109 protein-coding genes, 4 pseudogenes and 1 riboswitch (2 of these 114 only partly in view) are annotated in these 113,477 nt (G+C 70.1%); of the genes and pseudogenes, 55 read left to right on the forward strand and 58 right to left on the reverse strand.

What is annotated here, in order from left to right:
* Together BM362_RS39365 and BM362_RS39370 are read right to left on the reverse strand one after the other, a co-directional pair.
* Window positions 1-49, reverse strand: the start of a protein-coding gene (locus BM362_RS39365) for a class I SAM-dependent DNA methyltransferase (protein ID WP_093576601.1). It extends 584 nt beyond the left edge of the window; 49 of the gene's 633 nt are visible here — the first part of the coding sequence; the start codon lies at window positions 47-49; the stop codon falls past the left edge of the window.
* 59 nt (window positions 50-108) lie between these two features.
* Window positions 109-993, reverse strand: a complete 885-nt coding sequence (locus tag BM362_RS39370) for an ornithine cyclodeaminase family protein (protein WP_244287428.1) — start codon at window positions 991-993, stop codon at window positions 109-111.
* A 93-nt stretch (window positions 994-1,086) separates the two neighbouring features.
* Here BM362_RS39370 and BM362_RS39375 point away from each other — a divergent pair, with 93 nt between their 5' ends.
* From BM362_RS39375 to BM362_RS39385, 3 genes are all read left to right on the forward strand, one after another.
* A complete protein-coding gene (locus BM362_RS39375) occupies window positions 1,087-1,725 on the forward strand; it encodes a GntR family transcriptional regulator (protein WP_093576603.1) in 639 nt (212 codons plus the stop codon).
* Entirely contained in the window at window positions 1,722-2,945 is a 1,224-nt protein-coding gene (locus BM362_RS39380; RefSeq protein ID WP_093576604.1) for an MFS transporter, read from the forward strand. The genes BM362_RS39375 and BM362_RS39380 overlap by 4 nt, the downstream gene beginning before the upstream one ends.
* 243 nt (window positions 2,946-3,188) lie before the next feature.
* On the forward strand, window positions 3,189-6,560 hold the full coding sequence (locus tag BM362_RS39385; protein WP_244287429.1) for a S8 family serine peptidase: 3,372 nt from the start codon (window positions 3,189-3,191) through the stop codon (window positions 6,558-6,560).
* Window positions 6,561-6,631: 71 nt separating this feature from the next.
* On the opposite strand, the gene BM362_RS39390 is transcribed toward BM362_RS39385, so the two are convergent.
* On the reverse strand, window positions 6,632-7,576 hold the full coding sequence (locus BM362_RS39390) for a LysR substrate-binding domain-containing protein (protein ID WP_093576606.1): 945 nt from the start codon (window positions 7,574-7,576) through the stop codon (window positions 6,632-6,634).
* Complete coding sequence (locus BM362_RS39395) at window positions 7,552-8,505, reverse strand: LysR family transcriptional regulator (protein WP_067586852.1); 954 nt, start codon at window positions 8,503-8,505, stop codon at window positions 7,552-7,554. Before BM362_RS39395 ends, BM362_RS39390 begins: the two co-directional genes overlap by 25 nt.
* A 287-nt stretch (window positions 8,506-8,792) precedes the next feature.
* Here BM362_RS39395 and BM362_RS39400 point away from each other — a divergent pair, with 287 nt between their 5' ends.
* From BM362_RS39400 to BM362_RS39425, 7 genes and pseudogenes are all read left to right on the forward strand, one after another.
* Window positions 8,793-9,476 carry a tRNA-dependent cyclodipeptide synthase gene (locus BM362_RS39400; RefSeq protein WP_067586850.1) on the forward strand — a complete coding sequence of 228 codons (684 nt, stop codon included), beginning with the start codon at window positions 8,793-8,795 and terminating at the stop codon, window positions 9,474-9,476.
* A 137-nt stretch (window positions 9,477-9,613) separates the two neighbouring features.
* Window positions 9,614-10,606: pseudogene (locus BM362_RS49630) on the forward strand (purine-cytosine permease family protein); the annotation flags it as partial.
* A gap of 147 nt (window positions 10,607-10,753) precedes the next feature.
* Window positions 10,754-11,155, forward strand: coding sequence for a rhodanese-like domain-containing protein (locus BM362_RS49635; protein ID WP_232791810.1), 402 nt, complete (start codon window positions 10,754-10,756; stop codon window positions 11,153-11,155).
* A 10-nt stretch (window positions 11,156-11,165) separates the two neighbouring features.
* Entirely contained in the window at window positions 11,166-11,642 is a 477-nt protein-coding gene (locus tag BM362_RS39410) for a thioredoxin family protein (protein ID WP_093576607.1), read from the forward strand.
* A gap of 61 nt (window positions 11,643-11,703) precedes the next feature.
* Complete coding sequence (locus BM362_RS39415) at window positions 11,704-12,873, forward strand: S8 family peptidase (RefSeq protein ID WP_093576608.1); 1,170 nt, start codon at window positions 11,704-11,706, stop codon at window positions 12,871-12,873.
* A 326-nt stretch (window positions 12,874-13,199) separates the two neighbouring features.
* Entirely contained in the window at window positions 13,200-14,360 is a 1,161-nt protein-coding gene (locus BM362_RS39420) for an MFS transporter (protein WP_093576609.1), read from the forward strand.
* 174 nt (window positions 14,361-14,534) lie between these two features.
* Window positions 14,535-17,834: a protease pro-enzyme activation domain-containing protein gene (locus BM362_RS39425; RefSeq protein WP_093576610.1), complete on the forward strand. Its 3,300-nt coding sequence runs from the start codon at window positions 14,535-14,537 to the stop codon at window positions 17,832-17,834.
* Between the two features lie 214 nt (window positions 17,835-18,048).
* Here BM362_RS39425 and BM362_RS39430 read toward each other — a convergent pair whose 3' ends face one another.
* On the reverse strand, window positions 18,049-18,966 hold the full coding sequence (locus BM362_RS39430; RefSeq protein WP_067586833.1) for a transcriptional regulator: 918 nt from the start codon (window positions 18,964-18,966) through the stop codon (window positions 18,049-18,051).
* Window positions 18,967-19,072: 106 nt separating this feature from the next.
* A complete protein-coding gene (locus BM362_RS39435; protein ID WP_093576611.1) occupies window positions 19,073-20,128 on the reverse strand; it encodes a TetR/AcrR family transcriptional regulator in 1,056 nt (351 codons plus the stop codon).
* 52 nt (window positions 20,129-20,180) lie between these two features.
* On the opposite strand from BM362_RS39435, the gene BM362_RS39440 reads away from it, so the two are divergent.
* From BM362_RS39440 to BM362_RS39455, 4 genes are all read left to right on the forward strand, one after another.
* On the forward strand, window positions 20,181-21,353 hold the full coding sequence (locus tag BM362_RS39440) for a cytochrome P450 family protein (protein ID WP_167545605.1): 1,173 nt from the start codon (window positions 20,181-20,183) through the stop codon (window positions 21,351-21,353).
* A gap of 88 nt (window positions 21,354-21,441) precedes the next feature.
* Window positions 21,442-22,035, forward strand: coding sequence for an HdeD family acid-resistance protein (locus tag BM362_RS39445; protein ID WP_067586827.1), 594 nt, complete (start codon window positions 21,442-21,444; stop codon window positions 22,033-22,035).
* A 44-nt stretch (window positions 22,036-22,079) separates the two neighbouring features.
* Entirely contained in the window at window positions 22,080-22,634 is a 555-nt protein-coding gene (locus tag BM362_RS39450) for a DUF6069 family protein (protein ID WP_067586824.1), read from the forward strand.
* A 94-nt stretch (window positions 22,635-22,728) separates the two neighbouring features.
* Window positions 22,729-23,970: a pentapeptide repeat-containing protein gene (locus BM362_RS39455; protein ID WP_093576613.1), complete on the forward strand. Its 1,242-nt coding sequence runs from the start codon at window positions 22,729-22,731 to the stop codon at window positions 23,968-23,970.
* Here BM362_RS39455 and BM362_RS39460 read toward each other — a convergent pair.
* The 10 genes from BM362_RS39460 to BM362_RS39505 all read right to left on the reverse strand — a co-directional run bounded on the left by BM362_RS39460 (window position 23,967) and on the right by BM362_RS39505 (window position 33,331).
* The gene (locus BM362_RS39460; RefSeq protein ID WP_093576614.1) at window positions 23,967-24,758 is read right to left on the reverse strand and encodes a hypothetical protein; all 792 of its coding nucleotides are present in this window, start codon (window positions 24,756-24,758) and stop codon (window positions 23,967-23,969) included. The genes BM362_RS39455 and BM362_RS39460 overlap by 4 nt on opposite strands.
* Window positions 24,755-24,934, reverse strand: coding sequence for a hypothetical protein (locus BM362_RS39465; protein WP_067586818.1), 180 nt, complete (start codon window positions 24,932-24,934; stop codon window positions 24,755-24,757). Before BM362_RS39465 ends, BM362_RS39460 begins: the two co-directional genes overlap by 4 nt.
* 20 nt (window positions 24,935-24,954) lie before the next feature.
* A complete protein-coding gene (locus BM362_RS39470; protein ID WP_093576615.1) occupies window positions 24,955-26,409 on the reverse strand; it encodes a hydrogenase large subunit in 1,455 nt (484 codons plus the stop codon).
* Window positions 26,406-27,881 carry a proton-conducting transporter transmembrane domain-containing protein gene (locus BM362_RS39475; protein ID WP_093576616.1) on the reverse strand — a complete coding sequence of 492 codons (1,476 nt, stop codon included), beginning with the start codon at window positions 27,879-27,881 and terminating at the stop codon, window positions 26,406-26,408. Before BM362_RS39475 ends, BM362_RS39470 begins: the two co-directional genes overlap by 4 nt.
* On the reverse strand, window positions 27,881-28,519 hold the full coding sequence (locus tag BM362_RS39480) for a hypothetical protein (RefSeq protein WP_067586812.1): 639 nt from the start codon (window positions 28,517-28,519) through the stop codon (window positions 27,881-27,883). The genes BM362_RS39475 and BM362_RS39480 overlap by 1 nt, the downstream gene beginning before the upstream one ends.
* Complete coding sequence (locus BM362_RS39485) at window positions 28,516-29,478, reverse strand: respiratory chain complex I subunit 1 family protein (RefSeq protein ID WP_093576617.1); 963 nt, start codon at window positions 29,476-29,478, stop codon at window positions 28,516-28,518. Before BM362_RS39485 ends, BM362_RS39480 begins: the two co-directional genes overlap by 4 nt.
* Window positions 29,475-31,475 (reverse strand): proton-conducting transporter transmembrane domain-containing protein, encoded by a 2,001-nt coding sequence (locus tag BM362_RS39490; protein WP_208865469.1) that lies wholly within the window; start codon window positions 31,473-31,475, stop codon window positions 29,475-29,477. The genes BM362_RS39485 and BM362_RS39490 overlap by 4 nt, the downstream gene beginning before the upstream one ends.
* On the reverse strand, window positions 31,472-31,951 hold the full coding sequence (locus BM362_RS39495) for an NADH-quinone oxidoreductase subunit B family protein (protein ID WP_198545458.1): 480 nt from the start codon (window positions 31,949-31,951) through the stop codon (window positions 31,472-31,474). The genes BM362_RS39490 and BM362_RS39495 overlap by 4 nt, the downstream gene beginning before the upstream one ends.
* Before the next feature lie 33 nt (window positions 31,952-31,984).
* Window positions 31,985-32,341, reverse strand: a complete 357-nt coding sequence (locus BM362_RS39500) for an ArsR/SmtB family transcription factor (protein WP_067586807.1) — start codon at window positions 32,339-32,341, stop codon at window positions 31,985-31,987.
* 144 nt (window positions 32,342-32,485) lie between these two features.
* The gene (locus BM362_RS39505; protein WP_093576618.1) at window positions 32,486-33,331 is read right to left on the reverse strand and encodes an NAD(P)H-binding protein; all 846 of its coding nucleotides are present in this window, start codon (window positions 33,329-33,331) and stop codon (window positions 32,486-32,488) included.
* An 87-nt stretch (window positions 33,332-33,418) separates the two neighbouring features.
* Between BM362_RS39505 and BM362_RS39510 the strand changes: the two genes are divergently transcribed.
* Window positions 33,419-33,826, forward strand: a complete 408-nt coding sequence (locus BM362_RS39510) for a winged helix-turn-helix transcriptional regulator (protein ID WP_093576619.1) — start codon at window positions 33,419-33,421, stop codon at window positions 33,824-33,826.
* A 192-nt stretch (window positions 33,827-34,018) separates the two neighbouring features.
* Here the strand turns inward: BM362_RS39510 and BM362_RS47920 are convergent, their stop codons facing one another.
* Window positions 34,019-34,186, reverse strand: coding sequence for a hypothetical protein (locus tag BM362_RS47920; protein WP_167545606.1), 168 nt, complete (start codon window positions 34,184-34,186; stop codon window positions 34,019-34,021).
* 339 nt (window positions 34,187-34,525) lie between these two features.
* Window positions 34,526-34,672, reverse strand: a complete 147-nt coding sequence (locus BM362_RS50135; protein ID WP_280142771.1) for an acyl-CoA dehydrogenase family protein — start codon at window positions 34,670-34,672, stop codon at window positions 34,526-34,528.
* Between the two features lie 609 nt (window positions 34,673-35,281).
* Here BM362_RS50135 and BM362_RS39515 point away from each other — a divergent pair.
* The gene (locus BM362_RS39515) at window positions 35,282-35,839 is read left to right on the forward strand and encodes an HD domain-containing protein (protein WP_093576620.1); all 558 of its coding nucleotides are present in this window, start codon (window positions 35,282-35,284) and stop codon (window positions 35,837-35,839) included.
* Here BM362_RS39515 and BM362_RS39520 read toward each other — a convergent pair.
* Together BM362_RS39520 and BM362_RS39525 are read right to left on the reverse strand one after the other, a co-directional pair.
* Window positions 35,823-36,302 (reverse strand): NUDIX hydrolase, encoded by a 480-nt coding sequence (locus tag BM362_RS39520; protein WP_093576621.1) that lies wholly within the window; start codon window positions 36,300-36,302, stop codon window positions 35,823-35,825. The genes BM362_RS39515 and BM362_RS39520 overlap by 17 nt on opposite strands.
* Window positions 36,303-36,309: 7 nt before the next feature.
* The gene (locus BM362_RS39525) at window positions 36,310-37,053 is read right to left on the reverse strand and encodes a DUF5919 domain-containing protein (RefSeq protein WP_093576622.1); all 744 of its coding nucleotides are present in this window, start codon (window positions 37,051-37,053) and stop codon (window positions 36,310-36,312) included.
* Window positions 37,054-37,501: 448 nt separating this feature from the next.
* Here BM362_RS39525 and BM362_RS39530 point away from each other — a divergent pair, with 448 nt between their 5' ends.
* The 11 genes from BM362_RS39530 (at window position 37,502) to BM362_RS39580 (ending at window position 45,703) form a co-directional block, all read left to right on the forward strand.
* The gene (locus BM362_RS39530) at window positions 37,502-37,990 is read left to right on the forward strand and encodes a hypothetical protein (RefSeq protein WP_093576623.1); all 489 of its coding nucleotides are present in this window, start codon (window positions 37,502-37,504) and stop codon (window positions 37,988-37,990) included.
* A 2-nt stretch (window positions 37,991-37,992) separates the two neighbouring features.
* Window positions 37,993-38,376 carry a hypothetical protein gene (locus tag BM362_RS39535; protein ID WP_143132612.1) on the forward strand — a complete coding sequence of 128 codons (384 nt, stop codon included), beginning with the start codon at window positions 37,993-37,995 and terminating at the stop codon, window positions 38,374-38,376.
* Complete coding sequence (locus tag BM362_RS50845) at window positions 38,376-38,615, forward strand: AMED_5909 family protein (protein ID WP_093576625.1); 240 nt, start codon at window positions 38,376-38,378, stop codon at window positions 38,613-38,615. The genes BM362_RS39535 and BM362_RS50845 overlap by 1 nt, the downstream gene beginning before the upstream one ends.
* Window positions 38,612-39,232 carry a helix-turn-helix domain-containing protein gene (locus tag BM362_RS39545; protein ID WP_093576626.1) on the forward strand — a complete coding sequence of 207 codons (621 nt, stop codon included), beginning with the start codon at window positions 38,612-38,614 and terminating at the stop codon, window positions 39,230-39,232. The genes BM362_RS50845 and BM362_RS39545 overlap by 4 nt, the downstream gene beginning before the upstream one ends.
* Window positions 39,181-39,927 carry a helix-turn-helix domain-containing protein gene (locus tag BM362_RS39550; RefSeq protein ID WP_093576627.1) on the forward strand — a complete coding sequence of 249 codons (747 nt, stop codon included), beginning with the start codon at window positions 39,181-39,183 and terminating at the stop codon, window positions 39,925-39,927. Before BM362_RS39545 ends, BM362_RS39550 begins: the two co-directional genes overlap by 52 nt.
* Entirely contained in the window at window positions 39,924-40,169 is a 246-nt protein-coding gene (locus BM362_RS39555) for an AMED_5909 family protein (protein ID WP_093576628.1), read from the forward strand. Before BM362_RS39550 ends, BM362_RS39555 begins: the two co-directional genes overlap by 4 nt.
* A gap of 378 nt (window positions 40,170-40,547) precedes the next feature.
* Window positions 40,548-42,125 carry an FtsK/SpoIIIE domain-containing protein gene (locus BM362_RS39560; RefSeq protein ID WP_093576629.1) on the forward strand — a complete coding sequence of 526 codons (1,578 nt, stop codon included), beginning with the start codon at window positions 40,548-40,550 and terminating at the stop codon, window positions 42,123-42,125.
* Entirely contained in the window at window positions 42,122-42,508 is a 387-nt protein-coding gene (locus tag BM362_RS39565; RefSeq protein WP_093576630.1) for a hypothetical protein, read from the forward strand. The genes BM362_RS39560 and BM362_RS39565 overlap by 4 nt, the downstream gene beginning before the upstream one ends.
* A 104-nt stretch (window positions 42,509-42,612) precedes the next feature.
* The gene (locus tag BM362_RS39570; RefSeq protein WP_093576631.1) at window positions 42,613-44,232 is read left to right on the forward strand and encodes a replication initiator; all 1,620 of its coding nucleotides are present in this window, start codon (window positions 42,613-42,615) and stop codon (window positions 44,230-44,232) included.
* Between the two features lie 17 nt (window positions 44,233-44,249).
* A complete protein-coding gene (locus tag BM362_RS39575) occupies window positions 44,250-44,453 on the forward strand; it encodes a helix-turn-helix domain-containing protein (protein WP_093576632.1) in 204 nt (67 codons plus the stop codon).
* Window positions 44,453-45,703: a site-specific integrase gene (locus BM362_RS39580; protein ID WP_093576633.1), complete on the forward strand. Its 1,251-nt coding sequence runs from the start codon at window positions 44,453-44,455 to the stop codon at window positions 45,701-45,703. The genes BM362_RS39575 and BM362_RS39580 overlap by 1 nt, the downstream gene beginning before the upstream one ends.
* A 44-nt stretch (window positions 45,704-45,747) precedes the next feature.
* Here the strand turns inward: BM362_RS39580 and BM362_RS39585 are convergent, their stop codons facing one another.
* Window positions 45,748-46,902, reverse strand: a complete 1,155-nt coding sequence (locus BM362_RS39585) for an acyl-CoA dehydrogenase family protein (RefSeq protein ID WP_093576634.1) — start codon at window positions 46,900-46,902, stop codon at window positions 45,748-45,750.
* Between the two features lie 20 nt (window positions 46,903-46,922).
* Window positions 46,923-47,774, reverse strand: a complete 852-nt coding sequence (locus tag BM362_RS39590; protein WP_198545457.1) for a 3-hydroxybutyryl-CoA dehydrogenase — start codon at window positions 47,772-47,774, stop codon at window positions 46,923-46,925.
* A gap of 140 nt (window positions 47,775-47,914) precedes the next feature.
* Between BM362_RS39590 and BM362_RS39595 the strand changes: the two genes are divergently transcribed.
* Window positions 47,915-48,583: a TetR/AcrR family transcriptional regulator gene (locus BM362_RS39595; protein WP_093576636.1), complete on the forward strand. Its 669-nt coding sequence runs from the start codon at window positions 47,915-47,917 to the stop codon at window positions 48,581-48,583.
* Between the two features lie 4 nt (window positions 48,584-48,587).
* Here BM362_RS39595 and BM362_RS39600 read toward each other — a convergent pair whose 3' ends face one another.
* The 4 genes from BM362_RS39600 to BM362_RS39615 form a co-directional block, all read right to left on the reverse strand.
* The gene (locus tag BM362_RS39600) at window positions 48,588-49,142 is read right to left on the reverse strand and encodes a YbaB/EbfC family nucleoid-associated protein (protein WP_067586783.1); all 555 of its coding nucleotides are present in this window, start codon (window positions 49,140-49,142) and stop codon (window positions 48,588-48,590) included.
* A gap of 1 nt (window position 49,143) precedes the next feature.
* On the reverse strand, window positions 49,144-50,190 hold the full coding sequence (locus tag BM362_RS39605) for a hypothetical protein (RefSeq protein WP_067586780.1): 1,047 nt from the start codon (window positions 50,188-50,190) through the stop codon (window positions 49,144-49,146).
* Between the two features lies 1 nt (window position 50,191).
* Window positions 50,192-50,569, reverse strand: a complete 378-nt coding sequence (locus BM362_RS39610) for a hypothetical protein (protein WP_208865470.1) — start codon at window positions 50,567-50,569, stop codon at window positions 50,192-50,194.
* A gap of 119 nt (window positions 50,570-50,688) precedes the next feature.
* The gene (locus tag BM362_RS39615) at window positions 50,689-51,525 is read right to left on the reverse strand and encodes a DUF1295 domain-containing protein (RefSeq protein WP_093576638.1); all 837 of its coding nucleotides are present in this window, start codon (window positions 51,523-51,525) and stop codon (window positions 50,689-50,691) included.
* 52 nt (window positions 51,526-51,577) lie between these two features.
* On the opposite strand from BM362_RS39615, the gene BM362_RS39620 reads away from it, so the two are divergent.
* Window positions 51,578-52,084 carry an EXPERA domain-containing protein gene (locus BM362_RS39620; RefSeq protein ID WP_093576639.1) on the forward strand — a complete coding sequence of 169 codons (507 nt, stop codon included), beginning with the start codon at window positions 51,578-51,580 and terminating at the stop codon, window positions 52,082-52,084.
* A 446-nt stretch (window positions 52,085-52,530) separates the two neighbouring features.
* Complete coding sequence (locus BM362_RS47925) at window positions 52,531-52,680, forward strand: hypothetical protein (protein ID WP_167545608.1); 150 nt, start codon at window positions 52,531-52,533, stop codon at window positions 52,678-52,680.
* 284 nt (window positions 52,681-52,964) lie between these two features.
* Here the strand turns inward: BM362_RS47925 and BM362_RS39625 are convergent, their stop codons facing one another.
* On the reverse strand, window positions 52,965-53,333 hold the full coding sequence (locus tag BM362_RS39625) for a VOC family protein (protein ID WP_093576640.1): 369 nt from the start codon (window positions 53,331-53,333) through the stop codon (window positions 52,965-52,967).
* A gap of 18 nt (window positions 53,334-53,351) precedes the next feature.
* Window positions 53,352-53,891 carry a dihydrofolate reductase family protein gene (locus tag BM362_RS39630; RefSeq protein ID WP_093576641.1) on the reverse strand — a complete coding sequence of 180 codons (540 nt, stop codon included), beginning with the start codon at window positions 53,889-53,891 and terminating at the stop codon, window positions 53,352-53,354.
* Between the two features lie 99 nt (window positions 53,892-53,990).
* Between BM362_RS39630 and BM362_RS39635 the strand changes: the two genes are divergently transcribed.
* Together BM362_RS39635 and BM362_RS39640 are read left to right on the forward strand one after the other, a co-directional pair.
* Window positions 53,991-54,362 (forward strand): YciI family protein, encoded by a 372-nt coding sequence (locus BM362_RS39635; protein WP_067587057.1) that lies wholly within the window; start codon window positions 53,991-53,993, stop codon window positions 54,360-54,362.
* Window positions 54,359-55,567, forward strand: a complete 1,209-nt coding sequence (locus tag BM362_RS39640) for an RNA polymerase sigma factor (protein ID WP_093576673.1) — start codon at window positions 54,359-54,361, stop codon at window positions 55,565-55,567. The genes BM362_RS39635 and BM362_RS39640 overlap by 4 nt, the downstream gene beginning before the upstream one ends.
* Here BM362_RS39640 and BM362_RS39645 read toward each other — a convergent pair.
* A complete protein-coding gene (locus BM362_RS39645; RefSeq protein ID WP_093576643.1) occupies window positions 55,564-56,115 on the reverse strand; it encodes a M15 family metallopeptidase domain-containing protein in 552 nt (183 codons plus the stop codon). The two genes, BM362_RS39640 and BM362_RS39645, sit on opposite strands and share 4 nt — an antisense overlap.
* 200 nt (window positions 56,116-56,315) lie before the next feature.
* Between BM362_RS39645 and BM362_RS39650 the strand changes: the two genes are divergently transcribed.
* Genes BM362_RS39650 through BM362_RS39660 form a run of 3 tightly spaced genes read left to right on the forward strand, consistent with a single transcriptional unit; the run spans window position 56,316 to window position 58,866 of the window.
* Window positions 56,316-57,008, forward strand: coding sequence for a response regulator transcription factor (locus BM362_RS39650; protein WP_067586759.1), 693 nt, complete (start codon window positions 56,316-56,318; stop codon window positions 57,006-57,008).
* The gene (locus tag BM362_RS39655) at window positions 57,005-58,414 is read left to right on the forward strand and encodes a sensor histidine kinase (protein WP_067586756.1); all 1,410 of its coding nucleotides are present in this window, start codon (window positions 57,005-57,007) and stop codon (window positions 58,412-58,414) included. The genes BM362_RS39650 and BM362_RS39655 overlap by 4 nt, the downstream gene beginning before the upstream one ends.
* The gene (locus BM362_RS39660) at window positions 58,411-58,866 is read left to right on the forward strand and encodes a hypothetical protein (RefSeq protein WP_208865472.1); all 456 of its coding nucleotides are present in this window, start codon (window positions 58,411-58,413) and stop codon (window positions 58,864-58,866) included. Before BM362_RS39655 ends, BM362_RS39660 begins: the two co-directional genes overlap by 4 nt.
* 1 nt (window position 58,867) lies before the next feature.
* Here BM362_RS39660 and BM362_RS39665 read toward each other — a convergent pair whose 3' ends face one another.
* Complete coding sequence (locus BM362_RS39665; protein WP_093576645.1) at window positions 58,868-60,037, reverse strand: MFS transporter; 1,170 nt, start codon at window positions 60,035-60,037, stop codon at window positions 58,868-58,870.
* Between the two features lie 101 nt (window positions 60,038-60,138).
* On the opposite strand from BM362_RS39665, the gene BM362_RS39670 reads away from it, so the two are divergent.
* Window positions 60,139-60,735, forward strand: a complete 597-nt coding sequence (locus tag BM362_RS39670; RefSeq protein ID WP_093576646.1) for a TetR/AcrR family transcriptional regulator — start codon at window positions 60,139-60,141, stop codon at window positions 60,733-60,735.
* A gap of 368 nt (window positions 60,736-61,103) precedes the next feature.
* Here BM362_RS39670 and BM362_RS50140 read toward each other — a convergent pair whose 3' ends face one another.
* The 4 genes from BM362_RS50140 to BM362_RS39690 form a co-directional block, all read right to left on the reverse strand.
* Window positions 61,104-62,192, reverse strand: a complete 1,089-nt coding sequence (locus tag BM362_RS50140; RefSeq protein ID WP_067586747.1) for a Gfo/Idh/MocA family protein — start codon at window positions 62,190-62,192, stop codon at window positions 61,104-61,106.
* Complete coding sequence (locus BM362_RS39680; RefSeq protein ID WP_093576647.1) at window positions 62,189-62,920, reverse strand: sugar phosphate isomerase/epimerase family protein; 732 nt, start codon at window positions 62,918-62,920, stop codon at window positions 62,189-62,191. Before BM362_RS39680 ends, BM362_RS50140 begins: the two co-directional genes overlap by 4 nt.
* Window positions 62,921-63,012: 92 nt before the next feature.
* Window positions 63,013-63,552 (reverse strand): GNAT family N-acetyltransferase, encoded by a 540-nt coding sequence (locus BM362_RS39685; RefSeq protein WP_093576648.1) that lies wholly within the window; start codon window positions 63,550-63,552, stop codon window positions 63,013-63,015.
* Between the two features lie 19 nt (window positions 63,553-63,571).
* The gene (locus BM362_RS39690; protein ID WP_067586739.1) at window positions 63,572-64,303 is read right to left on the reverse strand and encodes a FadR/GntR family transcriptional regulator; all 732 of its coding nucleotides are present in this window, start codon (window positions 64,301-64,303) and stop codon (window positions 63,572-63,574) included.
* A gap of 214 nt (window positions 64,304-64,517) precedes the next feature.
* Between BM362_RS39690 and BM362_RS39695 the strand changes: the two genes are divergently transcribed.
* The 7 genes from BM362_RS39695 (at window position 64,518) to BM362_RS39725 (ending at window position 74,862) form a co-directional block, all read left to right on the forward strand.
* Window positions 64,518-66,125, forward strand: coding sequence for an ABC transporter substrate-binding protein (locus tag BM362_RS39695; RefSeq protein WP_093576649.1), 1,608 nt, complete (start codon window positions 64,518-64,520; stop codon window positions 66,123-66,125).
* Window positions 66,126-66,141: 16 nt separating this feature from the next.
* Window positions 66,142-67,101 (forward strand): ABC transporter permease, encoded by a 960-nt coding sequence (locus tag BM362_RS39700; protein ID WP_093576650.1) that lies wholly within the window; start codon window positions 66,142-66,144, stop codon window positions 67,099-67,101.
* Window positions 67,101-69,062 (forward strand): dipeptide/oligopeptide/nickel ABC transporter permease/ATP-binding protein, encoded by a 1,962-nt coding sequence (locus tag BM362_RS39705; RefSeq protein WP_093576651.1) that lies wholly within the window; start codon window positions 67,101-67,103, stop codon window positions 69,060-69,062. Before BM362_RS39700 ends, BM362_RS39705 begins: the two co-directional genes overlap by 1 nt.
* A gap of 82 nt (window positions 69,063-69,144) precedes the next feature.
* On the forward strand, window positions 69,145-70,104 hold the full coding sequence (locus tag BM362_RS39710; RefSeq protein ID WP_093576652.1) for an oligopeptide/dipeptide ABC transporter ATP-binding protein: 960 nt from the start codon (window positions 69,145-69,147) through the stop codon (window positions 70,102-70,104).
* Entirely contained in the window at window positions 70,101-71,030 is a 930-nt protein-coding gene (locus BM362_RS39715) for a dihydrodipicolinate synthase family protein (RefSeq protein WP_067586724.1), read from the forward strand. The genes BM362_RS39710 and BM362_RS39715 overlap by 4 nt, the downstream gene beginning before the upstream one ends.
* Window positions 71,030-73,036: a beta-galactosidase gene (locus BM362_RS39720; protein WP_093576653.1), complete on the forward strand. Its 2,007-nt coding sequence runs from the start codon at window positions 71,030-71,032 to the stop codon at window positions 73,034-73,036. The genes BM362_RS39715 and BM362_RS39720 overlap by 1 nt, the downstream gene beginning before the upstream one ends.
* Window positions 73,033-74,862, forward strand: a complete 1,830-nt coding sequence (locus BM362_RS39725; RefSeq protein ID WP_093576654.1) for a sialidase family protein — start codon at window positions 73,033-73,035, stop codon at window positions 74,860-74,862. Before BM362_RS39720 ends, BM362_RS39725 begins: the two co-directional genes overlap by 4 nt.
* Before the next feature lie 35 nt (window positions 74,863-74,897).
* Here the strand turns inward: BM362_RS39725 and BM362_RS39730 are convergent, their stop codons facing one another.
* The 3 genes from BM362_RS39730 to BM362_RS39740 form a co-directional block, all read right to left on the reverse strand.
* Window positions 74,898-75,623, reverse strand: a complete 726-nt coding sequence (locus tag BM362_RS39730) for a sulfite exporter TauE/SafE family protein (RefSeq protein WP_232791797.1) — start codon at window positions 75,621-75,623, stop codon at window positions 74,898-74,900.
* Window positions 75,624-75,726: 103 nt separating this feature from the next.
* Entirely contained in the window at window positions 75,727-76,452 is a 726-nt protein-coding gene (locus tag BM362_RS39735) for a GntR family transcriptional regulator (RefSeq protein WP_067586712.1), read from the reverse strand.
* 171 nt (window positions 76,453-76,623) lie between these two features.
* A complete protein-coding gene (locus BM362_RS39740) occupies window positions 76,624-77,322 on the reverse strand; it encodes an SGNH/GDSL hydrolase family protein (RefSeq protein ID WP_208865473.1) in 699 nt (232 codons plus the stop codon).
* Window positions 77,323-77,473: 151 nt separating this feature from the next.
* Here BM362_RS39740 and BM362_RS39745 point away from each other — a divergent pair, with 151 nt between their 5' ends.
* Together BM362_RS39745 and BM362_RS49650 are read left to right on the forward strand one after the other, a co-directional pair.
* Complete coding sequence (locus tag BM362_RS39745; protein WP_244287431.1) at window positions 77,474-78,295, forward strand: glycosyltransferase family protein; 822 nt, start codon at window positions 77,474-77,476, stop codon at window positions 78,293-78,295.
* 1 nt (window position 78,296) lies between these two features.
* Window positions 78,297-78,674, forward strand: coding sequence for a glycosyltransferase (locus tag BM362_RS49650; protein ID WP_244287432.1), 378 nt, complete (start codon window positions 78,297-78,299; stop codon window positions 78,672-78,674).
* Between the two features lie 82 nt (window positions 78,675-78,756).
* Here the strand turns inward: BM362_RS49650 and glgC are convergent, their stop codons facing one another.
* The 4 genes from glgC to BM362_RS39765 all read right to left on the reverse strand — a co-directional run bounded on the left by glgC (window position 78,757) and on the right by BM362_RS39765 (window position 82,563).
* Window positions 78,757-79,974 carry a glucose-1-phosphate adenylyltransferase gene (glgC, locus tag BM362_RS39750; RefSeq protein WP_167545609.1) on the reverse strand — a complete coding sequence of 406 codons (1,218 nt, stop codon included), beginning with the start codon at window positions 79,972-79,974 and terminating at the stop codon, window positions 78,757-78,759.
* Window positions 79,971-81,128, reverse strand: a complete 1,158-nt coding sequence (gene glgA / locus BM362_RS39755; RefSeq protein ID WP_067586703.1) for a glycogen synthase — start codon at window positions 81,126-81,128, stop codon at window positions 79,971-79,973. Before glgA ends, glgC begins: the two co-directional genes overlap by 4 nt.
* Before the next feature lie 66 nt (window positions 81,129-81,194).
* Window positions 81,195-81,983 (reverse strand): putative protein N(5)-glutamine methyltransferase, encoded by a 789-nt coding sequence (locus BM362_RS39760; protein WP_067586700.1) that lies wholly within the window; start codon window positions 81,981-81,983, stop codon window positions 81,195-81,197.
* A gap of 94 nt (window positions 81,984-82,077) precedes the next feature.
* Window positions 82,078-82,563, reverse strand: a complete 486-nt coding sequence (locus BM362_RS39765) for a universal stress protein (RefSeq protein WP_198545454.1) — start codon at window positions 82,561-82,563, stop codon at window positions 82,078-82,080.
* Window positions 82,564-82,771: 208 nt separating this feature from the next.
* Here BM362_RS39765 and BM362_RS39770 point away from each other — a divergent pair, with 208 nt between their 5' ends.
* Window positions 82,772-84,844 (forward strand): AMP-binding protein, encoded by a 2,073-nt coding sequence (locus BM362_RS39770; RefSeq protein ID WP_093576655.1) that lies wholly within the window; start codon window positions 82,772-82,774, stop codon window positions 84,842-84,844.
* 22 nt (window positions 84,845-84,866) lie between these two features.
* On the opposite strand, the pseudogene BM362_RS39775 reads toward BM362_RS39770, so the two are convergent.
* A pseudogene (locus BM362_RS39775) lies at window positions 84,867-85,741 on the reverse strand (LysR family transcriptional regulator ArgP).
* 37 nt (window positions 85,742-85,778) lie between these two features.
* On the opposite strand from BM362_RS39775, the pseudogene BM362_RS39780 reads away from it, so the two are divergent.
* The 6 genes and pseudogenes from BM362_RS39780 to BM362_RS39805 all read left to right on the forward strand — a co-directional run bounded on the left by BM362_RS39780 (window position 85,779) and on the right by BM362_RS39805 (window position 92,786).
* A pseudogene (locus tag BM362_RS39780) lies at window positions 85,779-86,389 on the forward strand (LysE/ArgO family amino acid transporter).
* Window positions 86,390-86,543: 154 nt separating this feature from the next.
* Complete coding sequence (locus BM362_RS39785; protein ID WP_067586683.1) at window positions 86,544-86,999, forward strand: MarR family winged helix-turn-helix transcriptional regulator; 456 nt, start codon at window positions 86,544-86,546, stop codon at window positions 86,997-86,999.
* Between the two features lie 79 nt (window positions 87,000-87,078).
* Complete coding sequence (locus tag BM362_RS39790; protein ID WP_093576656.1) at window positions 87,079-87,876, forward strand: ABC transporter ATP-binding protein; 798 nt, start codon at window positions 87,079-87,081, stop codon at window positions 87,874-87,876.
* Window positions 87,836-88,657: an ABC transporter permease gene (locus BM362_RS39795; protein ID WP_093576657.1), complete on the forward strand. Its 822-nt coding sequence runs from the start codon at window positions 87,836-87,838 to the stop codon at window positions 88,655-88,657. Before BM362_RS39790 ends, BM362_RS39795 begins: the two co-directional genes overlap by 41 nt.
* A 45-nt stretch (window positions 88,658-88,702) precedes the next feature.
* Window positions 88,703-90,832, forward strand: a complete 2,130-nt coding sequence (locus tag BM362_RS39800) for a transglycosylase domain-containing protein (RefSeq protein WP_198545452.1) — start codon at window positions 88,703-88,705, stop codon at window positions 90,830-90,832.
* Window positions 90,833-91,172: 340 nt separating this feature from the next.
* A complete protein-coding gene (locus BM362_RS39805) occupies window positions 91,173-92,786 on the forward strand; it encodes an AMP-binding protein (RefSeq protein WP_067587050.1) in 1,614 nt (537 codons plus the stop codon).
* 212 nt (window positions 92,787-92,998) lie between these two features.
* Here BM362_RS39805 and BM362_RS39810 read toward each other — a convergent pair whose 3' ends face one another.
* From BM362_RS39810 to BM362_RS39825, 4 genes are all read right to left on the reverse strand, one after another.
* On the reverse strand, window positions 92,999-93,406 hold the full coding sequence (locus BM362_RS39810) for an ATP-binding protein (RefSeq protein ID WP_093576658.1): 408 nt from the start codon (window positions 93,404-93,406) through the stop codon (window positions 92,999-93,001).
* Between the two features lie 2 nt (window positions 93,407-93,408).
* Entirely contained in the window at window positions 93,409-93,783 is a 375-nt protein-coding gene (locus BM362_RS39815; RefSeq protein ID WP_067587041.1) for an STAS domain-containing protein, read from the reverse strand.
* A 378-nt stretch (window positions 93,784-94,161) separates the two neighbouring features.
* On the reverse strand, window positions 94,162-95,754 hold the full coding sequence (locus BM362_RS39820) for an FMN-binding glutamate synthase family protein (protein WP_067586673.1): 1,593 nt from the start codon (window positions 95,752-95,754) through the stop codon (window positions 94,162-94,164).
* Window positions 95,755-95,795: 41 nt separating this feature from the next.
* On the reverse strand, window positions 95,796-96,317 hold the full coding sequence (locus BM362_RS39825) for a DUF6790 family protein (RefSeq protein ID WP_093576659.1): 522 nt from the start codon (window positions 96,315-96,317) through the stop codon (window positions 95,796-95,798).
* A 59-nt stretch (window positions 96,318-96,376) separates the two neighbouring features.
* Here BM362_RS39825 and BM362_RS39830 point away from each other — a divergent pair, with 59 nt between their 5' ends.
* Window positions 96,377-96,790 (forward strand): MarR family winged helix-turn-helix transcriptional regulator, encoded by a 414-nt coding sequence (locus BM362_RS39830; protein ID WP_093576660.1) that lies wholly within the window; start codon window positions 96,377-96,379, stop codon window positions 96,788-96,790.
* A 99-nt stretch (window positions 96,791-96,889) separates the two neighbouring features.
* On the opposite strand, the gene metH is transcribed toward BM362_RS39830, so the two are convergent.
* The 9 genes and pseudogenes from metH to BM362_RS39875 form a co-directional block, all read right to left on the reverse strand.
* The gene (gene metH / locus BM362_RS39835) at window positions 96,890-100,495 is read right to left on the reverse strand and encodes a methionine synthase (protein WP_067586666.1); all 3,606 of its coding nucleotides are present in this window, start codon (window positions 100,493-100,495) and stop codon (window positions 96,890-96,892) included.
* Window positions 100,496-100,512: 17 nt separating this feature from the next.
* Window positions 100,513-100,589: riboswitch (S-adenosyl-L-homocysteine riboswitch) on the reverse strand.
* Window positions 100,590-100,633: 44 nt separating this feature from the next.
* The gene (locus BM362_RS39840) at window positions 100,634-101,236 is read right to left on the reverse strand and encodes a maleylpyruvate isomerase N-terminal domain-containing protein (RefSeq protein WP_067586664.1); all 603 of its coding nucleotides are present in this window, start codon (window positions 101,234-101,236) and stop codon (window positions 100,634-100,636) included.
* A gap of 4 nt (window positions 101,237-101,240) precedes the next feature.
* Entirely contained in the window at window positions 101,241-102,611 is a 1,371-nt protein-coding gene (locus BM362_RS39845) for a carboxylesterase/lipase family protein (protein WP_232791795.1), read from the reverse strand.
* Between the two features lie 203 nt (window positions 102,612-102,814).
* Window positions 102,815-103,624 (reverse strand): annotated as a pseudogene (locus BM362_RS39850) (lysylphosphatidylglycerol synthase transmembrane domain-containing protein); the annotation flags it as partial.
* On the reverse strand, window positions 103,624-104,631 hold the full coding sequence (locus BM362_RS39855) for a glycosyltransferase family 4 protein (protein ID WP_093576661.1): 1,008 nt from the start codon (window positions 104,629-104,631) through the stop codon (window positions 103,624-103,626). The gene BM362_RS39855 and the pseudogene BM362_RS39850, both read right to left, overlap by 1 nt.
* Before the next feature lie 47 nt (window positions 104,632-104,678).
* Window positions 104,679-105,518 carry an aldo/keto reductase gene (locus tag BM362_RS39860; protein ID WP_067586657.1) on the reverse strand — a complete coding sequence of 280 codons (840 nt, stop codon included), beginning with the start codon at window positions 105,516-105,518 and terminating at the stop codon, window positions 104,679-104,681.
* Window positions 105,519-105,561: 43 nt separating this feature from the next.
* Window positions 105,562-105,897 (reverse strand): STAS domain-containing protein, encoded by a 336-nt coding sequence (locus BM362_RS39865; protein ID WP_093576662.1) that lies wholly within the window; start codon window positions 105,895-105,897, stop codon window positions 105,562-105,564.
* A gap of 370 nt (window positions 105,898-106,267) precedes the next feature.
* Window positions 106,268-106,681 (reverse strand): SsgA family sporulation/cell division regulator, encoded by a 414-nt coding sequence (locus tag BM362_RS39870; RefSeq protein ID WP_067586651.1) that lies wholly within the window; start codon window positions 106,679-106,681, stop codon window positions 106,268-106,270.
* A gap of 804 nt (window positions 106,682-107,485) precedes the next feature.
* On the reverse strand, window positions 107,486-108,442 hold the full coding sequence (locus BM362_RS39875; protein ID WP_067586648.1) for a LysR family transcriptional regulator: 957 nt from the start codon (window positions 108,440-108,442) through the stop codon (window positions 107,486-107,488).
* A gap of 118 nt (window positions 108,443-108,560) precedes the next feature.
* Here BM362_RS39875 and BM362_RS39880 point away from each other — a divergent pair, with 118 nt between their 5' ends.
* Together BM362_RS39880 and BM362_RS39885 are read left to right on the forward strand one after the other, a co-directional pair.
* Window positions 108,561-109,430 (forward strand): alpha/beta fold hydrolase, encoded by an 870-nt coding sequence (locus tag BM362_RS39880; protein WP_093576663.1) that lies wholly within the window; start codon window positions 108,561-108,563, stop codon window positions 109,428-109,430.
* On the forward strand, window positions 109,427-110,815 hold the full coding sequence (locus tag BM362_RS39885) for an MFS transporter (RefSeq protein ID WP_244287433.1): 1,389 nt from the start codon (window positions 109,427-109,429) through the stop codon (window positions 110,813-110,815). Before BM362_RS39880 ends, BM362_RS39885 begins: the two co-directional genes overlap by 4 nt.
* A gap of 90 nt (window positions 110,816-110,905) precedes the next feature.
* Here BM362_RS39885 and BM362_RS39890 read toward each other — a convergent pair whose 3' ends face one another.
* The 3 genes in view from BM362_RS39890 to BM362_RS39900 are tightly spaced (at most 22 nt apart) and all read right to left on the reverse strand, a layout consistent with a single transcriptional unit that may run on beyond the window.
* Window positions 110,906-112,309 (reverse strand): L-fucose/L-arabinose isomerase family protein, encoded by a 1,404-nt coding sequence (locus BM362_RS39890; RefSeq protein ID WP_093576664.1) that lies wholly within the window; start codon window positions 112,307-112,309, stop codon window positions 110,906-110,908.
* Window positions 112,310-112,312: 3 nt separating this feature from the next.
* Window positions 112,313-113,314 (reverse strand): substrate-binding domain-containing protein, encoded by a 1,002-nt coding sequence (locus tag BM362_RS39895; protein ID WP_093576665.1) that lies wholly within the window; start codon window positions 113,312-113,314, stop codon window positions 112,313-112,315.
* A 22-nt stretch (window positions 113,315-113,336) separates the two neighbouring features.
* Window positions 113,337-113,477, reverse strand: the 3' end of a protein-coding gene (locus BM362_RS39900; protein WP_093576666.1) for an ABC transporter permease. The gene runs 849 nt beyond the window's last position; only the last 141 of its 990 coding nucleotides appear in the window; its start codon lies off the right edge, out of view — the gene reads right to left on this strand; it ends in the stop codon at window positions 113,337-113,339.

Raw genomic sequence — 113,477 nt, forward strand, 5'->3', positions numbered from 1 at the left:
CGCCGATCGCGTCGAACAGTTCCGCCGCGGTGGTCAGCTCCTCGGACATCCCGGTCTCCCCTCGCCGTCGAAGGGCCCCAGGCTATCCGCACCTGCCGACAATTTCGGTCACTCGGCAGCTTCGTAGGCGGTCGCGGCGACCACCAGGTCCTCCCAGGCCATCCCGACGCTCTTGAACAGCCGAGGTCCCGGCGACACCGCGAAGCCCCGAGCCAGTGCCGCGAGCGAGACAAGATCATCCGCCGCGAGCACCCCGGATTTTATTGCCAGCACGACATCTCCAGCCTCGCGAGTAGCCGCGCCGATCCCTTCGACGACCACTGTGGACCGTCCGATAAGGACATCGTCGACTTCCCGCGCCTCCGGTTCGTGCGAGCCGACGGCGACCACGGTGGCGTGCTCGGGGACTTTCGCGCCGTCGAACACGGGGACGCGCGACGAGGTGCAGCAGGCGACCAGATCAGCTGCGGAAACGTCGTCCGGAGTGCCGGCCCGGGCGAAGGGGTACTGCGCGGCGAGAGCTTGCGTACGCTCCGGGTTGCGGCCGACGACCACCACGTCCCGCACCGGCCGCACGGCACGGAGGGCTTCGATGTGGCTCTGCGCCTGCGGACCCGTCCCGAACACCACCAGCCGTTCCGCATCCGGCACGGCGAGCAGGTCCGCTGCCACCGCGGAGACGGCCGCCGTGCGCACCGAGGTGAGCGCGACGCCGTCCAGGAGCGCCATGGGCGTGAGCGTCGGGCCGTCCATCAGCAGGTAGTGGCCTTGGATCCGCGGCAGGCCCCGGGCCGGGTTGCCCGGCGCGACGGACGCGACCTTGACCCCGGCGTAACGGTCCCAGAACGCGGGCATGAGCAGGAACTGCCCGGTGGGCACGGGCACGACGGACCGGGGCGGGTCCTGGTCAGGGTCGAGGCCGCCGGCCAGCGCGGCGCGGACGGCATCGACGGCTTGCTGGACAGTCGGGCGGGCATCAAGGAGCAATCGCACTTCCGCAGCATGGCACAGCGCACCGACAGACCTGCTGAGCCGCAGGTCACAACGGCTTAGATACAAGATGGGATGCATGCTAGCGTCTCAGTCGTGAAAGCGTTGAAACCCGCCGCCGACCGCGCGTACGAGCTCACCAAGGAACTCGTGCTCACCGGCGAACTGCCCGGCGGGCACCTGTTCAGCGAGGGCGAGATCGCCGAGCGGCTCGGAGTGAGCCGGACGCCGGTGCGCGAGGCGTTCCTGCGGCTGCAGGTCGAGGGGCTGCTCAACCTGATCCCGAAGCGCGGCGCGATCGTCGTGCCGATCACCCCGGGCGAGGCCGAGGACGTGCTCGAAGCCCGCGAGGCCGTCGAAAGCGCGGCGGTACAACGGCTCGGCCGTCGCCCGGAATTGATCCCGGCGGCGCTCGATCGGCTGCGTGCGGTGCTGGCCGCCCAACGGCAGCACGCGGAGGCGGGCGACGTGCCTGCGTTCGCGGAAGCCGACGCGCTGTTTCACCGCATGATCGTCGAGGCGGGCGGCAATACGCTGCTGCTCGGCTTTTACACGACGCTCGCCGACCGGCAGCGCCGGATGAACGTCCACGCGCTCGCGCCGATCCCGGCCCGCCTGCCGCAGGTCGTCGACGAGCACGAAGAGCTCCTGAACATCATCGCGGAGGCCGAGACGAAGGCCGCTGCCTTCGCCCCGGCCCTGCGAGCACACCTGGATTCGGTGCACCGTCGATGACCACTGCAGCTGACCGCGCCCACCTGCCTGAAACACCCGGAACGACCGCCCGCCCGGCCTGGTTCCCGGCCGCCGCCGCGGTGTTCGCGGCCGGATGGGGCGGCAACCAGTTCACCCCGCTGCTCGTGATGTACCACGCCGCGGGCTACTCCGCGTTCACCGTCGACGCCCTGCTCGGCGCCTACGTCGTCGGCCTCGTGCCGGGGCTGCTGCTGTCCGGCGGACTGTCCAATCGGTACGGTCGCCGTCCGGTGATGTTCGCCGGCGCCGTGTTGTCGTTGCTGGCGAGCGTGCTGCTGGCGCTCGGTCCGGCCGGCGCCGGGTGGATCGCCGCAGGCCGGTTCCTCTCCGGGATCGCGGTCGCGGTCGCGATGGCCGTGGGCTCCACCTGGATCAAGGAACTCGCCGACGCCGACCCGCACAGTGCGGCCGACACCGGGACCCGCCGCGCGGCACTGTGCCTGACCCTCGGGCTCGGCATCGGCCCGGGCGTCGCCGGAGTGCTCGCGCAGTGGGGGCCGTGGCCGATGGTCCTCCCCTACCTGGTCCACATCGGACTCGCGCTGGTCTCGCTCGCCGCGGTCACGCGCAGTCCGGAAACGCTCGCTGCCCGGACCGATTCGGTCCGCGCCGCGGTGCCCCCCACCACGCGGCATCCGCGGTTCCGCCGGGTGATCCTGCCTGCCGCGCCGTGGATCTTCGGTTCGTGCGGCGTGGCGTACGCGATCCTGCCGCAGCTCGTCGAGCACCGGACCGGGTCGTGGGCGCTGGCCTACTCCACCTTGCTCACTGTCTGCGCGATCGGCGCGGGCGTGGGGATTCAGCCGATCGCCAAGCGGGTCGACCGCGCCACCAGCGCCCGGGCCGTGCTCACCGGGATGGCGGTGCTCTGCGCCGGGCTCGTCTTGAGCGTCTTCGCCGCGGCGCGGGAATCGCCCTGGATCGCCCTCGGCGCGGCGATTGTGCTGGGCGCCGCTTACGGCATCGTCGTGGTGTCCGGGCTGCTGGAATTGCAACGCCTCGCCCGGCCGGACGAAATCGCGGAACTCACCGGCGTGTACTACGCGCTGGCGTACATCGGATTCCTCCTGCCGTCAATTTTAGCCGCCCTGAACGGAGTAGCGGGCTACCCGGTGCTGCTCGGCTGCGTCGCCGTGGTCGCGATCGCGGGAACCCTTGTGGTGACCCGGCACTCGCGCCGGCACCTGCCTCAGGACTGACCCCGATTCCGGCAAACGGGACCGAATGCGCGACCGCGCGGAAATTCGGTCCCGTTTGCCGGATTTGTTTCCCACTATTGTCGCTTGTGGATCGTGCGGGAGTCGGAAAGAGTTCTGCTGCCGGGAAATCGAGCGCGGCACGAGTGCGCCCGATTTCGTCGGGGCCGGTAACTCACGAACCCTTCTAGCAGGAAGTGGGAACCGCACATGGGGCGTTCCTCGCGATCCGTTCGCGCCCTGGTCATGGCTGCGACCGGCAGTCTGGTGCTGGCCGGGGCCACCCAGCCGGCGCAGGCTGCCGCGCCGGCCGCCGCGGCGGACACCGCGCCGCAATCGGTGATCGTCGTCCTCGCGGACCAATTGCCCAGCGCGCCGCCCACCAAGGCGGCCTCGGACACTCGCCGCGCCAAAGCCACCCAAGAACAGGACTCGGTGCTCGCCAAGCTCTCCGGCGCGGCACCGGCCAAGGTCAAGCACTTCGCACTGGGCAACGCGTTTTCCGCCACCGTCACGCTCGCGCAGGCCGCACAGCTCGCGCACGACCCGGCGGTCGCGCAGGTGCTGCCGGACAGCAAGGTGACGCTGCCGGACGCCAAACCGGGCGCACCGGCCGCCGCGCCGAAGGCAGGCGGACCAGCCGCGCGGGCCACGCCGAACGCGACCTGCCCGGCCGACCCGGCGAAACCGTTGCTGGAGCCCGAAGCGCTGACGTCGATCCGCGCGTACAGCACCAGCGGCGGCAAGAGCGCGTCCGATCTGGCCAACGGATCCGGCGTGAAGGTCGCCTTCCTCGCCGACAACATGGACCCGAACTACGCGGACTTCATCCGTCCCGACGGCAGCCACGTGTTCTCGGACTACCAGGACTTCTCCGGCGACGGTCCGAACACGACCGACGCCGGGGCCGAGGCCTTCGGCGACGCTTCGTCGATCGCCGCGCAGGGCGTCGTGGTGCACGACCTGTCGAAGTTCGTCAACGAGAAGCACCCGCTCCCCGCAGGCTGCAACATCGTCGTCAAGGGCGTCGCGCCGGGCGCGAGCCTGGTCGGGCTGAACGTCTTCGGCAAGACCGCCACGAACTCCGCGGTGCTGCAGGCGATCGACTACGCGGTGACCGTCGACCACGTCGACGTGCTCAACGAGTCGCTCGGCCTCAACCAGTACCCGGATTCCAGCTCCCGCAACCTGTTCCAGGTCTTCAACGACCAGGCCGTGGCCGCGGGCGTCACGGTGACCGCCTCCAGCGGCGACGCGGGCACCACGTCCACGATCGGCAGCCCGGCCACCGACCCGCTGGTGATCTCCGCCGGCGCGACGACCGACAACCGGCTGTACGCGCAGACCGGCTACGCGGCTTTCCCGTTCTCCAACGGGAAATGGGTGAGCGACAACATCTCCGCGCTGTCCTCGTCCGGCATCACGCAGAACGGCCGCACGATCGACCTCGTCGCACCCGGCGAGGGCAACTGGGCCGACTGCGCTCCGGCGTACGCGGAATGCCGCGACTTCAAGACCGTGCCGCAGGGAACGGACCTGGAATCCTTCGGCGGGACCAGTGAGGCCGCCCCGCTGACCGCGGGTGTCGCCGCGCTGGTGATCCAGAGTTACCGCAATTCGCACCACGGCACCTCTCCGTCCCCCGCACAGGTGAAGCAGATCATCACCAGCACCACGCGCGACCTCAACCTCCCGGCCGACGAGCAGGGCGCAGGCCTTCTCGACGCCCGCGCGGCGGTCGAAGCGGCGCTCACCGCTCCGGGCTCGACCGGGGCGCCGGCGGGCGTCTCGTCGAACATCACGCTGTCGGCCGACCAGCTGACGCTGGAAGGCGCGCCGGGCAGCACGCAGCACGCGTCGGTGAACGTCACCAACTCGGGCGCCAAGCCGCTGACAGTCAGCACCGGCACGCGGACGTTCGCCCCGATGGGCACGCAGACGCAGACCACCTCGTTCGACTCGGCGAAGCTGCCGACGTTCCCGTACTTCAACGGCACGGACTGGGCCTACCAGAAGGTCACGTTCTCCGTGCCGAACGGCGCGCAGCGGCTGCTGGCGCGGATGGCGTGGCAGGGCAGCCCGAAGACGGTCAACGGCCAGTCCGTCACCCCGGTGGTGCGGCTGACGCTGCTCGCGCCGGACGGCACTTTCGTCGCCAACAGCCGTCCGCAGGGCGGGGCCGCGACGGCGAACTACGCCAACGTGGACGTCACGCGCCCGGCCGCGGGCACGTGGACCGCGGTGCTCTACTCGGCGGCAGGCAAGACTGGTTACAGCGGGGACATCCAGCTGGCGACCACCGCGCAGCGGGCCGTCCCCTACGGCCAGGTGTCGCCGCAGATCCTGCAGCTCAACCCCGGTCAGACGAAGCCGGTGCACGTCGCGCTGCAGACCCCGGCCAGCGGCGGCGACGCGGACTACTCGATCACCTTCGGCAGCTCCGACGGACACCAGAGCACAGTGTCGGCCGTGCTGCGCGCGCTGATCCCGACGAAGAACGGCCCTGGCACGTTCAGCGGCACGATCACCGGCGGCAACGCCCGCGCGGTGTCGCCCGCGCAGACCTTCTCCTACGAATTCGACGTGCCGCGCGGCAAGCGGGACCTCGACGTCGCGGTGAAGCTGCAGGATCCGGGCACGCTGCTCGACGGCGTCCTGGTCGACCCGAACGGCGAGCTCGCCGACGTGAACAGCAACGCCTTCCTCGCCTCGGCCACGACACTGGGCCAGGGCACCGGGTTGCAGCTCGTCGACGCGAACCCGCTGCCGGGCCGCTGGCACCTGGTGCTCGTCGTGCAGAACCCGGTGACGGGCAAGCAGATCGACCAGCCGTTCACCGGAACCGTCGGCTTCGACCAGGTCTCGGCAGGCGCACCCGCGCTGCCGCAGTCCGCGTCGCTCGCGGCGGGCAAGGCGGTGACCGTGCCGGTGACGGTGCGCAACACCGGCATCGAGCCGATCGCGATCGGCGTCGACGCGCGCACGAACGCCCGGCAAACGCTGCAGCCGCAGCCGATCCAGGGTTCGACCGAGGTCGACCTGCCGGAGCTGAACGCGAACGCGCCGGTGTACTCGATTCCGCCGGAGACGAGCAAGTTCACCGTCGCGACGTCCTCGACCGTGCCCGCGCAGGCGGAAATCCAGGGCTCGGCGGCGGGCATCGACGTGCTCGGCGACCTGAAGTCCGCGCAGAACGGCAGCACGGTGTCGGTGGCGACGATCGGCGAGAAGACCGGGTACGTCACCAAGGGCGTCTGGTTCGCCGACGTGCAGGAGATCGGCCCGTTCGGTCCGGACGGCGCGCCTGCCGGGCATTCCAGCTACACGGCGTCGATCCAGACGGCGGGCTTCGACGGTTCGGTGACGTCGTCGACCGGCGACCCCTACGGCCAGTCGGTAGACCCGAACGGCACCGGCGGCACGCCGAAGCTGGTGAAGCCGGGCGAGACCGCGACGATCCTGGTGACGATCACGCCCTCGGGCAACCGCGGGCAGAAGGTGGCCGGGCACTTGAACATCGTGACCGTGCCGTCGCTGCCGACCGGCGTGACCGGCCTGCCGCAGGTCGGAACCGGTGAGGTGCTGGCGACTCTGCCCTACAGCTACCGCATCGGCTGACGGGCAGGCACCCGTACCCGTGAGGTCGGTGAAGGACTCCTTGAGGGAATCTGATTCCCTCAAGGAGTCCTTCACCGACGGTACTGGACCAGTGCGCGAAGGTGTTCGGCATGCGCGCGCGTCATCGCCGCACGGACGCGGGGGACGCAGCCGGCGAGCGGCCCGTCGTCCGCCCAGGCGAGCACGAGAGTCGAATTCGTGGCCGCGCAATGCAGCGGCCGGTACGCGGTGTCCGGCATCGGTCTGGTCGGCGGGGCCGTCACGGTCAGGATTCCGGCCCCGTGACCGAGGCACAGCACCGCCCATTCGCTGTCGGCGTAGCAAAGCCGCGGATCAGCACCAGCGTCGGCGAAGGCCGCGAGCAATGCACGCGTCCGGGGCTGCACGGTCTGGTCGAGCAGAACGCAGCGCCGGCCGGACAGCGCGGCCGGGGTGAGCGAGTCCGGAACGCCGAGCGGATGCCCGGGCGGAATGCCGACCACCAGCGGTTCCGTGGCTACCGAGACCCATTCGAGAGGGCGTTCCCGCACGGCGTCCTGACGCAGCAGGCCGAGGTCCAGCTCCTCGCGAAGCAGCGCTTCGGCCAGCTCCGCGGCCGATTCGCCGGTCCGGATCGCCAGCCCGGCGTCCGGATTGCGCAGCCCCACCTCGCGGATCAGCCGCGGCAGCACGGGCGTCGGCACCGAGCCGATCCGGATCTGCGCGGCGGGGCGCTCCAGTCCGGCGCGCGCGGCGGTCAGCATCCGGTCGAACTGCGGCACCACCGCCGAGGCGTGTTCGAGCAGGAGTTCGCCGGTTTCGGTGAACAGCTTCCCGGCCGGTTCCGCCGCCAGCAGCGCGGCGCCGACCATCCGTTCCAGCCGTCGGATCCGCAGCGCGAGCTTGGCCGGAGTCGTTCCCAGCGCGGCCGCGGCGGCGCCGACGCCGCCCGCCTCGGCGACCGCGACCAGCAGCTTCAGCTGCCGCAGTTCGAGGTCGGCCCCGGTGTGGATCAGCTGGTCCGGGCGGTCAGCCACGGCAGTTCCCCCGGAATCGCGCGCGGGCCGTCGAAACCGCCCTTTTCGTCGTGATAGGCGTCGAGGATCAACCCGGCCAGCAGGCCGGCCCGCGCGGCGACCGGACTGTCCTCCCGGTACAGCAGGAAATGGCTGGTCCGCTCCCGCAGACCGGGGACCGGCCGGTGCACCACCCCCGGGGCGAGCGGGCGGGAGGCCTGCACGAGCGTCACGTCGCCCTGGTAACGGACGATCTCGTCGCGCGGGCCGGAGACCGGCACGTAGTGGGCGATCACCGGGGCGAAGCCGTACGGGCCGCACACCCGGGCGAGGAACTCGCGGCAGCGGTCCGGCCCGGTCGAGGAGATCCACCGCTCGTGTTCCAGCTCGGCCAGGTCCACCTCGTGCCGGGCGGCGAGCGGATGCCAGTCCGGCAGCATCATCAGCAGCGGATCCTCGGCGAGGTCGATCCGGCCGGTGTTCGCCGGGAGCGGCACCTCGCACTGTTCGGACAGGACGGCGAGGTCGAGTTCGCCGCGGCCGAACCACCCGAGCATCTCCGCGGTCGACTCGGCGGTCCGGATCTCCGCCCGGTCGCCGAGCCCGGTCGTCTCCAGCGCGCGGAGCAACGGACCGGACAGGACGGTTTCCGACCAGCCGACCCGCAGCGCGCTGTCGCGCTGGGCGCGGTGCTGTGCGAGGGCCGGTCCGATCCGGGCGGTGCGCGCGAGGATCCCGTCCGCGTAGTCGAGGATCAGCTGCCCGAACGGCGTGGGCCGCACCCCGGCGCGGGCGCGTTCGAACAGCGCCCGGCCGAGCAGTTCCTCGATCCTGCGCAGTTCGCGGCTGAGGGCGGGCTGCGGCAGCACCAGTTCGGTGGCCGCGCGGTTGAGGCTGCCCGCATTGGCGATCGCTCGGAGGTGGCGCAAATGCTTGAGTTCCAACTCCACGAAAGTTCACGATATGAGGCCCGCCGGGGCGAGTGCACCGGCGAAAGTGTGGCAATCGCCCGACCAAAGTAGGAAATCCTCTTTCCGAACGGGGACATGGCTTCACTCCCGCGGAAGTCCGTGAGGGGAACCGCACGGACCTCCGCATCGCACGGCGCGGCGCGGTCCGCGACGGCATAACCGGCAGGCATTACCCGCGCCGCCCGGATCCCGGCACAGTGAGCCGCACCAGTCCCGCCCCGCCGGGAGAAACGCGGAATCGAGACGAGAAAAGGTGGAGGATTTCCATGTTCGACGCGACTCCGCTGTCTTCCGGCTGCGCCCGCCTGTATCCGGACGTCCGGCACGCCTGTGTCGGAGTGAGCCCGTTCAACGGCTATTTCACCGCGGAACGGCTGATCCGGCTCGCCGCGTGGACCGCGGAGCACTTCGCCGAGTTCTGCTTCTTCGTCCCGGACGAGGTCACCGCCTACACGCTCGAAGCGCTCGGATACCCGCCGGCCAGGGCGAAACAGAAGGCGCACCGGCAGTCCTGCCACGTGCACAACAAGATCGCCGCCGCGCTGCGCGCGCTGGACGTGCCCGACCCGGAGAGCCGGATCCTCGGCATGGCCCGGCTGCGCGAGCTGCCGTCCTACCGGCGATTGCTGGCCGAAGCGGAAAACCGCTTCGAAACCGACAGCGCATTCCGCTCCGCCTGCTACGGCGCTTCCACCTGGGTGCTGCAGGGCCGGACCGGAAACGTGCCGGACGAGCGGGCGCTGCGGCTCGCCGTGCGCTACTTCCTCGCCGAACTCCCGTTGTTCGCCGGTTCCGGGCTGATCACCGGAAATCCGCGGTCGATGTTCGTCTACCACCAGCGGGTGCCGTTTCTCGAGAAGTTCTTCGACCGGGAATTCGCGTTCCGGCCCGAGCCGGGCCAGGGTTTCCTGGTCGTCGCCGAAGCCGCGCTGGAAGCGACCGGGCGATGAGCGAGCGCCACGACGACTATTCGCTGACCCGCGTCCCGGACGCCGCCCGCCGGTCCTGGCCCTCGGTCGCGGTGCAGCGGTTCGGGCAGGTGTCCTCGTTCCAGCAGTTCATCGTCGGCGCGCTGCTGGGCTACGGCATGACGTTCTGGAACGCGGTGCTGGCCATCACGATCGGCTCGGTGCTGCTGGAGGTCATCACCGTGCTGCTCGGCATCGCCGGGGTGCGCGAAGGACTGTCCACCTCGGTGCTGGCCCGCTGGGCCGGATTCGGCCGGAAGGGTTCGGCGCTGGTCGGCCTGCTGGTGGCGATCAGCCTCGCGGGCTGGTTCGGCGTGCAGAACGGGGTGTTCGCGCACGGGATGCACGCCCTCGGCGGCGCGGTGCCGGAATGGGGCTGGGCGCTGGTCGGCGGGCTGGCGATCACCGTGATCACCGTCTACGGCTTCCGCCTGATGGCCTGGACCGCGTACCTGACGGTGCCCGCTTTCCTGGTGCTGGCCGGGTATTCGGTGCTCGACGCGCTGCACACGCACTCGCTGGCGGCGTTGATTTCCGCTCCCCCGCCGGGACCGCCGCTGTCGCTCGGCGCGGCGACCACGCTGGTGTCCGGGGCCTTCATCCTCGGCGCGCTGATGACCCCGGACATGACACGGTTCAACCGCACCCGCGGCGACGTCGTCAAGCAGACCGTGCTCAGCGTGACGCTCGGCGAGTACCTGATCGGGCTGATCGGCGTGCTGCTCGCGCACGCCGCCGCGACCTCGGACGTCGTCGGCATCGTCACCTCCTCCTCGGGGCTGCTCGGCACCCTGGTGCTGGCCACCGCGATCCTCAAGATCAACGACTGGAACCTGTACTCCTCCTCGCTCGGCCTGGTCAACGTCGTGGACGTGCTGTTCGACCGGAAGGTCAGCCGGGTGCGCGTGGTACTGGTGCTCGGGGTGATCGGCACGGCGGCCTCCGCGCTCGGGATCGCCGACGACTTCGCCGGATTCCTGACCGCGGTCGGCGTGCTCGCCCCGCCGGTCGCCGGGGTGCTCATCGCGGAGTACTTCGTGCTCCGCCGGTGCCGTCCCGTTCTCGACGCCGTGCGCCGCGGGCAGGCGGTCGCCGGCCGCGACTGGGAGCAGGCCGCGCTGGTCAGCTGGGCGCTCGGGACGGCTTTCGCGGTCGTCTTCGACTTCGGGATTCCCACGATCAACTCGGTGGTCGTGGCGTTCGTCAGTCACCTCGCGGCGGGCCTGCTGGCCCGCCGCCGGAACCCGGGAGGAACCGGCATGCTGCCGCTGATCGGCCGCGAAGAGCTGAAAACCGCGATGGACGAGGGCACGGTGATCGTCGTCGACACCATGCCGGTCGACTACTACGCCCGCGAACACCTTCCCGGCGCCCGCAACATCCCGGGCTTCCCCTACGAGCAGGCCGCGCGGTTCACCGACGAGCACGCCCCTCGGGTGGTCCCGGACAAAACCGCGGCGATCGTCGTCTACTGCGCCAACACCCCTTGCCGCAACAGCGAATTCGTCGGCGCCCGGCTGCTCGAACTCGGCTACGCCGACGTCCGCAAGTACCGCGAAGGAATCGAAGACTGGGTCGAGGCAGGCCATCCCACCGAAACCGGCCCCGCCCCCGAAGCCCCGGCGCGTCCGGCGCCGGTGCCGGTCAACCACCCCGAATAGAGGAGAGAACATGGGAACGAGAATCCGGATGTTCGCGGCCGTCGCGGCGATGACCGCGGGCGTGCTCGGCGGAGCGGCGGCCACGCCGGCGATCGCCGCGCAGGCCCCCGCCCCGGCGGCCTCCGCCTCGGTGGCCCCGCAGGACGAGACCGTCATCGACGTGACCTCGGCCAACTACGACCAGGTGATGGAGATGTCCAAGACCAAGCCGGTCGTGCTGGACTTCTACGCCAGCTGGTGCGGCCCCTGTCAGAAGATGGCCCCCTACCTGGAGAAGTACCACGCCGCCGACAACGGCAAGTGGATCTGGGCGAAGGTGGACCTGAGCGAGCAGGGCCAGAACAAGGAGATCGCCGACAAGTACGGCATCGAGTACATCCCGACGCTGATCGACGTCTCCAGCGGCCAGGAGAAGGGCAGCCGGGTGGTCGGGTTCGACGAGGGCAGCGGCCCGAACGACCTGCGCACCTGGCTGAACAACCTCTGACCGCTCCCGCCTCCGCCGGGATTCCCCGGGATCCCGGCGGAGGCTCCCCGAAGGGACCACCATGAAACGCACCCCGAAAGCCGTCGTGCTGGCGGCGCTGCTCACCGCCGCCGCCAGCGTGCTGCCGGTGGCGGCCTCCGCTTCGCCGGCCGACACCGCGGTGTACATCGTGCGGCTCAAGCCGATGGACCAGGACAAGGACAAGGTCACCGCCGCCGCGAACGCGCTGATCGCCAAGTACGGCGGCACGCTGCGCCGGGTCTACTACTCGGTCTCGCAGGCGTTTTCCCTTTCGCTGACCCGGGAACAGCACGACAAGTACCTGACCGACCCCTCGGTCACCACGATCGGGGACAACCAGGTCTACACCGCGGCCGGAACCCAGGAGAACCCGCCTTCGTGGGGACAGGACCGGATCGACCAGGCGGACCTCCCGCTCGACGGCAGCTACACCTACCCCAACACCGCGGCCAATGTGCACGTGTACGTGCTCGACACCGGGGTGCGCACCAGCCACCACGACTTCGGCGGACGCGCACACGCCGCGTACGACGCGGTCGATCCCGGCCAGGACCAGAGCGGAACGGACTGCAACGGCCACGGCACCCAGGTCGCGGCCGCCATCGCGGGCCGCCACTACGGCGTCGCGAAAGAGGCTTCGGTCGAGTCCGTGCGCACCCTCGGCTGCGACGGCAAGGGCACGTCCGAGGAGATTCTGTCCGCTTTGGACTGGGTGAACCTCAACGCGCAGCGCCCCGCCCTGCTGAACCTCAGCTTCGCCGGTCCCAGCGGCACGGTCCTCGACATCCAGCTCTACAAGATGACCCAGAACGGTCTCTCCTACACCACAGCCGCGGGCAACGGCTCCGGCGGCGCCGGTGTGAACGCCTGCGACATCACGCCCGCCCGGCAGACCACCGGGATCACCGTGGGCGCCACCGACCAGGCCGACCACCGGGTGCCGTCGTCGAACTTCGGCAGCTGCGTGGACCTTTACGCGCCAGGCAAGGACATTCCGACGGCGGGCAACACCGGCGACTGCGCGTCCAGCGTGGTGTCCGGGACGTCGATCGCTTCCGCGGAAGCGGCCGGGGTGGCCGCGATGTTCCTGTCCGCGCATCCGGACGCCACGCCGGACCAGGTGCTCAAGGGCATGACCGACGCGGCCACGAAGGACAAGGTCGTCGATCCTGGCGAGGGATCGCACAACCTGCTGCTGCACACGACGTAACCGCGCGCGGCCGGGTGCCACTGCCCCAGCACCCGGCCGCGCCCCCGCCCACAGCGCACAGCCGGCGCGGCCGGGCACCACCGCCCCAGCACCCGACTGCGCCCCACAACACCGCGCTCACGGCCCACAGCCCGCACGGCCGCCAAACCCTCCCGGCCCCAGCTCCCCACACCGCACAACCCACGCGGCCGACCGCCACCGCCCAGCACCCGACCGCACCCCCGGAACACCGCGCCCACAGCGAACAGCCCGCACAGCCGCCAAAACCCCGGCCCCAACTCCCCACAACCCACGCGGCCGACCGCCACGCCCCCAAGGACCCCGCCATGGACGTCACCGCGCCGCCCGGCCGCACTGCTCTCCCCCTGCCCGCCCTGCTGGCTCTGGCCGCCTCGGTGTTCCTCGGCTGCCTGACCGAGATCGTCCCGGCCGGGATCCTGCTCCCGGCCGCGGCCGACCTCGGGGTGTCCCCGGCCGCCGCGGGGCAGCTGGTGACGGTGTACGCGATCACCACCGCCCTCACCGCGCTTCCGCTGACCGCGGCGTCGGCCCGGATGCCCCGCCGGAAACTCCTGCTCCTGCTGGTCGCCGGGTTCGTGGCGACCAACCTGGCGATCGCGCTGTCGCCATGGTTCGCGCTGGTGCTCGCGGCGCGAGTGGCTTCGGGAGCGCTCACCGGGATTCTGTGGTCCCTCGTGGCGAACTACGCCATGCGGCTCGTGCCCGCGGAACGGTCCGGCCGCGCGCTCGCCGTCGCGATGGCGGGCACCCCGATCGGGTTCGCGCTCGGCGTTCCGGCCGGCGCCGCCCTCGGCGAGCTCGTCGGCTGGCGCTGGGTGTTCGCCGGGATGGCCCTCGTCGCGGTGCCGCTGCTGTGGTGGATCGTGGCGGTGGTTCCGCCGCTGCCCGGCGAGGAACCGGGCACCCGGTCGAGCCTCCGCGCCGTGGTGCGCACGCCGGGGCTCCGCCCGTTGTTCCTGCTGGTGATCGCGTTTTCCTTGGCGCACAACATGTTCTACACCTATCTCGGGCCGTTCTACGCTGGTCGCGGGCATCTCGCGCTGTTGAGCGCCGGGCTGTTGCTCTTCGGCACCGCGACGGTGGCCGGGTTGTGGCTGGTCGGGCTCGCCCTCGACCGGCATCCCCGCGTCGTGCTCACGTGCTGCGCCGCGGTCACCGCCGCCTGTTTCGGGATACTGGTCTTCGGCGGCCGCGAACCGGTGCTGCTGCTCGCCGCGTGTGCGTTGTGGGGCTTGGCTTTCGGCGGCGCGCCGACGTCGTTCCAAGCGGTCACCGCGGTCCTGGCCGGACGCCGTGCCGACATCGCGCAGTCGCTGACCATCGCCAGCTGGAACGGCGCCGTGGCCGGGGGCGCGCTGATCGGCGGCGTCCTGCTCGGCACGGCGCCCGGCGCACTGCCCTGGACAGCCATCGCGCTGATGGTCGTGCCGGTTCTCCTTTCCCGCTTCGTTCTCCCGGCGCGGTGAACAGCCCGCCATTCTGTGGAAAACTGTTTCAAGCCACCACCGCTGAACAGCGAAAACGTCCTCGTTCAGAATTACGGTCGAACGTCGTCGAACGTTCAGCGAGCACGATTCGGAGACCGCCGCCGCGGCTAGCCTTGGCCGGCTGTTTCTTCTCCGCTTCGCTTTGGAGGAATCGTGCTCCCTCGTTCCCTGTGGGCGAGACCGGCTGCCGCGGCAGCCGGTCTCGTCCTGACCGCCGCCCTGGCGATACCGGGCTCGGCTGCCGCCCAAGAGCCGCGGACGCCGCTGGCGCCCACCGGCTCCGCCCCGGCCGGCGCGCAGCGGCTCGGCGCCACCGACCCCGGCCGGGAGATCCCGATCGCGCTGTCGCTGCGGCCGCACGACGAAACCGGGCTCGCCCAGTTCGTCGCCTCGGTCAGCGATCCGCGTTCGCCGGACTACCGGCATTTCCTGTCCAGCGCGGACTACGCGGCCCGCTACGCACCACGAGAGTCCGATGTGGATGCCGCGAAGGCGTACCTGGAGAAGCAGGGCCTGCGGGTCGCCGACGTCTCGGCCAACCGCCAGGTGGTCGACGCGGTCGGCACCGTCGGGCAGGTCGAGGCGGCGTTCGGCACCCGGCTCGGCGACTACGCAGACTCGGCCGGAACGCATTTCTACGCCAGGGAATCCGCGCCGAGCGTGCCGTCCTCGGTCGCGAAGATCGTGCGCACGGTGACCGGACTGACGAACCGGCCGATCGCGCACCGCGCCTCCTCCCCGGCGGGCCCCGGCGGCCCGGGCGGCGGCTACACCCCCGCCCAGTTCCGCACCGCCTACAGCATGAAGCAGCTTTCCGGTTCCTACGACGGATCCGGGCAGACGGTCGGTTTGATCGAGTTCGACTCGTTCAAGCAGTCCGACATCGACGCCTGGACGAACTACTTCAAACAGCCCTCGGTCAAGCCCCGGGTGGTGCCGGTGGACGGCGGGGTTTCCCAGCCGGGCAGCGGGCAGCTCGAAGTGACGCTGGACATCCAGGCGGTCGCGGCCACCGCGCCCGGTGCGAGCCAGATCGTCTACGAAGCGCCCAACAGCGACAAAGCCTGGGTCGACGAGATGGCGAAAATCGCGAGCGACAACGCGATCACGATCCTGTCGGGCTCGTGGCTGCTCGGCGAGAAGTGCGAATCCGACCCGATCGCCGCGTCGCACGACTCCTACTCCCAGATGGTCGCCCAGGGCGTCACGCTGCTGTCGGCCTCCGGAGACTGGGGAGCCACCGGCTGCGGGTACAACGGCGACAACTCCACCGTGCAGGCGGACTACCCGGCCAGCGACCCGCTGTTCACCGGCGTCGGCGGCACGCAGTTGCGGACGAGCGACAGCGCGGGCACTTACCAGTCGGAGTCGTGCTGGAACCAGGGCGGCACCGGCAACACCCGCTCCGGCGGCGGATACTCGGCGGTCTACGGCAAGCCGGATTGGCAGCCGGGCACCAGCAAGTACCGTTCGGTGCCCGACGTCGCGCTCGACGCCGACTACGGGGCCGGCGCGCTTTCGGTGTACATGAACGGCGGCTGGCAGGACGTCGGCGGGACGAGCCTGTCCTCCCCGCTGTGGGCCGGCTATCTCGCGATGGTCAACCAGAAGGCGAAGGGCGCGGGCAAGAGCAACCTCGGCGCGATCAACCCGACGGTGTACTCGATCGCCCAGTCCTCGCAGTACTCCTCGGCTTTCCACGACGTCGTCTCCGGCAACAACGGCACCTACGACGCGGGCACCGGCTACGACCTGTGCACCGGCTGGGGTTCCATGCAGGGCGACAACCTGGCGGACCCGCTGATCAACGGCGCGACACCGCCCGCGGCCAACGACTTCTCCCTCGCCGCGGACCCGGCCTCGCTCAGCGTGGACCCGGGCAAGTCGGCGACCGCGAAGATCACCACCAAGGTCGTCAAGGGCAGCGCGCAGAGCGTCGCGTTGTCGGCGAGCGGGCTCCCGGCCGGTGTCACGGCGACCTTCGACCCGTCCTCGGTCACTGCGGGCGGCACGTCCACCCTCACGCTCGCGGCGTCGTCCTCGGCCTCGCCGGGGCAAAGCACCGTGACGGTGACCGGAAAGGCCGCTGACGCCACGCACACGACCCCAGTCACTTTGACGGTCAACGGTTCCGGCCAAGGCGACTTCTCCCTCAGCGTCAACCCGGCTTCGGCGTCGGTCAACGCCGGGCAATCCGCCACGACGACCGTTTCGGCGACCGCGGTGAACGGTGCCGCTCCGTCGGCGAACCCGAGCGTGATCAACGGGCAGACGACCACCGTCGCCAAGTACCCGTTCATCATTTCCGAGCACCGCACCGGCGGGGTGCGCCCGCAGGAGCAGTCCTGCACCGGCACCGTGGTCGCCAAACGGGCGGTGCTGATCGCGGCGCACTGCAAGTTCGCCGACGGCGATCCGAAGTACCTGATCTACGGGCGGGACAACCTGAACGACACGAGCAAGGGCGCCCGGATCGAGATCGCGGAGTTCCGGATCCACCCGGACTACAGCCCGCAGAGCGACCAGGGCTGGCGCAACGGCAACGACGTCGCGATCATCTTCACCAAGACCGACATCCCCGTTCCGGCGGGCATGACCTACCCGAAGATCGCCTCCTCGGCCGACGACCTGCCGCTGGGCACCCAGGGCACGGCCATCGGCTACGGCAAGACCGACGCCAACGACGCCAGCAAGAACACCTTGCTGCGCGAGGTCGTACTGCCCACAGTGGACGGTTCGAACTGCGCTACGATCGACTCGTCGGTGTTCAAACCGCAGTACATGTTCTGCGACGGCTACGGCGACGGCAGCAAGGGCCTGTGCCAAGGCGACTCCGGCGGCCAGTACTACTACAACGGCAAGGTCTACGGCGTCTTCTCCTGGCTGCGCACCGACTGCGCGTCCTACAACGCGCACGGCAAGCTGTGGGGTTCGATGGGCGACTGGGCCAACCAGCAGATCGGCACCACGCCTCCGTCCGGCGGCGACATCGCGTTGTCAGCCGGCGGATTGCCTTCCGGGGCGAGCGCGACGTTCGATCCGGCGTCGGTCGACGCGGGCGGTTCGGCGAAGCTGACGATCGCCACCAGCGCCTCGACCCCGCAGGGGACCTACCAGGTGACGATCACCGGCAAGAACGCCACGGCGAGCCACGACACCACGTTCACGCTCACCGTGCAGGGCGGCTCGTCCGGTCCGGTCACCGTGGCCGACCCGGGCTTCCAGGCGGTGCCGCACGGTTCGCCGGTGCACCTGGCGATGCGCGCCTCCGGCGGCACCGGCAGCTACTCCTGGAGCGCCGCCGGCCTGCCTTCGGGGCTGTCCATCGACCGCGCCACCGGCGTGGTCTCCGGAAACCCGCAGACCACCTCGGGCCTGCTGAATTCGACGATCACCGCCGCCGACACCGGGGGCACGACAGGGAAGGCGCAGGTCTCCTGGTTCGTCTACTGACCCGATGCCAGGACCTCAGGGTCGGCTCTTCCGGCGCGGTCGAGCCGACCCGAAGGACCTGACGGGAACGGCGTTCGCGATCCGTGCAGCCGTCGAGCGGACCTTTCGGCGACGCTCAAGTCCTTTCGGACGCGGCCACGCGGCTTGAAATTCCCGGCATTGGCCCGCTGACCGGGTGCGGAGGGGCTGGCCGGCGGTTCCCGGGGACCGCCGGTCAAGCCCATTCCCAGGCCAGGCCCGCGATGCCCGGCCGGACGTCGGTCAGCACCAGATGCGCGGTCCGGGAGGCCCCGATCCACAGCGGAGGACCGGGGCGCCGCGGCGCCAGCACGCTGTTCTGGCGGAACGGCACGCAGGTGGCGGGCGGGGCCCCGGCGAACTCCGCCTGCAGCAGGTATTGCCGCACCGGGCGGGTGAACCGGTGGTGGTAGAAGGTCAGCTCCGGGCCGGGCGGGTAGAGCGCGGTGTACTCGATCACGCTGCGCTCGCCCGTCGCGAGCCGCTGGTCGAGCAGCAGTTCGCAGACCGTCGCCCCGGCTTCCGGGTCGACCCGGACCCGGCCGGGACGGCAGTACCGGACCTCCGCGGGCAGTGCCGGGGCGGACCGTTCGGCCCACAGGAACACCACGCACCGGTCGACCCGGTCGGCGGTGGCCTCCACGACCAGCCGGGTGTGCACCCGGGTCAGCCGCCGGTGCTCGTCCACCCGCAGGTGCTCGTGCACGTCGAGGCGGCGCACCAGGTTGTCCGGCGGCAGGTCCAGCTCCGCCAGCAACGGCCGGTGGCCCGGCCACAGCCGGTTGCGGTCGATGGCCTCCGGTTCCGCCGCCGCTCCCCTTCCCCGCGGCCGGGGCGGGCCGAGCAGCGCGACCAGCGATTCCGGCGGCAGGCCGAGCACCGCCTCCAGGGCCCGCACCGCGCGCAGCGATTCGGCCCGTTCCGGACGGCTGCGCCCGTGCCGCCAATAGCTCAGCGCCGCCCGGCTGACCCGCACACCGCGCCCGGCGAGCCGCTGCCGGACCTGTTCGAGACTCAGCCCCCGGATGTTCAGTGCGTGGTCGAGGACCTGCGCGAACGTGCCGTGCCGCAGCAGGCCGCGCAAGTGCCGGTCCATCGGAGCGATCTCGGCCATCGCCGCTCCCTTCGGCCGATCTTCGCTCCACTATCTGCCGCGGCGCCGGCCCTGTCCACCGACGTCGGAAGGGTTTGAGCGACCCGGCGGCGGATTCCGCGGGGCCTTATCCCGCGCGCACGGCGCTCGTCGCGGCCGCGTGGCAGGCGCCGAAGCCTTCGGCTCGCAGCAGGACGTGTCCATTGTGGACCCGGATCGCGGTCTCGGTCGCGTCGCTGACCGCCGAAACCCCGGCCGCGGCGGCCACCGCGCCGGTCTCGTCCACGATCACGCGCACGTCCGGCCACGCCGATCCCGGACAGGACCGCTTCAGCAAGCCGCGCAGATCCGCCAGCACCAGATTGGTCAACGGCACCAGTTCCCCCGGCTGACCCGTCACCACGACGAGCGTGACGTCCTTGGCCGCGCGCAAGGCTTCTTCCACTGCGGACAGCCGGTGCAGCCCGATCACCGCGACCACTCCGTCGCCGTCGATCCGGACCGGGCGCTCTCGCAGGGCGTCGAAAACCTCCGGCGGAGACCAGGTTTCCCCGGCTGCTTGCGCTTGCGGCACGATCGGCGGCTCCGGCCAGGTGTCGGCGAGTTCCAGCGCAGGCAACGCTTCGCACGCGCGCACGACGTTGAACGGCTCCCCGAACCCGGGTGCCGCGGCGGCGAGCTGACTCGCCCCGTGCAGCATCGTCAGCGCCGCTTCCGCCACCCGCACCGACCGTCCGGACGACGGCGACAGCCGCTCCAGCACCAGGCCGAGCACGATCGCGTCGAACCGCAGCAACTGCGCGTACGGGCGATGGGTGAGTTCGTCGGCGAGGATTTCCGGCAGCAGGTCGACGCCGAGGCGCGCGTCCGGATCGGTGGCCAGCGGCAGCCGCGCGACCCACGCGCGGGCGAACGCACCAAGCGCCTCGGCGGGTGTCAGGCCGGGATCCGGCTCAGGCGGCTGGGCGGCGAACCGTTCCGCCTCGGCGGCGAGCACGGCGAAGTAGAGCGCGCGTTTGCCGGGGAAGTTGGAGTAGACCGCGCCGCGGGTCAGCTCGGCGCGCTCGGCGATCACGTCGATCTTGGCGTCGCGGAACCCGCGCTCGGTGAACTCCTCGCGAGCGGCGGCCAGCACTTTCGCCCGGTTGCGCTCCTGCGTCTGCGCCCTGGTCAGCCGCGCCATCGTGAGTCCTCCCGGTCCGCTTGCTTGCCAAGATACCGCCACCATTCATATGATGAGATCATCTGAACTGAACATCTGGAGGTCCGCCGTGTCCCCCGTTCCCGAACTCGACCTGACCGATCCGGCCGTCACGAGCGACCCGTTCACCGCCTACGGAGCCGCGCGGGAGCAGGGCCCGCTGGCGAAGCTGACCGGTCCCGGCTTCCCGCCGATGTGGGTCCTGACCCGGCACGCCGAGGCCCGCGCGATGCTCACTGACCAGCGATTCGCCTTGAGCGAGGCCAGTTATCAGCGTCCGGACGTGCCCGAGCACTGCCGTCCTTACCTGCGGACCATGCAGGAAATGGAAGGGGCCGGACACACCCGGCTGCGCCGCCTCGCCACGCCCGCGTTCGCCGCCCGTCGAGCGCTGGATTTCCGCCCCGAGATCGAGAAGATCGTCGCCCGCTACCTGGCCGCGCTGCCCGCGGAAGGCCCGGTCGACCTGCTGGCCGAGTTCGCCCGGCCGCTGCCGATGGAGGTCATCTGCGCCCTGGTCGGCGTCCCGGAAGCCGAACGGCCGCGCTGGCACGAATACGGCGCCGCGGTCGTGCAGGTGTCCGGCGACGAGTTCGCCGCCGCCGTGCCCGGGATCGTCGACAGTTCGCGGACGCTGGTCGCGCATCCGGACAGCGCGATGCTCGCGCATCTCACGAGTGCGGGGCTGACCGAAACGGAAGCCGTCGCGCTGGTCTGGCAGCTCGTGCTGGCCGGGCAGACCCCGGCGAACTTCATCGCCAATTCGGTGGAAACCCTGCTGTCGCACCCGGATCAGCTCGCACTGCTGCGCAGGGAACCGGAACTGTGGCCGGGCGCGGTCGAGGAATTGCTGCGCTGGTGCGGCTCGCAGCTGCTGACGATTCCCCGGCGGGCGACCGAAGACCTGGAATCGCACGGCGTGCGGATCCGCCGGGGCGAGCCGGTCACCGCGTCGATCGCCGCGGCGAACCGGGACCCGCGCGTCTTCGCCGATCCGGACCGCTTCGACGTCCGCCGCTCGGCGGGCGCACACCTCGGTTTCGCGCACGGGCCGCATTTCTGCCTCGGCGCGTCGTTCGCGAGGGTGCAGGCGGAGGTGGCGCTGACCGCGGTGCTGGACCGGTTCCCCGGATTGCGTGTCCTCGAGGCGAAGCGGGTACCCGACCCCGGGACGTGGCGGCTCGCCGGATTGACCGTCGCTTGGTAGCGCCCTCGATCGGGTGAGGTCCCGGCGCCGCCGTCCGGGTCCGGCTACCGTTTCGCCAGGTCAGCACGACACCTCCGGGAGGCACTCGATGTCCACGCCCATTCCGCCCGTCCTCGGCTTCGCGGTGCTCGACCCGCGGCGCGCGTGGCCGCTCGTGCTCACGCGCGGGATCCTGGGCGTCCTGTTCGGCGTGCTCGCGCTGGTGTGGCCGGGGATCACCGTGCTGGCGCTGGCTTTCCTGTTCGGGATCTACGTGCTGATCGACGCGGTCGGCGCGATCATGCAGGCGTTCCGCCCGGGCGACGGCGCGCACCGGATCGCCTACGCGCTGCTCGGCGTGCTGGGCCTGGTCGCCGGGATCATGACGCTCGTCTGGCCCGGGGTGACCGTGCTGGTGCTGGCGACGCTCGTCGGGGCGTGGGCGGTGGTCACCGGGATCATGGAGATCGTCGCCGCGGTCCGGCTGCGCAAGCAGATCACCGGCGAGGCGTTTCTGATCGTGGCGGGCGCGCTTTCGGTGATCGCCGGGGTGCTCGTGCTGTTCCACCCGATCGCGGGCGCGTTCGGCGTCGCGCTGCTGATCGGGATTTACGCGGTGATTTACGGGGTAACCCTGGTGGTCCTGTCGTTCCGGCTGCGCTCGCTGGCGAAGTCCGCCGACCCGGCGGAGCGGCCGAACTAGCGGGACAATCGGCAGCGACCGGTTTTGCGACGGAGGGACCACCGATGGCGCAGCACTACCCCGGCGACTACGGGGAGAACCCCCGGCCCGGCATCGACGCGGCAAGATTGTGGGCAGGCGGCGTGGCCACGGCGGTGGTCGCGGCCCTCGTGGCGGTAGTGGGCCTGCTGATCGCGCGAGGCATCTTCGACGTGCCCGTCCTGGCCCCGAAGGGCGACGGCCTGTGGGGCAAGGCGAGCACGCCGACGTACGCCGTCTCCGCCGCGGCCGTCGCGCTGCTGGCGACCGGCCTGATGCACCTGCTGAGCGTGGCGACCCCGGCGCCGGGGCAGTTCTTCGGCTGGATCATGGTCCTGGTGACGGCCATCGCGGTGGTCCTGCCGCTCACCCTGACGGTGGGGATGGAAGCGAAGATCGCCACGGCGGCGATCAATCTGGTGATCGGGCTGGTGATCGCCTCGCTGGTGAGCAGCATGGCGGCCAGCGCCCGGACGTTGCATCGGCGGAAGCGCAGCAGCCGGGCGGAGCAGCAGCCGCCTCCCCCGCCTCCGCCTACGCGGCAGTGGCCGGAGGGTCCGACTACGTATTACGACCGCTGAGTCGTCCCGGGGTCTCGCGAACCATCCGTACGGCGGATCGGGTTCCACCCCGATTGCCGCTTTCCTCCGCCGGCCGAGGGCTGATCATGGAGCAATGACCGGCTCCGCCCCGAACGAACGGGACGATTCCCGCACCGACGGCGTCCTTTCCAGCCGGACCATCCTGCTCTGCGCGGTCGCGGTCGCGGTGATCGCGACGGGCGCGTGCTGGATTCTCTTCGCTCGGTACGGGCACGGCACCGAAGCGGACCGCGTCCGGCTGGACGGCATCCGGACCGTGGGCACGATCGTGGTCGGCACCGGCGGTGCGCTGGCCCTCCTGCTCGCCGCCCGCCGTCAGCAGACCGCCGAACGCGACCTCGCGACCAAACGCGCCGAATTGCGCTTGCGCGAACAGGCGAACGACGACATCCGCCGCGACGCGGCCGAGCGGCGGACCAACGAGCTTTACCTCAAGGCTGTCGAGCAGCTCGGAGCCGAGCAGGCACCGGTACGACTGGTCGGCCTCTACGCGCTCGACAGCCTCGCCCAGGAGAACCCCCGGTTGCGCCCGACCCTCGCCAACGTGCTGAGCGCCTATCTGCGCATGCCCTACGACCTGCCCTCCGACAGCGCCGACCTGGAACCGCGACGGGAACGCGAGGTCCGGCTCACCGCCCAGCGCCTGCTGGTCCAGCACCTCGTTCCCGGTGCTCCGCGGGAACTGTTCTGGAACGACGTGGAGCTCGACCTCTCCGGTGCGGTGCTGTTCGATTTCACGCTGAACGGGGCTGCCCTCCACAACGCCTGTTTCACCGATGCCCAGTTCGTCGGCGACGCCTGGTTTCACGAGGCCACCTTCACTGGTACGACCAGCTTCGACCACGCTGTCTTCGAGCAGGACGCCTGGTTCCTCGGGGCCACCTTCACCGGCAATACCCGCTTCGACCACGCCGTCTTTCGCCAAGACGCCCATTTCGAGGACACCGAATTCGCAGGAACCACGCTCTGCCGGTTCGCCCGGTTTGAGCGGGACGCATCGTTCGACCGCGCGCTCCTCCGGGGCGTTGTCTACTTCAGCCGAACGAAATTCGACCGGAACACGAGGTTCAGCAGCGCCGACTTCGTGGCCGCCCCGGTCTTCGAACACGAGGCCACGACGCAGGGCGCTTACTTCGACAGTGTTCGCTTCGGAGAAGAAGCCTGGTTCGACCGAGTGAGCTTCGCGAACTACACCACCTTCGACAACGCCGCCTTCGACGGTCACATCGGCTTCGACGGCACCACGCTCAACGGCGACCCCTACCGGCCCCCGCAGCTGCAATCCGACCGGCTCAGCCTCGACGACGCCGTCTAACGTTTCCGCGGCGGCCGCAACGCCTCCGCGATCGCGTTCAGCACCCGGACCGCCAGGTCCGGGTCGGACAGTTCCGGCAGCAGCCGGTCCACCGGAGCGAGCGTGGTCAACGCGTGCGCGCACGCCCGGTGCACGTCCAGCTGGTACAGCGGATCGCTCACCGGCCGCGCGACCAGGCCGCGCCGCAGCGCCGCGAACAGTCCGGGCAGCGGCAGCAGGCAGGCGCTCCGATCCGGTCTCGCCAGCGCCGGCCCGCCGAGTTCCCCCGCCGCGTCGACCACCACGGTCGCGTTCCGCGTTACCTCGGCCAGCGGGTACCCGGCCGCGTCGGCGCGCCGCCAGGCCACGACCTCCCCCACCCCGGACGCGACCAGCAGCGGCACCAGCAACGGCATCGTGTCCGAGCCCGCCACCACGATTTTCGCGGCGAACGGCGCCACCTGCAGCCGGTGCGACCGGATCAGCACCGCGGCCGCCAGTGCGATGCCCGCGGTCTCCTCCTCGGTGATCACCGGGATCCCGCCGCTCGCGGCGAGGTCCCGTTGCGCCGCACGGGCTTTCGCCGGTTCCGTCCCGGTCAAGTACACCGCTTCGACCTCGCCGGGCAACGACCGCAGCGCGACCGAGAGCTCGCCCGCGTTCCGCGACCGCACCGCGAACGCCGACGCGGGCACCCCGGTGTGCTCCCGGATCGCCTGCGCGTCGGCGCGCAGCAGCGGCAGCGAGGGCTCCCGCTCGTCCGGAGCGCTGTCCCCGACCACTGCCAGCCCGGCCCGCACGCCGTTCACCGGCCGGTCTCGCCCGCGTCCGGGCCGTCGAGGTCGATTCCGTTGTCCCGCGCGATGTCCCGCAGTTCGGCCAGCCGGGCGCGGTGGGTGTCCGCCTCGTCCTCGCCCGCGGTTTCCAGCGCCTGGCGCGCCGCCGCGATGCCCCGTTTCAATTCCCGTACGAATTCACTCGGCATACTGCCTCCGGTCGAGGGGTTCACAGGTCGTTGCCCGCGTAGGAGAGGTTGAAACTCTTGTTGACGAGCGGGAAATCCGGCACGATCGTGTCGACGAGCGCCACCGGAAGCGCGGGCCAGTTGAAGAAGCTCGGGTCGACGGCCTTGACCCGAGTCAGCACCCCGCCGGACAGTTCGACGCGGTGCACGATCGTGCCGCGCCAGCCCTCGGCCACCCCGACCCCGGATCCCGCACCGGCCGGCTCCCTGGTCTCCGACCGGCTGCCCAGCGACCCGGTGAGCCGTTCCACGAGCATCGCCGAATGCCCGATTTCCTCGGCCCGCACCAGGAAGCGGGCCAGGACGTCGCCGTCGGTCCGCGTATGCCGCACCGGTTCGCCCAGGTCCAGGAACGGATGCTCGTAGCGCGCGTCGCGGCGGAGTCCGCTGGCCCGCGCGACGTACCCCAGCGTCCCGAGGTCGGCCGCCTGCCGCGGCGAAAGCACCGCGGTGCCCGCGAACCGGTCGCGGACCACGGAATGCTCCGTCGCCAGCGCGGCGATCTCCCCGGCTTCGGCGGCCAGTGCCCGCACCCTCGCCGGGTCCGGCAACCGGGCCAGCCGGGCCCCGCCGAGCCGCACGCCGCCGCGCAGCAGCCGGTGCCCGGTGACTTCCTCGTTGTGCCGCAACAGCTTCTCCCGCACCGCCTGCGCGTGCGAGTTCAGCACCGAGTGCCCGACGTCGTTGCACAGCGCGCCGAGATCGGCCACATGGTTGTGGATCCGTTCCAGCTCCAGCAGGACTGCCCTGACCCGCGCGGCGTCCGCGGGCACCGCCAGCCCCAGCGCGTCCTCGACGGCGAGGCAATAGGCCAGCGCGTGCCCGACCGCGGTGTCGCCGCTGATCCGTTCGGCCAGCTCGATCCCGGCTTCCGGTTCCCGGCCGGGGAACAGCGCTTCCAGTCCTTTGTGGACGAACCAGAGCCGGGCCTTGAGGTTCAGGATCGTCTCGCCCGACACGGAAAACCGGAAGTGCCCCGGCTCGATCATCCCGGCGTGCACCGGGCCGACCGGGATCTCCGAGACGCCCGCCCCCTCCACCGAGCGGAACGGATACGGCCCGGCGACCTCGCCGAACGCGGGCGGCGCACCGGCCCCGGCCCGCATCGGATACCAGCCGCGCGGCCAGTGGAAATGCCGGACCAGCCGACGCGGCAACGGGTGGTTCTCCGCCGTGATCCCGAACAGGTCGTGCATCTCGCGCTCGAACCGGCCGGCCGGGAACGACAACCGGGCCAGGCTCGGCAGCCGGGGATCGGATGCCGGGAGCCGCACGCGCACTTCGGCCCGGCGGTCGCCCTCGGCCAGGAAAACATAGACCGCGCGCAACCGGTCGCCGTCGTCGTGCCCGGACACGAGCGCGACGCGGAACCCCTCCGCCAGCAACGATTCCGCCGCGGCGGGCAGCTCTTCCGGAGTCGCTTCCCGAACGTTCACCAGCCGCCTCCCCCGGCCGAAGCCGCCGCCGCGTGCAGCAACGACTCCAGCGGGCCAGTCCACAACCCGAGCACCGCCGCTGCCACGAGCGGAACCGCCAGCGCGACCCGCGTCGCCCGCGGCACCGTCACCGGAGCGCGCGCCGCGCCGGGACCGCCGGGCGGTTCGCCCAGCAGCATCCGCGTCGTGTGCCCGGCCAGCGCGGCCGCGACCACCAGCACCAGGACCAGGACGAGCGCGGTCGCCCAGCCGAGGCCTCCGGCGAAACCGGCGCGGGCGAGCCCCAGTTCGCTCGCGAACAGGCTGAACGGCGGCATCCCCGCCAGCGCCAGCACTCCGGCGCCGAGAGAGCCGGCGAGCACCGGGCCGCGTGCGGCCAGCCCGCGCACCCGGTCGATCCGGCTCGTGCCGGTCCCCTGCGCGACCCGGCCCGCGCCCAGGAACAGCACCGCCTTGACCAGGCCGTGGCCGAGCACGTGCACCAGCACCGCCGCTGTCGCCACCGGGCCGCCGACCGCCGCACCGAACGACACCAGCCCGAGGTGCTCGATGCTGGAATAGGCCAGCATCCGCTTGTAATCCCGTTGCGCGAGCAGCAAAGTCGCCGCCACGAAGAGCGAGGCGAGCGCCATCACGACCAGCAGCCCGCGAGCGAACCCGGTGCCGAGCGCGGCGTCGGAAACCACCTTCACCCGCAGCACCGCGTAGAACGCGACGGCGAGCAGCACCCCGGACATCAACGCCGACACCGGCGCGGGCGCTTGGGAGTGCGCGTCCGGCAACCAGGCGTGCAGCGGAGCCAGCCCCGCCTTCGCGCCGAAGCCGAGCACCAGCAGGGTGACCGCGATCCGGGTGACGCCGCTGTCGAGACCGTCCGCCCCCGCGGCCAGGCCGGCCAGGTCGAGGCTGCCCCCTGCGTGCCCGGCCGCGTACCCGAGCAACAGCGTGCCCAGCAGCGCCAGCGCGAGCCCGGCCGAGCAGATCACCACGTACTTCCACGCCGCCTCGACCGCGGTCCTGGTCCGGCTCTGCCCGACGAGGAACGCGGTCACGACCGTGGTCGCTTCGACCGACACCCACAGCAGGCCGAGGTTGGCGGCGAGAACCGCGAGCGTCATCGCGGCGAGGAACAGGTGGACCAACAGGCCGTGCCTCGCCGCCGTGCGCGCGGTCGCGCGGCCCGCGGCGCGTTCCGCCGCGAAATGCCCCGGTGTCGCCAGTGTCGCCGGAACCGCGACCGCGCTGATCACCACCAGCAGGAACGCTGACAACGCGTCGGCCCGCACCAGCCCGCCCAGCGCGGTGACCGGTCCGCCTCGCACCACCGCGACGGCCAGCGCGATCGCCACGGCGAGACTCGCGGCGGCGCTCGCCGCTCCCGCCCACACCATGCCGCGCCGCCACGCGGGCGCCAGGAACCCCAGTGCCGTCACCGCGGGCACCGCGAGCACCACTACGACCAGGATCGCCATCAGTCGCGCAACTCCCGCAGCTCGCCGAGGTCCGTGCCGCCGAACAGCTGCCGCATCCGCCCGGAGAGGATCTGCAGCACGAGGACCGCCAGCAGCACGTCCAGCGACACCCCGATCTCCACGAGCAGCCCCGGATCCGCGCCGAGCAGCAGGCCGGTCGCGGTGATCCCGTTGTCCAGCACCAGGAACCCGACGAGCTGGGACACCGCCCGCCGCCGGGTCACCAGCACGAAGAAGCCGATCAGGACCACGGTCAGGCCCACCGGCGCGGCCGCCGACGCCGGGGAAGGATCGAGTTCGACCAGCGGCCGCGACACGGCGTACGCGACGAGCGCCAGCAAGGCGGCGGACAGCAAGGAAGCCGTCACGTTCACGACCGGACGCGTCTCTCGCCGGTCCAAGCCCTGCCGCGCGGTCATCCGCCGCACCAGCCACGGCAGCACACCGGCCCGCAGGACCAGCAGTCCCGCCGCGGTCAGCCCCGCCTGCACCGAGCCGGCGAGCACCGCCGCCATCCCGGCCAGCGCGCAGCCCTGTGCCGCGAGCACCCGCACGAGAACCGGAAGCTCCCGCCGCCACAACACCAGCACCGCCGTCAGCAGAAACAGTCCGCACACCAGGTAAAGCAGCTCAGTCACGACGCCCCTCCCGGCAGGCCGAAAGACGCCGCCACCGCCAGCAGCGCGAGCAGGAACGAGCCCGCCAGCAGCTCCGGAACCCGGAACAGCCGCAGCTTCGCGAAGAACACCTCGGCCGCCGCGAGCACCGCGCCCAGCAGGCCGACCTTCACCGCGAACGCCGCGGCCCCGGCGAGCAGCGCGGGCAGCGACGGCCCGGTCGCGATCCCCCACGGCAGGAACAGGGTGGCCAGGAGGCCGAGGAACACCGCCAGCCGCATCGAGGACGCCAGTTCGACCAGCGCGAGGTCCGGTCCGGCGTACTCCAGCACCATCGCCTCGTGCACCATGGTCAGCTCAAGGTGCGTGGCCGGGTTGTCCACCGGCAGCCGCCCGGTCTCCGCGACCGTCGCGATCGCCAGCGCGACCGCGGCCAGCAGGCTGACCGGCGACCCGGCCCGCGCCGGGTCCTCCGCTGTGGACGAAACGATCGCGGCGAGGTCGGTGCTGCCCGCCCGCGCGGACAGCGCCAGGATCGCGACCAGCAGCGTCGGCTCGACCAGCGCGATGACGGTGATCTCCCGGCTCGCGCCCATCCCGCCGAACGCGGTGCCGGTGTCGAGCCCGGCGAGCACGAGCGCGACCGTGCCGAGCGCCAGCAGCGCGACCACCGCGAAGAGGTCGGCCACCGGCGGCAGCGCCGACGCCGTGGTGACGAACGGGGCCGCGAACGCGACGAGCAGCGTCGTCGCCATCAGCAGGACCGGCGCGGCCCGGAAGACCTGGCCGGTACCCCGCGGCGTGAGGGATTCCTTGCGCCGCAGCAGTTTCCGGAGATCACGCCACGGCTGGCGCACTCCGGGGCCGACGCGTCCTTCCAGCCGGGCCCGGACCTGCCGCATCAGGCCGGTCAGGATCGGAGCCCCGGCGACCACGAGCACCGTCTGCACGACCGCCCCGGCGGCGGCGAACCCGGTCATCGCGTCACCGCCAGCAGGATCAGCGCGAGAACCACCGCGGAGAAGCCGTAGCCGAGGTACCGGTGGACGCTGCCGGTGGCCAGCCGCCGCCCGGCGCGGCCCCACGTCGCGGCCGCGGCGAGGACCGGCCGGTACAGGATCCGTTCGATCCGGTCCGGCACCTCCCGGCGGTAGGCGACCTGGCGCACGAGGTAGCGCGCTTCGTCGTAGTGACCGACGTCCACATCGGTCTCCGGGCGCACCACATTGTCGAAAACCCGTTGCAGCGGTTCGGCGAACGATGTCGCGGTGTACTCCGCCCTAGCCGTCGCGGGACCGCCGCCGCAGTCCCAGAGCCGCGCTTCCCGGCGCGCCCGGCCCGACGCGAGCAGCCGCACCGCCGCGACCACCAGCAGCGCGCCGCCGAGCAGGCCGCCGGTGATCAGCAACGGGGAAACCACGCCCGAGACACCGTTCAGCCGCACGGTGAGCAGATCGCGCTCAGCCGGGTCGCCGAAGCCCGCAGCCGCGCCGACCGCGGGCAGCACCAGCGTGGGAACCAGCGCCGGCACCACGCAAGCCACCGCCGCGAGGCCCATGCCGGCGAGCATCGTCGTCGGGCTTTCGTGCGCTCGCGCCGCGTCGGCGCCACGCGGTTTCGCGAGGAAGCCGATGCCGAACGCCTTGACGAATGTCGCCACCGCAAGGCCCGCGGTGAGCGCGACAGCGGCCATCGTGAGCGGTATCGCGACCGCGGCGACCACACCGGACGCCGGGAGACCGTGCACCAAAGCCTGCAGCAGCAGCCATTCCGACACGAAGGCCGTGCCGGGCGGCAACGCCGAGGCGGCCAGCGCGCCGAGCCCGAACAGGCCGGTGGTCCACGGCATCCGGGTGCGCAGGCCGCCGAGCGCGTCGAGGTCGCCGGTGCCGGTCGCGTGGACCACCGATCCGGCGGCGAGGAACAACAGCGTCTTGAACGCGGCGTGTCCCGCCGTGTGCAGCAACGCGGCGGCCAGCGCCAGCCCGGCCGCGGCCCGGGAGCCGGAGGCCGCGAGCAGCCCGGCCGCCCCGATCCCGGCGAAGACCAGCCCGAGGTTCTCGGTGGTCGAATACCCCAGCAGCCGCTTGAGATCCGACGCCATCGCCGCCTGGAGGATGCCGTACACCGCGGAGCCCGCCCCCAGCGCGAGCACGACGACCCACCACCAGCGGGAACCACCGCCGAGGAGGTCGAACCCGACGCGGAGCACGCCGTACGCGCCGAGGTTGACCATCGCCGCCGACATCAGCGCGGACACGTGGCTCGGCGCCTCCGGATGCGCGCGCGGCAGCCAGGCGTGCAGCGGCACGATCCCGGCCTTAGAACCGAATCCGGCCAGTACGAGCAGGAAGATCGCACTCGCCGCGGCCGGCGGCGGAGAAGCGTTGCGCAGTACCGCGAAACTGTCGCCGCCCGCGAGCGCGGCGAACCAGAGCAGTCCGATGAGGACAGTCACGAACCCGAGGTGCGTCATGACCGCGTACCACCGGCCCGCCGACGCGACCGCGGGCCGCAGCCGGTGCTCGGCCAGCAGCAGCACCAGCGACGAGACCGCCATCAGCTCCCAGCACACGAGGAAGGTGCCGACCGAGGCCGCCGCCGGCACGAGCAGCATCGCCACCACGAACAGCGGCTGCACCGCCTGCACCGTGCGAGCGCGCAGCCCGTTTCGCGCGTAGCCGATGCCGTACAGCCCCGCCGCGATCGCCACCGCACCGGTGACGGCGGTGAACAAGCCGCCCATCCGGTCCAGTTCGAGCGAGAACCCGGACAACGGCAGCAGCCACGGGAAACTGGCGTGCGCGGTCTGCCCGGCGAGAGCCGCCCCGCCGGCCGCGACCCCGGCCGCGCCCGCGAGCATCGTGCCGATTCCGGACACCCGGGTCCGGGCCCTGGCGGGCGTCGCGAGGCTCATCAGCGCTGCCGCCGCTCCGCTCGCCACCGCCGTCCCGAGCCCTGCCGCCGCGAGGTTCACCGGCCCGTCAGCTTTCGCACCGCCTCGACGATCGCCTCGGGCCGCGGCGGGCAGCCAGGCACTTCGAGGTCGACCGGCACGACGTCGCGCACCGGGCCGGTCACACCGTAGGCGCCGGCGAACACGCCGCAGTTCCGCGCGCAGTCGCCGATCGCCACGACCGTCCGCGGCTCGGGCACGGCCTCGTACGTGCGTTTCAAGGGCTCCGCCATGTTGCGGGTGACCGGTCCGGTGACCAGCAGCCCGTCCGCGTGCCGCGGCGAGGCGACCAGCCGCGCGCCGTACCGCTCGGCGTCGTAGACCGCTCCGAACGCCGAACCGATTTCGATCTCGCAGCCGTTGCACGATCCCGCGTCGACGTGCCGCAACTGGACCGAACCGCCGAGCTCACGCGCCCGCGGCAACGGCTCCGGCCGCGACGGGGCGGGTTCGGCGACCCGCCCGGTCCGGCGGATCGCCCGCCACAGCTTCAGCACCGCGCACCCCCCGCACGCCGGGTCCCGCGCACGTCAGCGCTCCGCGGAAGGCGCGCTGCCCGCCTGCGCCGTGCGCAGGTCGTCGAGCAGTTCGACCTGCCCGGACAGCACCCCGGTCAGGATCTCGCGCGCCACCGCCATCAGCTCCGCGACCTGCGGGCTGATCAGCGAGTAGTAGACGCTCGACCCTTCCTTGCGCGTGGTGACCAGCCCCATCCGGCGCAGGACCGCCAGCTGCTGCGACAGGTTCGCCGGTTCGATCCCGACCTCGGGCAGCATCTCCGCGACGGCGTGCTCGCGCTGCGACAGCAGCTCCAGCACCCGGATCCGGGCCGGATGGCCGAGCGTTTTGAAGAACTCGGCTTTCAGCTGGTAGAGCGGTCTGCTCACGGGCGCCTCCTTCGGTCCGGACCCGCCCGCGGCCGAGGCGGAAGGGTTCAGCAATTGCGAATATTAGCAATTGCTGAACCCTTGATGCGGAGGGGTGGCTCCTCTGGGTCTCCCCCGCGCACCGCGTCAACGCCTCGGCAGCCGTCAACGCCCCTTGAACTCGGCCGCGTGATCGGCCACCCACTGCGCGAAAGTCCGCGCCGGAACCCCGGTGACGTCCTCGACCGTCGTCGTCGGCCGGTCAGGTTCGCCGCCGGCCAAGCGGGCGTACGCGTCGAGCATGGCGTCCGCGTACTCCGCCGGGATCCGCTCAAGGAGGCGTTCGCGCGCGACGTCCCGCGGCACCTCCTCCCACCGGGTCTCCCGGCCGATCACCTCCCCGATCACCCGGACCTGCTCGACCTGCGTGAGCGCAGCGGGGCCGGTGAGGTCGTACTTGGCCCCGGCGTGTCCTTCGGAGGTCAGCGCAGCGACCGCGACTGCCGCCATGTCGGCTTCGTGGATGAGCGTGGAGTACACCGAACCGTAAGCCCCGCGAACGACACCGTCCCCGCGAATTTGCGACGCCCAGCCAAGGGTGTTGGCCGCGAAGCCGTGCGGTTGGAGGAACGTCCACTCCAGACTGGTGCGCTCGATCGCCTTCTCCACCGCGCGATGGACCCGGCTGATCGCGTCGTCCGAGTCACGGCGCGCCGCAGCCGAGGAAAGAAGAACCAGCCGGCGAGCGCCGGCGGCGACAGCGTCCGCGATCGCCTCAGCCGGTTCTCCGGAAATCAACGGCCACATCAAGAAGACCGAATCCACCCCGCGCAAGGCCGCACGCAAGCTGTCCGCATCAGACAGATCCCCGGGAACGACGTCAACGCCGCCGGGCACATCGGCCTTCTCCGGCCGCCGAGCCAACGCGCGGACCGAAAGACCATGCCCGGCCAGCTGGACAGCCACCTGACGGCCGACGTTGCCGGTAGCACCGATCACCAAAACAGTCACGGGAGCACCTCCTTGTGTCGCAGTGAAGCTCACCGTAGGTTCTGGGCTAACTTTCGGTAAGTACGCACCGCGGGGTAAGCTCCGGACATGGGAGTAGGCACCGAGGCAGGACGCCGCACCGCCCCGGACCCGGGTGACGCGTTCAACAGCAACTGCCCCGGCCGGACGGTGCTAGACCACGTGTGCAGCCGCTGGGGCACGCTGATCCTGCTCTCCTTGCGCGATCGCCCGGCGCGCTTCTCCGAACTGCGGGACACGATCGGCGGAATCAGCGAGAAGATGCTGTCGCAGAACCTGCGCACGCTCACGCGGGACGGCTTGATCCATCGCGAGGTGGAGCCCGCGACGCCGCCCAAGGTGACGTACTCGCTCACGGAACTCGGGCAGGAACTGGCGACACCGTTGGAGGGCCTGCTGGATTGGGTTCGAGCGCGGGCGGTGGACGTGGTCAAGGCGCAGCGGCGGCATGATCGGCAGCACAAGCCAGCGTCCTGAGCGGGCATAGCCGGAAGACAATTGCGCACTCTGCTGGCCGGTGGCCGCGCTCTCGCCGTTACCCCAAGCCGTCGAAGGTGCGGTTCAGCGCGTCCACGAGGGTGGCGCGGCTCCCGCTGGTGGCTTACGGATCGCCGCCGGAATCACTCGTGAACGCCAGGATCCGGCCGATGCGGACGAGGTCGTAGTCCGTCAGCGGGCGCTGCGGACACGGCTGGCACCGTTGCCGACCGCGACGTGGAGCTTGTGCACCCCGCTCCGGTCCGCCCGCATCAGGTACCGCAGTTCGTCGGCTCGTCCGGACATCTCCGACAATGGATCCACGCTCGCGTCCTCCAGGCAGGCCGTCGGCACCCGCACCTGTTTCCCTCCGCGCCGCCGGATACTCCGGCAGAGCCTCCACCAGCGCCGCGGCCACACCGCCCGGCGGAATCGGTTCGAGCTGGACCGACCGGCAGTCGGGAACCATCCGATATCCGCCTTGCCCGCAATGCGGTCGACGCGGAAAGCACCCGCGAATCCCACACCGGACGCTTCTCCGGTTCTGACTCGCCTGAAGCCCGGAAAGAAACCTGGACGATGGAGTCGGTTCCGCTTTCCGGATCTCCGCTCCGTACGGGCTGCGCGCCGCTCAAGAACGCTGAAAAAGCAAAGCGGCACCGCCATCTCGACGGTGCCGCTTCCCCAACCCGAAGGACCTCAGCCCTTCAGCAGCTGCCGAGCCATCACCAGCCGCTGGATCTGGTTCGTGCCTTCGTAGATCTGGGTGATTTTCGCCCTGGTAAATAGTGACCTGCGGCAAGACCAGGAAAAGGGCTTCTGATCTGCATAAACACATCTTGACAGTTCTCACCAAATCTCAGCCCTCCCCGACGTCCGACGGCCTGTAGACGGCCTGGGACAGCCCCCGAGCGCTCCGACGCCCGGGGGCTGTCCCTTTCATGCGCCTACCAGCCGTGCCGGTAGTAGGGAGGCGCTGGGCTGTTCTGTCCGTCGTTCTCGCCCTTGCCGTCGTGAGTGCCGTGCTGGCGGGGTCAAGGGGGAGCGTCAGCTCATCGCGCAGCGACGCCGTAGGCGCCCTTGAGGCTGTCGGCGCGGCATTCGAGGATCGGGCGCGAGGAGGACGGCTCAGCGCCGAAGGTGAGCGCGGGGTGCTGGCCGGAATCCGCGGGAAGCTGTTGCCGTTGAGCTGGGCGGATGCGGGTCTATTGGGTCGTGGGCGGCGTCTGCGGGGGCGTGCGCACCCGGGGCGAGTCTGCGGCGGGCTCGCCGGGCGGGCCGGCCGGAGCGCCAGCGGAGGCCCGCCCAGCTATCGGCGAGTCTCGCCGTACGCGAGGTGACCGGTTGCGCGCCGTCGCAGGCGGCGCGCCTTGATCCCATAGAGCCAAATTCGGCAAGCAACGCCAATCCTCTACCCGCTGTGCACTCGGTGATCGCGTGCGCGAAACTAGGCCTATGGACTTGGTGGCCTGGGCAACGCACGAGGCAGCTTCACATCTAGCGGAGGTGCTGCCGCGACGGTGGGCGCATGTTCAGGGCGTGAGTCGGCGAATCAGCGTGACGCTGCCGCTTTTTCCTGCCGAGACGGCAGAAATTTTATCCGCTGCTGCAATCCTGCATGACGTGGGCTATGCGCCCAGCGTGGTTAGAACGGGATTTCACTCTCTAGACGGTGCGATATTTCTTCAGGAGAAGGGTGCACCCGATGACGTGATTCGCCTCGTCGCTCATCACTCGTGTGCGGCTGCTGAGGCAAAAATTCGGAACTTGTCGGAGCAGCTAGCTAGCTTTCTCAAGCCTGACCAGGATCTCCTAGATGCTCTGTCTTGGGCAGACATGACTACTACGCCCGACGGTAAATCAACGGGCGTAGTAGATAGGATTAACGAGATTAAGGCGCGATATGCCGAAGGCTCGCCGGTATCAGTGTTTATCCACCACGCAAGCGGAGAGCTGGTGTCGTGTGTAACCCGGGTCGAGCGTCGACTAGAGGAAGCTAACTTGCAGGCGTAAAGTATGGTTTCCGGCGTCGCTCAAATCCGTGCGAAATTCGCAGCCTTATGGAATCGCTGATATTTAGCGATTCCAGCTCTTCCGGATTCGCCCAGAGGGCCTCTTTGCTTTCGCTGCTTGTACGCAACTGGCCGCCTATCGGGGTAGCGCGGAAGCAGATGGAAAACTCTTGTCGGACCTCTCCGTCCGTGAACTCAATGACATGCTGCGGGTCCGTGTAAATGCCGATCACTTCGTCTACGGTTACCTTGATTCCAGTCTCTTCGCGAACCTCGCGTATGACTGTATCCGCGATGCTCTCCCCGATTTCTTGTCCACCGCCTGGAATCGCATAAAGGTCATTATCGGTCCGTCGGATCATCAGTAATTGTCCGTCGCCGTTAAGAACGAAAGCTGTCACCGCGGAAACAATACTGTTGGCTTCCGGGGCGTTGGGATCCTGATAGTAATCTGTACGCGCCATTGTCAGTTCACCATTTCGGGTTCTTGGCGGTCTGCCACACCGACTCAAAGCTTTCGGAATATGTTTCAAAAAGATCTCCGCCCGCGAGGCGTCGCAAGTGAATAAGCGGAGCATGTCCTGCCATGAAGCCGTAGACGTGAGTATTAACTAGCATCTCATCGTCAAATCTATATATTGAGTTGTACAGCGTCGTAGAGTGGCACTTTATCTGCACGCCCGAAACTTCGCTAAGTGGGCGATAGAAGGCAAGTGCATTCCGCACCTTCGCTGCGAGTGTTGTCTTTCCAATCCCTTCTTCTTCGCTTCGTCGTGCAACTTCGCGGCTTGTTGGATCGCCGAGAAGAATCCGAATTTTTACGCCGCTATCAGCTTTGCCTTTCAATCGCTTTACTAGACTGGGGTCGTCTGTAAGAAACATGCCCGAGTATAGAAGTATTTCAATGTGCTTTTTAGAGTGCTCAATGAGTCGTGTCCATATGTCATTAGGTACTGAATGTCGATGTGGGTAAAAATCAATTAGCTCGGAGCCGCTGATCTCGGCTTTTCGTCCAGGTGTTACCGCGTTAGGCCAGAGGTAATTTTCCGACTCTTGCACCATCCCAGCGATCGCGTGGCGGTGGCGAGCGTAGGGCGTCCTGCCCTGGGTGATCCAACGTTCAACGGTCTTGGGGTCCACGCGGGTTGCCCGAGCTACCTCCTCCACTGCCAAACCGCGCTGGAGCAGGGCGTCTCTCAATCGTTCGTTCGGCAACTGCGCTCCTCGGGGATCTCCTGGGACGTCTCAGTGTACCGCAGGACGTCCTGAGATGTCCCTGTGCGTGGTGATCGTGTCCCTTCTCCGGCGGCAAACTTGGTGCTAGTTCGGCGCTCCGCTGGACATGCAACTAGCGACAGGAGACATGATGAACGCAAGTGAAGAAGAAAGCGAGCGTGACATGTTCGCAATGCCTCTGAATGAGACGGCAATCTGATCCGGGCAGGAGTCGTGAGGGAAGTCGTCCAGGTGCGGATAACGTCGAATTTGCCCATTCGAGCGAATGTCGCACCGTATGCGGATCGGGTCGAATTAAATCTAGGGAAGGCTTTTCCGATTCTTCTCATTGTCGACGATGACGCACTGGACAATTTAATTGAATCGTTAAGCGAAGCGCGCGCAAAGCTTCGCGACGGCTAAGTCGATCGCAAAAGGAACTAACATTATGGCTATTGAGCGTAATCACCGGTTTGAAATGCAGTTTGAGGAGGCTTTTCCTCAGGGTTTGGTGATGGTGGGTGAGGTGTCGGCGGACAACGAGTATCAGTCTCGGGAGGATCGCGCGGCGGGTCGTCCAACTCGTCAGCGGGTGGACGAGGTGACGGGCAAGCGGCAGTGGAAGTTCATGGCGACGGATCTGGGTGAGCCGAAGGCGAAGCGGGCGTCATTTGAGATGACGTTGCTGGCGGACGTGCAGCCGGTGCCGACGACTGGTGAGGTTCTGCCGGGTATGCGGCCGGTGGAATTGGAGGGGCTGACGGCGGAACCACGTGTCGGCGGGCAGGGCGAGTTCAAGTACCAGACGTACGTTTTCCGGGCGACGGGTTTCCGGGCTGCTGCGTCGGGTTCGGGTTCGGGTTCGGGTTCGTCGGGCGCGGCTAAGTCGTCGCGGTCGGCGGCGTCGTCCAATTCGGACGAGTCCAAGGCGGCTTAGTGATGCACGCGCGGCGTCGGTCGGTGAAAGAGCTGGAACAGGCGTGGACTTCGGCGTATCAGGCGTACGCGGGTCTGTACAACGTCGAGCAGCGGGAGAGCACGGACGAGGCGCGTGAACAGCTCGGCCTTGCGACGGAAGCGGTAGCGCATCGCTGGCATGAGTTGCTGGAGGCGCAGGCGTGGCCGTGGTGGGTCCGCGCGGCGGTGGTGCTGGCGGTGCGGGAGTTCTCGCGGCAAGCGGCGGAACTGGCCGCGAGTGCGGCGGAACCGGCGGTACAGGCGACGGCGGAGCGGGTCCGGCTGACGAATCCGCATCGGCTCCCGAGTTCGCGTCCGGCGTCCGGGCGTGGTCGCCGCAACGGCCCGGGTCGGGGTGATGCGTGATGGCGACGAAAACGGGACCCCGGACGCTGGACGAGGCACACGACCGGAAGCTGGACCGGAAGCCCCGGGGTCCCGCGTCGCGGGCGGATGAGTTGTTGTGGCACAAGGAAAATATGCGGATGTACCAGGAGGTGGCGGAGATCGACACCCGGCACCGTCACGAAGCGCTGAGTTGTGCGTTCATCGAAAGTCTGCGAATCGCGGAAATGGAGAACAGGGCGGGGGCCGGTCGAGGATGAGAGCGGTGGACGAGAGGGCGCGTGCGGTCGGCAGGTTTCTGCTGGCACGTCGGCGGGAGCTGGGATTGACTCAACGAGCGGTGGCTTTCCGTGCGGGCATGAGTCAGAACTCGGTGCTCCGGTTCGAGAAAGGGCTATGGCCGGTTCGGTCGCTGTCGATGACGGCCGCGTTGGCGAAGGCGTTGGAGGTGAACTCGTACGGGCTGGTGGTGATGGTGGCGAACGGCGGGGAGGAGATCGATCGCGACGTGCACCTGCCCTCGGTGATGGGCCGGTTGGCGCACAGCGGCGTGTGCCGGGCGCATGAGCCGGAGTGCTTGGGAGAGCTGGTTTTTCTTCTGCGGGTGAGTGCGCGTCTGGGGTGTGCCTCGACGGCCCGGAACGCGGAGCTGCATGCCGCGACGTGGGAAAAGCTGGAGCGGGGCCGGTACCTTCCCTCAATTCCGGTTCTGGAGCGGATCGCGGGAAGCCTGGGGCGCGACGCGGAGGAGTATCGGGTTCCGTTGCTGGTGCTGGCGATGCGGGACCAGTTGCGGCGGCAGTACTACGCGGCGAGGGGGCAGAGATGGTTTCCGCACTGGACGCGTCCGGGGAGCCTGGCGGAGCGGGAAAGGTGATGGGCATGGGCATGGACGTGGACGGCTGCGAAGCGGTGGCGACGGAAGGGCAAATCATGCGCGCGGCAGCGGCTTTCCTGTGGCTGCGTCGGCTGGAGGTGAACAGGACGCAACACGAGGCGGCCGCGCTCGCGGGGGTCAACAAGACCACGTTCGGTCGGCTGGAGCGGGGCGAGCGGCCGGTGCGGCAGCTCGGGGTCGTGGCCGGGCTGGCGAACGCGCTGGACGTGTCGCCGTACGCGCTGCTGCTGAGGGTGGCGGGCACGGCGGGCCCGCCCAGTCCGCGGAAGCCTCGGAAGTCCTTTGTGGACGAGCTGTGCGGCTTCGGCACGAGCGGCACGGAAGCGCCGAAGTGCCTGGCGCAACTGCTTTTCTCGATGCGGATGCGGGCGCGGAAGCTGGCCCGGGAGGCGGCCGAGGACGCCGGGGTCAATCCCTCGACGTGGGGCCAGACCGAGCTGGGGCAGTCTTACCCGTCGATTCCGGTGCTGGTGCGGATGGGATACGCGGTGGGAGGGGACGTGCCGTTCTATCGGCGGCACCTGCTCATCGTCGCGATGCGCGACCATGTGCAACGGGAGGAATGCGCGCGACGGGGCGTGTCGTGGGATCCGGGGTGGTGGCGTCAGGAGAAGGTCCGCCTGGCGCATGACTGGCCCGCCTCGGCGCGAGAACGGAACGGAGCACGATCGTGAAAGACGTCGATGCGGTGACCACGCTGGAGGACGCGCGCAGCGAAGCACGACGGCTCGACCCGGGCGAGGGCGCGGCCCTGCCGGAACGGATCGGCTGGATGCGGCATGTCGCACAGCTGTACAAGAACGTCTCGGCGACCGACCTGGATCACCGGTACGAGGCATCGGTGATGTTCGGCCAGCAGCGAGCGGCCATCGCCCGCCTGACCCGGCGGCCGGAATACGCCGAAGACTACGACTAGCGAACCGGCGGAGGTGTTCTCCGCGACACGCTGAACGGAATTCTTTTCAATCGAATACAGAAAAAGCACGCGGGGCGCGTGCTTGTGACTGAACGCGTCCCGCGTGCCCGGAATTGTCCCTGTAAATAAACGCAGAACCGGCCCTGTCGCCAAACACGAAACCGGTTCTGCGCCTGTCCACTGGTGGTGAACGATGACAAACATAAATGACAACCGACAACAGCCGTCAACCGGGGTCACCCGAACGCGCTGCCAAAAGTGCCGGAAATTCGCGCGGCTCGTGCCCGGCGAAACCGCGTGCGCCGCGTGCCAGGGCATGTTGCCGCTGGTCCTGCGGCTGCCGGATAGCTGCGCACGGCCCGGGGGCGGTGATGCCCGATGAACGCGGCAACAATGCTGACCGTCGGCGCGGGCCTGGCGGTGCTGGTGTGGGTGCTGGCCAAGCTCGGCCGGGCGTTCGCGGCGATCGCGGAAACCCTGGCCGCCATGGCGGTCCTCGGCCTGGCCCTGTGGGGCCTGGTGCGGGCGGCGGGCTGGATTGTTCGGCAACTGGCCGCCCACTGGCGCACCTGCCTGGCCCTGCTCGCCCTGGGCGCGTGGTGGCACTGGCTCGGCTGGCCCTCCCTGGCGATCACGACGGGCACTGTCGGACTGGTGGCGCTCGTGTGGCGGTGCGGCTGGCCGATCGGGTTTGAGCAGTGGTGCGGTCGCTGGGTGCGGGCGTGGTGGCTGCGGTGGGCCGTCTACGGGCGCAAGCTGCCGGGCTGGCTGCATGCCTGCGGCCTGACTGTGCGGGACGAAGCGATCCCGGTGGATGTGACCGTGAACCTGGTGTCCCGCCGTCGCAAGCGGGAAGCGGTGGCCCAGTCCCGGCGTGACGCGGGCGTGGCCTTCCCGAAACTGCTGCGGGTGCGTTCCGGCCCGTCGTGGGACGAGGTTCGGGTACGGCTGGTGCCCGGCCAGACTCCCGAGGATTTCGGCGAGGCCGCGCGCGCGTTGGCGACGGCCCGGCGGGTCACGCGGGTGCAGGTGCGGGAGATCGAGCCGGACGTGGTGTCGGTGGACTTCATGCGCCGTGACCTGCTGGCCTCGGCCGTGTCCTGCCTCCCGCTGCCGGACGTGGCCGAAGCGTCGGCGGTGGACCTGCGGAGGGTGTTCGCCGGGTCCACCGAGTACGGCACGGCGTGGCGGCTGCCCCTGCTCGGCGGCGGCGCGCACACCCTCGTCGCGGGTGCCTCCGGTGCGGGGAAGAACTCGGTGATGTGGTCGCCGCTGGTGTCGGCTGCCCCGGCGATCCGCTCGGGGCTGGTGCGGGCCTCCGGTGTGGACCCCAAGGGCATGGAACTCGCCTACGGGCGCGGGATCTTCTCCCGCTACGCGGTGTCCGGTGCGGAGACGCTGGAGGTGCTGGAGGCGCTGCGGGACGAGCTGGAACGCCGGAAGAAGGCGTTCGCCGGACAGGTCCGGGAAGTGCCGCTGTCGCAGGAGTTCCCGTTGGAGCTGCTGGAGTTCGACGAGCTGGCGGCGCTGACCCGCTACACCGACCGCAAGACCCGCGAGGCGATCACCGACCACATTTCGGTGCTGACCACCCAAGGACGTGCGGCGTTGATCTCGGTGCGCGGCTACGTCCAGGACCCGACCAAGGAAACGGTTCCGGTGCGGGAGCTGTTCACCCGCCGGGTCTGTCTCCGGGTGACGTCGAAGTCTCAGGTGTCGATGGTGCTCGGCGACGGCGCGTACGAGCGCGGCGCGTGGGCCAACCGCATTCCGGAGAGCACTCCGGGCGTGGGTTACGTGTGGGGCGAGGGGATCCGCGAACCCCTGCGCGTGCGCGCCGGATGGGTCTCGGACACGACGGTCAAGGCGCTGGAGAACTACGTCACGAACGGCGGGGCACAGGTGATCGACCTCGCCCACAACCGTCGCGGCAGCGGCGAAAGGGGGACGGCATGAACCGGCTGATGGTCTTCCTCGACGCCATCCGGGACCACCTCGACTCCCACGCGCTGCCCCCGGCGTGCTCGGTGGAAGTCACCCCCGAGTCCGGGCCGGTCCGGGTGCAGCTCGACACCTGCGACCTGCCCGGCGTGGCGCGCGGGTTGAGCGTGTGGGCGTCGACGCTCGACGGATCGCGGGCGAGCCTGCGGCGTACTGGGGACGGGAAACGGGTTCTGGTGTCGCTGACCGGCCGCACTCCCTGCGGTGTTCCTGTCCGTGTCTACGGCGGGGTGCCGTTCGACCCGGCCGCCTTCCCGGACCTGCCGCTGCGGACCGATCAGGACATGCCCGTGTGGCTGCTGCGGCAGTGGGCACGCGCCGGTGGGGAGGTCGCGTGATGACCCCCTCCGAACAGGAACGCCCTGGTCAGCCAATGCCGGCCACGCTTGCGGGGCCTGCATGGACCCGCTCCGCGGCTGATGGCGAAACCGCTGGTCAGCCCATGCCGGCAAGCGGATCGCCGGGCAAAATCCGCGGTGCGCTCGCGGCCGAGGTGGTGAAGGCGACCGCCGAACAGCACGGGGTGTGCGTCCGGCCCTTCACCATGGAAGTCGCCGACACCGGGACCGGCGAACTGCGCTACGTCCCGGTGCCCTGCGGCTCCACGGTGGAATCGGTCTGCCTGCCCTGCGCCCGCAAGGCCAAGGCCCTGCGGCAGGCCCAGTGCCGGGAAGGCTGGCACCTGACCGAAGAACCCGTCATCACCCGCGCGGAGCCGACCGAGACACAGACGGAACTGCTGACCTACCGGGCTGATCTCGCTGCGCACTACCGGGAAGCGGTCGAGACCGGAAACGAGCCCGAGGCGGAGGAACTGCGGGCCGAAGTGTCCGGTGTGGACACCGAGTTGCGCGAGTCGGGCATGACGGGACGGCTCCCGGCCCTCGACGCGCCGAGCAAAAAGGCGGTGAAGCGCTCGACGCGGCGGCGGCAGGACGCGCCGAACCTTCCCCGCAAGAAGGTCGCCAAAACCACCGTGGGACGGGAGTTCGCGGGCCGGTTCCGGCCGTCGATGTTCGTCACGCTCACCTGCGACACCTACGGGCGGGTGCGCCCGGACGGCTCCCCGGTCGATCCAGCCAGCTATGACTACCGGCGGGCGGCTCGGGACGCGGTGCACTTCGCCGCGCTGGTGGACCGGTGGTGGCAGAACCTGCGCCGGGTGGTCGGGTTCGACGTGCAGTACTTCGCGACCGTGGAACCTCAGAAACGCGCCGCGCCACACCTCCATGCCGCGCTGCGGGGAGCGATTTCCCACGACGTGATCCGGCTCGTGACCGAAGCGACCTACCACCAGGTGTGGTGGCCCGCCCATGACGTCATGGTCTACGGCGGGGACCGGAAACCGTTGTGGGAACCCGATGTTCGTTCCTTTGTGGACCCTGACACCCGGGAACCGTTGACCGGGTGGGATGACGCGGTGTCCGAAGTGGAGGAACCGGCGCACGTCGTGCGGTTCGGGGAACAGGTGCACTCGAAGGGAATCCTCGGCGGCACCGAGGAAGCCGGACGCCATATCGGCTACCTGACGAAGTACCTCACCAAGTCCACGGGTGAAGTGGTCGACGCCGAGACTGCGGCGCAGCGGGACCACCACGACCGGTTGCACGCTGAGCTGGCGGTCACCCCGTGTTCGCCGCGCTGCGCGGTGTGGCTGCTCTACGGCATCAATCCCAAGGGAGCAGGCGGAAAAACGACTCCGGGGCACTGCCGGGGGCGCGCGCATCGGCGGACGACGCTCGGGCTGCCCGGCCGTCGGGTGCTGGTGTCGCGCAAATGGTCTGGCAAGACCGTGGCCGACCACAAGGCCGACCGCATGGGGTTCGTGCTGTCCGCCCTGGCGGCGGTCGGGATCGAGAAACCACGGCCTGATCCGGAAAAGCTGGCGTGGCGCAAGGTCGAACCCGGCGACCCGCACTGCCCGCCCAGAGACCAGCTCGTCATGCGCGCCATCGCCGAACGCCGCACCTGGAAAGCCGAATACGAAGCCGCCCGGCTCGCCGCATCCGGATCACCGCCTGAGCCGCCGGAAACTTCGGCAACTCCGGCGCTGGCGGCCTGATCGAGAGGGGGACGGACATGGACAACGTGCGCAGCATGGAACGCCTGTGGTCGGTCGAGGATGTGTCGGACTATCTCGGCGTTCCGGTGAAGACGCTTTATCAATGGAAGTGGCGCGGAGAGGGTCCGCCGGTCCGCAAGATCGGGCGGCACCTGCGTTACGACCCCGCGAAATTGCAAGCCTGGGCGACCGGGGAAGAGAAAGAGGAAGAGGCTGCCTGATGGGACACGTTCAAGACCGCTGGTACCGCCCTGCGCGGGACAAGGAAACCGGGAAAGTTCTCCTGAATTCCCGGGGCAAGCCTGTTATGGAGAAAACGGAGTTGTACGGCATCGGTCTCCGTTACAAGGTTCGGTACCTCAACCCGGACAACGAGGAACGGTCGAAGTCGTTTCCCGACCGGCAGAAGAAAAAGGCTGACGATTTCCTCATCGAAGTGGAGTCCGACAAGCGCGAGGGAAAATACATCGACCCGCGCGCGTCGAAAGTTAAATTCCGGAAGCAGGGTGCCAGTTGGCTGAAAAGCCAGTCGCCGGACCCGGCCACACGGGAGATCCTGCGCAGCAGACTGGAAAGTCAGATCTATCCAGTGTTCGGCAATATGGTGTTCGGGCAGATCAAGCCGTCCACTATTCGCGACTGGGTATCGGACATGGACGAGCGGGGCTTGTCGTCCAATTATCAGGCGGTGCTGTTCACCACAGTGGTGGGCGTCATGGACTCGGCCGTAGACGACAAGCTCATCCGCGAGAACCCGTGTCACGCCAAGACTGTCCGCCGTCCGGTCGGCGAAAGCCCGGACATCGTGGTGTGGGAAGAAAAGCGTGTCGAGGATGTCCGAAAAGGACTCCCGGAGCGCTTCCAGATCACTGTCCCGCTGGGCGGCGGGCTCGGCCTGAGGCAAGGCGAGATCTTGGGGTTCTCGCCTGACGACGTGGACCGCGAAGCGATGGTCGTCCACATCCGGCGGCAGATCAAGACGGTCAAGGGCGTGATGATGTTCGCCTCGCCGAAGGGCGGCCGGTCGCGGACGATTCCGCTGTCACCGTCCATGCTCGCCGAGATAGACGACCACGAAGACCGCTTCCCGGCCGTCGCGATCACGCTGCCCTGGCAGAAGGCCGACGGCGAGCGGGTCACGGTGCGACTGCTGATGACCGGAGAGAACGGACGGCTTTACACCGGAGACCTGTTCACCAAAGTCGTGTGGCAGGGCGCATTCCGGAAAGCTGGCCTGATCCACCGGGGACGAGCCGACGGGATGCACGCGCTCCGGCACTTCTACGCGTCCGTCCTGCTTGCGCGGGCGGTGTCGATCAAGGAACTAGCCGAGTACCTCGGCCACCGAGATGCCGGGTTCACCCTGCGCACCTACACCCATCTCGTGACCTCCAGCCACGAGCGGGCCCGGAAGGCGATCGACGCGGTGTTCGGACGGCCTGATACCGATGACGGCCTGGAAGCGGCCTGATCATGAACCATCAGGACCGTCCGAACTACCGGGCCAAGATCAATCTAGCCCTTGAGCAGGGCGCGGGCCATGACGACCTTCTGGATTTGGTTGGTTCCTTCGTAGATCTGGGTGATCTTCGCGTCCCGCATCATGCGCTCCAGCGGGAAGTCACGCGTGTACCCGTACCCGCCGAGCAACTGCACCGCGTCCGTCGTCACGCTCATCGCCACATCCGACGCGTGGCACTTGGCCGCCGCTCCGAAGAACGACAGGTCGTCATCGCCTCGTTCGGACTTCGCGGCCGCGGCGTACACCATCTGGCGCGCCGTCTCGACTGCCATCGCCATGTCCGCCAGCATGAACTGGATGCCCTGGAAGTCCGCGATGTGCTTGCCGAACTGCTTGCGCTCCTTGACATACCCGAGTGCGTGGTCCAGCGCGCCCTGCGCGATGCCGACGGCCTGCGCGGCGATCGTCACGCGGGTGTGGTCGAGCGTCTTCAGGGCGATCTTCAGGCCCTGACCCGGCTCGCCGACCATGCGGTCGCCCGGGACGCGAACCTGGTCGAACAGCAGTTCACGCGTCGGCGAGCCCTTGATGCCCAGTTTCTTTTCCTTGGCGCCGAAGGAGAATCCCGGGTCGGACTTCTCGACCACGAAAGCACTCACGTTGGCGCCGCGGCGACCGTCGGGGTCGGTTACCGCCAGAACCGTGTAGTACTCGGAGAGGCCTGCGTTGGTGATCCACGACTTCTGTCCATTCAGGATCCAGTCGTCGCCGGAAGGGGTGGCGCGGCACCGCATCGAGGCGGTGTCCGAGCCCGCGTCGCGTTCGGACAGTCCATACGAGAATCCTGCCTCGCCCGAAGCCAGCGGGGGCAGGTACTTCGCCTTGACGTCCTCGTTCGCGGCCAGGATCAGCGGCAGGCTGCCGAGTTTGTTCACCGCGGGGACGAGCGAGGACGAAGCGCACACGCGCGCCACTTCCTCGATCACGATACAGGTGGCCAGTGCGTCGGCACCGGCACCGCCGTACTGCTCCGGTACGTGCGGGGCGTGGAAGTCCGACGCGACCAATGCGTCGTAGGACGCCTTGGGGAATTCTTCGCGCTCGTCGGCCTCCGCGGCGTGCGGGGCGATCTGCTCTTCGGCGACCGCGCGCACGGCCTCGCGGATCGCTTCGTGGTCTTCGTTGATTTTGAACAGGTCGAAGCTCATCGGGCTCTCCTCGCCGGAACTCAGTAGGTGTAGAAGCCGCGGCCGGTCTTGCGGCCAAGCAGGCCGGCGTCGACCATGCGGGCCAGCAGCGGCGGCGGCGCGTACAGCGGCTCCTTGAACTCCTCGTACAGCGATTCCGCGACCGCCTTCGTGGTGTCCAGGCCGATCAGGTCGGCCAGCGCGAGCGGGCCCTGCGGGTGCGCGGCACCGCGCACGAGGCCCTCGTCGATGGCTTCCTTCGTCGCGAAGCCGGACTCCAGCATGCGGACGGCGGCGAGGATGAACGGGATCAGCAGCGCGTTCACCACGAATCCGGCGCGATCCTGGCACAGGATGGCGTGCTTGCCGAGGGTCTCCTCGGCGAACTTCCGCGCGCGGCCGGTGGTCTCCTCGCCGGTGAGCAGGCTCGGCACCAGTTCGACCAGCGGCAGCACGGGGACCGGGTTGAAGAAGTGGATGCCGAGCACCTGTGCCGGGCGCCCGGTCGCGGTGCCGAGCTTCATGATCGGGATCGACGAGGTGTTGGAGGCGAGCACCGCGTCCGGCGCGGCGACGATCTTGTCCAGCTTCGTGAACAGCTCCGCCTTGACCGCCTCGTTCTCGACGATCGCTTCGACGACGAGCGTGCGGTCGGCCAGCTCGTCGAGGTCCTCGGTGATCCGGATCCGCTCCAGCACCTCGGCCGCGGACGCGATCTTCCCCTTGCGCTCGGCCCGCCCCAGCGACGCCTCCAGCCGCGCCCGGCCCGCTTCGGCGGCCGCCCGGCTCGATTCGACCGCCACGACGTCCAGCCCGGCCCGGGCGCACACCTCGGCGATCCCCGCCCCCATCTGGCCGCAGCCGACCACGCCGACGAGCTCCACGTGCCTCACCCATCCCTCCGGTACTTGGTTTCATGATTACGGTACTCAGTACCGGCGAGTAGGCGAGAGCGGGGTGGCCCACCTCACCCTGCTGCCGGGGCGCCGCGTCCGATTAGGCTGGCCGCAGCGTGCGTGCGAAAGGCGGCCCGATGCCCGAGAAACCGGCCAAGCAACGGCTGACCGAGGCCGCGTTCGCGCTGTTCGAGGAACGCGGCTACGACCAGACGACGGTGGACGACATCACCGACCGCGCGGGCGTCGGGCGCAGCACGTTCTTCCGCGCGTTCCGGTCCAAAGAGGACGTGATCTTCCCCGACCACGAGGTGCTGCTGAGCGCGATCGAGGCCCGGCTGGCCGGCTCCGACCCGCGCACCGCGATCGTCGCGGTCACCGAAGCCGCGCGGCTGGTGCTGCGGCATTACGTCGCGGAAGGCGACCTCGCGCTGGCGCGCTACCGGCTCACTCGCAGCGTGCCAGCACTACGAGCGCGGGAGATCGCGGGCACGCGGCAGTATCAACGACTGTTCCAGGAATTCGTCCACCGCTGGATGGGCGGCGGCGAAGAGACCGCGTTGCGCGCCGAACTCATGGCGGCGGCAGTGGTGACGGCGCACAACCACGTGCTTCGGCGGTGGCTGCGCGGGCAGGCGACGGACCCGGAGGCCGCCTTCGACGCCGCGATGGCGGACACGGTCGCACTGTTCGGCAACACCGGCGAGACAGAGACCACAGTCGTCGCTTTCCGGACCGGCAAAGACCTTTCCGCCCTGCTCCCCGGCCTGCGCAAACTGCTCGGCGACGAAGGCACCCTCGGCTGAACAGCTACCAAGCCTCGTCGAACCGCACACCGGCCTCGTACCAATCCTCGTCGCTCACCGGGCGCTCCGGTTCCGCCGGAAGCTCGGGGTCGGAGGTGCGGTTGCGGAGGTAGTCGCCCTCGCCTTGCACAGCGGATCCGGCCGCCGGTTGCCGAGACGCTGCGGGCTTCTCGGGCGCGGCAGCGGGTTTCGGCTCGACAGGTGCCGCAGACGGCCTCCTCTCAGCGGGCGGAGCGAGTCGTCGAGGAGCCGGAGCTGCCGGGGGGACGTCGGGCTCGAACCCGGCCCGCCACTTCAGGCGGTCCATCACGTATCCGCGGGTGCCGAGCGGAGCCAGCAGCGCCGCCGTGCGGTTCGCCGATTCCCGCTGCGCTTCGGCGTATGTGCGCAGCACCAGCGCGGCCAGCTCGTCCGGCGGCAGATTCCGTGCTGTGCCGGAGAGTTTCAGTCCAGTAAGGACACCGTCGGTGTTGACCGTGGCGGTGACCGCGTTGCCGGGCGAGGACGCCTCGACCGACAACGCGGACAGCGCCTGGATCAGTTCTTCCGGACTGGGCACGTCAGTCCATGGCGGACGGCGACAACGGCCGCGACACCGAACCGTCCGGCGCGATGTCGACGTTCCGGTCCCGGACCCGCTTTTCGGTGCCCTTCGGGGTGTTCGAGGTCTCGAAGTTGGCCGGGTCGAACGAATCGCCGGGGCTCACGTCGGGCGGGTTCGGCACCGGAGGCAGGTTGACCGACTTCTCGTGGATCTTGTCCGCGAGCCGGCCCGCCGACTCCCGCATGTGCGAACGGATCTTGTCCACCCCGCCGAGGAAGCTCTCGAAGATGTCGTCCGCGTTGTCGCCTTCCACCTTCGCCGAGGCCTGCGCCGTCACCTCGGTGAGCCCGGCTCCCGCACCCGCGACCGCGGCCTGCGCTCCGACCGCGCTCATCGACAGGCCGCCGGCCGCGGCCGCGGCTCCCGCCGGGGTGGCGACCACGGCGAGCATCCCGACCAGCGCGCCGGTGAAAGCCACCGCCGCGACCTTGGACCAGGAGATTTCGCCCTCCTCGGCCTTCTCCTTCTGGTACTTCTCCGCCGTTTCCCGGAACGTCAGCGCGAGCGAGCCGAGGTCGTCCCGCGCGGCCCACACGCCGTCGCGGGCGGCGACGATGTCGCTCTCCACGACCGTGATCTCGGCGGCGAGCGCCTCGTAGGCCTCCGACAGCCGGTCGAGGTAGGTCTTGACGTCCTCGGCCGCGTTGCCGCGCCAGGAGCCCAGCAGTTCCTTCGCCCGGCGCAGTTCGGTGATCGACCCGCGGCTGAGGTTCTTCCACACCGGCTCGTACGAGTTGATCATCGACTGCAGGCCGCCGCCGGTGTCCTTGAGGTCGGCCTCGGAGAACTCCCGGAAGACCTCGGTGACCTTGTCCTGGTACGCCTCGTACAGTTCTTTCATCGCGGAGAATTTGAAGAACTCCGCGTAGCGCAGGAATTCCAGCCCGTCGAGCGCGTCGTTGGCACCCTTGTGCAGGTCCTCGCTGATGCCTTCGAGCAGTTCCGCGCGCGGACGGCCGTCCGCGCCGCCGCTGAGCCCGAAGTAGTCTTCCTGCTCGCTCACGTCAGCGCACCTCCCCGCCCGCGCGCCGCACCGCGGACTGCGCCTCGGCGTCCGACGCCTCGTACAGCTCGGCCACGCGCTTGAGCGCTTCGCTCGCCTGATGCGTCGTGTAGGCCAGCTTCGCGAGCGCTTCCTCCACCTTCGCGCGGTGGTTCTCGTACGCCGCCGCGATCTTGGGCATGCCGAGCGATCCGCCGAACGCGGTGGTCGGGCCGCCGCCGAACAGGTCGATCGAACCGATGATGGCGGCCGGGCCGACCGCGTCGGGCAGGTCCAGCCCGCGCACGCCGCCGCGCGCGGTCTCCGCCGCGTCCCCGGCGACCGCGACGAACCCGCTCGCCTTGCGCAGGTCGTCGAGGTCGGTTTCGAAACCGATCATGAAACTACCCCCAGTCGTGTGAACCGTGACCCTACCGGGCGAACGGTATCCCTTCCGACTCATCGGACACCGGGGAGGTTCACGGCATTGCCGTGAGGGCGGTCACATACCGCCAGTGCTCAGTCCGACGTGGACCCGACGGCGCTCCCGCGCCGGTCGGCCCGGCGCGGGAACCACGGCACGATCGGCGAAACGCGCCGCTGGTAGTCCGCGTACTCGGGATAGCGGCCGAGGGTGATGCTCTCGGTGAAGATCGTCGAACCGATGAACAGTGCCGTGAGCAGGACCGCGCCGGCGATCGTCCAGGTGACCGCGCCCGCCGCGGAGACGCCGATCAGGAACACCAGCCACCACTGCGCCTGCTCGAAGAAGAAGTTGGGGTGGCGGGAAAACCGGAAGAGCCCGGTCTGCGCGAACCGCGGGCCGGGGGTGCGCCCGGCGGCCGTCTCGCGCTTCTTCCACTGGTGGAAGTTCCACTGCTGCTGGTCCGCGATCGTCTCGCCGGCCAGGCAGGCCACGAACACGACAGCCAGCACGAGGTCGGCGGCGCCCAGCGGAGTCCGGTGGTCCAGCGCGGTCCACGCGGGAAGCGTGATGAGCAGCAGGATCACGTTCTGGTAGAGCGTGATGAAGAAGAGGTTGAACAGCTGGAACTGCCACGGAGCCATCCGGCCGCGCAGCACCGCCCAGCGGTAGTCCTCGCCGCCGGGGGCGTAGCCGCCCTTGCGGCCGTAGTTGAACGTCAGCCGCGCGCCCCACAGGAACACGAGCGCGAACAGCAGGTTCAGGCGCGCGTCCGCGAACCCCGCGTGACCGGCGAAGATCCCGGCGTAGACCACCGGGACGACCGACCAGATCCGGTCCACCCAGGAGTACTCCCTGGTGAGCACCGACAACAGCCAGCAGCCGGCGCACCCGCCCGCGAACACCCAGAGGCACACCTGGAACGCGTTCATGACCGCGACTGTACTGCCGAAATCGCCGGAGCGACGCCCTACACTCTCCCCGATGGGCACCACGACGGCGAACCTGCCCCTGCGCGAGCGCAAGATCGACATTTTCTTCGCGGTGATCTTCTCGGCGTTCACGGTGACGTCGTTGATCAGCGACCTGCTGCCGACGATCGGCGTCGACTTCTCGCGCCCGACCGGCAACTTCTTCGTCGACTCCAACTACTGGTACGCCCACGACGCCGACCCGCTGTTCATGCACCCGCCGGACTGGATGCGGATCGTCACCGGGCTGTCGGCGTTCGGCTACCTCCCGTTCTACGTCGTGCTCGTCTGGTGCCTGGTCGCGGGCCGCAACGGGATCCAGCTGTTCGCGGTGGTCTACGCGACGATGATCGGCACGCTCACCGGGATCGTCGTGTTCGGCGTCGAGTTCTTCGGCGACCCGGCGACGCGCACCGGCAACCCGGGCAAGTTCCTCGCGTTCAACCTCCCCTACGTGCTGATTCCGTTGCTGCTGCTGGTGCGGATGCGCCGTCCGCTGCCGTTCGCCCGGCGATTCTGACCACCGTGGACAGAGGTGGACCGGCCCGGCGGCAGGCGGGCGCCAGCAGTCCCGCGCACAGCTCCATCGCCACCGCCGACCCGGTCGGCAAGGCGTTCGCAGTGCTCAGCGAGAGGCCCGCCGGTGCGCGGGGTGCTTCGCTGATCCGGGACGACGGCTGCCGCGGCGGCCAGCAGCGGCCCGGTCGGTGCGCCGACGAGCCACAGCACCCGCCAGCCGAGGACCCGCTCCAGCCACCACGCCGAACCGGACGCGACCAGGCAGCCGGTCGCGGTCGCGAGGATCGACAGGCCGGTCGCCGCCGTTCCCGGTCGCTGAGCACTGTGCTCAGCATCGGAGCCAGCTCACCGCCACCGGCATGATGCCGCACCATGCCGGTGGCGGCGAACCCGAGCATGGCGAGCGGATAACAGGCCGGCCGGCTGCACAGCAACGCGCCCAGCGCGGTGCCGGACAGCCCGCTCACCGCCGGCGGCGACGCGGTCGAGGCGTCGATGCCGTATTCCGCACGCAGGCCGGAGATGACGAAACCCAACGTCGACGTCTTGCTGATGCCGATCGTCAGCGCGGCGGCGACCGCCGCGATCGCCGGCTGAGGCAGGACAGCGCTCTGCCGCGCCTGCGACGACCATTTCCGGCAGGTCGGCGATCGCCATGCCGGGCAGCCGCCGGCCGGGCCGTCGAACCCGGTGAACCCGTCGAGTCCGCTCCGGGCATCTCGAAAGCCCGGACGAAGCCCATTGCCGAAGCGACCACGATCACCGCCGCCGGCGCGAACGCTCGCCGTCAGTTCAGGCCGGCCGGACCCGAAACTGTCGTCCTGCCTCCAGCTTCCCATCCGGGCGCGCGCTGCGGCACCTTCGGTTTCGCGGTCCTGGAATCAGTTTTCCTGAAGCACCGAAAGAATATTCCCGGCTGGATCGCGGAACCACGCGATCAGTGGCCCGCCGAGCCGGAAAATGCCTTGTTCGTCGACGCCGTCGAACGGTTCGAAGGAAACCCCGGCAGCGCCGAGGTCCGCGACCGCCTGGTCGATGTCGTCCACCGGGAAGTTGAGCATGGTGTACTCGGCCGGAACGTGCTTGTCGCCCTTCGGGTAGACGAGCACTTCGCGTCCTTCGGCGAGACGCAGCCGCAGCATCCCCCAGTTTTCGGTGACCTCGATGCCGAGCGTCTCGGCGTAGAACCTCCGCGCGGCCGGGATGTCGTCCACGGAGAAACCGCTGAATGCTTTACTGGTGTCGACCATTTTTCCTCCGGAGAATTGTCAGTGCTTCGGGCGGTAAGTCACCGAGAGGACGCCGTTGCCGAACGTCCGGGAAGCGATGAGTTCGAGGTCGGCCCGGGAAGAGACCTCCGAGAACAGCCGCGCGCCCGAGCCGAGCACGATCGGGTGGATCAGCAGGTTCAGCTCGTCGAGCAAACCCGCCGGCAGCAGCGACCGCACCAGCCGCGGGCTGCCGGGAATGTGGATGTTCTTGCCCCGCTTGCGCTTCAGCGCGTTCAGCTCAGCCGCCACATCGGTGCCGAGCAGCCTCGAACCGCTCCAGCGCACTTCGGTGAGCGTGCTCGAAACGACGTACTTCGGGGTGTTGTTCAGGAACGCGGCCATCGGCGACGAGCCGCCCTGCCCCGGCCACCTCCGGGCGAAGTCCGCGTAGGTGTTCCGGCCGAGCAGCACGGCGTCCGATTCGGCGATGCTGGCGCGGATCACCTCGTCCGCCTCGTGGTTCAGCATCATCCACCCGGGCGGCGACTCGGTCACGCCGTCCAGCGATACCGACAGTCCGGCCACGATCTTCCGCACGGCTATGCTCCTTCTTCAGCTGGCATGTGCACGGGGGACGTCGGAGCCGGAATCCGCGAGGCGACACCGGCGGCGAAAAAGTTTTCGGAGGGAGCCGTCGTGCGGTACCTGATCATGATCCACAGCAACCCGCGGTTCCGGGCGCTGTGGGAGGAGTTCTCGGACGAGCAGAAGGCCGAGTTCGGCCGGAGTCACCTCACGCTCGACCGGGCGCTCGAAGAGTCCGGCGAACTGGTGCTCAGCGACGGGCTGGCCGATCCCGCCGAGGCCAAGTGCGTCACCGTGCGCCACGGCAGGGCGGTGCCGAGCGACGGGCCGTTCGCCGAGGTCAAGGAGCATCTGGTCGGCTTCTACCTGGTCGAATGCGAGAGCATGGACCGGGCGCTGGAGCACGCCGCACGGGTCCCGGACGCGGTGTACGGCAAGATCGAGGTCCGGCCGCTGCGCACCGTGAAAGAGCTGGACCTCTGACTCCCCCGCCCGGCTTCGAGCAGCTCCTGCGCGATCTCGCGCCGCAGGTGCTCACCGCCGTCTGCCGCCGGTTCGGCGACTTCGCGCTTTGCGAGGACGCGGTGCAGGAAGCGCTGCTGTCCGCCGCGGTGAAATGGCCGGAGCAGGGCCTGCCGGACAATCCCAGGAGCTGGCTGATCACCGCGGCCGCGCGCCGGCGCATCGACATCGAGCGCAGCGATTCCGCCCGGCGGCAGCGCGAGCACACGGCCGCCGGGCAGGCGGTGCCGCGACCGGAACCGGCCCCGGCTGAGGACGACACGCTGACCCTGCTGATGCTGTGCTGTCACCCCGAACTCGGCAGGCCGTCGCAGCTCGCGTTGACGCTGCGCGCGGTCGGCGGCCTCACCGCCGCGGAGATCGGCCGGGCGCTGCTGGTTCCGGAGAAAACCGTGAGCCAGCGGATCAACCGGGCGAAGAAACGGCTCAGCGGGGCCCGGTTCCGGATGCCGCCGCCGGGCGAACGGGCCGAGCGGATGGCCGCGGTGCTGCAGGTGCTGTACCTGATCTTCACCGAGGGGCACACCGCCAGCTCCGGGACCGCGGTCAACCGGGTCGAGCTGACCGCCGAGGCGATCCGGCTGACCCGGCAACTGCACGCGCGGGTTCCCGACGACGGCGAGGCCGCCGGGCTGCTGGCGCTCATGCTGCTCAGCGACGCCCGGCGGCCCGCGCGCACCCGGCCGGACGGCACCGCCGTGCCGCTGGCCGAACAGGACCGCTCCCGCTGGGACTCCGCCGCGATCGCCGAAGGGCTCGACCTGATCGGGAAAACCCTGGTCACCGCCCAGCTCGGGCCGTATCAGCTCCAGGCCGCGATCGCCGCCGTGCACGACGAGGCGGCCCGGGCCGAGGACACCGACTGGCCGCAGATCCTCGCCCTCTACGACCTGCTGCTCGCCCTCGCGCCGAGTCCGGTCGCGGCGCTGAACCGGATCGTCCCGGTCGCGATGGTGCACGGCGCCCGCGAGGGGTTGCGGCAGCTGGACGAGATCGCCGGGCCGGCCGAGCACCATCGCGTCGACGTCGTGCGCGCGCACCTGCTCGACCTGGCGGGCGAGCCCGGGCAAGCCCGGGCCTATTACCGTTCAGCGGCACAGAAAACCCTCAGCGTGCCGGAGCGGAAATACCTGGAATCCCGTGCCGCGCCCGGGAAATCGCCCTAGCCGGCTACCCGGGCCAGCGGAGGCGGGCGCAGCGCGTCCGGGTCCGGCAACCGCATCGGCACGGTGTCCGCGTGGTACTCGAAGTGCCACCATTCGTTGTCGTAACGGCGATACAGCCGGTACTCCGCCCCGTTCCGCTCCAGCCACGCCGCGCCCTCGCTCGGGCGCACGTCGAGCGCCGTGCCGCGGACGTGTGCCGATTCGTGCGGCGGCAGCACCCGGCGCCGGGCCGCGGCGACGGAGCCGGTGCGGTGCACCTCGTCGGCGAACAGCCGATGCTGGTGGGCGGCGTCGCGGTGGCCGGAGGTGAGGCCGATGAGCTGGCGATCCTGCCAGAACGCCTCGGTGCGCGCCGCGGTGAACGCCGCGCGGGCCGGTTCGCTGAGGCCAGCGAGGTCCTCGGCCGGGTATCGCATCGCGAGCGCCCACTGGCAGGCGAGGTGACGGCCGCGGCCGGGCGAACGCAGGAACGCCGCCGGGAGCAGCGCCACCGCCAGGAGGCGGGTGACGACCGCGAGGACCCGGGTCCGGCGAAGCGACTCGATCATGGGGTCCACTTTCGGGCCCCAGTGTGCGCGCCCTGCGCTCGGAGTTTGACAGCTCTGTAACAGTTCGCCGCGGCGGCGCTGTTACCGAACGATGACCCGGCACGCACCGGGCGGCGATCCGGGCCGGGCAGGCTGGGGCCCCGGCCGTCCGCTGTGGACTGTCCGGGCGGCCGGACGGGCGGACTGCGATAGTGGGAGACATGCCGAGGGTGCTGCTGATCGAAGACGACCAGGCCGTGCGCGACGGCCTGCGGCTGGCCCTGACCTACCAGGGCCACACGGTCGACGCGGTGGAGACCGGCGAGGAAGGCCTCGCCCGGCTCGCCGGCGACCCCGCCGACGTCGTGGTCCTCGACCTCATGCTGCCCGGGATGGACGGCTTCGAGGTCTGCCGCCGCATCCGCGCGGCCGGCGACCTGCCGATCATCATGCTCACCGCGCGCAACGACGACATCGACGTGGTGGCCGGGCTCGAAGCCGGAGCCGACGACTACGTCGTGAAGCCCGCGCAGGCCCGGGTGCTGGAGGCGCGCATTCGCGCGGTGCTGCGCCGGACCGGCGGCGAACCGCGCGGCCCGGACACGAAGCCGGGCCCGGAACGGCACGGCGACCTGACGATCGACCGCGAGGGTCTCGTGGTCAGCAAGCACGGCGCGGTGATCGGGCTCGCGCCGACCGAACTGCGGCTGCTGCTGGAACTGTCCTCCTCCCCCGGCCGCGTGCTCAGCCGTCAGCAGTTGCTCGAATCCGTGTGGGATCAGGGCTATCTCGGCGATTCGCGGCTGGTCGACGCGTGTGTGCAGCGGCTGCGCTCGAAGATCGAGGACGATCCCGCGAAACCGGTGTACGTCCAGACCCTGCGCGGTTTCGGCTATCGCTTCGGGCCGCTGTGACCGGCTGGCGGCTGCGCGGGCTGCGCACCCGGCTGCTGGTGGCGTTCGCGCTGCTGAGCGTGTTCACCGCGCTGGCCGTCGCCGGGATCGGCTATGTGCGGGCCCGGGACGGGATCCTGCAGCGCACCCAGGACAACGCCGCCGTCGAGATGACGACCCAGCTCAAGCAGCTGTACCCGCTCCCCCGGCAGCCGGTGGACACGAGCGCGCTGCAGTCGGCCGCCGAACGGCTCAACGGCCGGAAGAACTCCGCGCTGGTGACGAGCGGTGGGCACAGCGCGGGCGACATGCCCGCCTCGGTGATCACGCCGGAACTGCGGGAGGTCATGAAGTCCGGCCGGGTCGCGTGGCAGCGCGTGGACGTCGGCGGCGTGACGCAGCTGGTGCTGGGCGCGCCGTTGCTGATCTCGACCGGCGACCGGCGGAACCCGACGATCCCGTCCGGCATCGAGGTCTACGAGCTGCGCAATCTCGACGCGGAAATCGACGCGGTGAACCGGCTCGCCAGGGACGCGTGGCTCGCCGGCGGGGCCGCGCTGGTGGTGGCTTTGATCCTCGCCGTACTGGCCGCCGGCAGCGTGTTGCGGCCGGTCGGCGAACTGCAGCGCGCGGCCCGCAGGCTCGGCGCGGGCGACCTCGACGCCCGGATCGCCGTCCGCGGCAGTGACGAACTGGCCAGCGTCGCCGAGACGTTCAACTCGACCGCCGAGTCGCTGCAACGCCACGTCGGCGAACTGCGCCGGATGGAAGCCGACGCACGGCGGTTCGTCGCCGACGTGTCACACGAACTGCGCACGCCGCTCGCCGCGATGACCGCGGTCACCGACATGCTCGATGCCGAAGCGAAGCGGCTGCCGGACGCGGCGGGCGAGGCGGTGCGGCTGGTCAGCCAGGAGACGCACAACCTCACGCGGCTGGTGAACGATCTCATCGAGGTCACCCGGTTCGACTCCGGCACCGCGTCGCTCGAAGTGGACGACATCGACGTGGCCGAGGCGATCCGGGCGACGCTGCGAGTGCGGGGTTTCGCGGTGGAAACCGATCTGCCGGAAGGAATCCGGGCGCGGGTCGATCCGCGCCGGCTGGACGTGATCGTGGCCAATCTCGTAGGGAACGCCCTGCGGCACGGCGCGGAACCGGTGACTGTCCGGTTGCGGGGCGATCAGGCGGGGATCACGCTCGCCGTCGAGGACTCCGGCCCTGGTCTCGACGAGGCGGTGCTTCCGCACGTGTTTTCCCGGTTCTACAAGGCGGACACCGCTCGCAGCCGGTCGGAAGGGAGCGGGCTCGGGCTCGCGATCGCCTGGGAAAACGCGCGGTTGCACCACGGGGAACTGGTCGCCGGGAACCGGCCGGAAGGCGGTGCGGTGTTCACGTTGTGGCTGCCTCGGGAGGTGCGGCGATGAAGCGGGTGCTGGCGCTGGTCGCGGTCTTGGTGCTGGCGAGCGGGTGCGGGGTGCGGCCCAGCGGGGTGATCCCCGGCGAGAACGCGCCCAGCGGGCCGCCGAACGGGAACATCGGGCACCCGGCGACGGTGTATTTCGTGCTGAACGGGAACGTCGCGCCGGTGGTGCGCACCGGTGTCGGCGACGTGGCCGCGGACCGGGTCCGCGCGCTGGAGCGAGGGCCGGACGAGGACGAACGGGCCGGCGGTTACACGACGGAGCTTCCGCCGTCGTTCGAACCGATCGCCATCGGGGTCTCGGACGCGGAGATCGGCGTGAACGTCCGGGAACTGTCGCCGAACGCGGTCGCGCAGATCATCTGCACCGTGCTCGCGGCAGGCGGCGGGGTGTCCGGGACGATCACCCTTTCCGGCGGCGGCCAGAAGCTGCCGCCCCGTGCCTGTACCCGCTGACTCAGCCGCGGGGCTTCATCGCGGACGCGAACACCACCGCCACCACGCACAATGCCAGCGGCAGCAGGAACGCGACGTTCAACGGCACCCAGTGCGCCAGCCCGCCGATGATCGCCGGACCGGCCAGCAGCCCGACGTACCCGACGCCGACCACCCGCGCCATCAACGCCCCCGACGCGCGTTTGTCCAGGTTGCCCGCCGCGGTGAACAACTGCGGGACGCCCCCGGACAGCCCGAGCCCGAACAACGCCCAGCCGCACAACGACAACGGCACCCACGGCGCCAGCGACGCGATCGCCAGCCCCAGCGCCGCGAGACCGCTGCCGTAACGGACCACCGCGACCGGACCGGCCAGCGCGGCGACTCGGTCGGTCGCGAACCGGCCGACCGTCATCGCGACCGCGAACGAACCGTAGGCCAGGGCGGCGGTGCTTTCGGACGTCCCCAGCCCGTCTCGGAGATACAGCGCGGCCCAGTCGTTCGCGACGCCCTCGGACAGCATCAGCGCGAAAGCCAGCAGACCGAGCAGCCACACCACGCGCATCGGGGTGCGGGCCGGTTTGGCTTCCTCGGTGGTTTCTTCGGCGGTCTCCTCCGACGAGTCGAGCAGATACCGGCGGACCACCAGCGAAACCACGATGCACAGCACTCCGGTACCGCCGAGCGACACGGCCGTCGGCACCCCCGCACCCAGCACCGCCGCGCCGACGGCCGCCGCGATCGCACCGCCGATCGACCACATCGCGTGGAAGGCGGCCATGATCGGCCGCGGATAAGCGCGTTCGACGACCACCGCCTGCGCGTTCATCGCGACGTCCAGCGACCCGTTGAAGAAGCCGAACGCCGCGAGCGCGAGCCCGAGCGTCCACCAGTTGGCCGCGAACCCCGGCAGCACCACCGCGACCCCGACGAGCACCCCCGCGACGGACACCACCCGCGGATGCCCGAACCGGTCCGCGAGCGGCCCGGTGACCTGCATCCCGATCAACGCCGATCCGCCGAGCACGAGCAGCAGCGCCCCGAGCGCGGTGTGCGAGACGCCGGTCGCGCGTTCGATCACCGGGATGTGCACCACCCACATGCCGACCGCGAACCCGCACAGGGCGAACACGATCCAGGTGGCGACGCGCGCCGCGCGGGGCAGCACCGGGGGCGGGGAAAGCTCGGTCATCGGGCTCGGCTCCTCTTCGGGGGTCGGGTCCAGTCGGGAACACGGGTGCGGGCTGGGCTGGGGCATGATGGGCGGGTGGACGCCGAACCGATCGCCGCCCCGTGAGCGAGGGCTACCTGAAGGGCAGAATCCGCCGCGACGACATCGTTTCGGCGGCCGCCGCGGTGTATGGCGAGGCCGGCTACCACGGTGCGTCGCTGCGGGAAATAGCCAAACGAGCAGGCATCACCCACGCCGGCTTGCTGTACCACTTCCCGACGAAGGAAGCACTGCTCGCGGCGGTCTTGGAACGCCGCGACGCCGAGGACGCCGTCCGAGAACAACTGTCCGCCCCGCCCGGTTTGGAAGTCCTCCGCCGCTTCATCGCACTGGCCGAGCACAACGTCCGCCACCGGGGCATCGTCGAGGTGTACTCGCGCCTCGCCGCCGAAGCAGTGTCGGAGGACCACCCCGCGCACGCCTACTTCGCCCGCCATTACCGAGAGGCCCGCGACAGCATCGCCCAGTCGTTCCACGCGCTCGCCGAAACAGGCGAGCTGCGCCCCGGCGTAGACCCGGACTTGGCGGCACTCACCTTCGTCGCACTGATGGACGGCCTCCAGGTCCAGTGGCTCACCACCCCCACGCACGTAGATGCAGTCGGTTCCCTCCGTCTCTCTCTGCAAACTCTCCTGACCGTCCCCCTGTTCCCGAACTAAGCCGAATCCGGAAATCCGCCCCCCAGATGGCGGATTTCCGCCCTCCCGTCCGTGAGGGGAACCCTCATTGACTCTGATTCCCTCAGGTTCCCCTCACGACCCGCCACCAGCCACGCGCACCCCAACCGCAGCCCGCGCACCCACCCAGGCAGCCACTACCAAACCGCGGCCAGCGCACCCACCCACCCATCGAGGCACCCAGCCCCTCCCCCGCACCCCGATCCGAAGCCCCCCTGCGGTTCGGGGGTGCTTGTCAAGGCATCTTTCCCGCCTTGACAAGCACCCCCGAACCGTCAGCACAATCAACCTTCGGGGTGCCCCACCCCAGCCCCCAAAGGCAATGTCGCCCCCAGGCGACGAGCCACCCCTCACAACGTCCGCACAAACGGATCCCACTCAACGGGCAACGGCTCCCCCGGCTCCACCCGGCTGCTCACCTCCACCCCCACCCCACCCGCCATGGACTCCTCAACCGCCACCATCACGTCCAGCACGTGATAACCCATCTCCCCCGAAGCCCGCTCGATCCCCCCGCCCCGAACCGACCGGGCCAGATCGAGAACCCCGGTGCCGCGGGAACCCGAATGCCCCACCGCGGTCACCTCTTCCGGCGACGCACCCCCGGCAAGATGCACCACCGTCGACCCGCCAAACCCATTGGGATCCGGCAAAACCGCAGTCCCCAGCGAACCGGAAACCTCGACAACCCCGGTACGCCGCAGCGCAGAATCAAACGTCAGCAAAACCTGCGCACTGCCCCCGCGCGCAAACTCGATCAACGCACTCACCGTAGTAGGCACTGTCACCGGAAACTCAGTCCCAGCCCGAGGCCCGGACCCGATCACCCGAGTCTCCCGCCCCTTCCCGCCGACCCCGGTCACCTTTCGCACGGCCCCGAACACCTGAACCAGCTGCGTCAGGTAATACGGCCCGATATCCAGCAACGGCCCGCCCCCGGCCTGGAACAGAAACTCCGGCGCAGGATGCCAGCTCTCCGGCCCAGGCGTCTGAAACAACGCCAACGCCGCAACAGGAGCCCCGATCCGGCCAAGCGCACGAAGCGCGGTCTGATGCCCGGCGCCGAGCAGGGTATCCGGCGCCCCAGCCACCCGCACCCCTTTCTCCCGCGCCCGGCCGAGAAGCTTCCGCACCGTCTGCCGATCCAGCCCGATCGGCTTCTCCGTCCACACGTGCTTGCCCGCCTCGACCGCCGCGAGACTGACCTCGACATGCACCGCCGGCACAGTCAGATTCACGACGATCTCAACCTCCGGCGACGCAAGCAGATCCGCCATCGACCCGCTCCAGGAAACCCCGTATTTCGCCGCCTGCCCCCGAGCCCGGTCCAGATCGAGATCAGCCACCCCCACGACCCGGAGATCCGGAAACGCGGTCAAATTCTGCAAATAGGCATCGCTGATGAATCCGGCCCCGACGACCCCGACCCCGACAGTCACTCCCCCACCCCGGCGAGATAAGCGAAACTCTCCGCAATACCCCCGAAAACATCCTCGTGCCGATCGAACTCCACCACCCGCAACGCCCCCGGAGCCGCAGCCAGCACGTCCCCCAGCGGCACTCGCCCCTGCCCCGCGGGCACCTGCCCAGAAGCGTCGATCGCCAGCGACCCGTCCTTCACATGGATCGCGCACACCCGCTTCCCCAGCCGGCGCAGCAACGCGGGCGCGTCCTCGCCGCCCGCCGTGGCCCAGTAGGCGTCGATCTCCAGCACGATCTCCGGAGCGAGCCGATCCGCGAGGGCCTCCAACGCGCTGCGCCCGCCGATCCGCGTTTCCAGCTCCCACCAATGGTTGTGGTACCCCACCCGAATCCCATATCCCGCAGCAACCTCAGCCGCGGCATTGAGCGCGGACGCAGTATCCGAAACATCCGCCGGACTCCCCCACCTCGCGGCCGGAACCAACGGCTCGATCACGATCCCGATCCCCAGTTCCCGAGCCGCCGCGAACACCGCCTGCTGGTCCTTCCCGACCAACGCGGCATGCGCGGTCGGCGCGCTCAACCCGTGCGCGGCCAGCCCCGCCCGGAGAGCCTCGACGTTCTCCACCACCCCGTACGGCTCCACCCGGCTGAACCCGATCGCCGCCAACCGCCGCAACGTCCCGTCCGGATCAGCCGCGAACGCGTCGCGCACCGAGTACAGCTGCACCGAAGGTCCACCCATGCCAACTCCCAGCGGTAGAGGGCTTTCGCCAATTCCTACCACCTGGTCAGAATTGGCACCAGGACACAACCGGACGGACATCCCGGCCAAGATCAGCCGAGATCCTTGTGCCAGATCAGAAAATCGCACGGGGCAGCCAGCAGCGGCGCCAGCTCCGGATGCGGCCCGTCGATCGTCGACGTCTCCACCACCCGGTATCCCAGCCGGCTGTACCACTGCGCGAGGAACTCCTTGGCCGGATGCGTCCACCCCCGCGGCACCAGCAGCTCAAGCTGCATCCGCGTGCACCCCTGCCCCCGGCAGTGCCTCTCCGCGAACCGGACCAGCTCCCGCCCGATCCCCGCGCCGCGCACCTGCGGCGAAGCGGCGAGCAGGCCGAACTCCCCGAGATCCTCGGCCAGCCGCTGGATCCGGACCGAGCCCACCACGGCCTCGTCGAGCCGGGCGACCGCGATCTCCCCCGCGCGAACCAGCCCGGCCATCTCCCCGGCGTTGGTCCGATCGGCCGGACCGGCCCACAATCCCGCCTCGGCCTTCGCGTAGACGGTGTTCACCAGATCGGTCAGCAGGGCCACCAGCGCGGCGTCCTCGGCGGCGGACGGCGGCAGGAAGGCGATCTCCGGGGTCCTCACCTGTCCAGACTAGCCACACTCAGCTGGCGGCCGAACCGGGAATCGCGGGCCGCGCCTCCCCGAAGCCGCCGTAGCGACCGGCTTTCGCGCGCTTGCGCACCTCGTCGAAATGCCGGTGCACCGCGTGCGCGGCCGCTTCCGCGTCGCCGCTCACGAGCGCGTCCACGATCGCCTGGTGCCGTTTCGCAGTGGCCGGAGCGGACGAAACCGGCCCGCCCATCTCGCCTTCCGCGGCCCGGTAGACGTCCCAGAACAAACCGGTCAGCTCGCGCGCCAGGCCGAAACCCGCCTCGGCGCAGATGAGGTCGTGGAATTCGCGGTCGGCCACCGCCGCGTCCGGTCCCTTGCGGCGCATCCGCGCCACGCACGCCTGCAGCTGCCCGATCAGCTCCGGCCGGTGGTCGCGCGCGACCCGGCTGGTCAGCTCCGTTTCGATCATCTCGCGGACCTCGAGCAGGTCGCGCAGCCGTCCGGCGTCGGTGCTGCCGCGGCTGCGCGTGCGGAAGAGCAGCCACGTCTGCAGCGCCTCCGACCCCGCCGAGCCGACGAACGTGCCGTACCCGTGCCGGACCTCGACGATGCCGAGCGCCTGCAGCGCCTTGACCGCCTCCCGGATCGAATTCCGGCTGACCCCGAGGTCCTCGGCGAGGCTCAGTTCGGTCGGCATCGGCGCGCCGGTCGGCAGCTGCCGGTCGACGATCAGGTCGATGATCTGCTTGGTGATCTCTTCGCTGCGTTGCGGGCGCGCCACACGTGTCTCCCGGATGTCTTTCTTGCACTGGCACGTCGCCATCGGAGGACATCCTACGTCATGACCGGCCTGCCCCGCTGCACCCGCGCGGGTGGGGACAAGCCTCTTGACCGGCGCGAGAACGGGACTTAGGGTTCCGGCAAGTCATAGGACGTCCCACGTCCTACTTCTCGATGCTTTCTGGGTGGAACACCGCATCAAGTCAGGAGACGCCATGTCCCGAACCGCCATGGGGACTTCGTTCAACCGGCGCGCGCTGCTGCGCTACGCCGGGCTCGCCGGTGCTGCCGCAACGGTTTCGTCGACGCTCGCCGCGTGCGGCGGTCCCGCGTCGACCAACAAGACCGGCAGTTCGTCCGGTTCCGTCACCGCGGTGATCGGGTACGGCAACAACCAGACCTGGGACCCGCTGCAGACCGCGTCGGCGTTCGCGATGGCGGCCATCCTGCACAGCTACGAATCGCTCGTCGAGGGCGATCCGGTCACCCGGGAGCCGTTCCCCGGACTGGCCAAGGCGCTGCCTGCCGATCTCAAGAGCACCAAGCTGCGCTTCGAGCTGCGCGACGGCGCGAAGTGGCACGACGGAAAGCCGGTGACCGCCGACGACGTCGTGTTCACCTACGCCCGCGTCCTCGACCCGAAAGAGAACGTGCTCATCCACAGCTTCTTCTCGCAGTGGCTGGCGTCGGTCACCAAGGTCGACGCGAAGACAGTTGAGTTCGGCCTGAAGTTCGCGTTCCCGTACGCGCTGCAGCGGATCCAGATCTGCAAAATCGTGCCCAAGCACGTGTTCGAGAACAACTGGAAGGCCGCCGCCGCGGGCAAGGTCGTCGGCTCCGGGCCGTACAAGGTCACCGAGCAGGCCCCGCTGTCGCACACCTCGTTCGAGAAGTTCGCCGGTTACTCCGGCCCGCGCCCGGCCGCGTACGACAAGATGCTCTGGAAGTCCATTGTGGATTCCGCGCCGCGGGTCGCGGCGATCTCCGGGGCCAAGCCGGACGCGCAGATCGCGGAGAACATCCCGCCCGCCAACGCCGAGCAGCTGCGCAAGGCGGGCCGCACAGTCGAATTCGCCGACGGCGGCAACAACCTTTTCCTGCTTTTCAACACCAAGCACTCGCCGTTCGCCGACAAGCGGATCCGCCAAGCGCTGCACTACGCGATCGACAAGAAGAAGATGATCGAGATCGGCTTGCGCGGCACCGGCACCGCGGGCACGTCGTTCATCAACCCCAAGCTGCCCGGTTCGCAGCCCGCGTCGCAGAGCTTCGAGCACAACCCGGAAAAGGCGAGGCAACTGCTCGCCGAAGCGGGCGTCAGCGGCCTCAAGATCTCGCTGTCCACAACGAACACCTCACTGGTTCTCGACTGCGTCAAGGTGATCAAGGAAGGCTGGGACGCGATCGGCGTGCAGACCACCTTGGACTCCCAGGACACCAAGGCGCTGTTCTCCAAACTGGACAACGGCGACGACTTCCAGGTCGTGGCCACCACGAACAACCCATTGCAGTTCGGCAACGACCCGGATCTGCTCATCCGTTACTACTACGACGCGCAATCGGTGCTCATGACGAAGTACGCGCGCTGGACCGGCGACGACACCGACGCGTTGCTGGCGTTGCAGGACAAGGCCGCCGCGGAAACCGACGAGACCGAGCGCGACGGGCTGTACAAGCAGTTGCTCGACCAGATTTCCGAGCAGGCGGTGATCTACCCGATCGTCTTCACCCAGATGGGCACCGCGTGGGACCCGAAGGCGATCAGCGGCGTGCGTGCCCAGGGCTACCCGGGCATCTGCCTCAACCAGGCCAAACCGGTCTGAGAAGGAGACCCGCGAAGTGACAGTCGTCGTGCGGATGCTGGCCGGCCGCATCCTCGCCCTGATCCCGCTGCTGCTCGGCGTGATCCTGTTCGTGTTCATCGTGATGCGGTTCTCGCCGGTCGACCCGGCGATGGCCGCGTTCAACGGAGCCAACGCCACCGCTGATCAGCTCCAGCGGTTCCGCGAGCAGAACGGCCTGCTCGACCCGTTGCCGCTGCAGTACGCGCACTTCGTGTGGCATCTGCTGCAAGGCGACTTCGGCACGAGCGTGATCACCAAGGAGCCGGTGGGCCAGACCATCGCCACCGCGCTCCCGCTCACCGTGCAGCTGACCCTGCTGGGCCTGGTGCTCGCGCTCGTCGTCTCGGTTGTGCTCGGCGTGACCTCGGCGTTGTTCCGCGGCCGCTGGCCGGACCACCTGATCCGGTTCGTGACGCTCGCCGGAGTCGCCGCCCCGGCGTTCTGGATCGCGCTGCTGCTGGTGCAGTGGCTGGCGGTCGGCAAGGGCCTGTTCCCCACCAGCGGCTACGTCAGCCCGGCGGATTCGTTCTCCGGCTGGCTGAACTCGCTGACGCTGCCCGCGATCGCACTGGCCGCGCCGGTCGCCGCACAGCTGACCCGGGTGATCCGCACCTCCATGGTCGAGGAACTCGACAAGGACTACGTCCGCACCGCACGCGGCGGCGGGCTGCCGCCGGTCGTGGTGGTCGGGCGGAACGTGCTGCGCAACGCACTGGTGAACCCGCTGACCGTGCTCGGCCTGCGCGTCGGCTACCTGCTCGGCGGCGCGGTGGTGATCGAGACGATGTTCGCCCTGCCCGGCATGGGCCAGAACATGATCCAGGCCGTGCAGGACGGCGACACCGCCAAGGTGCAGGGCTTCGTGCTCACCATCGCGGCCGGGTTCGTGCTCGTGAACCTGATCGTCGACGTGCTCTACCTCGTCGCCAACCCCCGGTTGCGGAGCCGCTCGTGATGCGCCCGGTCCTCCGCCCCGACCTGACCGCCCGGCTCTCCCGGCCCGGCGTCCGGTTCCGGCGGCTTCCCCTGTCCTCCTGGCTCGCCCTGGGCGGGCTGACCGTGCTCGGGCTCGTCGCGGTCCTCGGCACCGTCGTGGCCACGCACAATCCGGACCTGCTCAGCACCGACACCGGCGGGCCCAGCGCGGCGCACTGGTTCGGCACCGACCAGTCCGGCCGCGACATCTTCTCCCGGCTCGTCGCGGGCACCCGCTGGTCGCTCGCGATCGGCCTCGGCGCGACGCTGCTGGCGCTGGTCGCGGGCGTCGTCGTCGGGTCGTTCGCGGCGACGTCCGGCCGCCGGGCCGACGGGCTGGTCATGCGGGTCCTCGACATCCTGATGGCCTTCCCCGGCATCGCGCTCGCCGCGGTGCTGGTGGCGGTGTTCGGCCGCGGCATTCTCGTGCTGATCCTCGCCATCGGCTTCCTCAACATGGCTCCGGTGGCGCGGGTGGTGCGGGCGAACGTGCTCGCGCAGTACGGCGAGGACTACGTCGCGGCCGAGCGGGTGATCGGCGCGAAACGGCTGTTCATCCTCGCCCGGCACGTCGCGGTCAACTGCGCCGCGCCGATCCTCGTGTACTGCACGGTGACGGTGGCGGACGCGATCGTGTTCGAGGCGTCGCTGTCGTTCATCGGCGCGGGGATCCAGCCGCCCGACCCGTCGTGGGGTTCGGTGCTGTCGGACGGCAAGGACCTCGTGCTGACCGGCGGCTGGTGGGCGACGCTGTTCCCCGGCCTGCTGATCCTGGCCACGGTGCTGGCGTTGAACGTCCTCTCCGAGGGGATCTCCGACGCTTGGGCCGCGCCGTCGGCTCGCACTGCGAAGGCGGCCGAAGCGGCACAGCACATCGAGCTGGCCCCGGAGACCACCGCTCCGGTGCTGCCGCTGCGAGGCCTGCGCGAAGCCGGGCAACGGCTGGCAGCGAAGGCGAGGGAGCTGTCCGGCCGGGAACCCGTGCTGGCGGTGGAGAATCTCGCGATCTCGTTCCCGGACCGGCACAACGGCGTGAACGTCGTCGACGGAGTGTCCTTTTCGGTCCGTTCGGGCGAGGTGCTGGGACTGATCGGCGAATCGGGCTGCGGGAAATCGCTGACCGCGCTGTCGATCATGGGCCTGCAACCGGACACCGCGCGGCTCAGCGGCGAGATCCGGTTCGCCGGCGAAGACCTGCTCACCCTGAAGCCGAACGTCCGCCGCCGGCACCTCGGGCACGACCTGGCGATGGTGTACCAGGACGCGCTCAGCTCGCTGAACCCGGCGATGACGATCCGCGCGCAGCTCAAGCAGTTCACCCGGCGCGGCGGCACGCGCACGCCGGAAGAGCTGCTGGAACTGGTCAACCTCGATCCGGGCCGGACGCTGCGGGCGTATCCGCACGAGCTCTCCGGCGGGCAACGGCAACGCGTCCTGATCGCGATGGCATTGTCCCGCGGCCCGAAGCTGATCGTGGCCGACGAGCCGACAACGGCGCTCGACGTGACCGTGCAAGCGCAGATCATGGCGCTTTTGCTGCGGTTGCAGGAGGAACTGGGCTTCGCGCTGGTGCTGGTGTCGCACGACCTCGCGCTGGTATCCGACATCGCCGACCGGGTGGTGGTGATGTACGGCGGGCAGGTCGCCGAGACCGGCGCGACCGCGGCCGTCGTCGGCGCGCCGCAGCACCACTACACGCGTGGCCTGCTCAGCGCGGTGCTGTCGTTGGAGGAGAACGAAGCGACGCTCACCCAGATCAAGGGCATCGTGCCCGCACCGGCGGACTTCCCGCCCGGCTGCCGGTTCGCGAACCGCTGTCCCGCCGCTCGCGGGCACTGCTTCGAGGTCGCGCCTGAGCCGTCGGGCGACGGACATCTCGTGGCTTGCCACTACCCCGCGGAGCGGCCAGTCGCGGCCGTCGTGGAAGGAGCGCAGGCATGAGCGCAGCTTGCCAGCGAATCATGACTGTTCTCACCGGAATCTCCCGATCGATCAGCGCGCAGCTGCTCAAGGAGGTCTCGGCATGAGCCTCGTCGAAGTCGACGGTGTGCATGTGGTGCACAGGATCCGCGGGGCCGGTCTGTTCGGCCACGACCGCGTTTACGCGCTCACCGACGCGACCATCGCCATCGCGAAAGGCGAAACCGTCGGCGTAGTAGGGGAATCGGGCTGCGGGAAGTCCACTTTGGCCAAAGTGCTGGTCGGGCTCCAGAAGCCCACCTCCGGCATGGTGCGCTACGCGGGCCGGCCCCTGTCCGCGCTGCGTCCGGCCGAACTGGGCCGAACCGTGGGCATGATCTTCCAGGACCCCTCGACCGCGCTGAACCGGCGGCTGCCGGTGGCGAAGATCCTGCGCGACCCGCTCGACGTGCACCAGATCGGCACGGCCGAGGAGCGCGCCGAACGGGTCCGGGAGCTGATGAACCTCGTCGGGCTGCCGTCCAGTGTGGCCGACGCGCTGCCGTCGCAACTGTCGGGCGGACAGCGGCAGCGCGTGGCGATCGCCCGCGCGCTCGCCCTGCGGCCGGCGTTGCTGGTGGCCGACGAGCCGACGTCCGCTTTGGACGTTTCGGTGCGGGCGCAGATCCTGAACCTGTTGCTGGAACTGCGCGAGCAGCTCGAACTGGCGATGGTGTTCGTGTCGCACGACATCCAGACCGTGCGCCGGATGAGCGACCGCATCGTGACGATGTACCTCGGCCGGATCGTCGAACAGGCCCCGGCCGCCGAACTGCCGCACCACGCGCGTCATCCGTACACCCGCGCGCTGTTCTCGGCGACGCCGAGCCTGCTGCATCCCGTGGAACCGATCGTCCTCGGCGGACCCGTGCCGTCGGCGACCGCGCCGCCGCCCGGCTGCCCGTTCCACACCCGCTGCCCGAAAGCCACCGATGAGTGCTCCCTCGCCTTGCCACCGCAGTCCGGGCCGGACGAGCACACCTACCGCTGCATCCACCCAGAAATCGGAGTGACTGCCTCATGACTGCGCCCAGGTTCGCCGGCATCATCCCGCCGCTGTGCACGCCGTTCCACGACGATTTCACCGTGGACACCGCGTCGCTGCGGCGGCACATCGAATTCCAGCTCGACGCCGGCGTGCACGGGATCTTCGTGCTCGGATCGTCCAGCGAGGTCGCCTTCCTGCCCGACGACCAGCGCCGGAGCACCGTCGAAACCGCGGTCGACCAGGTCGCCGGGCGGGTTCCGGTGCTCGCCGGCTGTATCGACATGACGACCCTGCGCGTCGCGGAGCACGTGAAGACCGCCGAAGCGGCCGGCGCGGACGCCATCGTGGTGACCGCGCCGTACTACACGCGCACGCACGTCGCGGAGATCGACCGGCACTTCCGGCTCCTGCACGAGCGGACGTCGCTGCCGATCTTCGCCTACGACATCCCGGTGGCCGTGCACACGAAGCTCGACCGCGAACTGGTGCTGGACCTGGCCGCGGACGGCGTTCTGGCCGGGCTCAAGGATTCCAGCGGCGACGAGGCCGGGTTCCGGACGGTGCTGCAGCAACGGCGCGAACGCGGACTGGAGCGCTTCGCCGTGTTCACCGGCTCCGAACTGCTCGTGGACGTCGCGCTCGCGCAGGGCGCGGACGGCGCGGTGCCCGGGCTCGGAAACGTCGACCCGGTCGGCTACGTGCTGATCTACGACCACTTCCGCGGCGGCAATCCGCAGGCCGCGCGGCGCGAGCAGGAACGGCTGCTGACCCTGTTCAGCATTACCGACGTGGCCCCGCCGAACCGGATGGGCCGCGGTTCGGCCGCGCTCGGCGCGTTCAAGGCGTCGATGAAGATGCGCGGATTCATCGACAACGCGGTGATGGCACCGCCGCAACTCCCCCTCAACGACGACGAACTGCTGCGGATCAAGGGAAAGCTAGCGGAAGCGGGTCTCCTCTGATGGATCGGCTGTACTACGGCGGGGACTACAACCCCGAGCATTGGTCGCCCGAGGTGTGGGCGGAAGATGTGAAACTGATGGCCGAGGCTTCGGTTTCGATGGTGACGGCCGGGATTTTCTCCTGGGCGCAGGTGGAACCGCGGCCGGGCGAATTCGATTTCGGCTGGTTCGACACGGTGCTGGACAATCTCGCCGCCGGCGGCGTCCGGGCCTGCCTCGCCACCATGACGGCTTCGCCGCCGCCGTGGCTTTCGCACCGGTATCCGGAAATCCTGCCGGTGCGCGCGGACGGAACCCGGCTGTCCGCCGGTGCGCGGCAGCAGTTCTGCCCGTCCAGCCCGGTGTTCCGTGAGCACGCCGCCCGGCTGGTCGAACAGGTCGCCACCCGGTACGCCGGGCATCCGGCGCTGGAAATGTGGCACATCGGCAATGAGTTCGGCTGCCACATCCGCGCCTGCTATTGCGATGAGTCCGCAATGGACTTCCGACGCTGGCTCACCGAGCGCTACGGCGGCATCGAGGCGTTGAACGAGGCCTGGAGCACGACTTTCTGGTCGCAGCGGTACTCCGAGTTCGACGAGATCCAGCCGCCGCGCGTCGCGCCGACCTTCCCGAACCCGGCGCATCAGCTGGACTACCACCGGTTCTCCTCCGACGCTTCGCTGCGCTGCTACCTCAACGAGCGCGAGGTGCTGGCCCGGATCACGCCGGACGTCCCGGTGACCACGAACTTCGTCGGCCTGGTGCAGAAGTCACTCGACTGGAACAAGTGGGCGCCGCACGAGGACATCGTGAGCCTCGACTCCTACCCCGACCCCTACGATCCGCGCGGGCACCTGGAAGCGGCTTTCGCCTACGACCTGGTCCGGTCCGCCAAGGACGGTCAGCCGTGGCTGCTGCTGGAGCAGGCGCCGAGCGCGGTGAACTGGCGCACCCGCAACAGCCCGAAGCCGCCGGGAACGATGCGGCTGGGCAGCTGGCAGGCGGTCGCCCGCGGCGCGGACGCGGTGCTGTTCTTCCAGTGGCGGCAAACTCCGGGCGGGGCCAAGAAGTTCCACTCCGCGATGGTGCCGCACGGCGGTCCGGACACCCGTACGTTCCGCGAGGTGCGCGACCTGGGCCAGGAGCTGGCGTCGCTGCCGCAGCTGGCGGACAGCCGGGTGAAGGCCGACGTCGCGGTGCTGCACGACTGGAACAGCTGGTGGGCGCTGGAGCTGAACTCGCATCCCTCGGACGACCTCAGCCAGCTCGACGCGCACCTCGCGCACTACGCGCCGCTCTTCGACGCGAACGTCACCTGCGACGTCGTGCACCCGTCGCGCGACCTGTCCGGCTACCGGCTCGTCGTGGCGCCCAATCTGTACCTGATGGACAGTGCGGTCGCGGCCAATCTACGCTCCTATGTGGAGGGTGGCGGGCATCTGGCGGTGTCGTTCTTCTCCGGCATCGCCGACGAGAACGACCGGGTGTACACCGGCGGTTATCCCGCGCCCCTGCGGGACGTTCTCGGCCTGCGCGTCGACGAATTCTGGCCGCTGCCCGAGGGCGGTTCCACGACGCTCGACCTCGACGGCGCGACCGTCAGCGCCACGATCTGGTCCGAATGGATCGAAACCGAAGGCGCGGACGTCGTCGCCGCTTTCGCCGAAGGCCCGCTAGCCGGTCGTCCCGCGCTCACGCGGCACGAGTTCGGCTCGGGCGTGGCGTGGTACCTGGGCACCCGGCCGGACGCGGGGGTCATGCGCACGCTCTTCGACCGGATCACCGCCGAGGCCGGAGTTTCGCCGGTGCTGCCCGGGTTGCCGGACGGCGTCCAGGCAATCGTGCGGCACGGTTCCGACGACTATCTGTTCCTGCTCAACCACAACGCCGAAGCCGTCACGGTTTCCCTGCCTTCACCGGGTACCGATTTGCTCGCCGACCCCGCCCAGCCCTCGTCCGAAGTGGAACTGGCCGCGCACGGCGTGGCCGTCCTTTCCGGACAGTTCGGAACGGAGACCAGATGAGAACCGCCCTTCGCGTGGTGCTGGCGTTCGTGCTGCTGGCTTTCCTCGCTCCCGCCGGTTCGGCGCAGGCCGCCCCGCGATTCGAGCAGGAAGCGCTCTTCAACCCGCATCAGGAAACCGGCTACGCGTGTTTCCGGATCCCGGCGATCGTCCGCAGCACACACGGCACGCTGCTGGCCTTCGCCGAGGGCCGCAAGGACAACTGCGGCGACACCGGCGACATCGACCTGGTGCTGAAACGGTCCGCCGACGGCGGAACCACCTGGTCGCCGCTGCAGGTGGTCAACCGCGGCGGCGGGGACACCCACGGCAACCCAGTGCCCATTGTGGACGCCAAGACCGGCCGGATCGTCCTGATCACCACGTACAACAAGGGCCGCACCGACGACAAGGGCTGCGACGTGCCGTGCCCGCGCACGCCGCACTCGCAGTACAGCACCGACGACGGCCGCACCTGGTCCACGCCAGTCGACATCAGCGAGCGGGCGAAGCTGCCCGCGTGGGATTCCTGGTACGCCTCGGGTCCGGTGCACGGCATCCAGCTCCAGCACGGCAGGCACGCGGGCCGGCTCGTCTTCGGAGTGAACGCCGAACGCAGTGACGGCGCCAATTCCGTCGAAAACTACGCCGGTCTCGTCTACAGCGACGACGGCGGTTCCTCCTGGCACGTCGGCGCTGTCGACAACTACCCGCATCCGGTGAGCGGCACCTTCACGCAAAAGCCCTCGGAAGTCAGTGTCGTGGAACTGCCGGACGGCACGATTTACGCCGGGGGCCGCGAACAGAGCGGCACCGACATCGGCAACCGCGACTACGCGTTGAGCCGGGACGGCGGCGAAACGTTCTCCCAGCGCTTCACCACGATCCCCGACCTCGTGACGCCGATGGTGCAAGGTTCGCTGCTGCGCCTGGACCGTCCCGGCGGCAAGCGGATCCTGTTCGCCTCTCCCGCCGACACCGACCGGCGGCGCTGGATGACCATCCGTTCGTCCTATGACGACGGTCGCACCTGGGAAAACGCCGACCAGGGCACGCGGGTCACGACGGACTGGTCGGGCTACTCCGACCTGGTCCAGCTCAGCGGCCCACAGGACAGGAACGCGAAGATCGGCCTGATGTACGAGGGCGGCGCGGTGGACGCCCGAGACGAGATCCGCTTCGCCCGCTTCGACGAGAACTACCTCGGCTGGAAGCGTTCGCCGGGAGTGTCCACTCCGGACGTCGCGAGTGGACGGCCGGCTCGCGTCCTCGGCGACGCCAGTGTGATTCCTGGCAAGTTCGGCAAGGCGGTCCAGCTGAAGAACGGCTTCGTCCGCGTCCCGTACTCGCCTGCGCAACTGGTGGGCTCAGCCGACTTCACCTTCTCCACCTGGGTCAGCTACGGCGCGGTGAAAGACCCGCAGCCTCTCCTGTGGCTGGGCGGCATGGGCTCGACCGCGCCGCAGCTGTGGCTCCGCGCCGAACCCGCGTCGCATCGTCTGATCGCGATGATGACCACCGCGGCCGGAAGCAAGTCGGTCACCACGCAGTCGGCGTACGACGATCAGCGGTGGCACCACGTGGCGCTTCAGCGGTCGGGCGGCCAGCTCCGCATCCTGGTCGACGGCGCGGTGGCCGCCTCCGGCCCGGACTCGCCCGGTTCGGTCACCCAGACCGTCTCGTTCCAGCTGTGGCTGGGCGAACGTCTGGACGGCGCGCAGCACCTGTCCGGCACACTGGACGACAGCCGCCTGTTCCGGAGGGCACTGTCCACTGCGGAACTGACTGCGGTCCGCGCCGGGAAACCGGTCCCGGGCGCGGTTATGGCGCTTCCCTTCGACCGGTAGCGCACCGGCTGAAGCCGGGTGGCCGCCACCCGGCTTCAGCCGTGCAACGCGAGATACGGCGCGATCCCGACCAGCACCGCGATGAGGGCGGCTTTGAGCGTCTTGGCCGGCAACGCGTGCGCGATCCGCCAGCCGATCAACACCCCCGCCAGCTCCGGGATCCCGACAATCGCCGCCAGCCGCCAGTCGACCGCGCCGTGCAGGACGTACCCGAGCGTCCCGACGCTGGCGATCACCACCGACTGCGCCTGCGCGGCGGCGAGCGCCCCGAGCACCGGCATCCCGGCGACGACCAGCAACGGCACCGCCAGCATCGGCCCGCCGACCCCGACCAGTCCCGCGACCACCGCGACGCCCGCCCCGATCGCCCCCGCGATCGGCAGCCCGACCGCCCGCTCCCGCCCCTTCAACCCGACGAACACCGCCACGACCAGCGCGAACCCGCCGAGCACGATCCCGAACGCCTTCGCCGACACCCACGAGTTCAGCAGCACGCCCAGCGGAGTCCCGACGGTCGCGGCCGCGGCGAGAACTCCCGCCACCCGCCGGGTTTCGGGTTCGCGCAACTGTCCGGAATGGACAAAAGCGGCGCTGCCGAGAATCCCGGTGGCCACGTGCGTGACGATCGCCGTGCCCGCCACCTGCGCCGGGGTGAGCGAGGTGAAGACGAACAGCCCGACGGTCGCGAGCACTCCGCCAGGTCCGACGGCGGTGATGCCGATCCCGGCCAGCAGGCCGGTGACGATGAGCGCGACGATCACCTTGGGCACCTCCGGAAGTCGTTCCCTGGCCTGCGTTCCGCCCGGACTTCGTGCGTGTTCATCCCGGTCAGAACCGGGATGAACACGCACGAGGCTCGCCGGATCACGCCGCGCCGCGCTGCAAGGTCGCCCGCAGCGTGAGCCGGTCCGCGCGGATGTGCAGCCACTCCGCGTCGACCGGGCGCCCGTCCGGCAGCCGGGTCAACCGGTCCAGCGCGAAAACCGCGGTCCCCGGCGCGATGTCCAGCAGCGCAGCCGTATCCGGCCCGGCGGACACCGCGTGCACCTCGACCTCCGCCCGCCCCAGCCGGATGCCGTTCGTCTCCTCCAGCAACGCGAACAGGTCCCGGTGCGCCAGGTCCTTCCCCAGCAACGCAATCCCCAGATCCGCCACCAGATAGGTCGAGTCCAGCGACAACGGCGCCCCGCCCAGCCGGCGGACGCGCTCCAGGTGCACGACCTCCTCCCCGGCCGCCAGGCCGAGGCGCTCGGCCACCGACGGCGGCGCGGCGACCGTCTCGGCGGCGCGCACCTCGTTCACGACCTCGCCGTGTCCTTCGAGCGCCTCCGCCAGCCCGGTCAGCCGATCGAGCCCGTGCCCGTATTTCGGGCGGACGACAAGCGTCCCGACGCCTTGTCTGCGTTCGACGAGCCCTTCGTCCCGCAGCAAGCCGAGTGCTTCCCGCACGACGTTCCGCGACGCGCCGAACCACTCGCCCAGCGCCCGCTCGCCCGGCAGCAGGTCGCCGACCTCGCCCGCGACGATCCGCTGCCGCAGGCCGTCGGCCACCTGCCGGGCCCGTTCCGCCCTCCGCTGCGTAGTCACCACCTCGGCGACGCTACCTGGATTTTGATTACGCCGAGGTTACGCCACCCATATTGACCTGCGGAAACGCCGTGAGCAGCGGCAACAGGAGACCCGGCGGCGCGTTCCGCCACCGCGAACCGGCGATCGGCCGCCGAACCGCTCCCTCGCGTCAGCCTCCGGCCGCCGCAGCGCTCAGCAGATGCTCCCCAGGCTCGACGTCCAGCCCCACCACATCCCGTACTCGGCGAGGTTGCCCGCGTCGTTCAGGTGCACGTTGCCGGCCAGCCAGGGGCTCGGGTTCGGCAGATTCGCCGAGCCGCTTGGCGACCGCCGTCTGGTAAATCGACGTGGCGTACTGCGACCAGAAGTACTTCTGCGTCTGGCCGCCCACGGATTGGGCGTCCACTTCAGCTCGGCGTAGATCGGCAGCAGGATGTCGACCCCGGGCCGCGCGGCGCGGACGGTGTCGATGACCTTGCCGAGGTTCGCCTTGAACACCGCCGGGTCGGTCTGCGAGATCAGCTCGTTGCCGCCGAGGTCGATGAGCACCAGGTCGGGCTGGCGCTGCGTGAGGTCGGCGAGCGCGCCGGTCGTGTCGGGCCAGCGGCCGCCGGGGAGGTAGTCGGCGGCCATCGCGCCGTTGTGCGCGTAGTTCTTCGTGGTGGTGTTCCACTCGGCGTGGAGGTCGTTGGCGATTTTCGTGGTCCAGCCGTACGTGGTCGGCGCGTAGGTGTCGGTGGCGGACTGGTAGCCCGTGGCGGCCGTAGCCGGTGTCGGCCGACGTGCCGAGGATCGCGACCTGCTCCTTTTTGGTGCATCAGGTGCTGGTCTGACCGGCGTCCGCGGCCACGGCGGGGGACACCGCGAGCCGAAGCCGACCAGGGTCAGCAATGCCGCGACACGGGCTTTTCGCGGGGGGGGACCGGGCCTTTCCGGGAGGATGATCTGCGGAGGTGTCGCCGCGACCGCCCCACGCGTTACCGGTGTGCCCGAACAGAAACCTGGATGCGGGGAGCGTCACGGTTCTGGCAGTCTCGAAGAGGTGAAGATCCTGTTCGCCTCCGCGCCCGGGCACGGGCTCGCCCTTCCGCTGATCCCGGTCGTCTGGGCCGCCCGTGCCGCCGGCCACGAGGTCCTGCTGGCCACCACCGCCGAGATCGCCGAGGTGACCGCGCGCGCCGGCCTGCCGGTCGCCGACGTCTTCCCCGGCCGCGACCTCTGGACCGACCTGCTGGCGACCGTCAAGAACGGCTCCGCCCCGGACGCGGGCGAACCCGAGGAATACCGGATCGCGCGGCAGCACCGGGGCCCGTTCGGGCTCTTCACCGCCGCCATGACCGCGGGCACGATCGAGGCGGGCCGGGCGTTCGGCGCGGATCTGGTCGTCTACCCGTCCGACCACGGCGCCGGCGCGCTCGCCGCGGTCGCGCTGGAGGCGCCCGCGCTCGAGGTCGGCAACCGGATCTCGTGGTCGGCCAGAGACCTCTCGTGGCGCACCGAGCACGACGACTTCCTGAGCGGCGAACTCGTCGCGCTGATGCGCGAGAAGCTCGGCCTCGGCGACGCGCCGCCGAAGGTCATCGCCCGGATCGACCCGCGGGCACCGAGCATGGGCGGGCTGCGTGCGGACGAGGAGCACGCCGACGAACGCGACGGCGCGCCTTGGTGGCCGATGCGGTTCGTGCCTTACAACGGCGGAGCGGTGCTGCCGGAGTGGGCGCTGCGGAAGCCGGAACGGCCCCGGGTGGCGGTCACGCTGGGCACGGTGGTTCCGGCGATGACCGGGGTCAGCAGCCTGAAGGTCGTGCTGGACGCGCTCGGCGGGATGGACGTCGAAGTCGTTCTCGCGGCAGGCAACTGCTGATGTGAGCGAACTGGGCGAGCTTCCCGGGAATGTCCGGTCGGTGGGGTACTTGCCGTTGTCGGTGTTTCTTCCCGGCTGTTCGGCGATTGTTCATCACGGCGGGTCCGGGACTACTGCCGCGCCGCTGTTCTACGGAGTTCCGCAGGTGGTTTTGCCCAGTTTCGCGGACAATCCGATGTCGGCTGAGCGGGTCGTCGACCGCGGCGTCGGGGTGAGCCACGATCCGGCCGCGGTGGATGTGTCCACGGTGCGGAAGCTGGTTTCGCAGGTGCTTGAGGATGAGTCGTTCCGGCTTGCGGCCGCGGAGGTCCGGGCGGAGATGAGCGGGCAGCCCAGCCCGGCCGACGTCATCGCGCGTGCGGTCGCGGCCCTTCGCTGAAGTACGCGCAGGGTCGTGACGGGAACCCTGAGGGAATCAGATTCCTTCAGGGTTCCCCGCACGGCCTTCCGGCCGCGGCACGCTAGATAGCCGTCTCGCCCTTGCCCAGCACGACAATCCCGAAGTCGCTCACGTGGTAGTGGCCGCGGTCCCTGGCCAGATCGACCCCGATATGCGCACCAGGCGGGACAACGACGTTCTTGTCCAGGATCGCGCGCCGCACCACCGCGCCACGCCCGACCCGGGCCCCGTCCAGCAGCACCGAACCCTGCACGACAGCGCCGTTCTCCACGAACACGTCCGGCGACAGCACTGAATCCACCACCTGCGCGCCGGAGATGATGCAGCCGTTGCTGACGATCGACTGGGTCGCGGTGCCGCCTTCCACGAACTTCGCCGCCGCGCGTTGGCCGGGGTGGGCCAGGATCGGCCATTTCCGGTTGTACAGGTTGAAAATCGGCTGCGTCGAGATCAGGTCGGTGTGCGCGTCGTAATAGCTGTCGATCGTTCCGACGTCGCGCCAGTAGCCGTGGTCCCGGCCCGTTTCGCCCGGCACCACATTGCCGTTGAAGTCGTAGACCGCCGCCTCGGATTTTTCCACCAGCGCCGGGATGATGTCGCGGCCCATGTCGTGTTTGGACGCCGGGTTCTTGGCGTCCGCGTGCAGCGCGTCGAGCATCACCTGCGTCGTGAAGACGTAATTGCCCATCGACACATACGATTCGTCCGGCGAGTCCGGCAAGCCGGGCGGGTCCTCGGGTTTCTCCAGGAAGGCGTCGATCTTGGTGCCGTCCTCGGTGCTGATCACGCCGAACGAACGGGCCTCCGCGCGCGGCACGCGGATTCCGGCGACCGTCACGCCCGCGCCGGACGCGATGTGCGCGTCGATCATCTGGCGCGGGTCCATCCGGTAGATGTTGTCCGCGCCGAACACCGCGATGTACGCGGGCGATTCGTCGTGCACGAGGTTGAGGCTCTGGTGGATCGCGTCCGCGCTGCCCTGGAACCAGCGCGGGCCCAGCCGCTGCTGGGCGGGCACCGGCGTGACGTACTCGCCGGTCAGCGACGACAGCCGCCAGGTGGTCGAAATATGCCGGTCCAGCGAATGCGATTTGTACTGCGTCAGCACGCAGATCCGGCGGATCCCGCCGTGCACCAGGTTGGAGAGCACGAAGTCGATCAGCCGGTGCACGCCGCCGAAGGGGACCGCGGGTTTCGCGCGGTCGGTGGTCAGCGGCATCAGCCGTTTGCCCTCGCCGCCGGCGAGGACGATCCCCAGCACATCGGATCCGTCGATCACGAAACCCTCCCGCACGCCTGGTAAACCCCGACCGTCGCGGCGGCGATCGCTGTCCAGCCGAACTCTCCCACCGCGCGGTCCCGTCCGGCGAGGCCCAGCCGGGTGGCGCGGTCGCGATCCGCGGCCAGGTCGTTGATCCCGCGCGCGAGCCCGGCCTCGAAAGCGCCGGGCTCGTTCTCGTCGTAATGCACCAGCACGCCGGTCTCGCCGTCCGCGACCACCTCCGGGATGCCGCCGACGTCGCTGGCCACCACCGCGGTGCCGCACGCCATCGCCTCCAGGTTCACGATGCCGAGCGGCTCGTACACCGACGGGCACACGAACACCAGCGCGTGCGTCAGCAACTGCACGACTTCGGTGCGCGGCAGCATCTCCGGGATCCAGTGCACCCCGGACCGTTTCCCCTGCAGTTCCGCGACAAGCCCGCGGAACTCCGCGTCCAGCTCCGGCGTGTCCGCTCCGCCCGCGCACAGGATCAGCTGCACGTCTTCGTCCAGAGCGGCCCCGGCGCGCACGAGATGCGGCACGCCTTTCTGCCGGGTGATCCGCCCGACGAACAACGCGTACGGCCGGTTCGGGTCGATGCCGTGTTTCTCCAGCACATCGGTGCCCGGATCGGGCTGGTACAGCTCGGTGTCGATGCCGTTGCGCACCACGTGCACCCGCGCCGGGTCGACGTTCGGGTACGCGGCGAGGACATCGCGCCGCATGCCGGAGCTGACCGCGATGATCGCGTCCGCCGCCTCGTACGCGTCGCGCTCGATCCACGACGACACGCGGTAGCCGCCGCCGAGTTGCTCGGCCTTCCACGGCCGCAGCGGTTCGAGCGAATGCGCGGTGATGACGTGCGGGATGCCGTGCGCGAGCTTCGCGAGATGGCCGCCGAGGTTCGCGTACCAGGTATGGCTGTGCGCGAGATCGTGCCCGGCGAGCGCGTCGGCCATCGAGACCGCGATGTCCATGGTGGCGAACGCGGGCTGGGCGTACCCGTGCGCGTCGCGGTGCCCGTGCGCGCCGTCCGGGCGGTCAGGGCCCCAGCAGTGCACGTCCAGCTCGACCAGCGACCGCAGTTCCCGGGCGAGGAACTCGACGTGCACCCCCGCTCCCCCGTACACGTCCGGCGGGTACTCCCGGGTGAGCAGGCCGACCTTCATGCGTTGACCCTAGACGTCCCGACCGGAACCACGCAGTACGGAAAGCGGGCGAATCCGGTTCGCCGCTCAGTGTTCGCGCCGCCCTGCCACGACTGTCGCGCCGAGTTCGTCATCTTCTTCGACCGACACGACCAGCCCTGCCCGGCGCAGTTCGGCCGTGGCGGCGGCGGCTTGACGTTCGCTGGCCTCGAAAAGCACGTGCCCGCCAGGTGCCAGCCACGCCGGAGCCTCGGCGGCAACGCGACGGAGCACGTCGAGTCCGTCAGCGCCCCCGTCGAGCGCGACGCGGGGTTCGTGATCGCGTGCCTCGGGCGGCATCAGCGCGACGTCGTCGGTCGGAACGTACGGGACGTTCGCGATCAGCACATCCACCCGGCCGCGCAACCGCTGCGGAAGCGGGACGTAGAGATCGCCTTGGTATACCTCACCAGGCACGTTCTGCCGCGCGCAATCGACCGCGGCGGGCTCGACGTCCGCCGCGTGCAGTTCGATCCCGGGCACCTCGGCCGCGACCGTTGCGCCCAGCGCACCGGAGCCGCAGCACAGATCGAGCACCACTGACCGCGCGTGCGCGAACCCGACGGCCAGCCGCACGAGCAGTTCCGTGCGGTGCCGGGGCACGAAGACGCCCGGCGCGACCACGAACCGGCGGCCGGCGAACTCCGCCCAGCCGAGGATGTACTCCAGCGGTTCCCCGGCGACCCGCCGCTCGACCATCCCGGCCAGATCGCCCGGCTGGCCCAGCAGAAGCCGGGCCTCGTCCTCGGCGAACACGCATCCGGCGCCCCGCAACCGCGCGACGACCTCCACGACATCCACTGCGCCTCCACCCTGCCGGGCCTGGTGAGTGTTCATGCCGGTTCTCACCGGTATGAAGACTCACCAGGGCCTGCCCAGACCCGCCCCACGCCAGCACGCCTGCCCCCATCGCCGCCGGTGTCGTGAGTGCTTACGGCACCACGACGACCGGCCAGGTCGCGGCGCGCACCAGCCGGTTGCCGACCGAGCCGACGAGCCGGTGCCCGCCCTGTTCGGAGGCGCCGACCACGACCATGTCCGCGTTCGCCTCCTGCGCGGCCTGGCGCAGTTCGGGGAAGGTTTCGCCGCGGCGGACCACGAACGTGACCGGCACCTGCACATCGGCCGCCCGCTCGCGCAGTTCCGCGCGCAGCTGCTCGATCTCCTCCTCGAAGGTCTGCTGCTGCACGTCGACGACCGCGGCCGCGGCGAGGCCGGTCCACACCGTCGGCGCGGCCACGTACACCACGACCAGCCGCGCGCGCTGCCGCCGGGCGAGGCCGCCGCCGTAGGCCGTCGCCCGCAGCCCGGTCGGCGAAGTGTCCGCGCCGACCAGGATCACGCGCGGTCCGTCGGTGCCCCGTTCGTACGGGCCCGGGTCCCAGCTGGGTCCGTATTCCTCGACCAGTTGCTCCACCCGGCCCATTATGTCCGGGACGCCGGGACCCGCCGGGTCGCGTGCGTCACCGGCGCGGGAACCCCGGGAAGAAACTTCCCATCCAGTTGGACGGTCCGCCGTTCGGAGTACCCCGGGCCCGCTCCGGCTGGTAGCGTCCCGGCAACCTGAACACGCGTCCGGGAAGGACCGGGGAGCCCACACGCGTGCGGCGACGAGGCGGATCGCGATGCGAGACGATGTAGTCGAGGCGAGTGCGGTGGTCGGGCACTCGCCCGAACAGGTGTGGCAGATCGTCGGCAGTCCCGAGCTGTACCCGAGGTTCGTCCCGGCGATCAGCTGGTGCGAGGTCACCGTGCCGGCCGAACGAGGCCGCGGGCCGCACTGCCTGATCCGGCTGGCCCCGGACCGGGAGACCATGGTCGAGGGCACCGTTCACGCGGCGGTGTACCGCCCGGGCGAGCACGTCGTCTGGTGCGGGCTGCCGGACGAGCGGACCTGGGTGTCGGTCGAACTGCGGCCGGTCCCGCGCGGCGGCACCGAGATCGTGCTGCGGATGATGCTCCCCTCGCTGCCTCCGGAACACTCCGGCCTGCTCGCCCGCGGCGCGGCGAAAGGCCTGCTCAAACAGCTGGCGAAGCGGATCGGGCAGCAGCTGTCCGGGCTGCCGGGCGACCCGCCGGAGCAGGAGCCTGCCACGGCCCTGCGCACGGCGAACACGCTGGTCCGCGCGGGGGTGCTGGCCGCCGGACGGCCGGACAAGATGCTCAAGCAGCTCAGTTCCCTGGCCCGCTGGGGCGCGACCCTGGCCGGCGGATACCTCGCCGCGACCGCGCGCGGGGCCGACGACGTCGCGGTGCACGACGAGCGCAACACGCGCACGTTCGGCGAGATCGACGAGCGCAGCAACCGGCTGGCCAACGCGCTGGCCGCGCTCGACGTGGCGGCCGGTTCGCGGGTCGCGCTGATGTGCCGCAACCACGCGGCGATGATCGAGGCGTTCGTCGGCTGCAGCAAGCTCGGCGCCGACGTCGTCCTGCTCAACACCGGGCTCTCCCCCGCCGCCGTCGAGGAAGTGCTCACGCAGCACCCGCCCGCCGCGGTGCTGGCCGACGACGAGTTCGCGCCGATCGTCGCGTCGGTGCCCGGCGAATTCCCGCGCGTGAGCACCTGGGACGACGCCGAACAGGGCTACCGCACGCTCGACGAACTGCTCCAGGACGCCCCGGCGGCCCGGCCGAAGCCGAGCGAACGCGAGGGCCGGATCGTCGTGCTGACCTCCGGCACCACCGGGGCCCCGAAGGGCGCGCGCCGTCCGACGCCGAAGGGCGTGAGCACGTCGGCGACCGTTCTGTCACGGATCCCGTTGCGGGCCAGGGACAAGATCGCCGTGGCCGCCCCGCTGTTCCACAGCTGGGGGCTGGCCGCGATGCAGCTCGGCATGGCGCTGCGGGCGGAGCTGTCGCTGATCCGCCGCTTCGACGCGGAGCAGATGCTGCGCACGATCGCCGAGCACCGCTGCGACGCGCTGTTCGCGGTCCCGATCATGCTGCAGCGGATCCTCGACCTGCCCGAACGCGTGCGCAACCGGTACGACCTGTCGTCGCTGCGGATCGTGGCGAGCAGCGGGTCGGCGATGCCGGGCGCGTTCGTGACGTCGTTCATGGACACCTTCGGCGACGTCCTCTACAACTTCTACGGCTCCACCGAGGTGTCCTGGGCGAGCATCGCCGACCCGGCCGACCTGCGCGCCGCCCCGACGTCCGCGGGCCGCTGCCCGCCCGGCACCCAGGTCGCGATCCTGGACGACGAGCGCCGCCCGGTCCCGCCCGGCGACGAAGGCCAGATCTTCGTCGGCAACGACATGCTGTTCGACGGCTACACCAACGGTTCCAGCGTCCCCCGCGCCCACGACCTGATGGCCACCGGCGACGTCGGCTACCAGGACGCGTCCGGACGGCTGTTCGTCACCGGCCGGGCCGACGAGATGATCGTGTCCGGCGGCGAGAACGTGTTCCCGCGTCCGGTCGAGGAAGCGCTGGCCGCGCTGCCGGGCGTCTCGGACGCGGCCGTGGTCGGCGTCCCGGACGACGAGTTCGGCCAGCGCCTCGCCGCGTACGTCGTGCTCCGCCGCGGCGCCCGCATGCACGCCGAGGACATCCGGCACTACATCCACCAGCGGCTCGCGCGGTTCGCCGTGCCGCGCGATGTGTACTTCGTGCCGGAACTTCCGCGGAATGCCACCGGAAAGATCGTGAAGCGGCTTCTCAACGACGACCTTTGGCCGATCGCACAGGGATAGCCCACCGCCGCCGATCCGCCGGTCACCGCCCCAGCGCACGCCCGGCCGCCCGTCCCACCGCCTCCGCCACCTCGGCCAGCGACGGCGAGTCCAGTTTCCACTGCTGCCAGTACAACGCCACGTCCACCGCCCGCTCCGGCGCGAGATCCACCAGGTCCCGCCCTCCGGCACCATCCCCCAGCCCAGCCCGGCTTCCACCGCGTCCGCGAAGGACACCGACGCCGGGATGTAGTGCCGGACCCGGCTCGGCAGCTTGCGCCGGGTCCGGCGGCGCAGGAACTGGTCCTGCACATCGTCTTTCCGGTCGAACACCACCACCGGGGCCGCGGGCAGCCGCTCCGCGAGCGAGCCGCCGTCCAGCCAGCAGCGCACGAATTCCGCCGACGCCACCGCCCGGTACCGCATCGTGCCGAGGCGGCTGACGGTGCAGCCCTGCACCGGCTGCGGCGTCGCGGTGATCGCGGCCATCACCAGTCCTTCGCGCAGCAGGGCGGCCGTGTGGTCCTGGTCGTCGCTGCGCAGGTCGAACGAGACCGGCGGTTCGGCCGGGACCTCTTCGAGCGCGGGCAGGAACCAGGTGGCCAGCGAGTCCGCGTTGACCGCGATCGGCACTGTCGCCGTCCGGGCGGGTCCGCCGAGGCCCAGTTCCGCGCGGGTGTCGGATTCGAGCCGGGTCAGCTGCCGCGCGAACCGCACCAGCACCTCGCCGGATTCGGTGAGCCGCACGGGTTTCGACCGCAGCACGAGCACCCGGCCGATCCGCCGCTCCAGCGCCTTCACCCGCTGGCTCACCGCGGGCGGCGTCACGTGCAGGACCGCGGCGGCCCGGTCGAACGACTGCTCGTCCACCACCGCGAGCAGAGTGCGGACCTGGTCGAGCGGAAGATCGGACATCATCAACGCTTATCTTAGTTCGGAATCTTTACCTGGAATAATGCGGACGCCCGCTTCTACCGTCGGCGGGGTGATCGCAGCACTCAGCGCCGGGTTCGGCACCGGCATGTCCCTCGTCGTCGCCATCGGCGCGCAGAACGCTTTCGTGCTCCGCCAAGGATTGCGCGGCGGTCTCGTCGTGCCGGTGATCCTCGTCTGCACGCTGTCCGACGCGGTCCTCATCGCCGCCGGGGTGAGCGGGATCGGAGCGGTGCCGCAGCGGTGGCCGCCGGCGAGCAAGGCCATCGCGATCGTCGGCGGGCTTTTCCTTGTGGGATACGGGATCCTCGCCGCGCGCCGTGCCTTCCGGCCGGGCGCGCTGACCGTCTCCCCCGCAGACCTGTCCTCGCGCTCACCTGGCTCAACCCGCACGTCTATCTCGACACCGTCCTCCTCCTCGGCTCCGTCGCGGCCGGACACGGCGACGGCCGCTGGCTGTTCGGCATCGGCGCGGTGGTCGCGAGCGCGGTCTCGTTCAGCACGCTCGGGCTCGGCGCGCGGAGGCTGTCCGGCGTGTTCACGCGGCCCACGGCCTGGCGGGTCCTGGACGGCGTGATCGCGCTCGGCGTCGCGCTGCTCCTCCAGCGGGGATACTGCGCCGATCGTTGCTGATCCGACCACAGCCACGGCCTGATGACTTCGCTGCAACGGTTACGTACCGCTTCAGGGCCGGCCTGCTTGTGGCCGAACCAGTAAATCAGCAGGCTCCCGGCGAACAAGACATTTAGTGTTGCTAATGACTCTGTATCAGAGCTAACTTCGAGACATGCCCGCACCCCGGATCGACCTCGCCGAACGCGTTCTCGCCGCGGTGCTGGGCGTGCGCCGCGTCGTGCGCCGGCGAGTGCGGGCCGCACTGCCCGGACCGCACCTGCCGGGCTCGCAGGTGGAACTGCTGCGCGTCGTGCACCGGAACCCGGGCATCGGCGTCGCGGCGGCGGCCAGGGAACTCAGCCTGGCCGGGAACTCGGTCAGCACGCTCGTGAACGTGCTCACCGAGGCAGGCCTGCTGCGGCGCGAGGTCGATCCGGCCGACCGCCGGGCCGCGCGGCTGCAGCTCACCGACGCGGCCAGGGACCGGATGGCGGCCTGGCGGCGCACCCGCACCGGGCTGGTTTCCGCCGCGCTCGCCCAGCTGTCCGATGAGGACACTTCGGCGATCGTCGCCGCGCTGCCCGCCCTCGAACGGCTCACCGAAGTGCTCAAGGAGGACCCGGCATGAGCGCGGCCCGCAAGCGAATCATCGCCATTCCGGCCGTCGCCTCCCAGGCATCCAGCGTGAAACTCCTCAAGGAGGCGGTATGAGCGAACCGGCAGTCCGCTGCACCGGAGTACGGCATTCCTTCGGCGCCACCGTCGCGGTCGACGGCGTGGATCTCGCCATCGAGTCCGGCGAGGTCTTCGGCCTGCTCGGCCCGAACGGAGCCGGGAAAACCACCACGATCCGGATGATCACGACGCTCCTGCCCGTCTCGCCGGACCGCATCACCGTCTTCGGGCTCGACGTCGCCCGCCGCCGGATGGCCGTCCGCCGCCTGATCGGCTATGTCCCGCAACAGCTTTCCGCCGACGGCGCGCTCACCGGCCGCGAGAACGTGTCGCTGTTCGCCCGGCTCTTCGACGTGCCGCGGGCCCGGCGCGCCGCCCAGGTGCGCGAGGCGCTGGACCTGGTCGGCCTGGAGAACGACGCGGACCGCCCGGCCGGCCGCTACTCCGGCGGCATGATCCGCCGGCTGGAACTGGCGCAGGCGCTGGTCAGCTCGCCGCGGCTGCTGATCCTCGACGAGCCGACCATCGGCCTCGACCCAGTGGCGCGTTCGGCGGTCTGGGAGCGGATTGCCGAGATCCGCGCCGCAACCGGGATGACCGTGCTCGTCACGACCCATTACATGGACGAAGCCGAGCAGTACTGCGACCGCGTCGCGCTCATGCACACCGGCAAGATCCGCGCGCTCGGCACCCCGGCCGACCTCGAAGCCGGGCTGGGCCCGGAGTCCACATTGGACGACGTGTTCCGGACTGTCACCGGGAACGCGCTCGACGCAGGAGGGATCCGCGATGTCCGTGCCGCTCGCCGCACCGCCCGCCGTCTCGGCTGACCCCGGCCCGCTGGGGCAGCTGCGCGTGCTGTTCTCCCGGGTCGGCGCGATGTGCCTGGTGGAACTGCAGAAGCTCCGCCGGGACCAGACCGAACTGCTCACCCGGGCGATCCAGCCCGCGCTGTGGCTGCTCATCTTCGGCGAAACGTTCACCCGGCTGCGCGCGATCCCGACCGGTTCGGTGCCCTATCTCGACTATCTCGCGCCCGGCATCCTGGCCCAGTCCGCGCTGTTCATCTCCATCTTCTACGGCATCCAGATCATCTGGGAGCGCGACGCGGGCGTCCTCGCGAAGCTGCTCGTCACGCCCACGCCGCGCGCGGCACTGGTCGCGGGCAAGGCTTTCGCCGCCGGGGTGCGGGCCCTCGTGCAGGCGTTCATCGTGGTGATCCTCGCCGCGCTGCTCGGCGTCGGGCTGACCGCGAACCCGGTGCGGCTGCTGGGCGCCGCGGTGGCCGTGGTGCTCGGTTCGGCCTTTTTCTGCTGTCTTTCCATCGTTATCGCCGGTTTGGTGCTTTCCCGCGAACGGCTGATGGGCATCGGACAGGCGATCACGATGCCGCTGTTTTTCGGGTCGAACGCGCTCTATCCGGTGAACCTGATGCCGTCCTGGCTCAAGGTGCTGAGCCATGCGAACCCGCTGAGTTACCAAGTCGACGCCTTGCGGGGGTTATTGATCGGCACGCCGGCGAACCTCGGGGCGGACTTCGGCGTCTTAGCGGGTGCGACCGCGCTGGCGATCGCGGTCGCTTCGGCTCTGCTGGGAAGGCTGGCTCGATGAAACACCCTCGTCCGCACACCGGTTTCTCACCGGGAAAGGCATAATGTGGGAACCGTGTCTCGTCGCAGGGGGATAGCCCCGTTCCTCGGATTGTGCGTGCTGGCCGGGATTCTCGTCGCGGGCACGCTGGCCCCGGTCGCGATCGGCGCGGGCGTGCTGTCCAACCAGGTCAGCGATTCGGTCGACGCCATCTCCGCCGATCTGGTGCACGCGGAGCCGCCGCTCGTCACCACCGTCACCGACCGCAACGGCGGGACGATCGCGACTTTGTACTCGCAGTACCGCATTCCGGTCACCGCGGCGCAGATCTCCCCGGCGCTGAAGGCCGCGATCGTCGACATCGAAGACCGCCGGTTCTACAGCGAGGGCGGCGTCGACCCGCAGGGCATGCTGCGCGCCGCGGTGCACAACAGTTCCGGCGGAAACCTGCAAGGCGCGTCCACGCTCACGCAGCAATACGTGAAGAACTACCTCGTGAACGTCGTGGACCGCAACGACAAGGCGGCGCAGCAACGGGATCAGGAGGATTCGCTGGCGCGCAAGCTGCGCGAGGCGAAAATGGCCGTGCAGCTGAGCCAGACTGTGTCCAAGGACGACATCCTCGCCGACTACCTGAACGTGGTCGAATACACCGGCACGGTGTACGGCGTCGGCGCGGCCGCACAGGCGTATTTCGGGACGACTGCGGACAAACTGACCGTGCCGCAGGCGGCACTGCTCGCCGGAATGGTGAACAACCCCACCATCTACAACCCGTACACGCATCCGGACAAGGCGCTTCAACGGCGCAATCTGGTGATCGATTCGATGGTGTCCGCGCATTCGATCCCGGCCTCCTACGGAGCGACCGCGAAGGCGACTCCGCTGGGCCTCAGCGGAGCGCGGCCGCAAGCACCGTCGAGCACCTGCCTCGGCGCGGCTCCCGATGCCGGGTTCTTCTGCGCGTACGCGGTGCGCTATCTCGTGCAGTCCGGGCTCACCGCCGACCAGATCGACACCGGCGGATACACCGTGAAGACCACCATGGACCCGCACGTGAGCCAGGTGACGAAGGACGCGGTGAACGCGAACGTGCCGACCACGCAGGACGGCGTCGCCAACACGTTCGCGGTCGTGCAGCCCGGCGGCGACGGGCACCAGGTGCTCGCGATGGTCTCGAACCGCAACTACGGCACCGATCCCGACCAGGGCGAGACGTCCACGAACATCGTGGCCGACGCGAGCAACAAGTTCGGCGCGGGCTCGTCGTTCAAGATCTTCACCTCGGCCGCGGCGATGGTCGCAGGCAAAGCGGGCCTGAACACGCCGCTGACGAACCCGTTCAGCGACTGCTTCAACCCGCCCGACATGAACCGGTACACGCACTGCTACCCGGTGAGCAACGACGGCACGAGCTACCCGAACCCGATCTCGCTGTCCGCCGGGCTGGCGACGTCGCCGAACGTCGCGTTCGTCGGCCTGGAATCGCGAGTGGGCATGCCCGCGGTGCTGGACATGGCGCGGAAACTGGGCCTGCGCACCACCATGGCGACCAACGACGCGGGCAGCAAGCCGATCACCGACCCGGCCGACCCGCGGTCGAAAAACCCGCAGTACAACGAACCGCAGTCGCAGTACTTCCAGAACCTGCTGTCCTTCACGCTGGGCAACAGCCCGGTGAGCCCGCTGGAGATGGCGAACGTCTCGGCCACCCTGATGAGCGGCGGAATGTGGTGCCCGCCCGACCCGATCCTGTCCGTCACCGACCGCCACGGCCACCCGGTCCCGCTGCACCAGCAGGCCTGCGAACAGGTGATCCCGCCCGGCGTCGCGAACACGCTGGAGTCGGGCCTGAGCCAGGACACCACGATCGGCACGTCCGCCCGCGCGGCCCAGTCGGCGGGCTGGACCCACCCGGACATCGGCAAGACCGGAACCACGCAGCAGAGCGAATCCGTCGCGTTCGTCGGCGGAGTCGACCACTACGCCGTGTCGTCCATGGTCTTCGCCGACGGCCCCCGTCCGCAGGAAATCTGCCCCGGCACCCCCGTCCACCTGGGCAACTGCGGCCACGGCGCCTTCGGCGGCACGGTCGCCGCGCCGCCGTACTTCTCCGCGATGAACCAGCTGCTGGCCGGACAGCCGGACGTCCCGATCCCGCCGCCGGACCCGGCATACCTGGACGCACACGCCTGACCCGGACGGATGCCGTTGCGGGGAACCCTGCGGGACTCTGATCCCTTCAGGGTTCCCCGCACGGACTTCTCGCGAAGCCCGTGGCGACCCGCCTGATCGAGATCGTGCCCCGCTTGCGGCGCAAGCCCCTCGCCCTGTTCGCCGTCGCCGCCTTCCGCGAGCGTCTCTCGACGACCGCCGCAGCGGCACTCGGGGCGCTCCGCGGAAACCCGCTCAAGCCTTTTCCGACTGCGCTCCGTGCCCCCGCGAGCGCCGTCCGATGTTGCGTCTTCCTGACGGTCGTAAAACGTATTACAGTAGCTGGACGCGGGAAGGCCGTCGTCTGAATTGGGGGCACGTGGTGCAGCTCCAGCCGAGTGCGCATGTCGACACGTTCTGCCGGGACCACCTCCCGCCGTTCGAGCAGTGGCCGCGGTTGTGGTTCGATCTGCCCGAACTGCGGTACCCCGACCGGCTCAACGCGGCCACGCGCCTGCTCGACGACACGATCGCGCGCTGGGGAGCCGACCGTCCCGCGCTGCTCTCCCCCGCCGGATCCTGGTCCTACGGCGACCTGCTGACCCGCGCCAACCAGATCGCCCACGAACTCACCGCGCAGGGCATCGTGCCCGGGAACCGCGTGCTGCTGCGCGGGCCGAACACCCCGTGGCTCGCCGCGTGCTGGCTGGGCGTGCTGAAGGCGGGCGCGGTCGCCGTCGCCACCATGCCGATGCTGCGGGCGCACGAGCTGTCGAAAATCATCGAGGCGAGCACCCCTGTCATCGCCCTCTGCGACCACCGGTATCCCGGGGAACTACAGTCCTTCGACCTCCCCGTGGTCCCCTACGGCGGCGACAGCCCCGACGACCTGGCCGCGCGCTGCGCCACCCGTCCCGCGACCTTCCAAGACGTCGACACCGCCGCGGACGACGTCGCTCTCCTCGCCTTCACCTCCGGCACCACCGGCCGCCCCAAGGCGACCATGCATTTCCACCGCGACCTGCTCGCCATCGCCGACACGTTCTCCCGGCACCTGGTCAAACCCCGGGAAACCGACCTGTTCTGCGGCACTCCCCCGCTGGCGTTCACGTTCGGCCTCGGCGGCCTGCTGGTCTTCCCGCTGCACGCCGGAGCCGCGACCCTGCTCGTCGAGCGCGCCACGCCGGCCGAACTCGCCGACCTCGTCGCCGAGCATCGGGTGACGGTCCTGTTCACCGCACCCACCGCGTACCGCGCGATCCTCGCCTCCGACCGCCGCCCGCTGCTGTCCGGCTTGCGCCGCGCGGTGTCGGCGGGCGAGGCGTTGCCCGAATCCGTCGCGACCGACTTCCACGAGGCCACCGGCCACTGGCTCATCGACGGCATCGGCAGCACCGAAATGCTGCACGTGTTCATCTCCGCCGCCGACGAGGACGCCCGCCCGGGCGCGACCGGCCGCGTCGTCCCCGGCTACCGCGCACAGATCGTCGACGACAACGGCCACCCCGTCCCCGACGGCACCCCCGGCCGCCTGGCCGTCCAAGGCCCGACCGGCTGCCGTTACCTCGCCGACGACCGGCAGACCGTCTTCGTCGAGGACGGCTGGAACCTCACCGGCGACACCTACGTCCGCGACTCCGACGGCTACTTCCACTACCGCGCCCGCAGCGACGACATGATCGTTTCGTCCGGCTACAACATCGCCGGGCCCGAGGTGGAAGAGGTGCTGCTGCGCCACCCGGACGTGCTCGAATGCGCGGTCGTCGCCGCCCCGGACGACGCGCGCGGCTCGATCGTCGCCGCTTACGTGGTCCTCAACGAGGGCGTTCCCGCCGACGAGGCGAAAGCGAAAGAACTGCAGGACTTCGCGAAATCCCTTGCCGCGCCGTACAAATACCCGCGGCGGGTGGAGTTCGTCCCGGACCTGCCGCGCAACCCGAGCGGGAAGGTCCAGCGGTACCTGCTGCGCCGCCGCGCGGCCGAACCGGTGAGCTGAGTTCCGGCACCGCCGTCCCGCCCGGACCCTCGGACGGCCCGCACCAAGCCGTCACCCGTACTCGACACCGACCGGCCACCCGGACCCGTCAGAGCTTCCAGCCCAACGTGACCACCGTGCCGTCCGCGCTGGTCCGCACATCCGCCCGGACCCTCGGACGACCCGCACCAAGCCATCACCCGTACTCGACACCGACCGGCCACCCGGACCCGTCAGAGCTTCCAGCCCAACGTGACCACCGTGCCGTCCGCGCTGGTCCGCACATCCGCCCGGTCCGCCGTCGCCTGCACCAGCAGCAGCCCGCGCCCGCGCACCGAAACCGGATCGTCCTCGGCTTCCTCCGGCGGACGCCACTGCCCGTGGTCGGCGATCACGACCTCGACGCTGTCCGGCCGGCACACCGCGTCGAGGTCCACCAGCCCCGGTTCGCCCGGATACGCGTGATCGGCGACGTTCGCCAGCGCCTCGTACCCGGCCAGCACGATGTCGTGCGCGCGATCGTCGGGGACGCCGGACTCCAGCGCCCAAGCCAGCAACCGGTGCCGCAACGCGCGCAACGCCCCCGGCTCCGCCACGATCCCGTGACAGCTCAGTGCCCGGGTGTCCTCCCGCACGTCCATCGTCAACCGCCCGCTCCGGCGACCCCGGCCAGCGCCTGGTCGACCGAGGGGAACAGCGCGATCCACTCGTCGAGGCCGGTGGTCGTGAACGGCCGCGAGGTGATCGAGGACGTGCTCACGACCCGCAGCGCGCCCGCGTCGAGCTTGCGGTGCGCACCCGCCAGCACCTGCAACCCGGACGAGCTGAGAAAATCGACCGCGCGCAGGTCGACCACCAGCACGCCGGGTTCCCGTTCGAGCACCCCGCCCACGAACTCGCCGAGTTCCGGCGCGGTGACCAGATCGATCTCGCCGCCCACGGTCACGACCGCGGCCGGCCCCCGCCACCGGACAGACACCTCGAGGTCGCCCGCGTCCTGCCCGTCTCCCGAAGCCACGATCACCGATCGTGCCCGATCGGAGGACGAATCGCCAGCGGGCCACCGGACGGCGGCGGCGCGAGCCCCCACCCGGCCGCGCACCCGCTCCGCCATCAGCGGGTCCGGCGAGGGCCAGTCGCGGAGAACAGCACGTCAGCCCGCGGGCGAGGCTGACTGTGACGATACGGAACTGGCCGCGCACGCCGCTTCCTCTCCCGGCCAGCCCACCCGGCAAGACTTCCCGCGCGGCATGTCCCCCATGGGGTTTCCTCAGCAGTGCGCGGGGGTTCTCGCCCCCGCCGACGTCCCGCCGCGCGAAGTCGCCCCGGCCCGACAGCCGCAGCCGGGCCAGCGCGAACGTCTGTCAGGGTTCCCCTCACCTACATCAGCGGGAGTTCAGGCGAACCGATCCGGATCGGCCGCCGCCCACTCCTGCGCCCACCCGAGAGGCGGCTCCGCCAGCAACTGCCCGGGCTCCAGCCAGTCGTACCACTCCGCGTACGACAGCACCGTCCGCGCATCCACCCGGCGGCGCAGCAACCGCGGCGACAACTCCGCCGGATCCGAGACCCCCATCGCCGCCATGATGCGCATCGCCGAGGCGACCGTAGCCTCCTGGTACCGCCGCACCCGCTCGGTCTTGTCCCGCACGTCCAGCGCCCGCCCCCGGCGCGGGTCCTGGGTCGCCACCCCGACCGGGCACTTGTTCGTGTGGCACCGTTGCGACTGGATGCATCCCACCGCGAACATCATCGCCCGCGCGGCGTTCGTGTAGTCCGCGCCCTGGATCAACCGCTTCACCACATCCGCTCCGGTGGCGACTTTCCCGCTCGCCCCGAGCCGGATCCGGTCCCGCAGCCCGGTGCCGATCAGCGCATTGTGGACAGTGTGCAGGCCCTCGGTCAGCGGCGTGCCGAGGTGGTCGGCGAACTCCAGCGGGGCCGCACCGGTACCGCCTTCGGCGCCGTCGACCACGATGAAGTCCGGCGTGACCCCTTCGGCCAGCATCGCCTTGCACACCGCCAGCACCTGCGCCCGGGAACCGACGCACAGCTTGAATCCGGTCGGCTTCCCGCCGGCCAGCTCGCGCATCCGGGCAATGAACCGCACCAGTTCGCGAGGAGTCGAGAACACCCGGTGATACGGCGGGGAAACGACCGTTTCTCCCCTGGGCACCTCGCGCACCCGGGCGATTTCCGCATTCACCTTCGTACCGGGCAGCACCCCGCCCATCCCGGGCTTGGCGCCTTGCGAAAGTTTCAAGGAAACGCATTTCACCGCGTCGTGCGCGGCTTTGCCGGCGAAAGCCGAGGGGTCGAAGTCCCCCTCCGAGGTCCGGCAGCCGAAGTAGCCGGTGCCGATTTCCCAGATCAGGTCGCCGCCGCCCCGCAGGTGGTGTTCCGAGAGTCCGCCCTCGCCGGTGTCGTGGGCGAAACCGCCGCGGGCGGCACCTTGGTTCAGCGCGAGGATCGCGTTGCCGGACAAGGAACCGAAGCTCATCGCCGACACGTTCAGCAACGCCATCTCGTACGGCTTCGCACAGTCCGGCCCGCCGACCCGGACTCGCGGCGCGTGCTCCGGAACCGGCACCGGCGCGAGCGACGGGACGAGGAATTCGTATCCCTCGGCGTACACGTCGCGCTCGGTGCCGAATGGTTCTTCCGCGGCCGTGCCCTTGGCGCGCTGGTAGACAATGGACCGGACGTCGCGGTCGTACGGGCGGCCGTCGAAGTTGCGTTCCACAAAGTACTGCTGCATTTCCGGCCGGAGGCTTTCGAGCAGGAATCGCAGGTGCCCGAGCACCGGATAGTTCCGCAGCACCGAATGCCGCCGCTGGGTCACGTCGTACACCCCGGTCGCCGCGAGCGCCAGCAGCGGCGCCGCCAGGAACCACCACCACGGGGAAGCCGCGCCGAGCACCACCGCCCCGGCCGCGAGCACGACCAGCCCGGCGACCAGCCCGAATCGGACCACACTGAGTCTTGCCACGGCGTCGAAACTAAACCCAGCGGCCAGGACGCGCAGGCCGGCTAGACGAGCACGGGCTTCTCGACAGCCGCGGCCAGCCGCTTCGAGCGGACGGCGAGGACGATCAGCACCGCCGGGAACAGCAGATCGCAGACCAGGACGCCGCCGGTGTTGCCGGGCGCGTGGTCGCCGTTGGCGAACCACTGGTACACGTGGCCGATCAGCGCGCCCCACAGGAACATCCCGGCGCCGAGGCCGACAGTGACGCGTTCCCGGGCGGTGGCCGACGACGAGGCGGCGCGGAAGCCCATCACCGCGAGCCCGAGGTTGGCGAACGCGATCTCGAACTGGAACGGCGAGCGGGTGAAGCCGATCACGTCGGCCATCACGCCCGGCGCGCCGAGGAAGGCGAAGACCATCCACAGGCTGCCGCAGCCGAGCGCGGGGACGGCCCACCACCGCTGCCAGGTTTCGAGCCTGGCCTGCGGCGAAGGGCTCTTCCGGGTGCGGATCAGCGCACCGGCGACCGCGATCAGCGGCCAGATGAGAGGGAACAGGGTCTGCGCGACGTAAGGGATCTCCATGCCGATGAGTCTTGCATAGTTAATATTAACTCGTCAACACTCCTGGTAGGCTCGCCCCCGTGGACGACGGACTTGCCGAAGCGCTTCATCGAGTGGTGTTCCTGCTGGGCGAAGCCGCGCGGAAACGCGCGGACGACTCGGCCGGGCTGACCTACAGCCAGCTGCGCCTGCTGGGCACAGTGGAAGACATCGAACCCGCGACGCAGCATCAGCTCGCGCAGGCGATGTCAGTGTCCGACCCGGCGATCAGCCGCGCGCTGCGCCCGCTGGAATCGGCCGGGTTCGTCCAGGTGCGCCAGGACCCCGACCACGCGCGACGGCGGCTGGTCACCCTGACCGACGCGGGCCGGAGAGCCTTCCACGACACCGGGAAACCGCTGCGGGACGAGTTCCGCGAGGCCTTGCTGAAGGCGGGGTTCCCGTACGAGCAGTATCTGCGCGACACCGAGCGGCTCGCCGAACTGCTGTCCTGAAAGAAGCCACCAGCCAAGGTCGGTGAAGGGTTCCTTGGGGGAATCTGATTTCCTCAAGGAACCCTTCACCGACCTCCCGGCGCGTGCACCGGGAACGGCTCAGTAGGCCAGATTGGGCCGCAGCCACCGCTCCACTTCGGACAGTTCCTCGCCGCGCCGGGCCGCGTAGTCCTCCGTCTGGTCGCGGCCGAGGCGGCCGACCGTGAAGTACCGCGATTGCGGATGCGCGAAGATCAGCCCGCTCACCGCCGCGGCGGGCGTCATCGCGTACGACTCGGTCAGCCCGATCCCCAGCTCCTCGGCGCCCAGCAGCGCGAACAGGTCCTTCTTCTCGCTGTGGTCCGGGCTCGCCGGGTAGCCGAGTGCCGGGCGGATGCCGCGGAAGCGTTCCGCGTGCAGGTCCGCCAGGTCCGGCCGCACGTCCGGCTCGAACCAGCGGCGGCGGGCCTCCAGGTGCAGGTACTCGGCGAACGCCTCGGCCAGCCGGTCGGCCAGCGCCTTCACCATGATCGCCCGGTAGTCGTCGTGTTCGGCCTCGTACTTGGCCGCCAGGACTTCCGCGCCGTGGATCCCGACGGCGAACCCGCCCAGGTGGTCGCCGAAACCGGCGGGGGCGATGTAGTCGGCCAGGCACCGGTTCGCCCGGCCTTCCGGCTTCTGCGTCTGCTGGCGCAGCATCGGGAACTTCCAGTCCGAGTACTCGCCGTCGAGCAGGATGTCGTCGCCCTCGGCATGCGCGGGCCAGAACGCGTACGCGCCGCGTGCGGTGAACGAGCCGTTCTCGATGATCTCGTCCAGCAGCTGGTTCGCGTCGTCGAACAGCTCGCGCGCGACCGGCTGGTCGAGGATCGCCGGGTACTTGCCCTTGAGTTCCCAGGCCAGGAACAGGAACTGCCAGTCGATCATCTCGCGCAGCTCGGGAATCGACGGCTCGGCCACGCGCACGCCGGTGAACTCCGGCGTCGGGACCTCGTCGAACGACACCTTCTCGGCGTTCGCCCTGGCCTGCTGAAGAGTGAGCAGCGGCGTCGCGTGCCGGTTCTCGTGCTGCTCGCGCAACCGCTGCTGCTCGGCGCGGTTGGCGGTGTCCAGCGCGTCGGCGCGGTTGGTGTCGAGCAGGTCGGACACCACGCCGACGACCCGCGACGCGTCGAGCACGTGCACCGTGCTGTGGTCGTACACCGGAGCGATCTTGACCGCCGTGTGCTGCTTCGACGTGGTCGCGCCGCCGATCAGCAGCGGCAGCTTCAGCCCGCGCCGCTGCATTTCCTGGCCGACCGACACCATCTCGTCCAGCGACGGCGTGATCAGCCCGGACAGCCCGACGACATCCGCGTGCTCGGCGACCGCGGTGTCGAGGATCTGCGCCGCGGGCACCATCACGCCGAGGTCGATCACCTCGTAGTTGTTGCAGCCCAGCACGACGCCGACGATGTTCTTGCCGATGTCGTGCACGTCGCCCTTCACCGTGGCGAGCACGACCTTGCCCTGGCCGCGGGTGGTTTCGAAGCGGCCCTCGGCCTGCATTTTGGCCTTCTCCGCCTCCATGTACGGTTCGAGATAGGCCACCGAACGCTTCATCACCCGCGCGCTCTTCACGACCTGCGGCAGGAACATCTTCCCGGAGCCGAAGAGGTCGCCGACGATCTTCATGCCGTCCATCAGCGGGCCCTCGATGACCTCCAGCGGCCGGGCGAAGGACTGCCGGGCCTCCTCGGTGTCGTCCTCGATGAAGTCCACGATGCCGTGCACCAGCGCGTGCGAAAGCCGTTCCGCCACCGGGTTTTCCCGCCAGGACAGGTCGACGACGCGCTTGGTGCCGCTGCCCTTGACCGTCTCGGCGAACTCCACGAGCCGGTCGGTGGCGTCCGCGCGGCGGTCGAACAGGACGTCCTCGACCAGTTCCAGCAGGTCCTTCGGGATGTCCTCGTACACCGCGAGCTGGCCGGCGTTGACGATGCCCATGTCGAGCCCGGCGCGCACGGCGTGGAACAGGAACGCCGAGTGCATCGCCTCGCGCACGACGTTGTTGCCGCGGAAGGAAAACGACAGGTTCGAGATGCCGCCGGAGGTGTGCGCGCCCGGGCAGCGTTCCTTGATCAGCGGCAGCGCCTCGATGAACGCCTTCGCGTAGCCGTTGTGCTCGCTGATGCCGGTGGCCACGGCGAGCACGTTCGGGTCGAAAATGATGTCCTCGCCGGCGAAACCCGCCTGCGTGGTGAGCAGATCGTAAGCGCGGGAACAGATTTCGACCTTGCGCGCGGCGGTGTCGGCCTGGCCCTTCTCGTCGAAGGCCATCACCACGACGCCGGCGCCGTAGTCGCGGATGCGCCGGGCCTGCTCCAGGAACGGGCCCTCGCCCTCCTTGAGGCTGATCGAGTTGACCACGCCCTTGCCCTGCACGCAGCGGAGCCCGGCCTCCAGCACGCTCCAGCGCGAGCTGTCGACCATCACCGGGATGCGCGCGACCTCGGGCTCGGTGGCGATGAGGTTGAGGAACGTCGTCATCTCCTGCTCGGATTCGAGCAGGTCGGCGTCGAAGTTGACGTCGAGCAGGTTCGCGCCGCCGCGGACCTGCTCCAGCGCGACGTCCACCGCGGCCTGGTGGTCGCCCGCCTCGATCAGCCGGCGGAACTTCGCCGAGCCGGTGACGTTGGTGCGCTCGCCGATCATCACGAACCCGGTGTCCTCGCCGATCATGAACGGCTCGAGACCGGAGAACCGGGTGACCGGATCGTGCGCGGGCACCGGCCGCGGCGGGAGGCCCTTGACGGCCTCGGCGATCTTCGCGATGTGCGCCGGCGAAGTGCCGCAGCAGCCGCCGACGATGTTGACCATCCCGGCCCCGGCGAATTCGCCGAGCATGCCGCCGGTTTCCTCGGGCGTCTGGTCGTAGCCGCCGAACGCGTTGGGCAGGCCCGCGTTCGGGTGGCACGCGGTGTAGGTGTCCGCGAGCTTCGCCAGTTCCTCCACGTGCGGGCGCATTTCCGCGGCCCCGAGCGAACAGTTGACGCCGACGACCATCGGGCGCGCGTGCGCGACGGAGGTCCAGAACGCCTCGACTGTCTGGCCGGACAGCGTGCGCCCGGACAGGTCGACGATAGTCACCGAAATCCACAGCGGCAGGTGCGGCGCGACCTCGCGGGCCGCGGTGATCGCGGCCTTGCAGTTCAGGGTGTCGAAGATCGTCTCGATCATCAGCAGGTCGACGCCGCCGTCGGCGAGGGCCTGGATCTGCTCGGCGTACGAGGCTTTCACGTCTTCGTAGGCGACCGCGCGGAACGCCGGGTCCTCGACGCGCGGCGACAGCGACAGCGTGACGTTCAGCGGGCCGATCGACCCGGCCACGAAACGGTTGCCGAACTCGTTCGCGGCCTGGCGGGCGAGTTCGGCGGCCCGCAGGTTCATCTCGCGCACGCGGTCCTGGAGGCCGTAGTCGGCCTGGCCGATGCTGGTGGCGGTGAACGTGTTGGTGGTGGTGATGTCCGCGCCCGCGGCGAGGTACTGGCGATGCACGTCCAGCACGACGTCCGGCCGCGTGAGATTCAGCAGGTCCGGGTCGCCGGTGACGTCTTTCTCGTGCCCTTCGAGCCAGTCCGCCCGGTAGTCCTCGGGAGCGAGACCGGCCCCCTGCAGCATCGTGCCCCAGGCCCCGTCGAGCACGACGACGCGCTGGTCGAGCAGGTTCCGCAGGTTCTGGGTCATCGCCACCTCCGCATGAGTGCACGGAGGCGCCCTTGGATGGTGGTACCGGCCGAGCGTGGCGGACCACCGGTCCGTTGCAGCGCCTCTCGACCTGGTCGTCAAGACTACCGGATGTGACCAGCCCCCGGGCAGGCGTGTTCACTCCTCGGGAATCGAGCGGTCCCCGGGCGGGCTGCCCCGCCACTTCCAGCCGGTCCGCCGGGGTCGTCCGGGCAGGTCGATCCGGCCGGCGCACCAGCGCAGCGCGTCCCAAGCGTCGGGAATCGGCTCCTGCTCGGGGAAAAGCCGCGCGACGACGCGGGCGCAGGTGTCGCGCGGCGGGTCGATCGCGACGCCGAGACCCTGGGCGATGTCGTCGCCGTGCAGCAGCAGTTCCACGCAGCCCATCGCGGCGAAACCGGCCGGATCGGAGCGGCCGGTCGGGTGGTAGGCGCGCTCGCCGGGCCTGCTGCTCCGGACCGCGGCGGCGAGCAAACGCCCGCCGGCGATGACGAATTCGAGCAGTTCGGCGGGGGACGCGTCGGCGTCGGTTTTGGCGAGGAAGCGCACGTAGTGGTCGGCCGGGCGGCTCACGACCTGGGCGGCGTAGGACAGGAGGGTGTCGCCGAGGTGCTCCGCGGTGTACCGGCAATCCCATTCGAGATCGCCTGCCGGACGCGTCCAGTCGCCGCCGATGGCGGGTCCGAGAGCGGAGGATACGCAGCTGAGGGCTTCGTCGAGGGCTTCGGCGCGCACGGTCATCCGGTCAGCGTAGAGAAGCCCAGAAGCCGCAGTGGTGATCTTGGGCGAATCCGGTCAGCGGCTGCGCGCCGCCCGGCCGGTACGCGACCGCCTGCCCGGTCGGGCCGCCGCGGACGAACGTCGTCCAGTCGTCCGCCATCCGGTCGGCGAGCCGTTGCTGTGCTGGGGTGAATGTTGCTGGCTGCTCGGCGAAATCGAACAGGTAGGGCAGTTCCGCGGTGTGCGTGGCCCCGAGCGGGAACGGCGCCCGCAGCGCGGCCGCCGCCGGCGAGGTCGGGTCGTTGAACTCGTAGGTCGACACGCTGGGCAGCGAACTGGCGAGCCGCGCGGCCGGGCAGGCGAACGCCCAGTCGGTGACAGCCGCCGCGTACGCGAGGGAAGCGTTGCCGCTGAACGCATCCACCGGGTACTCGCGAGCGACCGCGTCGGCGTGGGGGAAGACGTTCGCAAGCGCTTGCGGGTAGCCGTGCCGCGTGACTTCGCGACCGGCCGCCGCCTGCTCGGCGAGGAAATACGTGAACTCGTCGTGCGCCGTGCCCAGCATGACCGGCACCGGAGCCGCGGGAAGCTTGCCGGGCAGCACCGAACCGCCAGTGACCGGGCCCGGCATCTCGATCCCCGCGATCGAGCCGTACGCCGGAGCGGTCAGGAGTTTCTCGACGGGCAACTCCCGCAGGCATTGCGCGGCGGTCCGGCGGTCGGCGCAACCGCGCGCGGCGGCGTACTCGACGCTCTTGTTTTCGGCGGCGGACAACGTCGCCTGCGCCTGGCACGGTCCACTTTGGATGATCGCGGCGCGGAACAGCCCGCGCGAGCCGGGGGCGACGAGGTGGTCGCACACCGACATCCCGCCCGCGGACTCCCCCGCGATCGTCACCCGGTTCGGGTCGCCGCCGAAGGACGCGATGTTGTCGCGCACCCACAGCAGCGCCTGCTGCTGGTCGAGGAAGCCGTAGTTCCCCGGTTCCGGGCCCAGCGACGGGTCGGCGAGGAAGCCGAGCGCGCCGAGCCGGTAGTTGAGCGTGACGACCACCGCGTCGCCGCGGCCGGCCAGCCGGGCGGCGCCGTAACGGTCGCCGCCGCCGCTGAGGAACGCGCCGCCGTGCAGCCACACCAGAACCGGCCGCCCGGTCTCGCCGGCCGGCGGCGTCCAGACATTCAGGTAGAGGCAGTCTTCGCTGGTCAGGGCTCCGCCGGCGGCCTGCGGACAGCGTGGCCCTGGTTTCGTGGCGTCGCGCTCCCCCGTCCAGGGCTCGACGGGGACGGGCGGCTGCCAGCGCCGCTCGCCGACGGGTGCGGCCGCGTACGGGATGCCTTGGAAGAGCCGATGACCGGGAGCGACGCTGCCGCGGACGGCGCCGGCTGCGGTGTGCACGACGTCGCCTGCCCGGCTGACCGCCGCGACCGAAGACGCGCAGGCCGACGCGGCCAGAACGGGAATGACGGCCAGTGCCGCGCACCACCGTCGCCGAATCCCCCGAAAAGCCGCCGCCACCGGCCGGACGATACCGGCCGGGCGTCCGGGCCCGGCCGCCGGATCATCCGGCGGAGCGCGAGAACCGCCCCGCCGGGCAACGTCGAGACCAGAGCGAGCACGCCGTAGCCGACCGCGACCGTCACGCCCTGCTCCGCGCCCAGTCCGGCGGCGGCGAACGACAACGCCGCGGTGCCCTCGCGCGGGCCGAATCCGCCGACGTTCAGCGGCATCCCCATCGCCAGCAACGCGAGCACCAGCAGCGGCAGCAGGACGCTCAACGGCGCGGTCGCACCAGCCGCGCGGGCGGCGACCGCGAACAGCGTCAGATGTCCGGCCACTGCCAGCAGAGACCAGCCTGCGACGCCGGGCCACGCTTCGAGGACGCCGGTCCGGATGTCGGCCGCCCAGACGCGACGCAGCCGCTGCCGCGTCGTGACCGCGGCGACGGCCAGCGCCACGGTCACGATTCCCAGGCAGAGCAGCACCTGCCGCGGCAGCAGCTCCGGCCGGAAGACCACGACGGCCAGTCCGGCGGCCACCACCACGGTCTGTCCGGCAGCGCGTTCGAGCACGACCGCCCGGACGCCGCGACCGACGTCGCCGGTTCGTCGGCCATGTCGGACTGCGCGGTGGACGTCGCCGAGCACGCCGGCGGGGAGGACGCCGTTGAGGAATTGCGCGCCGTAATAGTCGCCTGCGGCTTCGCGGAACGGCAGGCGCAGCCCGAGCCGCGCCGCGACCAGCCGCCAGCGCGCGGCGCTCGCCAGAGTGGTCACGAGCCCGATGACCAGCGCGATCGTGATCGGAACCGGGCCAAGCGCGCGCAGACCACCGGCGAATGCCCCCGTGCCGAGCCGCCACCACAGCGCGGCGATGACCGCGACCCCGGCCAGCAGCCGCAGCCACCGCATCAGCCGACCGCCAAGATTCCGCGCAACCGGGCCGCCGCGGCGGCCCACCCTTCCAGGGTGCGCGCTCGCGCGGCAGCCGCAGCACGGAGTCGTTTGCGCAGGTCAGGGTCGTCACGCCAGCTTCGGAGCGCTGCGCCGAGGGCTGCTGCGTCGCCGGGCGGGACGAGGAGACCGGGTCGCTCGCCGTCCGGCGCGCGGCCGAGGGCGTCGGGTACGCCGCCGACGTCCGAGGCGAGCACCGGGATTCCGCGAGCGAGCGCCTCCGTGACGACCATGCCGTACGTCTCGGCGTGCGAGGGCAGGACCAGCAGGTCGGCTCGGCGGTAGGCGTCTTCCAGCGCTGCTCCGCCGAGCGGGCCGGTGAAGCGGGCGCGCGGGTGGCTCAAGGTGGTGGCGTAGGCCGGGTTTCGGGTGCGCGAGCCGACCAGGTCCACCTTCAGCCCGTCCACTTCGGACAGTGCTTTCAGGAGGATGTCCTGGCCCTTGCGCGGGGTCACCGCGGCGACACAGATCAGCTGGGACACTCCGTCGGTCCCGGTGGCTCGCGGTGCCGGATCGGTTCCGGGCGGTGCGATGTGGACGGTGGCGAGGCCGTGCCGCTTCTCGACGGCGCGAGCGGCGGCGGGACTGGTGACGATGACCTGGTTCGCGAGCTGGAGGGTCTTCCGTTCGCGGGCGTCGAGGTCAGCCGCGCGGTGCGGGCTGTCGTCCGCCAGCGGCAGGTGCACGAGGACAGACAGGTCGAGCCGGGCCGCCTGCGGGGCCACAACTTCCGGCACTCCGCACGCGACAAGGCCGTCGAGCAGCACCTTCGCGCCATCGGGGACCTCGGCGAGCACTCCGTCCAGCTGACGCTTCGCGGCCTCGCCGGGGTCCGGCCAGCTACCCTCGACCGGCCGCAGCCGTACCGGTAGGTGTTCGGCCATGCGGCGGTCGTAGGTGTTGCCGCCGCTGGGCACGCTGCGGTCGTCGAGGTCGCCCGGCACCACAAAACAGGACAGTCGCACGCTGCCTCCCTCCTAACCGGAGACAACGGGCGACTGGGCGATCTGGTTCAGCCGTCGAAGGTGTCCGGGTCGAAGCCCGTGCGGCGGCCCTCGTCGAGGCCGCTGAGGACGTCGAGGTCGCTGTCGCTGAGGGAGAAGTCGAAAATGTCGATGTTCTCCCGCATCCGCTTCGGCGACGACGACTTCGGGAACACGACGTTGCCAAGCTGCACGTGCCAGCGCAGCACGATCTGCGCGGGCGTCTTGCCGTGTTTCTCCGCCAGTTCGGCCAGCAGCGGGTCTTCGAGCACTTCGCCTTGGGCGAGCGGGCTCCACGCCTCGGTCACGATGCCGTGTGCTTCGTGGTAGGCGCGCAGTTCCGGTTGCTGCAGCGCGGGATGCAGCTCGATCTGGTTGACCGCGGGCACCGTCGCCGACTCGGCGGCCAGGCGTTCCAGGTGCGAAATCTGGAAGTTGGACACCCCGATCGCGCGGGTCTTGCCTGCGCGCTGCAGTTCCTCGAAACCGTGCCAGGTGGCGACGTACTTGTCCTGTTTCGGCAGCGGCCAGTGGATCAGGTAGAGGTCGACGTAGTCCAGTTCGAGCCGCTGCAGGCTGCCCTCCATCGCGTTGATCGCGTTGTCGTGGCCCTGCGCGTCGTTCGCCAGCTTTGTGGTGACGAAGATTTCTTCACGCGGTACGCCCGAATCGCGGATGCCCGCGCCGACGCCTTCCTCGTTGCGGTACATCTGCGCGGTGTCGAGGTGGCGGTATCCGGCCTCCAGCGCCTCGCGCACCGCCGCGGCTGTTTCCTCCGGCGGGATCTGGAAGACGCCCAGGCCGAACTGCGGAATCCGGACGCCGTTGGTGAGTTCGAGCTGCGGAACGCGGTTCGTCTCGATCGTCATATCGGCGGCCTACCCGTGCGCGGCGGCGGCGAAACTCGCTCGATCAGGCAGCGACCGCCTCGCGGACGCACAGGATCTCGTCCGCGCCGGTCACCGCGAGACACCGCCGGACCGCGTGCGCGGGCCCAGGCACGACAGCGAACGACGGGATCCGTTCGTGCGCGTCGAGCAGGGCGCGAACGCCAGCGCAGCTCAGGAACGCGACGCCGGACAGATCGACGACCACCGGCCCGGCCAACGGCGCGACAGCCGCTTCGAAAACGTGCACGGTAGCCGCGTCGAGGTCTCCGACCAGAGCGAGGTGGATCGCGTCCGCCTGCCTCGCCGCGCGGATCGTCAATTCCACCGGCGCGGTGACGCCGGGAAGAGGAAGAGTCATGGGTTTGCGCTCCTTTCGCAGAGATCTGCTTGGGGCGCTGACCGCAGCATGGTTCCGGACAACAGCCAACACAGGCGACCGTACGCGTTCTCCCAGTGCGGTCAACCCAGGTGAGCACGAGGTTCACTCCCGCGGCGGCTGAGTCCGCCTGTTCGGGGGCCTGTTCGCCAGCGGCGGGCGGGACGGGCAAGTGGTCGGATCGGGGTGCGATCGCGGCGATCCGTTCACGGGATGTTCACTCGCGGGGGCACCTCTCCGGGCGATCCCCGGGCGGTCGAGCATGCCCGCGGAGACCAGGCGAGGACCGAGTCCGCGCGCGGGAACCATGCCTCGGCATGGTTCCCGCGCCATCACCGTCCACTATGGACGGTCAGTCGCGCAGGGCGAGCTTCGCGAGTTCCTCGTCGAAGTCGAAGCAACGGTCTTCGGAGCCGACCGGGACCTCGTCGTAGGTGCGGTCGAGGAAGTCGGCGAGTTCGTTCGCCGCCGCCTCCAGCACCGCGGAACCGTCCGGCGCGTTCAGCTCCACCAGCACGCGGCTGTCGTCGGCGGCGGGGCGCACCTGGACGTCTCCGTCGCCCGCGGGCGCCAGCAGGCCGTCGGCGAGCAAGTCCCGCCCGAACAGCCAGCGCACGACACTGCCGCCGGCGTGGTAGCCGACCGACACCGCGAACGGATCCGCCGGGTCGTACTCCAAATCGGCGCGCACCGGCAGCGGGACGGACCCGAACGTGCGCAGCCCGAAGATGATCGTCGCGCGGACGACCTGCGGTTCGGTTTCCACGACGGCGCCTCCTTCGTTACCCGGTCGCGAACCTGTCCGGACCGAAGTGAATGTTTCTCAATAAGTAACGCGCCGTAAGAGCCTAAGCTGCCCGACCGAGCAGATTTCACCCCAAAGGTGGAGATCTACGTCTCAGTCGGCTACGCAAGGGCAGCATTGACCGCAGGATCGGGCAACCCGCCGGTCGATCCCCGAGCAGCACAGGGACGGCTTCGACCTGCGGAAACGAATCGCCACGATCGTGAAGCCGGACGGGCCCGGCACCGCGCGGAGAAGACCGCGCTCGCCGCCGGGAAATGCTGGCGGCCAGGCCGCCGAACCGATTCAAGGTCGAGCGGCGGCTCGGTTGCCGCTCGTACGTGTTCGTGCCGGTTAGAACCGGCACGAACACGCACGAGCACGAGACCCGGCCGCCCCGCTCAAGTTCGCAGCAGCCCCGCTCCCGGCCCCTCGTGAGCCGGTTGCGCCGACTAACGCCAGCCGTCCACGCCCCCTCAGGAGCCAGGGATGACGCGGTCGAGACGCACCCCGCCCAGACCGACGCCCGGGGCCGGCTCCTCCCGGCCCCGCCGCGGGTGCCGGGTGCCGGCAGCCATTCGGGGCATTTCGTGCGCGATGAGGTCCTTTGTGGACGGTCAGCGGACCGGGACCGCCCGGCTTGACTCCCTGGCATCGCCCAGCGGGGCCCGCCTCAACGCGGTAAGCCAGCTCGACGTCGGCGAAGAACACCGACCCGAGATGTCCCGAGGCATAGTCCTCCCTAGCGGCCGTCGACTGTTCCCGCCTCCGCAGCGGACTCGCCGATCAGGAGGCGCCAAGCACCGGCTGCTGCCCGGTGGCAGCCGGGTGCCGGGCGAGCAGGTCGTCGAGCCGGGAGCCGACCTCCGCGCAGTTCTGCCGCACCACGGAAAGAAAAGCCGCGAGAACCGGCGAGGAATCGGCCGCCCGGAACGACATCTGCAGATCCGGCAGCCGGAAGCGCGGTTCGACGTCGCAGAACCGGATGTCGTCGCGAGCGATCAGGCGCATCCGGTTCGGGCCGAGCCCGACCCCCGCGCAGCAGGCGGCGAGCCCGGCGATCGTGTGGACGTCGCGCGCCAGCGCGGCGCCGTCGAGGGCGGCGGGGTCGTGTTCGAACACCCGGCGCAGATAAGAACCGGCGGCGTCCGCGCTGACCACCAGCGGCTCGCGCGCCAGCTGCCCGGCCTCGACGGACCGCTGCCCGGCGAAGGGGTGCGCCGACGAGACCACGGCCACCAGGTGATCCGCGCCGATGGGCACCGTTACCAGGTCTTCCGCCCCGGCTCCGCGAGGGCTGCCGCGCCCCACCGCGACCTCCAGTTCGCCGGCGAGCAGGGCCGCGGACGCGGTCGGCGTGTCCAGTTCCTGGAGGACCATCCGGACCTCCGGACGGGCCCGCCGGAACCGGCCGATCACGCCCGGCAGCGGGTCGAGCAGCGCGGACCCGATGAACCCGAGCCGCAACCGCCCGGTCTCCCCGCGCGCGGCGCGGCCCGCCTCGACCCTCGCGAGGCTCATCTCGGCGAGCGCGCTGCTCGCCCTGGCGAGGAAGGCATTGCCCGCGGCGGTGGGGAAAACGCCGCGCGGGGTGCGGTCGAACAGCCGCTCGCCGACCTCGCGTTCGAGCGCGGCGATCTGGGTCGACAGCGGCGGCTGGGCGATGCCCAGCGACGCCGCGGCGCGGCCGAAATGCTGGTGCTCGGCGAGCGCCAGAGCGTAACGAAGATGACGGGCTTCCACGCGGTCACGATACGCGGAAAGTATGACGAAGGCGTTCCTCAGAGATGAGAGTAGATAACCGGGCGGAGCTGCGGTGACCTGGTGCGGTCCGTGACCGCCGCTTTCGAAGGGCCCTGGAATGATCCGTCCGTCCTCGTCCGAGACCGTCCTGCTGCTCGTGCACGGTGCCTGGCACAGCGCCCTGCACTGGAGTCCGGCCCAGCGTGCGCTCGGCCGGCACGGCCTTGCCAGCATCGCTGTCGACCTGCCCGGCAGCGGGCTCGGCGCGCCCGTCCCCAGCGGGTACTTCCAGCCCGGCCAGCCGGGGCTCGCCGCCGAGAAGTCGGCGCTGCGCGACCTCACCCTGCAGGACAGCACCGACGTGGTCCTCGACGCGCTGGTCAGTGCCCGCACCCGCTACCGGAATGTACTGCTGGTCGCGCACAGCGCCGCGGGTTCCGCGGTGTCGGCCGCCGCGGAACAGGCGCCCGAACTGGTCGACCGCCTCGTGTACCTGTCCTCGTTCGTGCCCGCGGGCCGGCCGCGGTTCGCCGACTACATCGAAGCCGAGGAGAACGCCGGGGCCGTCCAGGTTCCGCCGATCGGCGACCCGGCCGAACTGGGCGCGATCCGGATCAACCCGCTGTCTCCCGACGCGGCAGTCACCGACGTCATCCGCCGGGCCTTCCTGAACGACCTCCCCGCGGACGCCTCGGACTCGTGGCGGCAGTTCCTGCACCCGGACCACCCGTTCTCGCACTTCGGCACGCCGGTTCCGCTCTCGGCGGAGCGCTGGGGACGGCTCCCGCGCACCTACATCCGGTTGACCGGCGACCTCGCCCTGCCGCCGGCGACCCAGGATCTGATGATCTCCGAGGCCGACCAGGTGACGCCGGACAACCCGTTCCAGGTGCGTTGCCTGCCGGGCGGCCATTCGCCGTTCGTGATCCGGCCGGCGGAGCTGGCGGCGATGTTCGCCGCCATCGCCTCGCCGCGGCCCTCCCGGTGACCGCACAGCGGCTTCTCCTGCCGATCATCCTGTCCGGCACGTTCGTCCAGCTGTTCAGCGTCACGGTCATGCAGGTGGGAGTGGTCGACATCCAGCGGGACCTGGGCGCGGGGGCAGGCGAGAGCCAACTGGTTCTCGCCGCCTACACCCTCGCCTACGCCTGCTCGCTGATCGTTTCCGCGCGGCTGGGAGGCAAATACGGCTGCCGGAAGATGTTCGTCGCCGGGATGGCGCTGTTCACCCTCGCCTCGCTCGGGGCGGCGGCCGCGCCCGAAGCGGGGGTGCTGATCGCCGGGCGCCTGCTGCAGGGTTTCGGCAGCGGGCTGATGGCGCCGCAGATCCTGTCGATCATCCAGTCCGCGGTGCCCCCGGACCGTCGTGCCGCCGCGTTGAGCGCGCTCGGCGCGACCATGGCGGCCGCTTCGCTCGCGGGCCCGGTGCTCGGCGGGGTGCTGATCCAGCTCGACCCGCTCGGCCTGGGCTGGCGGGCGGCGATGCTGCTGACCGTTCCCGTCGGGATCGCCGCCCTCGCGCTCTCCCCCGCGCTGCCGCCGGATCACGGTGAACGCACGACGGAACGCGTCGACCGGACCGGGGCGGCGCTGAGCCTGCTCGGCTTGGCCCTGCTGGTCTTTCCGCTGACCATGGGGCGGGACGCCGGGTGGCCATGGTGGACGTGGCTGAGCCTGGCGCTGGCCGTGGTGCTGCTGGCCGGCTTCGCGATTTCCCAGCGCAGGGCGGCGGATCCGCTCGTCCATCCGTCCGCGCTGGCCGCACCGGCGACGCGCTGGGGGCTGGGCGTCGTCCTGGTGTTCAACGCCGGAGTGCCGTCCTTCACGCTGCTGCTGTCGATGCACCTGCAAGGCGGGCGAGGCTGGAGTCCGCTTCAGACCGGGCTCGGCATCACCCCGTACGCCGTCGGCGCACTGGCCGGAAGCGGGATCGCGAACAGGTTGGGCCGGCGCTTCGGCCCATGGGCTCTGGCGTCGTCCTCCCTGGCGATGGGCTCGGTGTCCCTTGTCGTCCCGGCGACCGTCAGCGATCCCGCCCTGCGGTGGGTGTACTGGCTCGCGCTGTGCCTTGGCGGCATCGGGTTCGGCGTGTTCACCGCTTCGGCGTTCGCCCAGATCCTCGCCAGAGTCCGCCCCGAAGCCGCGACATCGGTCTCGGGTCTGCTCCCGACGGCACAGCAACTGGGCGGAACACTGGGCGTCACGTTCGCGGGCATCGCTTACGCGACGTCCGCCGGGAACCCCGGCGAGGCGTTGTGGCATGCGATGACCTACGAGGCGGCGGTGTTCGCACTGGCTGCGGTTTTCGCTGCCGGGCTGGCCGGCCGCGCGGCTCGAAAAGCACCGGCACGCCCGGGATCGGCACCCTGCTGAACGCGCCGCCGGACGTCTCGGCAGGGAAGCTTCCGCTCCCGCGAAGGTCCGTGAAGGACGTCCGCAGCACGGGCCGCGCCGAACCGGTCGTCAGCGGCTCCACTCCTCCACCCGCACCCCCATCAATCCAGCCGCGACCCGAAGCTCCCTCCTCCGGTCTCCCGGGACCGCATGCACGTGGTTCGCCCCGAAGCGCGACAAAAACGTCTCCGCCGCCACGTCCAGGCGCGCGAACGCATGCGGCCACTCCGGCGTGGAGCGCGAGACCAGTTCCCGCGTTGTCCGCGCGTCGTAATTCTCGAACTCCCCCAGCACCAGCTGCATCCGGTACTCCCCGTCCAACCGGCTCAACCGTGCCAATGTCATCCGGCCGGGGGCGGCGATGTGCTGCACCGAAGCCCCGCCCGCGGGGAAGAAGAACACCTCCGGGTACAGGTGCACCTGCGCCAGGTTCTCCGCCGGGTCCTCGCTCCGCGCGGCGAACCACGTCGCGTGCTGGCCGGAGTTGCACAGGTCCCACACGTCCCGGTCCGGGTGGTAGTGCCGGACGTCCGCGAAAAGCACGGGCGTCCCGGTGATCCGGTGCATCAGCTGCATGGTCAGCGCACCGTCCATGTCCGCTTCGGTGGCGGTGACGTGCACGGCTTTGGGGCCGTTCCAGTCGTAAGGATCGTTGAGCAGCGCCTCGGCGACATCTGCGGTCGCGAAGTGCTCGGTCAGCTCCGGTTGTGCTTTGATCCCGGAGAAATCCAGGTGCCGTTCGGCAGCGACATCGCGCACAGCGAGGTAAAGACGCAGTTGGCGTTCCACCAACTCCGGGGTGAGCCGATCTCCGTCGTAGTGCACGGTGGCGTGTTCTTCCAGCCATTTCCGGCCGCTGACGGCTTCCGCCGAAGGTCCTTCGGCGCGGCGAACCAGTTCGTACTGGTCGATTTCCTCGACGTCCACCCCGAACTGGCGCATCCATTGATCGGTATTGGCCACCGCCGTGTTCATGCCCATCGGCCGCCCGCCGAAGCGGCCGAAGGTCGAACCGCGCAGCGAACCGACGGCAGCGGCGGCGCTCGCGTGCGCGCCGACTTCGGCGATCAGGCCCGGGTCGGAAGGCGCGCCCCACAAACGGGTGTGCGCGCGGCCGATCTGGTCGAGCGCTCCCCCGGCGGCGAGCATCCCGACCAGGCCGGGCTCGGTCGGGTCGGTGCTCGCGACGAGCAACAGCGGGCCCGGGGTCGCGTCCGCGGCCAGCATGGTGAAGTGCGGGAACGCCCACACCGCGTAGTACAGCACTGTCACGTCCACCGAACTCGCGGCGACCGAGCGCGCGGCCGCGGTCGCGGTGGTGTTCGTGGCGACCAGTCCTCCGGTGACGACGTCGTGGCCCGCCGCGGTCAGTGCGGCGGTGAACTCGTCCGCTTTGGACCGGATGAAGCCGGTGTTCCGCCGGTGCACGTGGTCGCGCCCGTCGGAGACGGCGAGGACACCGATTCGCGCCATAGGTCAGCTCCGGTTCAGTTCGGCGTAGACCTGGGCCGCGTTGTCGCGCGTCACCAGGCGGGTGGGCAGGGTCTGCGTCTTGGGCACGGTCTGGCAGTCGACGAGCAGTTTCTTCGCTGCCGCGACGGCTTCCTTGCCGCCGGTCGGATAGACGAACGTGGCCGACAGCCGGCCGGCCTCCACCGCCTTGATGCCGCCTTCGGGCACCGGCAGGCCGTCGATGCCGACGATCGGCAGGTCCGCGCGGCCCGCGTTCTGCGCGGCGATGCGCGCGCCCTCGGCCATCGGGTCGTTCTCGGAGAATATCGCCTGCGCGTCCGGATGCGCCTTCAGCAACGCGTCCGCCTGCTGTTGCCCCTTGTCCCGCAACCAATCCGCGTCCGCACTGCCCACGACGGTGATGTTGCGGTCCGTGCTGCCCTGGTGGAATCCGTCGCTGCGTTCCTTGGCGGGCGTCGATCCGGCGAGGCCCTTCAGTTCGACGACTTTCCCGCCGTGCGGCAGCAATTTCTCGGCGAAGAACTTGCCCGCCTGCCGGCCGATGTCCACATTGTCCGCACCGATGAACGAGGTGTACCCGTCGCCGTCGACCTTCCGGTCCAGCACGAGCACCGGAATCCCCTGGTCGTAAGCCTTCTTCACGACACCGGTCAACGGCGTCGCCTCGTTCGGGCTGATGATCAGCAGATCGATGCCCTGGGTCAGGAAAGTGTTGACCTGCTCGACCTGTTTCGCGTTGTCCTGTGCGGCGTCCGCGTAACTGACGCTGAATTGCGGCACACCGGCCGCGGCCTTGCGGATGTCGTCGTCCATCCGGACGCGATACGGTTCGGCGAGATTCGCTTGGCTCATCCCGATTTTGTACTTCCCGCTCGGACCGTGGCATTGCCTCGCGGCCGGCGCGGCGCCGGATGACGCGCCCGGCGCGTTCTCGTGGGTGGTGCCGCAGGCGGCGACGAGGGCCAGCCCCGCCAGTACCGCCCCGCCGCGGATGATGCCGGACATCTGCTCCCCTTTTCCCGAACGCCTAGACCGTGGCCGGGCGCAGTCGCTGCAGGCCCGCGGCGAGCACGATCACCACGCCGACCACGATCAGCTGGACGTTCGAATCGACGTCGTTGAGCTGGAGGATGTTGTCGAGCACTCCGACCAGCAGGGCGCCCGCGAC

The sequence above is a fragment of the Amycolatopsis rubida genome, from assembly GCF_900115345.1.
In the GTDB taxonomy this organism is placed as follows: Bacteria; Actinomycetota; Actinomycetes; order Mycobacteriales; family Pseudonocardiaceae; genus Amycolatopsis; species Amycolatopsis rubida.

Bases quoted from the DNA above. Each gene is read 5' to 3' on its own strand.
- BM362_RS39795 (WP_093576657.1), top strand. From the start codon at position 87,836: ATGTCCGTGCCGCTCGCCGCACCGCCCGCCGTCTCGGCTGACCCCGGC.
- BM362_RS39560 (WP_093576629.1), top strand. From the start codon at position 40,548: ATGAACGCGGCAACAATGCTGACCGTCGGCGCGGGCCTGGCGGTGCTG.
- BM362_RS39790 (WP_093576656.1), top strand. From the start codon at position 87,079: ATGAGCGAACCGGCAGTCCGCTGCACCGGAGTACGGCATTCCTTCGGC.
- BM362_RS39760 (WP_067586700.1), bottom strand. From the start codon at position 81,983: ATGAACACTCACCAGGCCCGGCAGGGTGGAGGCGCAGTGGATGTCGTG.
- BM362_RS39650 (WP_067586759.1), top strand. From the start codon at position 56,316: ATGCCGAGGGTGCTGCTGATCGAAGACGACCAGGCCGTGCGCGACGGC.
- BM362_RS39720 (WP_093576653.1), top strand. From the start codon at position 71,030: ATGGATCGGCTGTACTACGGCGGGGACTACAACCCCGAGCATTGGTCG.
- BM362_RS39385 (WP_244287429.1), top strand. From the start codon at position 3,189: ATGGCTGCGACCGGCAGTCTGGTGCTGGCCGGGGCCACCCAGCCGGCG.
- BM362_RS39895 (WP_093576665.1), bottom strand. From the start codon at position 113,314: ATGTCCGGCATCATCCGCGGCGGGGCGGTACTGGCGGGGCTGGCCCTC.
- BM362_RS39485 (WP_093576617.1), bottom strand. From the start codon at position 29,478: ATGACCGGGTTCGCCGCCGCCGGGGCGGTCGTGCAGACGGTGCTCGTG.
- BM362_RS39840 (WP_067586664.1), bottom strand. From the start codon at position 101,236: ATGACCGTGCGCGCCGAAGCCCTCGACGAAGCCCTCAGCTGCGTATCC.
- BM362_RS39660 (WP_208865472.1), top strand. From the start codon at position 58,411: ATGAAGCGGGTGCTGGCGCTGGTCGCGGTCTTGGTGCTGGCGAGCGGG.
- BM362_RS39440 (WP_167545605.1), top strand. From the start codon at position 20,181: ATGAGATCATCTGAACTGAACATCTGGAGGTCCGCCGTGTCCCCCGTT.
- BM362_RS39530 (WP_093576623.1), top strand. From the start codon at position 37,502: ATGGCTATTGAGCGTAATCACCGGTTTGAAATGCAGTTTGAGGAGGCT.
- BM362_RS39710 (WP_093576652.1), top strand. From the start codon at position 69,145: ATGAGCCTCGTCGAAGTCGACGGTGTGCATGTGGTGCACAGGATCCGC.
- BM362_RS39725 (WP_093576654.1), top strand. From the start codon at position 73,033: ATGAGAACCGCCCTTCGCGTGGTGCTGGCGTTCGTGCTGCTGGCTTTC.
- BM362_RS39565 (WP_093576630.1), top strand. From the start codon at position 42,122: ATGAACCGGCTGATGGTCTTCCTCGACGCCATCCGGGACCACCTCGAC.
- metH (WP_067586666.1), bottom strand. From the start codon at position 100,495: ATGACCCAGAACCTGCGGAACCTGCTCGACCAGCGCGTCGTCGTGCTC.
- BM362_RS39520 (WP_093576621.1), bottom strand. From the start codon at position 36,302: ATGGCGCGTACAGATTACTATCAGGATCCCAACGCCCCGGAAGCCAAC.
- BM362_RS50845 (WP_093576625.1), top strand. From the start codon at position 38,376: ATGGCGACGAAAACGGGACCCCGGACGCTGGACGAGGCACACGACCGG.
- BM362_RS39535 (WP_143132612.1), top strand. From the start codon at position 37,993: ATGCACGCGCGGCGTCGGTCGGTGAAAGAGCTGGAACAGGCGTGGACT.
- BM362_RS39865 (WP_093576662.1), bottom strand. From the start codon at position 105,897: ATGACTCTTCCTCTTCCCGGCGTCACCGCGCCGGTGGAATTGACGATC.
- BM362_RS39715 (WP_067586724.1), top strand. From the start codon at position 70,101: ATGACTGCGCCCAGGTTCGCCGGCATCATCCCGCCGCTGTGCACGCCG.
- BM362_RS39515 (WP_093576620.1), top strand. From the start codon at position 35,282: ATGGACTTGGTGGCCTGGGCAACGCACGAGGCAGCTTCACATCTAGCG.
- BM362_RS39545 (WP_093576626.1), top strand. From the start codon at position 38,612: ATGAGAGCGGTGGACGAGAGGGCGCGTGCGGTCGGCAGGTTTCTGCTG.
- BM362_RS39680 (WP_093576647.1), bottom strand. From the start codon at position 62,920: ATGGGTGGACCTTCGGTGCAGCTGTACTCGGTGCGCGACGCGTTCGCG.
- BM362_RS39420 (WP_093576609.1), top strand. From the start codon at position 13,200: ATGGACGTCACCGCGCCGCCCGGCCGCACTGCTCTCCCCCTGCCCGCC.
- BM362_RS39430 (WP_067586833.1), bottom strand. From the start codon at position 18,966: ATGGCCGAGATCGCTCCGATGGACCGGCACTTGCGCGGCCTGCTGCGG.
- BM362_RS39695 (WP_093576649.1), top strand. From the start codon at position 64,518: ATGTCCCGAACCGCCATGGGGACTTCGTTCAACCGGCGCGCGCTGCTG.
- BM362_RS39585 (WP_093576634.1), bottom strand. From the start codon at position 46,902: ATGAGCTTCGACCTGTTCAAAATCAACGAAGACCACGAAGCGATCCGC.
- BM362_RS39570 (WP_093576631.1), top strand. From the start codon at position 42,613: ATGCCGGCAAGCGGATCGCCGGGCAAAATCCGCGGTGCGCTCGCGGCC.
- BM362_RS39615 (WP_093576638.1), bottom strand. From the start codon at position 51,525: ATGAACGCGTTCCAGGTGTGCCTCTGGGTGTTCGCGGGCGGGTGCGCC.
- BM362_RS39810 (WP_093576658.1), bottom strand. From the start codon at position 93,406: ATGGACGTGCGGGAGGACACCCGGGCACTGAGCTGTCACGGGATCGTG.
- BM362_RS39880 (WP_093576663.1), top strand. From the start codon at position 108,561: ATGATCCGTCCGTCCTCGTCCGAGACCGTCCTGCTGCTCGTGCACGGT.
- BM362_RS39645 (WP_093576643.1), bottom strand. From the start codon at position 56,115: ATGATCGAGTCGCTTCGCCGGACCCGGGTCCTCGCGGTCGTCACCCGC.
- BM362_RS39435 (WP_093576611.1), bottom strand. From the start codon at position 20,128: ATGGCGCGGCTGACCAGGGCGCAGACGCAGGAGCGCAACCGGGCGAAA.
- BM362_RS39415 (WP_093576608.1), top strand. From the start codon at position 11,704: ATGAAACGCACCCCGAAAGCCGTCGTGCTGGCGGCGCTGCTCACCGCC.
- BM362_RS39890 (WP_093576664.1), bottom strand. From the start codon at position 112,309: ATGGCGCGAATCGGTGTCCTCGCCGTCTCCGACGGGCGCGACCACGTG.
- BM362_RS39785 (WP_067586683.1), top strand. From the start codon at position 86,544: ATGCCCGCACCCCGGATCGACCTCGCCGAACGCGTTCTCGCCGCGGTG.
- BM362_RS39380 (WP_093576604.1), top strand. From the start codon at position 1,722: ATGACCACTGCAGCTGACCGCGCCCACCTGCCTGAAACACCCGGAACG.
- BM362_RS39770 (WP_093576655.1), top strand. From the start codon at position 82,772: ATGCGAGACGATGTAGTCGAGGCGAGTGCGGTGGTCGGGCACTCGCCC.
- BM362_RS39705 (WP_093576651.1), top strand. From the start codon at position 67,101: ATGCGCCCGGTCCTCCGCCCCGACCTGACCGCCCGGCTCTCCCGGCCC.
- BM362_RS39595 (WP_093576636.1), top strand. From the start codon at position 47,915: ATGCCCGAGAAACCGGCCAAGCAACGGCTGACCGAGGCCGCGTTCGCG.
- BM362_RS39475 (WP_093576616.1), bottom strand. From the start codon at position 27,881: ATGGCGATCCTGGTCGTAGTGGTGCTCGCGGTGCCCGCGGTGACGGCA.
- glgA (WP_067586703.1), bottom strand. From the start codon at position 81,128: ATGAAGGTCGGCCTGCTCACCCGGGAGTACCCGCCGGACGTGTACGGG.
- BM362_RS39580 (WP_093576633.1), top strand. From the start codon at position 44,453: ATGGGACACGTTCAAGACCGCTGGTACCGCCCTGCGCGGGACAAGGAA.
- BM362_RS39400 (WP_067586850.1), top strand. From the start codon at position 8,793: ATGTTCGACGCGACTCCGCTGTCTTCCGGCTGCGCCCGCCTGTATCCG.
- BM362_RS39575 (WP_093576632.1), top strand. From the start codon at position 44,250: ATGGACAACGTGCGCAGCATGGAACGCCTGTGGTCGGTCGAGGATGTG.
- BM362_RS39620 (WP_093576639.1), top strand. From the start codon at position 51,578: ATGGGCACCACGACGGCGAACCTGCCCCTGCGCGAGCGCAAGATCGAC.
- BM362_RS49635 (WP_232791810.1), top strand. From the start codon at position 10,754: ATGCTGCCGCTGATCGGCCGCGAAGAGCTGAAAACCGCGATGGACGAG.
- BM362_RS39455 (WP_093576613.1), top strand. From the start codon at position 22,729: ATGACCGGCTCCGCCCCGAACGAACGGGACGATTCCCGCACCGACGGC.
- BM362_RS39510 (WP_093576619.1), top strand. From the start codon at position 33,419: ATGGGAGTAGGCACCGAGGCAGGACGCCGCACCGCCCCGGACCCGGGT.
- BM362_RS39825 (WP_093576659.1), bottom strand. From the start codon at position 96,317: ATGGAGATCCCTTACGTCGCGCAGACCCTGTTCCCTCTCATCTGGCCG.
- BM362_RS39465 (WP_067586818.1), bottom strand. From the start codon at position 24,934: ATGCCGAGTGAATTCGTACGGGAATTGAAACGGGGCATCGCGGCGGCG.
- BM362_RS39410 (WP_093576607.1), top strand. From the start codon at position 11,166: ATGGGAACGAGAATCCGGATGTTCGCGGCCGTCGCGGCGATGACCGCG.
- BM362_RS39550 (WP_093576627.1), top strand. From the start codon at position 39,181: ATGGTTTCCGCACTGGACGCGTCCGGGGAGCCTGGCGGAGCGGGAAAG.
- BM362_RS39625 (WP_093576640.1), bottom strand. From the start codon at position 53,333: ATGGTCGACACCAGTAAAGCATTCAGCGGTTTCTCCGTGGACGACATC.
- BM362_RS39665 (WP_093576645.1), bottom strand. From the start codon at position 60,037: ATGACCGAGCTTTCCCCGCCCCCGGTGCTGCCCCGCGCGGCGCGCGTC.
- BM362_RS39445 (WP_067586827.1), top strand. From the start codon at position 21,442: ATGTCCACGCCCATTCCGCCCGTCCTCGGCTTCGCGGTGCTCGACCCG.
- BM362_RS39450 (WP_067586824.1), top strand. From the start codon at position 22,080: ATGGCGCAGCACTACCCCGGCGACTACGGGGAGAACCCCCGGCCCGGC.
- BM362_RS39860 (WP_067586657.1), bottom strand. From the start codon at position 105,518: ATGACGATCGAGACGAACCGCGTTCCGCAGCTCGAACTCACCAACGGC.
- BM362_RS39610 (WP_208865470.1), bottom strand. From the start codon at position 50,569: ATGATCGGTTTCGAAACCGACCTCGACGACCTGCGCAAGGCGAGCGGG.